This is a genomic window from Stenotrophomonas sp. CFBP8994 (genome assembly GCF_034044835.1).
Classification (GTDB): Bacteria; Pseudomonadota; Gammaproteobacteria; order Xanthomonadales; family Xanthomonadaceae; genus Stenotrophomonas; species Stenotrophomonas rhizophila_A.
Genome location: NZ_JAXCWT010000002.1, coordinates 451,486 through 562,978, shown reverse-complemented (window position 1 = coordinate 562,978; position 111,493 = coordinate 451,486). Strand labels below are relative to the sequence as shown.

The 111,493-nt window shown below is 66.6% G+C and carries 108 protein-coding genes, 1 tRNA gene and 2 riboswitches (2 of these 111 running past the window's edge); of the genes, 47 read left to right on the top strand and 62 right to left on the bottom strand.

What is annotated here, in order from left to right:
* The 3 genes from SOM39_RS07275 to SOM39_RS07265 all read left to right on the top strand — a co-directional run.
* Positions 1-9, top strand: the end of a protein-coding gene (locus SOM39_RS07275; protein ID WP_320457932.1) for a UdgX family uracil-DNA binding protein. 1,446 nt of this gene lie to the left of the window's left edge; 9 of the gene's 1,455 nt are visible here — the last part of the coding sequence; its start codon lies off the left edge, out of view; the stop codon is at positions 7-9.
* Between the two features lie 172 nt (positions 10-181).
* Positions 182-394 carry a hypothetical protein gene (locus tag SOM39_RS07270; RefSeq protein WP_320457931.1) on the top strand — a complete coding sequence of 71 codons (213 nt, stop codon included), beginning with the start codon at positions 182-184 and terminating at the stop codon, positions 392-394.
* A complete protein-coding gene (locus SOM39_RS07265; RefSeq protein WP_320457930.1) occupies positions 391-1,089 on the top strand; it encodes a hypothetical protein in 699 nt (232 codons plus the stop codon). Before SOM39_RS07270 ends, SOM39_RS07265 begins: the two co-directional genes overlap by 4 nt.
* A 26-nt stretch (positions 1,090-1,115) precedes the next feature.
* Here SOM39_RS07265 and SOM39_RS07260 read toward each other — a convergent pair whose 3' ends face one another.
* Together SOM39_RS07260 and glmS are read right to left on the bottom strand one after the other, a co-directional pair.
* Entirely contained in the window at positions 1,116-1,547 is a 432-nt protein-coding gene (locus SOM39_RS07260) for a CBS domain-containing protein (protein ID WP_068854086.1), read from the bottom strand.
* Positions 1,548-1,796: 249 nt separating this feature from the next.
* On the bottom strand, positions 1,797-3,638 hold the full coding sequence (gene glmS, locus SOM39_RS07255; protein ID WP_320457929.1) for a glutamine--fructose-6-phosphate transaminase (isomerizing): 1,842 nt from the start codon (positions 3,636-3,638) through the stop codon (positions 1,797-1,799).
* Between the two features lie 203 nt (positions 3,639-3,841).
* Here glmS and SOM39_RS07250 point away from each other — a divergent pair, with 203 nt between their 5' ends.
* The 7 genes from SOM39_RS07250 to SOM39_RS07220 all read left to right on the top strand — a co-directional run bounded on the left by SOM39_RS07250 (position 3,842) and on the right by SOM39_RS07220 (position 11,598).
* The gene (locus SOM39_RS07250) at positions 3,842-5,110 is read left to right on the top strand and encodes an efflux RND transporter periplasmic adaptor subunit (RefSeq protein WP_068854089.1); all 1,269 of its coding nucleotides are present in this window, start codon (positions 3,842-3,844) and stop codon (positions 5,108-5,110) included.
* Between the two features lie 32 nt (positions 5,111-5,142).
* Positions 5,143-5,862 (top strand): ABC transporter ATP-binding protein, encoded by a 720-nt coding sequence (locus SOM39_RS07245; RefSeq protein ID WP_068854090.1) that lies wholly within the window; start codon positions 5,143-5,145, stop codon positions 5,860-5,862.
* A gap of 11 nt (positions 5,863-5,873) precedes the next feature.
* On the top strand, positions 5,874-7,175 hold the full coding sequence (locus SOM39_RS07240) for an ABC transporter permease (RefSeq protein WP_068854091.1): 1,302 nt from the start codon (positions 5,874-5,876) through the stop codon (positions 7,173-7,175).
* A 16-nt stretch (positions 7,176-7,191) separates the two neighbouring features.
* Entirely contained in the window at positions 7,192-8,412 is a 1,221-nt protein-coding gene (locus tag SOM39_RS07235) for an ABC transporter permease (protein ID WP_320457928.1), read from the top strand.
* Position 8,413: 1 nt separating this feature from the next.
* Positions 8,414-8,824, top strand: coding sequence for a PDZ domain-containing protein (locus tag SOM39_RS07230; protein WP_320457927.1), 411 nt, complete (start codon positions 8,414-8,416; stop codon positions 8,822-8,824).
* Positions 8,825-8,902: 78 nt separating this feature from the next.
* The gene (locus SOM39_RS07225) at positions 8,903-10,246 is read left to right on the top strand and encodes a sigma-54 dependent transcriptional regulator (RefSeq protein WP_320457926.1); all 1,344 of its coding nucleotides are present in this window, start codon (positions 8,903-8,905) and stop codon (positions 10,244-10,246) included.
* On the top strand, positions 10,243-11,598 hold the full coding sequence (locus SOM39_RS07220; RefSeq protein WP_320457925.1) for a HAMP domain-containing sensor histidine kinase: 1,356 nt from the start codon (positions 10,243-10,245) through the stop codon (positions 11,596-11,598). The genes SOM39_RS07225 and SOM39_RS07220 overlap by 4 nt, the downstream gene beginning before the upstream one ends.
* Before the next feature lie 132 nt (positions 11,599-11,730).
* Here SOM39_RS07220 and glmU read toward each other — a convergent pair whose 3' ends face one another.
* The 10 genes from glmU to SOM39_RS07170 all read right to left on the bottom strand — a co-directional run bounded on the left by glmU (position 11,731) and on the right by SOM39_RS07170 (position 20,309).
* Positions 11,731-13,095 (bottom strand): bifunctional UDP-N-acetylglucosamine diphosphorylase/glucosamine-1-phosphate N-acetyltransferase GlmU, encoded by a 1,365-nt coding sequence (gene glmU, locus SOM39_RS07215; RefSeq protein WP_320457924.1) that lies wholly within the window; start codon positions 13,093-13,095, stop codon positions 11,731-11,733.
* Positions 13,096-13,229: 134 nt separating this feature from the next.
* Entirely contained in the window at positions 13,230-13,652 is a 423-nt protein-coding gene (locus SOM39_RS07210) for a F0F1 ATP synthase subunit epsilon (protein WP_068854096.1), read from the bottom strand.
* 2 nt (positions 13,653-13,654) lie between these two features.
* On the bottom strand, positions 13,655-15,061 hold the full coding sequence (gene atpD, locus SOM39_RS07205; protein ID WP_068854097.1) for a F0F1 ATP synthase subunit beta: 1,407 nt from the start codon (positions 15,059-15,061) through the stop codon (positions 13,655-13,657).
* Between the two features lie 38 nt (positions 15,062-15,099).
* A complete protein-coding gene (atpG, locus tag SOM39_RS07200; protein WP_068854098.1) occupies positions 15,100-15,963 on the bottom strand; it encodes a F0F1 ATP synthase subunit gamma in 864 nt (287 codons plus the stop codon).
* 80 nt (positions 15,964-16,043) lie between these two features.
* Entirely contained in the window at positions 16,044-17,591 is a 1,548-nt protein-coding gene (gene atpA / locus SOM39_RS07195) for a F0F1 ATP synthase subunit alpha (RefSeq protein ID WP_068854099.1), read from the bottom strand.
* A gap of 44 nt (positions 17,592-17,635) precedes the next feature.
* Entirely contained in the window at positions 17,636-18,163 is a 528-nt protein-coding gene (locus SOM39_RS07190) for a F0F1 ATP synthase subunit delta (RefSeq protein ID WP_068854100.1), read from the bottom strand.
* Between the two features lie 3 nt (positions 18,164-18,166).
* Positions 18,167-18,637: a F0F1 ATP synthase subunit B gene (locus tag SOM39_RS07185; RefSeq protein ID WP_068854101.1), complete on the bottom strand. Its 471-nt coding sequence runs from the start codon at positions 18,635-18,637 to the stop codon at positions 18,167-18,169.
* Positions 18,638-18,748: 111 nt separating this feature from the next.
* Positions 18,749-19,051 carry a F0F1 ATP synthase subunit C gene (atpE, locus tag SOM39_RS07180; RefSeq protein ID WP_068854102.1) on the bottom strand — a complete coding sequence of 101 codons (303 nt, stop codon included), beginning with the start codon at positions 19,049-19,051 and terminating at the stop codon, positions 18,749-18,751.
* A 63-nt stretch (positions 19,052-19,114) separates the two neighbouring features.
* Positions 19,115-19,909, bottom strand: a complete 795-nt coding sequence (atpB, locus tag SOM39_RS07175; RefSeq protein WP_068854103.1) for a F0F1 ATP synthase subunit A — start codon at positions 19,907-19,909, stop codon at positions 19,115-19,117.
* Positions 19,910-19,940: 31 nt separating this feature from the next.
* Complete coding sequence (locus SOM39_RS07170; RefSeq protein ID WP_176472592.1) at positions 19,941-20,309, bottom strand: hypothetical protein; 369 nt, start codon at positions 20,307-20,309, stop codon at positions 19,941-19,943.
* Between the two features lie 509 nt (positions 20,310-20,818).
* Between SOM39_RS07170 and SOM39_RS07165 the strand changes: the two genes are divergently transcribed.
* Positions 20,819-21,634, top strand: a complete 816-nt coding sequence (locus SOM39_RS07165) for a hypothetical protein (protein ID WP_068854105.1) — start codon at positions 20,819-20,821, stop codon at positions 21,632-21,634.
* Positions 21,635-21,764: 130 nt separating this feature from the next.
* On the opposite strand, the gene lpdA is transcribed toward SOM39_RS07165, so the two are convergent.
* From lpdA to SOM39_RS07145, 4 genes are all read right to left on the bottom strand, one after another.
* Entirely contained in the window at positions 21,765-23,573 is a 1,809-nt protein-coding gene (gene lpdA, locus SOM39_RS07160; RefSeq protein ID WP_307106057.1) for a dihydrolipoyl dehydrogenase, read from the bottom strand.
* 17 nt (positions 23,574-23,590) lie between these two features.
* Positions 23,591-24,229, bottom strand: coding sequence for a hypothetical protein (locus SOM39_RS07155; RefSeq protein WP_414715863.1), 639 nt, complete (start codon positions 24,227-24,229; stop codon positions 23,591-23,593).
* An 8-nt stretch (positions 24,230-24,237) separates the two neighbouring features.
* Complete coding sequence (gene aceF / locus SOM39_RS07150; protein WP_320457922.1) at positions 24,238-25,962, bottom strand: dihydrolipoyllysine-residue acetyltransferase; 1,725 nt, start codon at positions 25,960-25,962, stop codon at positions 24,238-24,240.
* Between the two features lie 179 nt (positions 25,963-26,141).
* Positions 26,142-26,666, bottom strand: a complete 525-nt coding sequence (locus SOM39_RS07145; protein ID WP_210131106.1) for a DNA-deoxyinosine glycosylase — start codon at positions 26,664-26,666, stop codon at positions 26,142-26,144.
* A gap of 192 nt (positions 26,667-26,858) precedes the next feature.
* Here SOM39_RS07145 and SOM39_RS07140 point away from each other — a divergent pair, with 192 nt between their 5' ends.
* Both SOM39_RS07140 and glpK read left to right on the top strand, forming a co-directional pair.
* Entirely contained in the window at positions 26,859-27,488 is a 630-nt protein-coding gene (locus SOM39_RS07140; protein ID WP_068854109.1) for an OmpW/AlkL family protein, read from the top strand.
* Positions 27,489-27,712: 224 nt separating this feature from the next.
* The gene (gene glpK / locus SOM39_RS07135) at positions 27,713-29,215 is read left to right on the top strand and encodes a glycerol kinase GlpK (RefSeq protein WP_320457921.1); all 1,503 of its coding nucleotides are present in this window, start codon (positions 27,713-27,715) and stop codon (positions 29,213-29,215) included.
* Between the two features lie 29 nt (positions 29,216-29,244).
* Here glpK and SOM39_RS07130 read toward each other — a convergent pair whose 3' ends face one another.
* Positions 29,245-30,039, bottom strand: coding sequence for a MetQ/NlpA family ABC transporter substrate-binding protein (locus tag SOM39_RS07130; RefSeq protein WP_320457920.1), 795 nt, complete (start codon positions 30,037-30,039; stop codon positions 29,245-29,247).
* Between the two features lie 94 nt (positions 30,040-30,133).
* Positions 30,134-31,099, bottom strand: coding sequence for a helix-turn-helix transcriptional regulator (locus SOM39_RS07125; RefSeq protein ID WP_068854112.1), 966 nt, complete (start codon positions 31,097-31,099; stop codon positions 30,134-30,136).
* Between the two features lie 89 nt (positions 31,100-31,188).
* Between SOM39_RS07125 and SOM39_RS07120 the strand changes: the two genes are divergently transcribed.
* Entirely contained in the window at positions 31,189-31,800 is a 612-nt protein-coding gene (locus SOM39_RS07120) for a LolA family protein (RefSeq protein ID WP_210131108.1), read from the top strand.
* 116 nt (positions 31,801-31,916) lie between these two features.
* The gene (locus SOM39_RS07115) at positions 31,917-32,693 is read left to right on the top strand and encodes a DUF481 domain-containing protein (RefSeq protein WP_068854114.1); all 777 of its coding nucleotides are present in this window, start codon (positions 31,917-31,919) and stop codon (positions 32,691-32,693) included.
* 95 nt (positions 32,694-32,788) lie between these two features.
* Here the strand turns inward: SOM39_RS07115 and hemC are convergent, their stop codons facing one another.
* From hemC to SOM39_RS07085, 6 genes are all read right to left on the bottom strand, one after another.
* Positions 32,789-33,700 (bottom strand): hydroxymethylbilane synthase, encoded by a 912-nt coding sequence (gene hemC / locus SOM39_RS07110; protein ID WP_320457919.1) that lies wholly within the window; start codon positions 33,698-33,700, stop codon positions 32,789-32,791.
* A gap of 17 nt (positions 33,701-33,717) precedes the next feature.
* Positions 33,718-34,488: a LytR/AlgR family response regulator transcription factor gene (locus SOM39_RS07105; RefSeq protein ID WP_176472593.1), complete on the bottom strand. Its 771-nt coding sequence runs from the start codon at positions 34,486-34,488 to the stop codon at positions 33,718-33,720.
* Complete coding sequence (locus SOM39_RS07100) at positions 34,457-35,503, bottom strand: sensor histidine kinase (RefSeq protein WP_068854117.1); 1,047 nt, start codon at positions 35,501-35,503, stop codon at positions 34,457-34,459. The genes SOM39_RS07105 and SOM39_RS07100 overlap by 32 nt, the downstream gene beginning before the upstream one ends.
* 3 nt (positions 35,504-35,506) lie before the next feature.
* A complete protein-coding gene (locus SOM39_RS07095; protein ID WP_320457918.1) occupies positions 35,507-36,181 on the bottom strand; it encodes an alpha/beta hydrolase in 675 nt (224 codons plus the stop codon).
* Positions 36,182-36,224: 43 nt separating this feature from the next.
* Positions 36,225-38,129 (bottom strand): glucans biosynthesis glucosyltransferase MdoH, encoded by a 1,905-nt coding sequence (mdoH, locus tag SOM39_RS07090; RefSeq protein ID WP_320457917.1) that lies wholly within the window; start codon positions 38,127-38,129, stop codon positions 36,225-36,227.
* 400 nt (positions 38,130-38,529) lie between these two features.
* A complete protein-coding gene (locus tag SOM39_RS07085) occupies positions 38,530-38,694 on the bottom strand; it encodes a hypothetical protein (protein WP_320457916.1) in 165 nt (54 codons plus the stop codon).
* Between the two features lie 211 nt (positions 38,695-38,905).
* Between SOM39_RS07085 and SOM39_RS07080 the strand changes: the two genes are divergently transcribed.
* Positions 38,906-39,295, top strand: a complete 390-nt coding sequence (locus SOM39_RS07080) for a DUF2628 domain-containing protein (protein WP_068854119.1) — start codon at positions 38,906-38,908, stop codon at positions 39,293-39,295.
* Positions 39,296-39,352: 57 nt separating this feature from the next.
* Here the strand turns inward: SOM39_RS07080 and SOM39_RS07075 are convergent, their stop codons facing one another.
* Together SOM39_RS07075 and SOM39_RS07070 are read right to left on the bottom strand one after the other, a co-directional pair.
* Positions 39,353-41,950 carry a methyl-accepting chemotaxis protein gene (locus SOM39_RS07075; RefSeq protein ID WP_320457915.1) on the bottom strand — a complete coding sequence of 866 codons (2,598 nt, stop codon included), beginning with the start codon at positions 41,948-41,950 and terminating at the stop codon, positions 39,353-39,355.
* A 168-nt stretch (positions 41,951-42,118) separates the two neighbouring features.
* The gene (locus SOM39_RS07070; RefSeq protein ID WP_320457914.1) at positions 42,119-43,573 is read right to left on the bottom strand and encodes a SulP family inorganic anion transporter; all 1,455 of its coding nucleotides are present in this window, start codon (positions 43,571-43,573) and stop codon (positions 42,119-42,121) included.
* Between the two features lie 68 nt (positions 43,574-43,641).
* Here SOM39_RS07070 and SOM39_RS07065 point away from each other — a divergent pair, with 68 nt between their 5' ends.
* Positions 43,642-43,926 (top strand): putative quinol monooxygenase, encoded by a 285-nt coding sequence (locus tag SOM39_RS07065; protein ID WP_320457913.1) that lies wholly within the window; start codon positions 43,642-43,644, stop codon positions 43,924-43,926.
* Here the strand turns inward: SOM39_RS07065 and SOM39_RS07060 are convergent.
* The 11 genes from SOM39_RS07060 to SOM39_RS07010 form a co-directional block, all read right to left on the bottom strand.
* On the bottom strand, positions 43,920-45,869 hold the full coding sequence (locus SOM39_RS07060) for a response regulator (protein WP_320457912.1): 1,950 nt from the start codon (positions 45,867-45,869) through the stop codon (positions 43,920-43,922). The two genes, SOM39_RS07065 and SOM39_RS07060, sit on opposite strands and share 7 nt — an antisense overlap.
* Positions 45,856-46,719, bottom strand: coding sequence for a sensor histidine kinase (locus SOM39_RS07055; protein WP_068854124.1), 864 nt, complete (start codon positions 46,717-46,719; stop codon positions 45,856-45,858). Before SOM39_RS07055 ends, SOM39_RS07060 begins: the two co-directional genes overlap by 14 nt.
* Entirely contained in the window at positions 46,716-47,732 is a 1,017-nt protein-coding gene (locus tag SOM39_RS07050; protein WP_320457911.1) for an ATP-binding protein, read from the bottom strand. The genes SOM39_RS07055 and SOM39_RS07050 overlap by 4 nt, the downstream gene beginning before the upstream one ends.
* Positions 47,723-48,124, bottom strand: a complete 402-nt coding sequence (locus SOM39_RS07045; RefSeq protein WP_184125758.1) for an ATP-binding protein — start codon at positions 48,122-48,124, stop codon at positions 47,723-47,725. The genes SOM39_RS07050 and SOM39_RS07045 overlap by 10 nt, the downstream gene beginning before the upstream one ends.
* Positions 48,121-48,501 carry an STAS domain-containing protein gene (locus SOM39_RS07040; RefSeq protein WP_093534680.1) on the bottom strand — a complete coding sequence of 127 codons (381 nt, stop codon included), beginning with the start codon at positions 48,499-48,501 and terminating at the stop codon, positions 48,121-48,123. The genes SOM39_RS07045 and SOM39_RS07040 overlap by 4 nt, the downstream gene beginning before the upstream one ends.
* Position 48,502: 1 nt before the next feature.
* Positions 48,503-49,360, bottom strand: coding sequence for an STAS domain-containing protein (locus SOM39_RS07035; RefSeq protein WP_093534682.1), 858 nt, complete (start codon positions 49,358-49,360; stop codon positions 48,503-48,505).
* A 170-nt stretch (positions 49,361-49,530) separates the two neighbouring features.
* Entirely contained in the window at positions 49,531-49,821 is a 291-nt protein-coding gene (locus SOM39_RS07030) for a PQ-loop repeat-containing protein (RefSeq protein WP_093534684.1), read from the bottom strand.
* A complete protein-coding gene (locus SOM39_RS07025; protein WP_320457910.1) occupies positions 49,821-50,522 on the bottom strand; it encodes a glycosyltransferase in 702 nt (233 codons plus the stop codon). Before SOM39_RS07025 ends, SOM39_RS07030 begins: the two co-directional genes overlap by 1 nt.
* Positions 50,519-51,106 carry a class I SAM-dependent DNA methyltransferase gene (locus SOM39_RS07020; RefSeq protein WP_068854131.1) on the bottom strand — a complete coding sequence of 196 codons (588 nt, stop codon included), beginning with the start codon at positions 51,104-51,106 and terminating at the stop codon, positions 50,519-50,521. The genes SOM39_RS07025 and SOM39_RS07020 overlap by 4 nt, the downstream gene beginning before the upstream one ends.
* Positions 51,103-51,861, bottom strand: a complete 759-nt coding sequence (locus SOM39_RS07015; RefSeq protein WP_320457909.1) for a PIG-L family deacetylase — start codon at positions 51,859-51,861, stop codon at positions 51,103-51,105. Before SOM39_RS07015 ends, SOM39_RS07020 begins: the two co-directional genes overlap by 4 nt.
* Positions 51,849-52,811 (bottom strand): acyl-CoA dehydrogenase, encoded by a 963-nt coding sequence (locus tag SOM39_RS07010; protein WP_068854133.1) that lies wholly within the window; start codon positions 52,809-52,811, stop codon positions 51,849-51,851. The genes SOM39_RS07015 and SOM39_RS07010 overlap by 13 nt, the downstream gene beginning before the upstream one ends.
* Positions 52,812-52,978: 167 nt before the next feature.
* On the opposite strand from SOM39_RS07010, the gene SOM39_RS07005 reads away from it, so the two are divergent.
* The 6 genes from SOM39_RS07005 to SOM39_RS06980 all read left to right on the top strand — a co-directional run bounded on the left by SOM39_RS07005 (position 52,979) and on the right by SOM39_RS06980 (position 61,511).
* The gene (locus SOM39_RS07005) at positions 52,979-53,143 is read left to right on the top strand and encodes a hypothetical protein (protein ID WP_167693307.1); all 165 of its coding nucleotides are present in this window, start codon (positions 52,979-52,981) and stop codon (positions 53,141-53,143) included.
* A 161-nt stretch (positions 53,144-53,304) separates the two neighbouring features.
* Positions 53,305-55,542 (top strand): ATP-binding protein, encoded by a 2,238-nt coding sequence (locus SOM39_RS07000; protein ID WP_320457908.1) that lies wholly within the window; start codon positions 53,305-53,307, stop codon positions 55,540-55,542.
* A complete protein-coding gene (locus SOM39_RS06995) occupies positions 55,539-56,012 on the top strand; it encodes a response regulator (RefSeq protein ID WP_217535648.1) in 474 nt (157 codons plus the stop codon). The genes SOM39_RS07000 and SOM39_RS06995 overlap by 4 nt, the downstream gene beginning before the upstream one ends.
* A complete protein-coding gene (locus SOM39_RS06990) occupies positions 56,005-58,398 on the top strand; it encodes a PAS domain-containing protein (protein ID WP_320457907.1) in 2,394 nt (797 codons plus the stop codon). Before SOM39_RS06995 ends, SOM39_RS06990 begins: the two co-directional genes overlap by 8 nt.
* Before the next feature lie 15 nt (positions 58,399-58,413).
* A complete protein-coding gene (locus tag SOM39_RS06985) occupies positions 58,414-58,608 on the top strand; it encodes a hypothetical protein (RefSeq protein WP_093534700.1) in 195 nt (64 codons plus the stop codon).
* Positions 58,609-58,952: 344 nt separating this feature from the next.
* Positions 58,953-61,511 (top strand): TonB-dependent receptor, encoded by a 2,559-nt coding sequence (locus SOM39_RS06980; RefSeq protein ID WP_320457906.1) that lies wholly within the window; start codon positions 58,953-58,955, stop codon positions 61,509-61,511.
* A gap of 405 nt (positions 61,512-61,916) precedes the next feature.
* Here SOM39_RS06980 and SOM39_RS06975 read toward each other — a convergent pair whose 3' ends face one another.
* Complete coding sequence (locus SOM39_RS06975; protein ID WP_320457905.1) at positions 61,917-62,663, bottom strand: oxygenase MpaB family protein; 747 nt, start codon at positions 62,661-62,663, stop codon at positions 61,917-61,919.
* A 197-nt stretch (positions 62,664-62,860) separates the two neighbouring features.
* Here SOM39_RS06975 and SOM39_RS06970 point away from each other — a divergent pair, with 197 nt between their 5' ends.
* On the top strand, positions 62,861-63,781 hold the full coding sequence (locus SOM39_RS06970) for an MBL fold metallo-hydrolase (protein ID WP_320457904.1): 921 nt from the start codon (positions 62,861-62,863) through the stop codon (positions 63,779-63,781).
* 117 nt (positions 63,782-63,898) lie between these two features.
* The gene (locus SOM39_RS06965) at positions 63,899-64,852 is read left to right on the top strand and encodes an alpha/beta hydrolase (protein WP_320457903.1); all 954 of its coding nucleotides are present in this window, start codon (positions 63,899-63,901) and stop codon (positions 64,850-64,852) included.
* Between the two features lie 247 nt (positions 64,853-65,099).
* Here the strand turns inward: SOM39_RS06965 and SOM39_RS06960 are convergent, their stop codons facing one another.
* Together SOM39_RS06960 and SOM39_RS06955 are read right to left on the bottom strand one after the other, a co-directional pair.
* Entirely contained in the window at positions 65,100-66,023 is a 924-nt protein-coding gene (locus tag SOM39_RS06960; RefSeq protein WP_320457902.1) for a hypothetical protein, read from the bottom strand.
* Positions 66,020-66,964, bottom strand: a complete 945-nt coding sequence (locus SOM39_RS06955; RefSeq protein WP_320457901.1) for a LysR family transcriptional regulator — start codon at positions 66,962-66,964, stop codon at positions 66,020-66,022. Before SOM39_RS06955 ends, SOM39_RS06960 begins: the two co-directional genes overlap by 4 nt.
* Before the next feature lie 101 nt (positions 66,965-67,065).
* Here SOM39_RS06955 and SOM39_RS06950 point away from each other — a divergent pair, with 101 nt between their 5' ends.
* The 3 genes from SOM39_RS06950 (at position 67,066) to SOM39_RS06940 (ending at position 69,092) form a co-directional block, all read left to right on the top strand.
* The gene (locus SOM39_RS06950; protein WP_320457900.1) at positions 67,066-67,395 is read left to right on the top strand and encodes a nuclear transport factor 2 family protein; all 330 of its coding nucleotides are present in this window, start codon (positions 67,066-67,068) and stop codon (positions 67,393-67,395) included.
* Entirely contained in the window at positions 67,392-68,174 is a 783-nt protein-coding gene (locus SOM39_RS06945) for an SDR family oxidoreductase (RefSeq protein ID WP_320457899.1), read from the top strand. The genes SOM39_RS06950 and SOM39_RS06945 overlap by 4 nt, the downstream gene beginning before the upstream one ends.
* Before the next feature lie 138 nt (positions 68,175-68,312).
* Positions 68,313-69,092, top strand: coding sequence for an alpha/beta hydrolase (locus tag SOM39_RS06940; protein WP_320457898.1), 780 nt, complete (start codon positions 68,313-68,315; stop codon positions 69,090-69,092).
* A 91-nt stretch (positions 69,093-69,183) separates the two neighbouring features.
* Here SOM39_RS06940 and SOM39_RS06935 read toward each other — a convergent pair whose 3' ends face one another.
* The 7 genes from SOM39_RS06935 to dtd form a co-directional block, all read right to left on the bottom strand.
* On the bottom strand, positions 69,184-69,453 hold the full coding sequence (locus SOM39_RS06935) for a DUF333 domain-containing protein (RefSeq protein ID WP_145479067.1): 270 nt from the start codon (positions 69,451-69,453) through the stop codon (positions 69,184-69,186).
* A gap of 189 nt (positions 69,454-69,642) precedes the next feature.
* Positions 69,643-70,122: a hypothetical protein gene (locus SOM39_RS06930; protein ID WP_217535627.1), complete on the bottom strand. Its 480-nt coding sequence runs from the start codon at positions 70,120-70,122 to the stop codon at positions 69,643-69,645.
* Between the two features lie 243 nt (positions 70,123-70,365).
* Positions 70,366-71,217 carry a DUF3037 domain-containing protein gene (locus SOM39_RS06925; RefSeq protein ID WP_320457897.1) on the bottom strand — a complete coding sequence of 284 codons (852 nt, stop codon included), beginning with the start codon at positions 71,215-71,217 and terminating at the stop codon, positions 70,366-70,368.
* Positions 71,202-71,954 carry a HipA family kinase gene (locus SOM39_RS06920; protein WP_320457896.1) on the bottom strand — a complete coding sequence of 251 codons (753 nt, stop codon included), beginning with the start codon at positions 71,952-71,954 and terminating at the stop codon, positions 71,202-71,204. The genes SOM39_RS06925 and SOM39_RS06920 overlap by 16 nt, the downstream gene beginning before the upstream one ends.
* A gap of 54 nt (positions 71,955-72,008) precedes the next feature.
* Positions 72,009-72,084, bottom strand: a tRNA-Ile gene (locus tag SOM39_RS06915).
* Positions 72,085-72,473: 389 nt separating this feature from the next.
* Complete coding sequence (rpoD, locus tag SOM39_RS06910) at positions 72,474-74,324, bottom strand: RNA polymerase sigma factor RpoD (protein WP_068854157.1); 1,851 nt, start codon at positions 74,322-74,324, stop codon at positions 72,474-72,476.
* Positions 74,325-74,413: 89 nt separating this feature from the next.
* Positions 74,414-74,854, bottom strand: coding sequence for a D-aminoacyl-tRNA deacylase (gene dtd / locus SOM39_RS06905; RefSeq protein ID WP_068854158.1), 441 nt, complete (start codon positions 74,852-74,854; stop codon positions 74,414-74,416).
* Positions 74,855-74,927: 73 nt separating this feature from the next.
* Here dtd and SOM39_RS06900 point away from each other — a divergent pair, with 73 nt between their 5' ends.
* The 4 genes from SOM39_RS06900 to SOM39_RS06885 all read left to right on the top strand — a co-directional run bounded on the left by SOM39_RS06900 (position 74,928) and on the right by SOM39_RS06885 (position 79,182).
* Positions 74,928-75,845: a lauroyl acyltransferase gene (locus SOM39_RS06900; RefSeq protein WP_320457895.1), complete on the top strand. Its 918-nt coding sequence runs from the start codon at positions 74,928-74,930 to the stop codon at positions 75,843-75,845.
* 65 nt (positions 75,846-75,910) lie between these two features.
* On the top strand, positions 75,911-77,047 hold the full coding sequence (gene ribA / locus SOM39_RS06895; protein ID WP_217537991.1) for a GTP cyclohydrolase II RibA: 1,137 nt from the start codon (positions 75,911-75,913) through the stop codon (positions 77,045-77,047).
* A gap of 87 nt (positions 77,048-77,134) precedes the next feature.
* Positions 77,135-77,656 carry a PH domain-containing protein gene (locus SOM39_RS06890; RefSeq protein ID WP_245356735.1) on the top strand — a complete coding sequence of 174 codons (522 nt, stop codon included), beginning with the start codon at positions 77,135-77,137 and terminating at the stop codon, positions 77,654-77,656.
* The gene (locus SOM39_RS06885) at positions 77,653-79,182 is read left to right on the top strand and encodes a PH domain-containing protein (protein ID WP_320457894.1); all 1,530 of its coding nucleotides are present in this window, start codon (positions 77,653-77,655) and stop codon (positions 79,180-79,182) included. The genes SOM39_RS06890 and SOM39_RS06885 overlap by 4 nt, the downstream gene beginning before the upstream one ends.
* 93 nt (positions 79,183-79,275) lie before the next feature.
* Here the strand turns inward: SOM39_RS06885 and SOM39_RS06880 are convergent, their stop codons facing one another.
* Positions 79,276-80,334 carry a CDP-glycerol glycerophosphotransferase family protein gene (locus SOM39_RS06880; protein WP_320458068.1) on the bottom strand — a complete coding sequence of 353 codons (1,059 nt, stop codon included), beginning with the start codon at positions 80,332-80,334 and terminating at the stop codon, positions 79,276-79,278.
* Between SOM39_RS06880 and SOM39_RS06875 the strand changes: the two genes are divergently transcribed.
* Both SOM39_RS06875 and SOM39_RS06870 read left to right on the top strand, forming a co-directional pair.
* Positions 80,333-81,154, top strand: coding sequence for a glycosyltransferase family 2 protein (locus SOM39_RS06875; protein ID WP_320457893.1), 822 nt, complete (start codon positions 80,333-80,335; stop codon positions 81,152-81,154). The genes SOM39_RS06880 and SOM39_RS06875 overlap by 2 nt on opposite strands.
* A 44-nt stretch (positions 81,155-81,198) precedes the next feature.
* Positions 81,199-82,326: a glycosyltransferase gene (locus SOM39_RS06870; RefSeq protein ID WP_320457892.1), complete on the top strand. Its 1,128-nt coding sequence runs from the start codon at positions 81,199-81,201 to the stop codon at positions 82,324-82,326.
* 35 nt (positions 82,327-82,361) lie between these two features.
* On the opposite strand, the gene SOM39_RS06865 is transcribed toward SOM39_RS06870, so the two are convergent.
* The 5 genes from SOM39_RS06865 to def form a co-directional block, all read right to left on the bottom strand.
* On the bottom strand, positions 82,362-83,714 hold the full coding sequence (locus SOM39_RS06865; RefSeq protein WP_320457891.1) for an O-antigen ligase family protein: 1,353 nt from the start codon (positions 83,712-83,714) through the stop codon (positions 82,362-82,364).
* 10 nt (positions 83,715-83,724) lie between these two features.
* On the bottom strand, positions 83,725-85,449 hold the full coding sequence (locus SOM39_RS06860) for a glycosyltransferase family 39 protein (RefSeq protein ID WP_320457890.1): 1,725 nt from the start codon (positions 85,447-85,449) through the stop codon (positions 83,725-83,727).
* 24 nt (positions 85,450-85,473) lie between these two features.
* Positions 85,474-86,814: a 16S rRNA (cytosine(967)-C(5))-methyltransferase RsmB gene (gene rsmB / locus SOM39_RS06855; protein ID WP_320457889.1), complete on the bottom strand. Its 1,341-nt coding sequence runs from the start codon at positions 86,812-86,814 to the stop codon at positions 85,474-85,476.
* Between the two features lies 1 nt (position 86,815).
* Entirely contained in the window at positions 86,816-87,739 is a 924-nt protein-coding gene (gene fmt, locus SOM39_RS06850; protein WP_068854168.1) for a methionyl-tRNA formyltransferase, read from the bottom strand.
* 74 nt (positions 87,740-87,813) lie between these two features.
* Positions 87,814-88,326, bottom strand: coding sequence for a peptide deformylase (gene def, locus SOM39_RS06845; RefSeq protein ID WP_068854169.1), 513 nt, complete (start codon positions 88,324-88,326; stop codon positions 87,814-87,816).
* A 125-nt stretch (positions 88,327-88,451) separates the two neighbouring features.
* Between def and SOM39_RS06840 the strand changes: the two genes are divergently transcribed.
* The 9 genes from SOM39_RS06840 (at position 88,452) to SOM39_RS06800 (ending at position 98,005) form a co-directional block, all read left to right on the top strand.
* Complete coding sequence (locus tag SOM39_RS06840; protein ID WP_320457888.1) at positions 88,452-89,585, top strand: LysM peptidoglycan-binding domain-containing protein; 1,134 nt, start codon at positions 88,452-88,454, stop codon at positions 89,583-89,585.
* 74 nt (positions 89,586-89,659) lie between these two features.
* Positions 89,660-90,799 carry a DNA-processing protein DprA gene (gene dprA, locus SOM39_RS06835; protein ID WP_320457887.1) on the top strand — a complete coding sequence of 380 codons (1,140 nt, stop codon included), beginning with the start codon at positions 89,660-89,662 and terminating at the stop codon, positions 90,797-90,799.
* Between the two features lie 42 nt (positions 90,800-90,841).
* Positions 90,842-91,315 carry a DUF494 family protein gene (locus tag SOM39_RS06830; RefSeq protein WP_068854172.1) on the top strand — a complete coding sequence of 158 codons (474 nt, stop codon included), beginning with the start codon at positions 90,842-90,844 and terminating at the stop codon, positions 91,313-91,315.
* Between the two features lie 39 nt (positions 91,316-91,354).
* Positions 91,355-92,146 carry a pilin gene (locus SOM39_RS06825; RefSeq protein ID WP_095363045.1) on the top strand — a complete coding sequence of 264 codons (792 nt, stop codon included), beginning with the start codon at positions 91,355-91,357 and terminating at the stop codon, positions 92,144-92,146.
* 37 nt (positions 92,147-92,183) lie between these two features.
* Entirely contained in the window at positions 92,184-93,092 is a 909-nt protein-coding gene (locus SOM39_RS06820) for an RDD family protein (protein WP_068854174.1), read from the top strand.
* A 189-nt stretch (positions 93,093-93,281) separates the two neighbouring features.
* Positions 93,282-95,780, top strand: a complete 2,499-nt coding sequence (locus tag SOM39_RS06815) for a DNA topoisomerase I (protein ID WP_068854175.1) — start codon at positions 93,282-93,284, stop codon at positions 95,778-95,780.
* Positions 95,781-95,840: 60 nt separating this feature from the next.
* Positions 95,841-96,401, top strand: coding sequence for a Sua5/YciO/YrdC/YwlC family protein (locus SOM39_RS06810; RefSeq protein ID WP_320457886.1), 561 nt, complete (start codon positions 95,841-95,843; stop codon positions 96,399-96,401).
* A gap of 50 nt (positions 96,402-96,451) precedes the next feature.
* On the top strand, positions 96,452-97,252 hold the full coding sequence (locus tag SOM39_RS06805) for a DUF4124 domain-containing protein (RefSeq protein WP_320457885.1): 801 nt from the start codon (positions 96,452-96,454) through the stop codon (positions 97,250-97,252).
* Positions 97,253-97,285: 33 nt separating this feature from the next.
* The gene (locus tag SOM39_RS06800; protein WP_320457884.1) at positions 97,286-98,005 is read left to right on the top strand and encodes a DUF4124 domain-containing protein; all 720 of its coding nucleotides are present in this window, start codon (positions 97,286-97,288) and stop codon (positions 98,003-98,005) included.
* A gap of 24 nt (positions 98,006-98,029) precedes the next feature.
* Here the strand turns inward: SOM39_RS06800 and SOM39_RS06795 are convergent, their stop codons facing one another.
* Positions 98,030-98,806, bottom strand: coding sequence for an SDR family oxidoreductase (locus SOM39_RS06795; protein ID WP_320457883.1), 777 nt, complete (start codon positions 98,804-98,806; stop codon positions 98,030-98,032).
* 122 nt (positions 98,807-98,928) lie between these two features.
* On the opposite strand from SOM39_RS06795, the gene SOM39_RS06790 reads away from it, so the two are divergent.
* Entirely contained in the window at positions 98,929-99,144 is a 216-nt protein-coding gene (locus SOM39_RS06790; protein ID WP_320457882.1) for a hypothetical protein, read from the top strand.
* Between the two features lie 118 nt (positions 99,145-99,262).
* On the opposite strand, the gene sppA is transcribed toward SOM39_RS06790, so the two are convergent.
* From sppA to SOM39_RS06770, 4 genes are all read right to left on the bottom strand, one after another.
* Entirely contained in the window at positions 99,263-101,167 is a 1,905-nt protein-coding gene (gene sppA / locus SOM39_RS06785) for a signal peptide peptidase SppA (protein WP_068854181.1), read from the bottom strand.
* An 85-nt stretch (positions 101,168-101,252) separates the two neighbouring features.
* On the bottom strand, positions 101,253-102,623 hold the full coding sequence (locus SOM39_RS06780) for an MATE family efflux transporter (protein ID WP_093534756.1): 1,371 nt from the start codon (positions 102,621-102,623) through the stop codon (positions 101,253-101,255).
* Between the two features lie 71 nt (positions 102,624-102,694).
* Positions 102,695-103,249, bottom strand: coding sequence for a DUF3106 domain-containing protein (locus tag SOM39_RS06775; protein WP_068854183.1), 555 nt, complete (start codon positions 103,247-103,249; stop codon positions 102,695-102,697).
* Positions 103,242-104,243: a hypothetical protein gene (locus SOM39_RS06770; RefSeq protein WP_068854184.1), complete on the bottom strand. Its 1,002-nt coding sequence runs from the start codon at positions 104,241-104,243 to the stop codon at positions 103,242-103,244. Before SOM39_RS06770 ends, SOM39_RS06775 begins: the two co-directional genes overlap by 8 nt.
* A 437-nt stretch (positions 104,244-104,680) precedes the next feature.
* Between SOM39_RS06770 and SOM39_RS06765 the strand changes: the two genes are divergently transcribed.
* Entirely contained in the window at positions 104,681-106,912 is a 2,232-nt protein-coding gene (locus tag SOM39_RS06765; RefSeq protein ID WP_320457881.1) for a primosomal protein N', read from the top strand.
* A 40-nt stretch (positions 106,913-106,952) separates the two neighbouring features.
* Here the strand turns inward: SOM39_RS06765 and SOM39_RS06760 are convergent, their stop codons facing one another.
* Complete coding sequence (locus SOM39_RS06760) at positions 106,953-107,573, bottom strand: glutathione S-transferase (protein WP_320457880.1); 621 nt, start codon at positions 107,571-107,573, stop codon at positions 106,953-106,955.
* Between the two features lie 234 nt (positions 107,574-107,807).
* Here SOM39_RS06760 and SOM39_RS06755 point away from each other — a divergent pair, with 234 nt between their 5' ends.
* Complete coding sequence (locus tag SOM39_RS06755) at positions 107,808-109,118, top strand: NAD(P)/FAD-dependent oxidoreductase (RefSeq protein ID WP_320457879.1); 1,311 nt, start codon at positions 107,808-107,810, stop codon at positions 109,116-109,118.
* Here the strand turns inward: SOM39_RS06755 and SOM39_RS06750 are convergent.
* Together SOM39_RS06750 and SOM39_RS06745 are read right to left on the bottom strand one after the other, a co-directional pair.
* The gene (locus tag SOM39_RS06750) at positions 109,091-109,408 is read right to left on the bottom strand and encodes a hypothetical protein (protein ID WP_210131157.1); all 318 of its coding nucleotides are present in this window, start codon (positions 109,406-109,408) and stop codon (positions 109,091-109,093) included. The genes SOM39_RS06755 and SOM39_RS06750 overlap by 28 nt on opposite strands.
* On the bottom strand, positions 109,405-109,677 hold the full coding sequence (locus SOM39_RS06745; protein WP_095363055.1) for a GIY-YIG nuclease family protein: 273 nt from the start codon (positions 109,675-109,677) through the stop codon (positions 109,405-109,407). Before SOM39_RS06745 ends, SOM39_RS06750 begins: the two co-directional genes overlap by 4 nt.
* Before the next feature lie 44 nt (positions 109,678-109,721).
* A riboswitch (glycine riboswitch) is annotated at positions 109,722-109,804 on the top strand.
* Positions 109,805-109,824: 20 nt separating this feature from the next.
* Positions 109,825-109,915: riboswitch (glycine riboswitch) on the top strand.
* A gap of 82 nt (positions 109,916-109,997) precedes the next feature.
* On the opposite strand from SOM39_RS06745, the gene SOM39_RS06740 reads away from it, so the two are divergent.
* Positions 109,998-110,615, top strand: coding sequence for a trimeric intracellular cation channel family protein (locus tag SOM39_RS06740; protein WP_068854189.1), 618 nt, complete (start codon positions 109,998-110,000; stop codon positions 110,613-110,615).
* Between the two features lie 471 nt (positions 110,616-111,086).
* Here the strand turns inward: SOM39_RS06740 and SOM39_RS06735 are convergent, their stop codons facing one another.
* A protein-coding gene (locus SOM39_RS06735) for a reverse transcriptase family protein (RefSeq protein WP_320458067.1) crosses the window boundary here: on the bottom strand, positions 111,087-111,493 show its 3' portion. It continues 697 nt past the right edge of the window; the window shows 407 of its 1,104 coding nt (coding positions 698-1,104); its start codon lies beyond the right edge, outside the window; it ends in the stop codon at positions 111,087-111,089.

The following is a 111,493-nucleotide window of genomic DNA, read 5'->3' as shown; positions in this document are numbered from 1 at the left end:
ACTGAGTAAAGCGGACATCTCCCCTTGCCATTCACGACAACATGTTTGCCACGCAGTCCTTCCCCAAGATGATCATCTGGAAGCGTTTTTCCCTCGCAAATTTCCACCTCCCGTCGTATCAACCCGCCGCAGCACATGCCTGCCGGTGCCAAGCACGAACCGGGGAAGCTATGCTCCGTCCATGGTCACTCCAATCTCCAAGAAGAAGCCTGCGGCCAAGGGATTGACCGGTCGGCCCCCTACCCTGCCGTTGACTGCCGCACAGCTTCTCAGCGAAAGCCACGAGCAGCGGATCCATTGGATATATGACATGACGCCGGAGGAATCCGTCGAGATCATGCGCAAAGCAGGGTTGCTGACGCCCGCCGGCAAGTTGAAGCGCTGCCATAGATGAGCCATGGCCACCTTCAGATCGGATATCACGGCTGCGATATCGCGGTCCGGGATGGCCTCATATCTGGACAGCTGAAACCCAAGCCAAGCAACAACCAATACGACTGGCTCGGGTCGGGCTTCTATCTACTTGAAGCGGATCAGGAACGGGCGCTGGCATTCGCCGAAGCTGCGGCGAGCGAGCCTTTGCGCTGGCTTACTGCGAGGCCAATTGCCTCGCCTGCGGTTGTCGGATGCATCTTCAGCATCCAACGCTGCCTGGATATGACCACCAGTACTGGCCGTCGAGAGTTCGAGAACGCGCACCTGTATTTTCAGGCGACCCATCTTCGCAGTGGCCAACGAACCCCGCTGAACGTCCCCGTCAATCCTCTTGACGAGGAGTTTCTTCTTCGTGGACTGGATCGAGCGGTTTTCGAATTTATTCACTCCAAGCTCTTCCAGGTCTACGGATTTGAGTACTTTCAAGCCGTACGGGGCGCTTTCCGCCAAGGTCCAGAGATCGCACCTCGGTCGGGATTTCACAGGGACAGTCACGTACAGATCGCGCTCAGGGACTTCAGCTGCATCAAAGGTTGGTTTCTACCGGCCGACGCCGAACTCCTCAGTCCTGCTGAGCTCGTCAAAGCCCAGGCGGCGCTCAACTCAGCGCGTGAAGCCAATCAAAAGTCCCGTCGACGCGTGGAAGCGGACTAGTCGTCCGCCCCACCCCGCCGCCCTTTTCAGTGCGCGGCCATATAGATGTCCTGAAGCACCGCCTTCTCCAGCTCCAGCTCGCTGAGCAGGTTCTTGACGATGTCACCCAGGCTGAGGATGCCCACCAGCTTGCTGCCTTCGGTCACCATCAGGTGGCGGTGGCGCGAGTAGGTCATCAGCGCCATGGCCTGCTTCAGGGTCGCCTCGGGGGCGATGCCTTCCAGGCCGGCCGAAGGAAGCGTGGAGATTACCCGGCGACCCGCCTGCGGGCCGTCGTCGGCCAGGCTGCGCACGATGTCTTTCTCGGAGATGATCCGGACCGGCACATCATCCTTCATCACCACCAGCGCGGCGATCTTGTGCGCGCTCATCTTGTGGGCGGCGGCGCCGATCGTGTCTTCGACGTCGATGGTGACAACGGAGTCTTTCTTGGATTGCAGAAGTTCGCGGACGTTCATTCTTTTTCCTGTTGCAGACTGGGTGAAGCCACACGCCTTGCGTGGTGGGACCGATTGACGCAGCCAACGGCTGACACCCCGAGAATGGCATTCCGACTAGAACCGACGCTGAATGTCGCAGGCGGACTCGACTAAAGTTTTCCCGACGCCAGAAACGGCAAAGGGCGGCCCTGCTGGGCCGCCCCTTTTCGTGTTGAAGCGTGCCCACCAAGGGTGGGCACCTTCCCGCGATCGACCTGGGTCGATCGCTTACTCCACCGTCACGCTCTTTGCCAGGTTGCGCGGCTTGTCCACGTCGGTGCCGCGCGCCAAGGCGGTGTGGTACGCCAGCAGCTGCACCGGGATGGTGTGCACCACCGGGCTGAGCACGCCGGCGTGGCGCGGAGTGCGGATGACATGCACGCCTTCGGATTCGACGAAGTTGCTGTCCTGGTCGGCAAACACGAACAGCTCGCCGCCGCGCGCGCGCACTTCCTGCATGTTGGATTTGACCTTCTCCAGCAGGCTGTCGTTCGGCGCGATAACCACCACCGGCATATCTTCATCCACCAGCGCCAGCGGGCCGTGCTTGAGCTCGCCAGCAGGGTAGGCTTCGGCGTGGATGTAGGTGATTTCCTTGAGCTTGAGCGCGCCTTCCAGGGCGATCGGGTAATGCAGCCCGCGGCCCAGGAACAGGGCGCTGTTCTTGCGCGCGAAGCGCTCTGCCCAGATGGCGATCTGCGGTTCCATGTTCAGCGCATGCTGCACGCTGCCCGGCAGGAAGCGCAGCTGCTCCAGGTACTCCGCTTCCTGCGCGGCATCGATGCGGCCGTACAGCTTGCCCAGCACCACGGTCAGCTGGAACAGCGCGGCCAGCTGGGTGGTGAACGCCTTGGTCGAGGCCACGCCGATCTCGGCACCGGCACGCGTGTAGCAGACCAGTTCGCTGGCGCGCGGGATCGCGCTTTCCGGCACGTTGCAGATCGACAGCGTGTGCAGGTGGCCCAGCGATTTGGCGTACTTCAGCGCCTCCATCGTGTCCAGGGTTTCACCGGACTGGGAGATGGTGACGATCAGGTGCTTGGGGTTGGCATACGCGGCGCGGTAGCGGTACTCGCTGGCGATCTCCACGCTGCACGGCAGGCCGGCGATGGATTCGATCCAGTAGCGCGCGGTCAGGCCGGCGTAGTAGCTGGTACCGCAGGCAAGGATCTGCACGCCTTCGATGCCGGCCAGCACGCTTTCGGCGTTCTTGCCGAACAGCTCGGCCGGGAAGCCACCGGCGTCGATCGCCGCTTCGATGGTGTCGCCCAGCGCGCGCGGCTGTTCATGGATTTCCTTCTGCATGAAGTGGCGGTACGGGCCCAGCTCCAGCGAGGCCAGCGACACATCCGACTGGTGCACGCCACGGTCCACCGGCTGGTTGTGTTCGTCATACACCTGCACGCCATCGCGGCGGATGTCGGCGGTGTCGCCCTCTTCCAGGAAAATCACGTTGCGGGTGGCCGAGATCACCGCCGACACGTCGGACGCCACGAAGTTCTCGCCCTGGCCCAGGCCCACCAGCAGCGGGCAGCCCATGCGCGCACAGACGAAGTGGTCCGGCTCGGCGCGGCTCATCACCGCAAGCGCGTAGGCACCGGTCAGTTCCTTGACCGTGCGCTGCAGCGCCGACAGCAGGCTGTCGCCGTTCTTGAGGTTGTGGTGCATCAGGTGGGCGATGACTTCGGTGTCGGTCTGCGACTCGAACACGTAGCCCAACCCGCGCAGGCGCTCACGCTGCTCTTCGTGGTTTTCGATGATGCCGTTGTGCACCAGCGCAACGCCGTGGCTGATGTGCGGGTGGGCGTTGGCTTCGGTAACGCCGCCGTGGGTGGCCCAGCGGGTGTGGCCGATGCCGAGCGTGGCGTCGAAGCCTTCGGCGATGGCGGCCTTTTCCATCTCGGCCACGCGGCCGGTACGGCGCACGCGGCGCACGTCGGCCTGGGCCTGGGTCTGGTCCAGTACCGCGATGCCGGACGAGTCGTAGCCCCGGTATTCCAGCCGCTTCAGTCCTTCGATGAGTACCGGTACCACATCGCGATCCGCGATCGCCCCCACAATCCCGCACATAGATTCAGATCCCTGCTGTCGAATGCCCATTCTAGCGTGGGCGGCTGGACCGCTTGGACGCTGTCCGCTTAACAAAAGTGTCCGCTGCGGTGTCCGCGGACACCCGGACAATCGCGCCCGCTTCGCAAGCTGTTGTTTTCAAAGGGGCCAATGTTGGCACGCGGTGTGCTTGGTATACCGCAACCCAACCGCGAACGAGCCCGATGATCCGCGACACTTCCGCACAGGACCAGACCCTCTCCACCCCGGGCACGGCCGCGCCGTGGAAGCGCTGGCTGTGGCCGGGCATCGCCGCGCTGGTGGTGCTGCTGGCGATCGTCTTCGCCGCCCGCGCCTGGCTCGGGTCCAGCCGCTCCTTCGACAGCGCGCGGGTGCGTATTGCCGAGGTCAAGCAGGGCGACCTCGTCCGCGACCTGGCCGCCGATGGCCGGGTGATCGCCGCCAACAGCCCGATCCTGTACGCGATCTCCGCCGGTACGGTGGACCTGAAGGTGGTGGCCGGCGATGTGGTGAAGAAGGGCCAGGAGCTGGCCGTGATCGACAGCCCCGAGCTGCGCAGCAAGCTGGCCCAGGAGCGCACCACCCTGGCCGGGCTGGAAGCCGAAGCCAGCCGCGCCGTGCTCGATGCCACCCTGGCCCGGGCCAAGGCCAGCAAGGAAACCGACCAGGCCAGCATTGAGCGCCAGGCCGCCGAACGCGACCTGCAGCGCTACCAGCGCGGTTATGACGGCGGCGCGGTGCCGCAGATCGACCTGGCCAAGGCCAACGACAGCCTGAAAAAGGCCGACATCTCGCTGGCCAACGCCCAGACCGACGCCCGCCTGCAGGGCCAGGGCGCGGACCTGGATGCCCGCAACAAGCGCCTGCTGGCCGACCGCCAGCGCGCGGTGGTGGAAGAAGTGCAGCGCCAGGTGGACGCGCTGACCCTGCGCGCACCGTTCGATGGCCAGGTGGGCCAGGTCCAGGCCACCCAGCACACCCAGGTGGCGGCCAACGCGCCGATCCTGGGCGTGGTCGATCTGTCGCGCTTCGAGATCGAGATCAAGGTGCCGGAAAGCTTCGCCCGCGACCTGTCCATCGGCATTCCGGCCCAGCTCACCAGCGGCAACGGCCAGCCGTTCCCGGGCGAGATCAGCGCGGTGTCGCCCGAAGTGGTGGCCGGCGAAGTGAACGCCCGCATCCGCTTCACCGACAAACAACCGCAGGGCCTGCGCCAGAGCCAGCGCATGCAGTCGCGGATCGTGCTCGATACCCGCCGCAATGTCATCAAGGTCGAGCGTGGCCCGTTCGTGGAACAGGGCAACGGCCAGGCCTACGTCATGGATGGCGATACCGCGATCCGCCGCCCGGTCCGGCTGGGCGTCAGCAGCCTGGGCGAAGTGGAAATCCTGTCCGGCCTGCGCCCGGGCGACCGCGTGGTCGTCTCCGGCGCTGAACTGTTCGGCGATGCCGAATCCGTGTCCATCAACTGATCACCCTCATCACTTCAACCAAGGAAACAGCCATGCTCGAGATGCGCTCGGTCGCCAAAGTATTCCGCACCGAACAGGTGGAAACCCATGCCCTGCGTTCGCTGGACCTGCACGTGCGCGAGGGTGAGTTCGTTGCGGTAACCGGCCCGTCCGGTTCGGGCAAGACCACCTTCCTCAACATCGCCGGCCTGCTGGAGACCTTCACCAGCGGCACCTACATGCTCGATGGGCAGGACGTGAGCAAGCTGGGCGACGATGCCCGCAGCCGCCTGCGCAACCAGAAGATCGGCTTCATCTTCCAGGGTTTCAACCTGATCTCCGACCTCAACCTGTTCGACAACGTCGACGTGCCGCTGCGTTACCGCGGCATGCCGGCCAGCGAACGCAAGCAGCGCATCGAACGCGCGCTGGGCCAGGTCGGGCTGGGCTCGCGCATGAAGCACTACCCCTCCGAACTGTCGGGCGGCCAGCAGCAGCGCGCCGCCATCGCCCGCGCCCTGGCCGGCAGCCCGCGCCTGCTGCTGGCCGACGAACCGACCGGCAATCTGGACAGCCAGATGGCCCGCGGGGTTATGGAACTGCTGGAAGAAATCAACGCCGCCGGCACCACCATCGTCATGGTCACCCATGACCCGGAACTGGCCGCGCGTGCCCAGCGCAACGTGCACATCGTCGATGGCCAGGCCACCGACCTGGTGCGGGAACCGGTGCTGGCCACCCCGCGCGTTGCCGTCGCCACGCTCAACGACTGAGGCCCGCCACCATGCTCGCCTACTACTTCCGACTGGCCCTGCGCAGCTTCCGGCGCAACAAGGTGCTGACCGCGCTGATGGTGATCGCCATCGCGCTGGGCATCGGTGCTTCCATGACCACCCTGACCGTGTTCCATGTGCTGTCAGGCGATCCGATCCCGCAGAAGAGCGACCGCCTGTTCAACGTGCAGGTCGACCCGCGGCCGATGATCGGCTACCAGCCCAGCGAAGAGCCCGAAGAGCAGGTCACCCGCTTCGATGGCGAAACGCTGCTGCGTGAGAAGAAGGCCAAACACCAGGTGCTGATGACCGGTGGTGGCGTCACGGTGGAACCGGACAACAGCACGCTGCGTCCGTTCGACACCGATGCGCGCTATGCGTCCAGCGATTTCTTCACCATGTTCGATGCGCCGTTCAAGTACGGCCAGGGCTGGAAGCCCGACCAGGACGAAGGCCGTGGCCGGGTGGCGGTGATCTCCAAGGCCTTGAACGAGAAGTTGTTCAACGGCCAGAACAGCGTGGGCAAGCCATTGCGCATGGATGGGCACACCTTCAACATCGTCGGCGTGCTGGACGAATGGAATCCCAACCCGCACTTCTACGACCTGGAAACCGGCCGCTACGGCGACAGCGAAGACATCTTCGTGCCGGTGTTCACCGCGCTGGACCTGAAGTTCGGCCGCAATGGCAACATGAACTGCTGGGACAACGCCAACGGCGAGGAAACCGCACTCAATGCACCGTGCGTGTGGATGCAGTACTGGGTTGAGCTGGCCTCGCCGGCCGACGCCGGCGACTACCGGGCGTATCTGGAAAACTACTCGGCACAGCAGAAGGCCGCCGGTCGCTTCCAGCGTCCGTCCAACGTGCGCCTGCGCAACGTGATGGAGTGGCTGGACTTCAAGCAGGTGGTGCCCAGCGACGTGCGCCTGCAGCTGTGGCTGGCACTGGGCTTCCTGGCGGTGTGCCTGATCAATACGGTGGGCTTGCTGCTGGCCAAGTTCCTGCGCCGCAGCGGCGAAATCGGCGTACGCCGCGCACTGGGTGCCAGCCGCGGGCAGATCTTCCTGCAGTCGCTGGTCGAAGCCGGCACCGTCGGCCTGGCCGGTGGCGTGCTGGGCCTGGGACTGGCCCTGCTGGGCCTGTATGCGGTTCGGCAGCAGCCGGTGGACTACGCCAAGCTGGCCACGCTGGACGGCAAGATGCTGCTGCTCACCTTCGGCCTGACCCTGGCCGCCAGCCTGTTGGCCGGTTTCCTGCCGGCGCTGCGCGCCATGCAGGTCACCCCCGCCATTCAACTCAAATCGCAGTAAGGATCCGGAGCACATCATGGATATCCGACCCATCCTGAGCACGTTGCGCCGGCACAAGACCGCCGCCGCACTCATCGTGCTGGAGATCGCGCTGACCTGCGCGATCGTCTGCAACGCGTTGTTCCTGATCGGCCAGCGCCTGGAGAAGATCAACCAGCCCAGCGGCATTGCCGAGCAGGAACTGCTGGAAGTGCGCCTGGGCGGCATCGGCAAGCAGGTCAATGCCACCGCGCGTACCCGTGAGGACCTGGCCGCGCTGCGCTCCATCCCCGGGGTAAAGAACGCAGTGGCGATCAACCAGCTGCCGTTCCGGCGCAACTCCTGGAACACCAGCCTGTCGCTGATCCCCGACCAGGAACGCCCCAACTTCAACGCCGCGCAGTACTTCTCCATGGAAGGTACGCTGGATACCATGGGCCTGCAGCTGGTGGCCGGCCGCGACTTCGAGGGCGACGAATTCGCCAACATGGAAGACGTGGAGAAGGACGCCACCATAGAGCAACGCGGCTCGGCGGTGATCCTGAGCAGCAAGGCCGCCACCAAGCTGTTCCCGGATGGCCAGGCCATCGGCAAGACGATCTACAGCGGGCGCATGCCGCTACGCATCGTCGGCGTGGTGAAGGAACTGGCGCGCCCGGTGACGGTGGAGTCCGATACCGGCTATTCGATGATCCTGCCGGTGCGGGTCAACTACGATATGGGCACGTACCTGATCCGGGTGACCGACGCGGCGCGCCGCCAGGAAGTGCTCACCGCCGCCGTGGCCGCGCTGGAGAAGGTGGACAGCAGCCGCATGGTGCGCGCCAAGCTCACCTACACCGAACAGCGCGAGAAGTACTTCCAGAACGACCGCGCGATGGTCGGCCTGCTGATCACGGTCTGCGTGGCGCTGCTGGTGGTCACCGCGCTGGGCATCGTGGGCCTGGCCAGCTTCTGGGTGCAGCAGCGTACCAAGCAGATCGGCATCCGCCGTGCGCTGGGCGCCACCCGCGGCCAGATCCTGCGCTATTTCCAGACCGAGAACTTCCTGCTGGCCACCGTGGGTATCGTGCTGGGCATGCTGCTGGCGTACTCGATCAACCTGTGGCTGATGGGTGCCTACGAGCTGCCGCGCATGCCGATCACCTACCTGCCCATTGGCGCAGTGCTACTTTGGCTGCTGGGTCAGATCGCCGTGTTCGGGCCCGCCCACCGCGCCGCGGCGGTACCGCCGGCCGTCGCCACCCGGAGTGCCTGACATGACCTTTTCCCCCATCCGTCTCACGCTGGCCGCCCTGCTGCTGATCAGCACCACCGCCTGCGCCGAAAGCGCCCAGAGCGAGTCGTCGCGTATGGACTGGCGCCGGGATGGCGCGCGCCTGACCCTCGAATCCGAACAGGGCGCGGTGAGCGTTACCGCCGCGTCGCCGGCCAGCCGCTTCGGCGTGCAGGCCGGCGACCAGGTCCTGCGCGTGGACGGCGTGCCGGTGCGCAAGGTGGGCGAATTGACCGACGCACTGTCGGCCAGCGACAAAGCCAGCGTGCCGGTCACGGTGCGCCGCGCCGGCCGCGACCAGGTAGTCAGCGTGCCGACCTCAGCATGGCGCGCGGTGCAACCGCCGCCCCCGCCTCCCCCGCCGGCGCCGCCGTCACCGCCGGAACGCCCGTAAGCCGCCTTCCGGGCCCACCCTGCCGGTGGGCCCGGCGCTCGGGTACTCTCTGCCTACTTTCCGGTCCTTCGTTGCCGCATGCCTTCGATCCTGATCATTGACGACAACGCCAGCGTGGCTACCGCGCTGGAGGTCCTGTTCTCGCTGCACGACATCGACGCCGTGCACGCGCTGTCGCCAGACGAGGGCCTGGCGCTGCTGGAACAGCAGCCAGTGGACCTGGTCATCCAGGACATGAACTTCACCGAAGACACCACGTCCGGTGAAGAAGGCGAGGCGCTGTTCCAGCAGATCCGCGCCCGCCATCCGGACCTGCCGGTGATCCTGCTTACCGCCTGGACCCATCTGAGCAGCGCGGTGGACCTGGTCAAGGCCGGCGCGGCCGACTACCTGGCCAAGCCCTGGGACGACCGCAAGCTGCTGACTACGGTCAACAACCTGCTGGAGCTGTCTGAAACCCGCCGCGAGCTTGACCGCCGCCGTGCGCGCGAACAGCGCGACCGCACGGCGCTGGAGGCACGCTACGACCTGCGCGGCGCGGTGGTGGCCGATCCGGCCAGCGAACGCGTGGTGAACCTGGCCTGCCAGGTCGCGCGCTCGGAGCTGCCGGTGCTGATCACCGGGCCCAACGGCGCAGGCAAGGAGAAGATCGCCGAGATCATCCAGGCCAACTCGCTGGTGGCCAAAGGCGCGTTCGTGGCGCTGAACTGCGGCGCCATTCCGTCCGAGCTGATCGAGGCTGAACTGTTCGGCACCGAGGCCGGCGCTTACACCGGCGCCAACAAGGCGCGCGAAGGCAAGTTCGAAGCCGCCGATGGCGGCACGTTGTTCCTGGACGAGATCGGCAACCTGTCGCTGGGCGGGCAGATGAAGCTGCTGCGCGTGCTGGAAACCGGCCGTTTCGAGCGGCTGGGCTCCAACCGCGAGCGCCAGGTCAAGGTGCGCGTGATCAGCGCGACCAACGCCGACCTGCCGGCGATGATCCGCGACGGCCAGTTCCGCGAAGACCTGTACTACCGCCTCAACACCGTTGAATTGGCACTGCCGCCGCTGGCCGAGCGACCGGGCGACATCCTGCCGTTGGCCGAACGCTTCCTGGGCGATGGCAAGCCACTGTCCAATGCCGCCGCCAGTGCGTTGCAACGCCACGCGTGGCCCGGCAACGTGCGCGAGCTGCGCAACGTGATCCAGCGCGCCGGCCTGCTCGCACAAGGCCCGCGTATTGAAGTGGGGGACCTGAACCTGCCGCGTGCTGCGGCGGCGCCGCGTGCGGCCACGCCTGCCGCCGACCCGGACCGCAGCCGGATCGAATCGGCGCTGTCGCACAGCCACGGCATCATTGCCCAGGCTGCGGCCGAACTCGGCTTGAGCCGGCAGGCGCTGTACCGCCGCATGGACCGCTACGGTATTCCGCGCGAATGAAGCGCACCTCGTTCACCTTCCGCCTGTTCCTGCGCCTGCTGCCGGTGCTGGCGCTGGCCGCGGCCGGGCCGTGGCTGCTGGCGTACTGGATGGACCAGGGCTGGCTGGTGACGCTGGTGTCGGCCGTGGTGCTGCTGGTGCTGATGTGGTGGACGTTGCGCCGTGCCACCGCGCCGGTGCGCTCGCTGCTGCGGGCGCTGTCGGGCACCACCAGCAGCTACCGCGATGGCGAATACAACTTCAGCGTGTACTGGCCGGGCAACGATGAACTGGGCGACCTGGTCCAGGCGCACCGCGAGCTGGGTGACGTGCTGCGCGAACAGCGCCAGGGTCTGGTGCAGCGCGAGCTGCTGCTGGACACCATGGTGCAGAACACGCCGGTGGCGATGCTGCTGCTGGCCAACGGCGGCGATGGCGTGCAGCGCGTCATGTTCTCCAACCTGGCCGCGCGCAAGCTGCTGCACAACGGCTGGAAGCTGGAAGGCCAGGCCATGCAGAACGTGCTGGAGACCATGCCGGTGGAGCTGCGCGATGCCATCGAACGCGGCGGCGACAGCCTGTTTGCGGTGCGCGGCCCGGGTGACGTGGATGACGAGGCGGATGACGATGACGAGCAGGTCTACCACCTGTCGCGGCGCAGCTTCCATCTCAACGGCCGCCCGCACGACCTGCTGCTGATCCGCCTGCTCACCGCCGAGTTGCGGCGACAGGAAGTGCAGACCTGGAAGAAAGTGATCCGGGTGATCAGCCACGAACTCAACAACTCGCTGGCACCGATTGCTTCGCTGGCGCATTCCGGGGGCGAGCTGGTGCGGCGTGGCAAGACCGAGCGCCTGGAAGAAGTGTTCGCCACCATCGAAGACCGGTCACGTCACCTGGAAGGCTTCATCCGCGGCTACGCGCGCTTTGCCAAGCTGCCGCAGCCGCAGCTGCAGAACGTGCAGTGGAAGCAGTTCCTGGCCGGGCTGCAGCTGCAGATTCCGTTCCGCATGGCGGACATTCCCGAGGACCTTCAGGGGCGCGTGGACATCGCCCAGCTGGGCCAGGCGCTGCTGAACCTGCTCAAGAACGCGCATGAAGCGTGCAGTGAAGCCGAGCCACCCAATGATGACGTGGAGCTGCGCCTGACCCGGCTGCCGCAGTGGCTGCGGATCGAGGTGCTGGACCGTGGCAAGGGCATGAACGAGGCGGTGCTGCAGAACGCGCTGATGCCGTTCTATTCCACCAAGCGCAATGGCACGGGGCTCGGGTTGGCGCTTACCCGCGAAATCGTCGAGGCGCATGGTGGGCGCGTGTCGCTGCAGAACCGCCGCGAGGGCGGTCTGTGCGTGGCGATCTTTTTGCCGGGGTGATGGGTTCGCCTGGGCCGGCCAACGGCCGGCGCTACGAATTTTTACGGGTCCATTGGGATCCGGATCAATCAACCATGGGCTCCGGATACGCCGCGGTAGCGCCGGCCGTTGGCCGGCCCAGGCAATGCCCGGTTACTTCTTCACCGGGCGGTGCCAGCCTTCAATCGTCTGCTGGCGCGCGCGCGCGAGGGTCAACTTGCCTTCCGGTGCATTGCGGGTAATCACCGAACCGGCCGCGATGGTTGCGCCCTGCCCGATCGTCACCGGCGCCACCAGCGCGCTGTTGGAGCCGATGAAGGCGTTGTCGCCAATGGTGGTCTGCGACTTGTTCACGCCGTCGTAGTTGCAGGTGATGGTGCCGGCGCCGATGTTGACCTTGCTGCCGATCACCGCATCACCCAGGTAGGTGAGGTGGTTGGCCTTGCTGCCCACGCCGAGGTGCACCTTCTTGGTTTCCACGAAATTGCCCACGTGCGAACCGTCGGCCAGCACGGTACCCGGGCGCAGCCGCGCGAACGGGCCGATGTCGGCCGCGCCCTCGCTGACCACGCCGTCCAGGTCACAATGCGGCTTGACCACCGTGCCGGCGGCCAGCTTGACGTCCTTGAGCCGGGTGAACGGGCCGATGCTGACCCCATCGCCCAGTTCAACGGTGCCTTCCAGGATCACGTTGACGTCGATCTGCACGTCACGGCCGACCGTGACCGTACCCCGGATATCCAGCCGGGCCGGGTCGATCACGCGCGCACCCTGCGTGCACAAGGCGCGTACTTCGCGCAGCTGCCAGGCCCGTTCCAGCTGCGACAGCTGCCAGGGATCGTTGGCGCCCTCGGCTTCCTGGGCGTCGGCAACGAAGGCCATGTCGGCCGGGGTGTAGTCGGCCGCTGCCGAAGCGAACACGTCGGTCAGGTAGTACTCGCCCTGCGCGTTGCTGTTGGACAGCTGAGACAACCAGGTGCGCAGCGCGGTCGATTCGGCGGTGATGATGCCAGTGTTGATGGTGCGGATGGCCAGCTGTTCGTCGGTCGCGTCCTTCTGCTCGACGATCGCGCCCACCTTGCCTTCGGCATTGCGTACGATCCGGCCATAGCCGGTCGGGTTGAGCATATCGGCCACCAGCACGGCCAGGCGGCCCGGTTGGGCCAGCAGGTGGCGCAGGGTATCCACCTGGATCAGCGGCACATCGCCGTACAGCACCAGCACCGTGGCCGCATCGGGCACCTGCGGCATGGCCTGCTGCACGGCATGGCCGGTGCCCAGCTGCTGGGTCTGCTCGGCCCACTGCAGGTCGGGCTGGTCGGCGAACGCCGCGCGCACCGCTTCACCACCGTGGCCGTACACCACATGGATGGCGTCGGGCCGCAGCTGGCGCGCGGTATCGATCACATGGGCCAGCATCGGGCGGCCGGCAATTGGCTGCAGCACCTTGGGCAGGTCTGACTTCATGCGCTTGCCAGCGCCGGCGGCGAGGATGATGACGTGCAGGGCTTGGGTCATGGGGATGGAGGGTGATCAAAGGTGACGACTGCGATTCTAGAACGCCCGCCGTCAATGTGCCGCGTTTCCGGCACGCGGAAACAACAACGCCGGCAGAAGCCGGCGTTGTTGTATGCAGCGGTAAGCGCTGGAAGTCAGTGCTTGAGGGTCTTGCGCAGGCGCTCCAGCGCCTGCAGCTGGACCACGGCTTCGGCCAGCTTCTGCTGGGCTTCGGCCACTTCCATCGCTTCGCCACGGTTGGCCAGGATGCGCTCGGCTTCTTCCTTGGCCTTGCGGACCGAGGTTTCGTCGATGTCCTGCGCGCGGATCGCGGTGTCGGCCAGCACGGTCACGACCTGCGGCTGCACCTCGAGGATGCCGCCGGAGATGGCGAAGTCCAGCTGTTCGCCATTCGGGGTGGTGACCACCACCTTGCCCGGCTTGAGCCGGGTGATCAGCGGGGCATGCTTGGGCGCGATGCCCAGTTCGCCAAGCTCACCCGTAGCCACGACCAGAGTCGCTTCACCACGGAAGATTTCCTGCTCGGCGCTGACGATGTCGCAACGGATGGTGCTCATGATCAGGCCTTCTCAGCCATCTTCTTGGCTTTCTCGACCGCTTCTTCGATGCTGCCGACCATGTAGAACGCCTGCTCCGGCAGGTGGTCGTATTCGCCGTCGACGATGGCCTTGAAGCCGCGGATGGTGTCCTTCAGCGACACGTACTTGCCCGGCGAGCCGGTGAACACTTCTGCCACATGGAACGGCTGGCTGAAGAAGCGCTCGATCTTGCGGGCGCGCGACACGGCCTGCTTGTCTTCTTCGGACAGTTCGTCCATGCCCAGGATGGCGATGATGTCCTTCAGTTCCTTGTACTTCTGCAGGGTCTGCTGGACGCGCTGGGCGGTGTCGTAATGTTCGTGGCCGATGACCAGCGGGTCCATCTGGCGGCTGGTCGAATCCAGCGGATCCACCGCCGGGTAGATACCCAGCGAGGCGATCGAACGCGACAGGGTCACGGTCGAATCCAGGTGGGCGAAGGTGGTCGCCGGGGACGGGTCGGTCAAGTCATCGGCCGGCACGTAGACGGCCTGGATCGAGGTGATCGAGCCGTTCTTGGTCGAGGTGATGCGCTCCTGCAGCACGCCCATTTCCTCGGCCAGGGTCGGCTGGTAACCCACGGCCGACGGCATGCGGCCCAGCAGTGCCGACACTTCGGTACCGGCCAGGGTGTAGCGGTAGATGTTGTCGACGAACAGCAGCACGTCCTTGCCCTTGCCGTTTTCGTCCTTCTCGTCGCGGAAGTATTCGGCCATGGTCAGGCCGGTCAGCGCGACGCGCAGGCGGTTGCCCGGCGGCTCGTTCATCTGGCCGTACACCATCGCGACCTTGTCCAGGACGTTGGAGTCCTTCATCTCGTGGTAGAAGTCGTTGCCCTCACGGGTACGCTCGCCCACGCCGGCGAACACGGACAGGCCGCTGTGCGCCTTGGCGATGTTGTTGATCAGCTCCATCATGTTGACGGTCTTGCCGACGCCGGCGCCGCCGAACAGGCCGACCTTGCCGCCCTTGGCGAACGGGCACATCAGGTCGATGACCTTGATGCCGGTTTCCAGCAGCTCGGTGGCCGGCGACTGGTCTTCGTACGACGGCGCTTCACGGTGGATTTCCCAGCTGTCGCTGGCGGTCACCGGACCGGCTTCGTCGATCGGACGGCCCAGCACGTCCATGATGCGGCCCAGGGTGCCTGCACCGACCGGCACCGAGATGGCGCGTTCGGTGTTGGTGGCCACCAGGTTGCGCTTCAGGCCGTCGGTGGAGCCCAGCGCGATGCAACGGACCACGCCGTCGCCGAGCTGCTGCTGCACTTCCAGCGTGATTTCGGTGTTGTCCACCTTCAGCGCGTGGTACACCTTCGGCACCGACTCGCGGGGGAATTCCACGTCGACGACGGCGCCGATGATCTGAACGATCTTGCCCTGACTCATTGCTGCATCCTCTAATTTAAATGCTTTGACTGCGCGCGTCAGACTGCTGCCGCGCCGCCGACGATTTCCGAAATTTCCTGGGTGATCGCTGCCTGGCGGGCCTTGTTGTAGACCAGCTGCAGGGTTCCGATCAGCTTGTTGGCGTTGTCACTGGCCGACTTCATCGCGACCATGCGGGCTGCATGCTCGGACGCGACGTTTTCCAGCACTGCCTGGTACACCAGCGATTCGACGTAACGCGTCATCACGTGCTCCAGCACGGTCGCGGCGTCGGGTTCGTACAGGTAATCCCAGTCGTGGTGTGCAACCTGCTTCTCGGCGGCCGGCAACGGCAGCAGCTGGTCGAAGCTGGCCTTCTGCGTCATCGTGTTGATGAAGCGGTTGTAGACCAGGTACACACGGTCGACCTTGCCCTCGGTGAAGGCATCGAGCATGACCTTGATGACACCGATCAGCTGTTCCAGGTGCGGCACGTCGCCCATGTGGGTGACGCTGCCGACCATGTTGACCTTGACGCGGCGGAAGAAGGTGGATGCCTTCTGGCCGATGGTCACCAGGTCGATCTCGGCGCCCTTGTCCTGCCACTCGCGCACGTCGCCGAGCATCTTGCGGAACAGGTTGTTGTTCAGGCCGCCGGCCAGGCCGCGGTCGGAAGAGACCACGATGTAGCCCACGCGCTTCACTTCGTCGCGCTGGACCAGGAACGGATGCTGGTAATCGGTGCTGGCCTGGGCCAGGTGGCCGATCACCTGCTTCATCGCCTGCGCATACGGACGCGACGTCTTCATCCGCTCCTGCGCCTTGCGGATTTTGGAGGCCGAGACCATTTCAAGCGCGCGGGTCACCTTGCGGGTGTTCTGCACGCTCTTGATCTTGGTTTTGATTTCGCGTCCGCTTGCCATCTCTTATTCCCGTAGAGCGGGGCCATGCCCCGCTTTGTCGTTTGCGCAGCGGGGAAACACTCCCCGCCCCACGAAGCGGCTTACCAGCTGCCGGTGGTCTTGAACTCGGAGATGCCCTTCTTGAAGGCCGCTTCGATGTCGTTGTCCCAACCGCCGGTGGCGTTGACCTTGCCGACCAGTTCGCCCTGGGTGTTGGCGAAGTGGGCGTGCAGGCCTTCTTCGAAGGCCAGCAGCTTGTTGACCGGCACGTCGTCGAGGTAACCCTCGTTGACGGCGTAGATCGACAGCGCCTGGTTGGCGATCGACATCGGGGCGTACTGCTTCTGCTTCATCAGCTCGGTCACGCGCTGACCGCGCTCAAGCTGCTTGCGGGTGGCTTCGTCCAGGTCCGAGGCGAACTGCGCGAACGCCGCCAGCTCACGGTACTGGGCCAGCGAGATGCGGATGCCGCCCGACAGCTTCTTGATGATCTTGGTCTGGGCCGCACCACCGACGCGCGACACCGAGATACCGGCGTTCACGGCCGGGCGGATGCCCGAGTTGAACAGGTCGGTTTCCAGGAAGATCTGGCCGTCGGTGATCGAGATCACGTTGGTCGGCACGAACGCGGAAACGTCGCCGGCCTGGGTTTCGATGATCGGCAGCGCGGTGAGCGAACCGGTCTGGCCCTTCACGGCACCGTTGGTGAACTTCTCCACGTACTCTTCCGAGACGCGGGCTGCGCGCTCGAGCAGGCGCGAGTGCAGGTAGAACACGTCACCCGGGTAGGCTTCACGGCCCGGCGGGCGCTTCAGCAGCAGCGAGATCTGGCGGTAGGCCACGGCCTGCTTGGACAGGTCGTCGTACACGATCAGGGCATCCTGGCCGCGGTCCATGAAGTACTCACCCATGGTGCAGCCCGAGTAGGCGCTGATGTACTGCATGGCAGCCGATTCGGACGCGGTGGCGGCCACGACCACGGTGTGGGCCAGGGCGCCGTTCTCTTCCAGCTTGCGCACGATGTTGGCCACGGTCGAGGCTTTCTGGCCGATCGCGACGTACACGCACTTGATGCCGGTGTCCTTCTGGTTGATCACCGCATCGATGGCCAGGGCGGTCTTGCCGGTCTGGCGGTCACCGATGACCAGCTCGCGCTGGCCGCGGCCGATCGGGATCATGGAGTCGACGGACTTGTAACCGGTCTGCACCGGCTGGTCGACCGACTTGCGCCAGATCACGCCCGGGGCAACGCGCTCCACCGGTGCGGTGGCCTGGGCAGCGATCGGGCCCTTGCCGTCGATCGGCTCGCCGAGCGCGTTGACCACGCGGCCCAGCAGCTCCGGACCGACCGGCACTTCCAGGATGCGGCCGGTGGTCTTGGCCACGTCGCCTTCGCGCAGGTGCTCATAGCCACCCAGGACCACGGCGCCGACCGAGTCGCGCTCCAGGTTCAGGGCCAGGGCGAAGGTGTTGTTCGGCAGTTCGATCATTTCGCCCTGCATCACGTCGGCCAGGCCGAAGATGCGCACGATGCCGTCGGACACGCTGGTCACGGTGCCTTCGTTGCGCGATTCCGCGGCCAGCTTGACCTTCTCGATGCGGTTCTTGATCAGTTCGCTGATTTCGGAGGGGTTGAGCGTGGTTGCCATCGTCAAGTCCTAGTGCCGGCGATCACGCCGGACGTTAAATGAATTCAGTTAGCGAGCGCGGTCTGCAGGCGCGACAGCTTGCCCTTGAGCGAGCCATCGATCACCACGTCGCCAGCGTCGATCACCGCACCGCCGATCAGCGACGCATCGATGGCGGTGGTGACGTCGACCTCTTGGCCGAAGCGCTTGCGCAGCGCGGCCTTGATGGCGTCCAGCTCAGCGGTGGACAGCTCGGCGGCCGAGGTCACCGTGGCTTTCACCACGTGTTCGGCTTCAGCGCGGAGCTGGTCGTACATGCCTGCGATTTCCGGCAGCAGCGGCAGCCGGTGCGCTTCGGCCAGGATGGCCAGGAAGCGACCGAACGACTCGCCTGCCGTTTCCGGGGCCAGCAACGCGACGGCATCGTCACGGCCCAGCTCCGGGTTCGACAGCAGGGCCGACACGCGCGGATCGGCGGCTACATGGGCGGAGAACGCAAGCGCGTCCGACCACGGCGCGAACGTGCCTTCGTCGCGCGCGGTCGCGAACGCGGCGCGGGCATACGGGCGTGCAAGCGTGAGGGCCTGGCTCATCGATCAGATCTCCGAGGCCAGCTCGTCGAGCAGCGCCTTGTGGGCGTTGGCGTCGATTTCGCGCTTGAGCAGCTTTTCGGCACCGGTCACGGCCAGCACGGACACCTGCTTGCGCAGATCCTCGCGGGCACGGTTGGCGGCCAGTTCGATCTCGGCGTGGGCCAGTTCTTTCTGGCGGTTCGCTTCGACGATGGCTTCATTCTTGGCAGCATCAACGATCTGGTTGGCGCGGGCATGGGCCTGGTCGATGATCTCGTTGGCCTTGGTGCGCGCATCCTTCAGTGCTTCGTTGACCTTTTCCTGCGCCTGGGCCAGATCCTTCTGGCTGCGGTCGGCAGCAGCGAGCCCTTCAGCGATCTTCTGCTGGCGCTCTTCGATGGCGTTCATCAGCGGCGGCCAGATCTTGGTCGCGATGATCCAGATCAGACCGGCGAACGCCAGTGCCTGGGCAACGAGGGTAAAACCGATTTCCATGGGGTTCGCTCAATCTGGGGTGATGGGGTGGAGGCGCCGCAGGAGCGGCGCATCCGTTCCTTCATCCGCGATCAGGCGCTCAAGGCGCCTGATCGTTTCGCTTTCGCTGGATCAGCCGGCAACCGGCGGCAGGCGGGTCACGAACTCAGCGATGGTCGGGTTGGCGAAGGCCAGCAGCAGGCCGACGGCGACCGAGATGATGAACGCGGCGTCGATCAGGCCGGCGGTGATGAACATGCGGACCTGCAGCACCGGGATCAGTTCCGGCTGGCGGGCAGCCGATTCCAGGAACTTACCGGCCATGATGGCCAGACCGAGACCGGCACCCAGCGCGGCCAGGCCGATCATGATGCCGACGGCGAGGACGGTGGAGCTCTGGACTTGGGCGAGGTTGGTCAGGACGGCAAAGTACATGGGTTATCTCCGGAAACTTAAGTAGCTAAGGGTAATGAAACGGATGAAGGGTGAAGCGGAAACTCAGTGAGCGTCTTCCGACAGGCTCAGGTACACGATGGACAACATCATGAAAATGAAGGCCTGCAGCGGAATCACCAGCAGGTGGAACAGCATCCAGCCGAGGCCGAAGGCGCCGCCTGCGATGGCGCCCATGATGCCGGCACTGCCCAGCACCCAGATCAGCAGGAACACGATTTCGCCGCCGAACATGTTGCCGAACAGTCGCATCGCCAGCGAGATCGGCTTGCTCAGCCACTCGACGATGTTGAGGATCAGGTTGAACGGCATCATCCACTTGCCGAACGGTGCGGTCAGGAATTCCTTGGTGAAACCACCCAGGCCCTTGGCGCGCAGCGCGAAGAAAAGCATCAGGAAGAACACGCTGATCGACATGCCCAGGGTGGCATTGACGTCGGCGGTCGGGACCGGCTTCCAGTACGGAATGCCCAGCGCTTCAAGCGGCAGGGCGATGAAGTCGGCCGGGATCATCTTGATGAGGTTCATCAGGAGGATCCAGAAGAAGATCGTGATCGCGATCGGGGTCACCAGCTTGCTGGTGCCGTGGTAGGTGTCCTTGGCCTGGCGGTCAACGAACTCCAGGCAGATTTCAACGAACGCCTGCCACTTGCCCGGTACGCCGGCGGTGGCCTTGCGGGTGGCCATCCAGAAGCCAAACACCATCAACAAACCCATCAGGACCGAAGTCACAATGGTGTCGACGTGAATTGCCCAGAAACCACCTTCCTGCATGTGGAACGTCAGGTTGTGCAGGTGATGTTGGATGTAGGAGGTGGGTGTAAGCGCCTCGCCTGCCATGTGTCCGGAACCTTGAGTTAAATAAATTGGATCAGCGCCTGGCCAGAGCCAGGACCTGGAACATCAGTCCGACGGCGATTCCGGCCAGCAGCGCCAATGCAGGCAGCTTGAAGACCACGAAACCCACCGCCAGGACACCGAATACGAGCGCCCACTTTGCCACCACCGCCAGGATCAGCCGCGACATCGCTGAACCTGCCGCCTGCACCCCGCCCCCCAGCGCCATCCGCGCCGCGACCCAGCCGCCCGCCGATACCGCGATGCCCGATGCCAGCGCGCCAAGCGCGTACTTCGGGCCTGCCAGCAGCAGGAGCACCAGGGCCAGGACAGCCACTGCAGCCAGCGGGTACACCGCTGCGCGCAGCATCAGTCGCCGACCCGCGTCAACGGAGTTCAGCACACGTATGTCCTGCATGGTTGTGGGAGGGGTGACCGGGGCTGGAACTGCCTGTGCCCCGTCGAGCCGCCAAATTATAGCAACGGGACAATTTGCGAGACAACCTGCGCCTGTTCATCCCTGACAACGCAAGTTGCTGCATCGCCACAGATTTTGGCCCGGGAGGGCGTCCGATCCCGCCACTGCCCGCCCCAATTCATGTCGCGTCGCACCATATTGAACTTTGGTCGTGGGGGCTGGTCAGAGAAGTGGGCCTGCCAATTCGATCCTCGTCGACGCCCCTGAAGCAGGCCGGTACCGGGCGGCCCCGAGCTCTCTCCGGGGCCGCCTTTTTCCCGGGAGGCCGCATCCGCTACAACGTTGTGCAGTGCCCGTGGCGGCCACGCGCGGACACCGACGGTCACCCGGGGTGCATGAACGGTACACACAATCTCCACCATACGTTCACGAATGGTGGACGCGGCGCTGGGCAGAGTGATTCCACTTCACTGAATCCCTCCAAGGATAGAACGATGCGCCTGCTTCCCCTGCTCGCCCTGCCGCTGGCCATGGCCGCCCTCACCCACGCCACGTCCGCGAGCGCGGCCGAAGGCGATGACCGCTTCGCCCTGCGCCTGGGTGCGATGAACATCGACTCGGACAACACGATCCGGGGCAACACCACGGTGCTCGGCCAGGATGTGGGCTTCTCCGAGGACTTCGGCCTGGGCGGCAAGGAATGGGAGCCGCGCATTGACGGCCTGTTCCGCATCAGCGACCGCCAGCGCCTGATCTTCAACTACTTCAAGTACGACAAGGACCGCCGCGAAACCCTCAACGACGGCATCAGCTTCGGCGGCGAAACCGTGCCGGCCGGCAGCTTCGTCAAGGGCGAGCTGAAGTACCAGGTGGCCAGCCTCGTGTACGACTACTCGGTGGTGGACACCGAGAAGTTCGACCTCGGCCTGCAGCTGGGTGCGGAGTACGCCAAGGTGAGCACCAAGGCCTACGCCGACCTGGGCACCGTGTACCAGGGCGAGTTCCTGGACGAGAAGGCCGACGGCGTTGCGCCGGTGGTCGGTGCGCGCTTCACCATCACCCCGTCCGAGAAGTGGATGATCACCGCGCAGGGCCAGTACCTCAACACCGACTGGGGCAACTTCGATGACTACGATGGCGACCTGACCCGCGCCAACGTGATCGTGGATTACAGGTTCACCGACAATTTCGGCATCTTCGCCGGCTACGACTGGTTCCGCCTCGACGTCGACCAGACCGGCAGCGACGGCACCATCGGCCTGAAGCAGGAGTTCAAGGGCCCGGTGGCCGGCATCAGCGTTTCGTTCTGATCCAACCGTTGGTTGGTGTGTTACCGCACGAAAAACCCGGCGAATGCCGGGTTTTTTGTTTGAACCGGTCTCACGACCAACGGTCGTGAGCTACCGAAATAAAAGAAACCCGGCTTTCGCCGGGTTCCTTTTATTTCTTTTTCGGGATGTACAGATCGGTGATGGTGCCGTCGTAGATTTCCGCGGCCATCGCCACCGATTCGCTCAGCGTCGGGTGGGCGTGGATGGTGTGCCCGATGTCTTCGGCTTCGGCGCCCATCTCGATGGCCAGGCCGATCTCGGCCAGCAGGTCACCGGCGTGCACGCCGACGATCGCGCCGCCGATGATGCGGTGGGTTTCCTCATCGAAGATCAGCTTGGTGAAGCCCTCGGTGCGGCCGATGCCGATGGCACGGCCACTGGCCGCCCACGGGAACTTCGCTACGCCAACCTTCAGGCCCTGCGCCTTGGCTTCGGTTTCGGTCACGCCAACCCAGGCGATTTCCGGGTTGGTGTAGGCCACCGACGGAATCACCCGCGCCACCCACTCCTTTTTCTCGCCCGAGGCCACTTCAGCGGCCAGCTTGCCCTCGTGCGTGGCCTTGTGGGCCAGCATCGGGTTGCCGACGATATCGCCGATGGCAAAGATGTGCGGCACATTGGTGCGCATCTGACGGTCCACCGGAATGAAGCCACGCTCGGTGACGCCCACCCCGGCCTTCTCCGCGCCGATCTTCTTCCCGTTCGGCGAGCGCCCCACGGCCACCAGCACGCGGTCGAAGGTGCCCTGCTCCAGCCCCGGCTTCTCGCCTTCGGCAGCGGCTTCGAAGGTCACGGTGATGCCCTTCTTGTCCGCGTTCACGCCGGAGGCCTTGGTCTTGAGGTGGACCTCGACGCCCTGCTTCTTCAGGCGGTCGGCCAACGGCTTGACCAGGTCCTTGTCGGCACCAGGCATCAGCTGGTCCATGAACTCCACCACGGTCACCTTGCTGCCCAGCGCCGCGTACACGGTCGCCATTTCCAGGCCGATGATGCCGCCACCGACCACCAGCAGCGAGCCGGGAATGTCGGCCAGTTCCAGCGCGTCGGTGGAATCCATCACGCGCGGGTCGTCCCACGGGAAGTTCGGCAGCTTCACCGCCTGCGAACCGGCGGCGATGATGCACTGCTGGAAGCGCAGCAGCTGGGTCGTGCCGTCGTCGCCGACGATCTCCAGCTCATTGGCCGAGACGAAGGTCGCCACGCCCTGCACGGTACGCACCTTGCGCTGCTTGGCCATGCCCGACAGGCCCTTGGTGAGCTGGGTGACCACCTTTTCCTTGTAGCCGCGCAGCTTGTCCAGGGTGATCTTCGGCGCGCTGAATTCCACGCCGAAATCGCCCGCGTGGGCCACTTCGTCGATCACCGCAGCGGCGTGCAACAGCGCCTTGGACGGAATGCAGCCCACGTTGAGGCACACGCCGCCCAGGCTGGCGTAGCGTTCGATCAGCACGGTGTCCACGCCCAGGTCGGCCGAGCGGAACGCGGCGGTGTAACCGCCCGGACCCGCACCCAGCACCACCATCTGGCATTCGATGTCGGCCGGCTTGCCCGACGACAGCGCCGGCTGCGGCGCGGCCGGTTCGGCCGGCGCGCGGTGCGACGGGGTCACCGGCGGCTTGCTGGCCGGGGCGGCGGCCTTGGGCGCTTCCGCCGCAGACGCGGCCGGGGCGGCAGCGGCGCCTTCGGCGTCCAGCACCACCACCACATCGCCTTCGGACAGCGTATCGCCGAGCTTGACCTTGATTTCCTTCACCACGCCGGCAGCCGAAGACGGCACTTCCAGGGTGGCCTTGTCCGATTCCAGCGTGACCAGGCCCTGGTCCTTCTTCACCGTGTCGCCCACGGCGACCAGCAGTTCGATCACCGGCACCGCGCTGTAATCGCCGATGTCGGGAACCTTGATTTCAATAGCGGCCATTCGTCTTCTCCTGGGTCTCAGCCGGCGTTGCCGGCGAGCAGTTGCTGCAGTTCGTCGAGCGACTCGTCCAGATCCTGCCAGCGACGGTCGAGCTTCTTTTCCTTGGTGTCGCTGGCTTCGATCAGCAGCGCCACCTGTTTCATCATCAGTTTGCCGGCGCCGCACTCCCAGCGCGGACCGCTGTAGCGCTCGCCAGCCACCTGGAAGGACAGCACCTCACCGTCGGTCACCGGCGCCTTGCGCCCTGCCGGCACACCCGAATCCAGCGCGGCCTGCCAGCTGCGCAGCAGGCGCTGGGCCAGCGCGGCGGGGATGGCGACCTGGTACTGGTCCGGTTCCTGGTCCACGCGCAGCTCCACGCCACCACCGCGTGCACTGTTGTTCCAGTTGTACACGCGCTTGTCGGCCTCGCTGTAGCGCAGGGTCCACGCCTGGTCCTGGCTGCCGGGCAGCAGCGCCACGCCGGTTTCCACCCCGCCCTTGGGCAGGATGGTCAGCGCCAGCGCGGGCTGTGCCTTGCCGTTGAACAGGGTTTCCACGGCCTGGCCGTAGTTGCCCACCGCCGGCGGCCAGCCGCGGCCGATATCGGTCGTGCACGCGGCGGACGCGCCGGGCGCAACGACCAACGCGGCCAACGTCACCGCAACGCCCGCCAGGCGCTGCCTCACAGCAGCACGCGCCGCATGTCGGCCAGCACCTGCGACAGGTACGTGGTGAAGCGCGCGGCCAGCGCACCGTCGATGACACGGTGGTCGTAGCTCAGCGACAGCGGCAGCATCAGCTTCGGAGCGAATTCCTTGCCGTTCCAGACCGGCTGGATCGAGGACTTGGACACGCCCAGGATGGCGACTTCCGGTGCATTGACGATCGGGGTGAAGGCGGTGCCGCCGATGCCGCCCAGCGAGCTGATCGAGAAGCAGCCGCCACTCATGTCGGCCGGGCCCAGCTTGCCGTCGCGCGCCTTTTTGGCCAGCTCGCCGGTTTCCTGGGCGATCTGCACCACGCCCTTCTTGTCCACGTCGCGGATCACCGGAACGACCAGGCCGTTCGGGGTGTCAGCAGCGAAGCCGATGTTGAAGTACTTCTTCAGCGTCAGGTTTTCACCGGCCGCATCCAGCGATGCGTTGAATTCCGGGAACTGCTTCAGCGCCGCGGCGCTGGCCTTGATCAGGAAGGCGAGCATGGTCAGCTTGATGCCGGCCTTCTCGTTTTCCTTGTTCAGCGCCACGCGCAGGCCTTCCAGGTCGGTGATGTCGGCCTGCTCGAACTGGGTGACGTGCGGGATCATGGCCCAGTTGCGCGCCAGGTTGGCGCCGGAGATCTTCTTGATGCGCGACAGCGGCTGGGTCTCGACTTCACCGAACTTGCTGAAATCGACCTTCGGCCACGGCAGCAGGTTGAGCCCACCACCCGCAGCGACCGTGCCACCGGCAGCGGCGGCGCCACCGCCGGTCAGCGCCGACTTGACGAATTTCTGCACGTCGGCCTTGGTGATGCGGCCGCCCTTTTCGGTGCCGGTCAGCTGGTTGAGGTCCACGCCCAGCTCGCGGGCGAACACGCGCACCGCCGGGGTGGCATAGGGCACCTTGGACGGCAGCACGCTGTCGGCGTTGAACTGCACCGGCGGGCTGCTCGGGGCACCGGCCGAGGGGGCGCTGGCGATTTCGCGCGCCGCCAGCTTGTCCGGCTGGGCCGGCACGGCGACCGGTTCCACCTTGGTGCCGGTTTCGGCAGCGGCCGGGGCGGCGGCAGCGGCGGCCTGGCTCGGCGCCGGGGCGGCGGCGCCCTCGGCTTCGATGATGGCGACAACCTTGCCCTGCGACAGGGTGTCGCCGACCTTGACCTTGATTTCCTTGACCACGCCGGCAACCGACGACGGCACTTCCATCGTGGCCTTGTCCGACTCGAGCGTGACCAGGCCCTGGTCTTTCTTGACGGTATCGCCGACGGCGACCAGCACTTCGATCACCGGGATGTCGGTGTAATCGCCGATGTCCGGCACCAGCGCTTCCACCGGGCCACCGCCGGCAGCAGCCGGTGCAGCGGCGGGCGCGCTCTGGGTGGCCGGGGCCGGGGCGGCAGCAGCAGCCTTGGCCGGGGCGGCAGCGGGTGCCGGCGCAGCCGCCGGGGCAGGCGCTGCGGCTGCGTCAGCCACTTCGATCAGGGCCACGACCTTGCCCTCGGACAGGTTGTCGCCGACCTTGACCTTGATTTCCTTGACCACGCCGGCGACCGAGGACGGCACTTCCATCGTGGCCTTGTCCGACTCGAGCGTGACCAGCCCCTGGTCCTTCTTGACGGTGTCACCAACGGCGACAAGCACCTCGATTACCGGGATATCGCTGTAGTCACCGATATCGGGGACAAGTGCTTCCTTGATTTCGGCCATGGGGATAACTCCGGCAATCTGGTGTAGGGAATCGCCTATTGTGGGGGCATGAGGCGTCAGCGCCAACCAGCTTGGGCAATTTTCACCCGCTCTGTCCCGGGACAGCGTGTTGCAGCAGGGATGGGCGCTGCTGCGGCCGGTGTTCCAGTCGGTACCGTATTGTCCCGCTACGGTCCGGCTCAGCCGGCCAGGACATCGGCGACGGGCTGCCACGCCACCTGCAGGCGCGGCAGCGGCCATGCCGCATTCGCCGGACTGGTCGAGGGCAGCGACCACACCGCCAGGGACGCCGCACGGTCGCCCAGCACCGGCAGGATGTAACGCACGAAGGCCGCGTGTGCAGTGGCGCCATTGCAGGCGACCGCCGCGAGGGCCGGCAATTGGCCAACCAGATCGGCCACGGCGTTGGGCACTTCGCTGCCGCGCACGATCGCCGCGTCCAGGCTGCCACGCCGCTCGCACTGCCCGATCACATCCCACAGCCCTACGCCCGCCAATTGCAACGCCTGCAGGCGATCAACGTAGGCAAGACCCGCGTTGATCCCGGTCAGCGCCGACATCAACGGCCAGAATCGGTTGCGCGGATGCGCGTAATACTTCGCTGCATGCAGCGATGCCACGCCCGGCATCGATCCCAGCACCAGCACGCGGCAACCTGCCGAAACCTGCGCAGGCAGGCCGATGCACAGCGTTGGATTCGTCACAGTGTCTCCAGATGCATGAATGTCGCGCATTGCATGATCGCGCGCCAGCGCAACGATTTCGCGCTGCTGGCTGAACAGAACAAACTAAATTTTAACGTGCGTCGGATTCGATTCATGTTGCGGGGACTACGTTTGCCTCGCCCCGATGCAACGGGGGCCCAAGAACAAAAAAATACCTGAGGAGATTCCCCCATGCGCTCCATCCGCACCCTGACCCTGGCTACCCTGACTGCCCTTGCCTTCGCACCTGCCGCCTTCGCGCAGGACAGCACCACCGACACCGCGTCGGGCAAGCATTTCGCCGTTGTCGGCGGCGTTGCACTGCTGCAGCCGAAGAATGATCCGCTGGAAGGCATCGACAAGGTCGATGGCGGCCCGGCGCCGACGCTGAGCTTCAGCTACTACATCAACGACAACTGGGCCGTGGAACTGTGGGGCGCAGCTGACAAGTTCGACCACCGCGTGCGCGGCGCCAATGGCCAGCTGGGCACGGTTGAGCAGCAGCCGATCGCGCTGAGCGGCCAGTACCACTTCGGCCAGGCCGACAACGTGTTCCGCCCGTTCGTGGGCGTGGGCTACTACGAGTCGAACTTCAGCAACGAGAAGCTGGCCAGCGACGTCGGCCATATCGGGCTGGAAACCGCCAAGGGCGCCATCGGCACCGTCGGCGTGGACATGAACATCAACAGCACCTGGTTCGCCCGCGCCGATGCCCGCTACATGCATTCGCGCCCGGACCTGACCGTCAACGGCCGCAGCACGGGCGACGAAGCCAAGCTGGATCCGTGGACGGTGGGCTTCGGTATCGGCGCGCGCTTCTAAGCGCTTCCGCTACACGTAGCAATGCAACGGGCCCCTCGCGGGCCCGTTGTCGTTTCTGGCATTGCCCTTTTTACCGGTCGCATTTCGGCGCGGGGCTGTATGCGCGTGAAGTGGACTACCTTGATCGCGGGAATGGGCCGTCGAGCTGTACGATCTGCCATGGCGGCAATCGCGTAGCGTTACCATCGCCAGTGCATCGTGCCGGCCGTACCCCAGGATCCCCCATGGACAAACGCTACGTACTCGCCATCGACCAGGGCACCACCAGCTCGCGCGCAATGCTGTTCGACCGCGCCGGACACGTCGCCGGGGTGGCGCAGCGCGAGTTCGGGCAGATCTTCCCGCAGCCGGGCTGGGTTGAACACGATCCGCGCGAGATCCTGACCAGTGTCTATACCACCCTGACCGAGCTGCTCAACCGCGAGCAGATCGATCCGCGCCAGATCGCGGCGATCGGCATCACCAACCAGCGCGAAACGACGGTGGTCTGGGACAAGGCCACCGGCCAGCCCATCCACAATGCGATCGTCTGGCAGTCCCGACAGAGCAACGACATCTGCGAACGCCTCAAGGCAGAAGGCCACGAGCCGCTGATCCGCGCACGCACCGGGCTGCTGGTGGATGCCTACTTTTCGGCGACCAAGATCCGCTGGATCCTTGACCACGTGGACGGCGCGCAGGCCCGCGCCGAGCGCGGCGAGCTGCTGTTCGGCACCATCGACAGCTGGCTGGTGTGGAACCTCACCGGCGGCGCGGTGCACGTCACCGACTACAGCAACGCGGCCCGCACGCTGCTGTTCAACATCCACACCCTTGCCTGGGATGATGCGTTGCTGGCGCTGCTGGACATCCCGCGCGCGATGCTGCCCGAAGTGCGCAGCTCCAGCGAGGTGTATGGCACCACGCGTTCGCAGTTCTTCTTCGACCAGCACATTCCAATTGCCGGCATCGCTGGCGACCAGCAGGCCGCGCTGTTCGGCCAGGCCTGTTTCGAACCTGGCATGGTCAAAAACACCTATGGCACCGGCTGTTTCATGCTGATGCATACCGGCACCCGCGCGGTGGCCTCCAGCAACGGCCTGCTCACCACGCTGGCCTGGGGCATCGATGGGCAGGTGGAGTACGCCCTGGAAGGCTCGATCTTCGTGGCCGGCTCGGTGGTGCAGTGGCTGCGCGACGGGCTGCGCATGTTCGGCAAGTCCAGCGACTGCCAGGCCTATGCCGAACGCGCGGCCGACAACGGTGGGGTGTACATGGTGCCGGCCTTCGTCGGCCTGGGCGCGCCGTACTGGCGCAGCGATGTGCGCGGGGCGGTGTTCGGCCTGAGTCGGGGCACCACCAAGGAACACTTCATCCGCGCGGCGGTGGAATCAATGGCGTACCAGACCCGCGACGTGCTGGCCGCGATGCAGGCCGATGCGGGCATTGAACTGAAGGAACTGCGCGCCGATGGGGGCGCGATCGCCAATGACTTCATGGCGCAGTTCCAGAGCGACCTGCTGGGGGTGCCCGTGCTGCGCCCGCAGGTGGCCGAGACAACCGCGCTGGGCGCGGCCTACCTGGCCGGCCTGGCCACCGGGTTCTGGAGCAGCCGCGCGGAGATTGCCGAGCAGTGGGCGGTGGATCGCCGGTTCGTGCCGCAGATGGCGGCGGCCGAACGCGAGACGCTGTACGCCGGATGGGTACAAGCGGTGGAGGCAACGATGGGCTTCCGCCCCCCGCGGTAGGAGCCGACCGTTGGTCGGCTCTTCCCCGATCAGAACGCCGGCAGCACCGCACCTTTGTATTTCTCGGCGATGAAAGCCTTTACTTCCGGGCTGGTCAGCGCCTTGGCCAGCTGCTGCACGCGCGGGTCGTCCTTGTTGTCCGGGCGGGCGACCAGGAAGTTCACGTACGGCGAATCCCTGCTCTCAATCGCGAGCGCGTCCTGGGTCGGGTTGAGGCCCGCATCCAGCGCGTAGTTGGTGTTGATCAGGGCCAGGTCCACCTGGTCGAGCACACGCGGCAGCATCGCCGAATCCAGTTCGCGGAACTTGAGCTGCTTCGGGTTGGCAATGATGTCGCGCTGGGTGGCCAGTGCGTTGGTCGGGTCCTTGAGCGTGATCACGCCGGCCTTGTGCAGCAGGATCAGCGCACGGCTGTTGTTGCTCGGGTCGTTGGGAATCACCACGTCGGCCCCCACCGGCAGATCGGCCAGCGACTTGAAGCGGCGCGAGTAGGCGCCGAACGGCTCGATGTGCACGCCGATCACCTTGGTCAGGTCGGTCTTGCGGTCGCGGTTGTAGGCGTCCAGGTAGGGTTCGGTCTGGAAGTAGTTCACGTCCACCTGCTTCTGCACCAGCTGGTCGTTGGGCTGCACGTAGTCGTTGAAGACCTTTACGTCCAGCTCCAGGCCTTCCTTCTGCAGGATCGGCTTGACCACCGCCAGGATCTCGGCGTGCGGCACCGCAGTGGCCGCAACGACCAGCTTGCTGGAATCGGCGGCGGGCTTGCCGCAGGCGGCCAGGGCCAGCGTGGCGGCCAGCAACGGGAGCAACAGGGTCTTTTTCATGGGGACGGAATCCGGGGGGGCTGCGTAGCAGCCAACCATACCGCAAGCCCCGGCCAGCCGGGTATCCCGGCCATATGACCGGGGGGCATGACCGTTATTCGTAATTGCTCAGCGCCATCATCAGCAGCGCCTTGGCCTGCTCGCGCAGCACGGTCGGCTCGATGATTTCCGCGTCCGAACCGTAGTGCAGCACGTCCATCAGCAGCTCACGCGAAACGCTGTAGGGCACCTTGAGCTCGTAGCGGCCGTCGGCCAGGAACCGGCCCTGCTGCTTGGAATGCCAATGCTCGTCGGCCACCCAGCGCGCGGCCTTGGCACTGAAGACGATGGTGGCCCAGCCCTTGGGCGGGCCGGAGAAGATGCCGTAGCTGGCACCCAACTGCTCGTCCAGCTCGGTGTCGTCCACGTCGCGCGCAACCGTGTCGACCACGCGGGCCTTGTAGATGCGGTCCACGGCGAAGCTGCGCAGGCCCTCGCGGCCGTGGTCCCAGGCGTCCAGGTACCAGTTGTCGCGATAGTGGGTCATGCGCTGCGGCGACACGGTGCGCTTGGTCGCCTCGTCGGTGGAACGGGCCCGGTACTCGAACGCCAGCTGCCTGCGCTCCAGCACGGCCGACGCCACGGCGCGGAAGCTGGCTTCATCGAACTTGCGGCCGCGGTGCGGAATGACCCGCACCCGGTCCACCGGCCAGGTCGACACGCCGGCCTGCGCGGCCAGCAACCCTTCGATGCGCTGCTGCAGCGGCGCCAGCACCGACGACAACACGCCACCGCCGGTACGCGCCAGCAGGTGCTGGGAGGCCAGCAGGGCGTGCAGTTCTTCGGAGCTGAGCCACAGGCCGGGCAGCTCGAACCGCTCGCTCTCGTTGTCCTGGTAGCGGAAGCCGGCCTCGCCATCGCCCTCGACCGGTGCCATCAGCGCATCGCGCAGGAAGGCCAGGTCGCGATAGACGGTGGCGCGCGAACACGCCAGTTTTTCCTGCAGGGTCGCCACCGTGACCGGATAGCGGGCGGACTTCAGCAGACGATGCAGGGCGTTGATGCGTTCATATCGGTCCATGACCCGATTATGTCCGAGTCGCCGCCGTTGTGGCGGCCCGGATCCGAACTTCGGCTATCGTGGGGCCCCCTGCCCGCCCGAACCCCGCCATGCGCCTGCTGCCTGCCGTTGCCGTGCTGTCCCTGCTGCTGTCTGCCTGCGGGCAGGCACCTGCGCCCGCCGCTCCTGCAGCCGCCACGCCGCCGGTACCGGTCGCCAGCGATCCCGCGCAGGCGGTACTGGCCGCCAGCCAGCGCTTCGGGCAGCTGCGCAGCTTCCACGCCAGCCTGCACATGCAGGGGCCGCGCACGCTGGACGCCCGCATGGAATTCGTGGCGCCTGACCGCTACCGCCTGCAGACCGACGAGGGCGTGCAGACCATCATCGGCGACACGTTCTTCCTGCAGCGCGCCGGCGAAGTCCGCCAAGTGCCGGTGCCGCCGGGCCTGCTGGCGCAATGGCGCAGCCCGTTGCCGGCTGACGCCACCGCCGCCGAACTGCAGGTTGAAGCACTGGGCGAGGAGCGCGTGGATGGGCAGCCCGCCCGCCGCTACCGCGTGCGCCATGCCAGCGCCGCACCTGACGGCATGCTGTACTGGATCAACACGGCCGGCCTTCCGGTGCGGATCGAACGCCAGGGCCAGACCCAGGGCAAAGCCTTCAAGGTCACGGTGGATTACAGCCGTTTCGACGACCCCACACTGCAGATCGCAGTGCCCTGAACAGGCGACAAGTCCAAACCTCTCCTAAAGCACGGGCGGGAAAAGGAAAAACGGCGTGAAGGCATCCAGTATCATCACGCGTTGCTCCTCCCCCCTGTTGATCCGGAGAATCGTTGATGTCCCTGCGCGTGACGTTGCTTGCTTCCCTGCTGCTCAGTGCCCCGGCCGCCTTTGCCCAGGACACCACCGACCTGGCCGCGATGACCTCGCCGTGGAGCGGCAGCGGCGGCGAACTCGGCTTTGCCTCCGCACGGGGCAACAGCAACACCGAAAGCGCCAACGGCCGCCTGCGCCTGCGCTATACCGATGACGACTGGGTGCACAGCATGGACCTGTTCGGGCTGCGCTCGCGTTCGGAATACACCGAAACCGCCGACGATGGCACCGTCACCAAGCGCAGCAACACCACCGCCAACCGCTACACCGGCAGCGCCGGCAGCGCGCTGCAGCTCGGCGAGCACCGCCAGATCACTGCCACGGTGCGTTATGAGCGCGACGATTTCGCTACCTACGACCGCCAGAGTTCGTTCGGTCTGGGTTACGGCACCCGGCTGGTGGAAGGCGACCGTTTCTACATGGATGCGCAGATCGGCCCCGGTGTGCGCCGCACGCACAACACCGAAGATGACGAGACCCGTACCGGCCTGATCGGCCGCGGGCTGTTCGACGTGAAGTATTCGCTGACCCCCAATACCGACCTGATCAACACCCTGCTGGTGGAATCGGGCTCGTACAACACCTTCGGCCAGAACGATTTCGGCGTGTCGGTGAGCATGAACGAGCACCTGGCCCTGAAGGCGGCCTGGCAGGCGCGTTACAACAGCGACGTGGCCGAAGACAAGCGCAAGACCGACACCCTGACCACGATGAACGTGGTCTACAAATTCAAGTAATGGGGACAACCGGGATCCGGGGTTGGTTCATCCCGATCCCAATGGGCCCGTAGCAATTCGTAGGTCCGGCCGTTGGCCGGACACCGCGCGCAGCCTCAGACGGCGATCAACTCGCCGGCACCGCCGTCCAGCAGGCCTTGGGCCACCGACTTTCCGAGCGCATCCGGGTCATTGCCCGGGCCCCGCGCTTCGGCGCGGATCAGGCGCCCGTCGGCCACGCCGCCGACCAGGCCCTGCAGGAACAGATCGTCGCCCTCCCACTGCGCGTAGCCGGCCACCGGCACGTGGCAGCTGCCGTGCAGCGCGCGGTTCATGGCGCGCTCGGCTTCCACGCAGGCGCGCGTACGTGCATCGTCGAGCGCGGCGAACAGCGCCATCACCCACGTATCGTCGCCGTTGCATTCCACCGTGACCGCGCCCTGCGCCGGCGCCGGCAACCAGTCCGGTGCAGCGAGCCGCGCCACGATGCGCCCGCCCAGCCCCAGCCGTTCCAGGCCCGCCACGGCCAGCACGATGGCGTCGTAGCCGCCGTTGTCGAGCTTGGCCAGGCGCGTGTTGACGTTGCCGCGCAGGTCCAGCAGTTCCAGGTCCGGGCGCAGCGCGCGCAGCTGGGCCTGGCGGCGCAGCGAGGAGGTGCCCACGCGCGCGCCGATCGGCAGCGCGTCCACCGAGGCGTACAGGTTGGAAATGAACCCGTCGGCCGGGTCGTGCCGGGTCAGCATCGCCGGCAGCGCGAACGGTGCGTCCAGTTCCATCGGCACGTCCTTGAGCGAGTGCACGGCGCAGTCCGCATCGCCCCGCAGCATGGCCAGCTCCAGCTCCTTCAGGAACAGGCCCTTGCCGCCGATCGCGGCCAGCGAGCGGTCCAGCACCTCGTCGCCGCGGGTGCTCATCGGCACCAGCACCACGTCCAGGCCGGGGTGGGCCTGGCGCAGGCGGTCGGCAACGTGTTCGCTCTGCCACAGGGCAAGCGGGCTCTTTCGGGTGGCGATGCGCAGGCTGGTCATGCGCCCATTATCGCCGGTTACAGGTGCTTGAGGTCCTGCTTCAGGCTCGCCACGCAGCGCCGGCTGACCTCCAGCGGGGCCTTGCCATGGCGCAGCACGGCCTGGACCTGGCCTGCGCCATTTCGTCGCAGCTCCACCAGTTCGTGGCGGGCCACCAGGCAGTTGCGGTGGATGCGCACGAAACGGCTGGCAAATTCCTCTTCCAGCGACTTCAGCGACTCCTCGATGAGGTCCTCGCCGCGCGCATGGTGCACCACCACGTACTTTTCCTCGGCCTGCATGTAGTGGATGTCGTCGATCGGGATCAGCCGCAGGCTGCCGCGCAGGCGCGCGCACAACAGCGTGCGTGCCTGCTGGCTGGGCGCGCTGGGCTGCCCGTTGCGGCCGGCCAGGAAAGTCCGTGCGCGTTCCAGCGCGGCAACCAGTCGTTCACTGCGTACCGGCTTCATCAGGTAATCGATGGCCGCCGCTTCGAATGCGGACAGCGCGTGCGCATCGTAGGCGGTGCAGAACACCACCGCCGGGCGCGGATCGAAGGTGGCCAGGTGACGGGCGGCTTCCAGGCCGTCCAGCCCGGGCATGGCGATATCCAGCAGCACCAGGTCCGGCTGCAGCTCCGCGCAGGCATGCAGCGCCTGCTCGCCATTCTCGGCTTCGGCCACCACCTCGACCCCGGGCTGTTCGGCCAGCAGGCTGCGCAGGCGCTCGCGGGCGAGCGGCTCGTCGTCGGCGATGACAACTCTCAAGCAGGCTTCCTCACTGAACAGGCACGAAGATGTCGCAGGCATAGTAGCCGTCGTTCCATGCCCCCGTCATCCGTGCAGCCGGGCCGAACCGCCAGGCCAGGCGATGCGCGATGTTGCGCTGCGCGTGCCCGGCGCCCTGCATCAGCGGCAGCGCACGCACGTCCGGATCGGGCGCGGGGTTCTGGATGCGGATGTGCAGCTGCGCCCCTTCGAAGGACAGCGCAATGACGATGGTGCCGCCAGCCGGCAGCCGCGAGATGCCATGCAGCACTGCATTTTCCACCAGCGGCTGCAGCACCAGGCGCGGCATCGGCAGGGTCCAGGGCAAACCGTCTGCGCGTTGCCATTCCACCTGCAGGCGCTCCCCCAGCCGCAGCGATTCGATCGACAGGTAGGCTTCGGCCAGTTCGCACTCGGCCTGCAGGGTGGAGTCGCCCTCGCCCGCCCCCAGCGCGGCACGGAACAGGTCGGACAGATCCAGCACCGCGCGCTCGGCCACTTCCGGATCACGCCGCACCAGGCTGGCGATGAGATTCATGCTATTGAACAGGAAATGCGGGCGGATCCGCGCCTGCAGCGCATCGGCCTGCGCGCGTGCGTTGGCCACGGTCTGCGCACTCCAGCGATCGCTCACGTAGAAGTAGCGCAACGCCAGTGCCACGATCAGCGCGGTGACCGTGGCGCAGCCCAGGGTGAACCGCCAGAAGCCGACATCCCCGGCGAAACCGCGCGCGTCCAGCACCGCATACAGCGCGTGCACGATGCCCGTGCAGGCAGCAGCGATCAGGGCGGCCATGGCTACTGCCAGCGCCGAACCCAACGCTTCCGGGAGCCGCGACAAGGTCGCCCGCGCCGCGCACAGACTCACCGTGACCGCCAATGCCAGCCACAACGCCAGGCCGCTGGCCGACAGGAAATCCGCCACGCTCCATTGCCGGCTGCCGTCGGGCGACAGCGCCACCACCACCACCACCAGCTCTGCCAGCCCGAGCATCGCACCCAGCCGCGGCAGGCGGCACAGCTCGGGCAACCACAGCTGCTGGCGCGGGTCGTTCATGGCTCAGGCGGCGGCGAAGCGTGCGTCCAGCCAGTCGCCCAGCGCCTGCAGTTCTTCGGCGCAGACCTGGTGGGCCATGGAATAGGAATGCCACTCCAGCGGGAAGCCGGCTGCCGTGAGCCGCTGGGCGGTGTCGGCAGCGATCACCTGCGGGATCACCGGATCCTGCGCGCCATGGGCCATGAACACCGGCGGCCGCGCGCCATCGGCAATGGCGGCGTTGATGGCCGCTTCCGGATCCGGCAGGTAGGTGGACAGCGCGATCAGACCGGCGATGGGCCGGGTCGAGCGCAATGCGGCGCTGAGGATGATCGCCCCGCCCTGCGAGAAGCCGGCGAGCAGGATGCGCTCGACCGGAATGCCGCGCGCGACCTCCGCATCGATCAGGGCATCCAGCGCCCGTACCGAGGCATCCACACCGGAAGCATCGGCGCGCGAGCGGAAGTCCATGCTGACGATGTCATACCAGGCGCGCATGGGCACGCCGTTGTTGATGGTGATCGGCTGCATCGGGGCATGCGGAAACACGAAGCGGATCGCCGGCCAGTGCGGACGCAGCAGCTCGGGCACGATCGGGGCGAAATCATGGCCATCCGCGCCCAGGCCGTGCAGCCAGAGCACGGACCATTGCGGGTTGGCGGCGGTTTCGTTGACTACGGTTTCCAGCGCTTGCGACATCGTGCGGCTCCAGTACGTTCTGGCCGCATTATGGGGCCAGATGTCAGTGGCCGGCGCGTTGGGCAGCAGCACGGCGCAGTTCGGCGGCGCGCTGCAGGATGGTCGGCGGGGTGGTCTCTTCCGGGATTTCCATCAGGCGCAGGCGGTGCAGCAGGTCGCCGGCGCGGCGCCCGGAAGTCAACGCGACCACCGGAATGGCCAGCACCATGCCCACCACCACCGGCGCCATCCAGGCGGCCAGCGCCGGCGACACCGCATAGGCCAGCATGCCCATGAACAACCCGAACACGCTCAGGCCACCGTAGCCCTTGATCAGCGCCGGCCAGGAAATGCCGCCGTCATCGCGCTGCTGTGCATCCCAGCCCGAATCCTTGCCGGCCAGCACTTCGGCCACGCCGCGCGACTGCACGTACATCACCACCGGCGCCATCAGCGCGGCCAGCACGGTTTCCAGCAGCATCGACACGAATGCGCGGATGCCCCCGCCGCAACCGCGGCGCTCGGCCGGGTCGATCAACATCGCGATGTAGCCCAGCACCTTGGGCAGCAACAGCACCGCCATGGTGATGGCGAACATGCGGATCACCTGGGTTTCATCCTGCTGGCGCCAGTACAGGCCCGGCGACATGTGCAGCACTTCGTTGAAATCGATACCGCCCTGGAACAGCGGGATGGCAATGCCGATCAGCATCAGCATCGCCCACATCGGCGCGGTGAAGTAATGGCCGATGCCGATCATCATGTGCATGCGGCTGACCCAGTGCAGGCCACGCGAACCCACCACCTTGGCGTGCTGCAGGTTGCCCTGGCACCAGCGGCGGTCGCGCACCAGCATGTCGGTCAGGGTCGGCGGACCTTCTTCATAGCTGCCCTTGAGGTAGGGCACCATGTGGGTGGCCCAGCCACCGCGACGCATCAACGCCGCTTCGACGAAATCGTGGCTCAGTACGTGGCCACCAAACGGCTGCCGGCCCGGCAACGGCGGCAGGCCGGCGTTCTCGGCAAAGGCCTCGGTACGGATCACCGCGTTATGGCCCCAGTAGTTGCTTTCCGCGCCGTGCCACCATGCCACGCCGCGCCCGATCACCGGGCCGTACACGCGCCCGCCAAACTGCTGCATGCGCGCGAACAGGGTACGCCCACCGATCACCGCCGGCAGGGTCTGGATCAGGCCCACGTCCGGGTTGTGCTCCATGCCTGCCACCAGCCGCACGATGGTGTCGCCGGTCATCAGGCTGTCGGCGTCCAGGATCAGCATCTGCGGGTAACCGCCGCCAAAACGGCGCACCCAGTCGGCGATGTTGCCGGCCTTGCGCCCACTGTTGTCGCCACGGCGCCGGTAGAACAGGCGATCATGCCCACCGACCGCGTCGCACAGCTCGGCGAACGCCTGTTCCTCGGCCGCACCGATGTCCTCGCGTCGGGTATCGCTGAGCACGAAGAAATCGAACTGCTCCAGTTGCCCGGTAGCGGCCACCGACTCATAGATGGCCTGCAGGCCGGCCAGCAGGCGGCGCGGATCTTCGTTGTAGGTCGGCATCAGCAGCGCGGTGCGGGTATGCACCTGCGGCAGCGGCTGGTCCGGGTCGATGCCCAGCTTGTAGCCACGGTCGAACACGGCGGTGAGGAACCCGGCCAGGGCACCGGCAAAGGACAGCGCGATCCAGGCGAACAGCGCCACGAACAGCACCAGCAGGCAGCCTTCCAATACGGTGACGCCATTGGTAGCCAGCACCTTCCACATCATGTGGGTGGCGGCCACGGTCATGGCCGCCGTGCCGCCGAAGATGTAGAAGCGACGCAGCGCAATCATGCGCGGCGCGGTGCGCTGGCGCGGCGTCAGCAGGCGGCCTTGGGTAAAGGTCTGTTCGGGCATGCCCATCGGGCTTTCGACGGGCAGCACCGGGCGGCCGGCATCGATCACGGCGTTGACGGTCTGCACACTCATGCGCGGCTACCCTGCGTGCGCTTCCCGCCAGTGCTGCCCTGTCCTGCAGCGGCGTGGCCGTGGCCGGCGCCCTGCTGATGTCTGTGACTACCGGAACCCACGAACTCTCCAACGGCACTGAGGCGAAAAATGCGGCCCAGCATAGGGGGCCAAATGTAAGCCGCGCGCGAAGGGGCTTTCGGGGTATTTCTCCCCATTCAGCAAACTTGCGCAAGCCCTCGAACGGGCTGATTGCGACAAACGGCCGCAGGCCTTGTGCCGTAAGACTTTCCCTATTCAGGGCGTAGGGTAACCCCTGGCAGGAGGCGCCTCAGGGCAGCATGGGCAGGAAGGCCGGGGACAGACGCACCCGGCTTGGAACTGCGCAGACCGGCGCTCAACCGGGGGGCATGAACCCGCTTCAGGCCGGGGTGGCGTCCACGGCCACATCGCTCTCCACCGGCAGGCGTGCCAGCGCGCGCGAACCGACATGGGAAAACTGCAAGTGTGCCAGCAGATGCTGCGCCTGGGTGGCAACCGGGCACGGCAGGATGCGCGGGCCGGCTTCAGGACGCTCAGGGGACATCACAACACTCGACATGGTCTGACTCTCGATCGCTTCCAATACACCCGCGCGGCACCCATGCCGCGAGGAATGCGAACCCTATATGAATTTGTGGACGAATGTGTGACGCCGCCCAAGCCGGAATGCGTCAGCACTGACGCGCGCCCGAAAACTGGCGCTTTTCAATAGTCAGCGACTATCATGTAACCGTTTTCAACATCATAAAGTGGATATGGATTCCAACATCGCGTCATCCTTCAGCCCCAAGTGGCAGTTCCGGTTCGACTTCTTCAATGCCCACGGGGCGCCAAACTCGCCGGCCTTCAAGGCCGCCTACAAGGCGCTGCCGTTCGGGCAGAAGGTCAAGGTCAACTTCAACTTCTTCGCCCTGTTCTTCGGCTGCATCTATCTCTTCATCCTGGGCATGTGGCGGAAGGCCCTGACGATCCTGGGCCTGACCCTGGTGCTCGGCGTGGTGCTGGCATTCCTGCCCGACCCGATCGGCCGTGGCATCGCGATTGCGTGGTCGCTGTTCATTGCGCTCACCACCAACTACAACTACTACCTGGAAAAAGTGAAGGGCGACACCAGCTGGAACCCCTTCCAGGGCATGCGCTGGTAACCCCCCGCAGCTCGCCTCACCTGAAAAGCCCGGTCGATTGACCGGGCTTTTTGCTGCTCAGAAGGTTTCCCATTCGGTCTCGACGGCTGCCGCTGTTGCACGCACCGGGGCCCGCTGCTGACCGACGGCCTTGCGCGGTGCCGCAGGCGCTGCGGCCGGCGCGGCCGCGCCGGTGCGGAAGATCGCCACCGCCTTGCCCAGGTGCTGGGCCTGCTCTTCCATCGCCCGCGCCGCGGCGGTGGCTTCTTCCACCAACGCCGCATTCTGCTGGGTGGTTTCGTCCATCTGGGTGATGGTCTGGTTGACCTGCTCGATGCCGGCGGACTGTTCCTTCGAGGCGGCGGAAATCTCGGCCATGATGTCGTTGACCCGGCGCACGCCGGTAACGATCTCTTCCATGGTGCGCCCAGCGGTCTGCACCAGCGCCGAGCCTTCGGCGACCTGCTCCACCGAATCGTCGATCAACTGCTTGATCTCCTTGGCCGCACCGGCCGAGCGCTGCGCCAGCGCGCGCACTTCCGAGGCCACCACCGCAAAGCCGCGGCCCTGCTCACCCGCGCGCGCCGCTTCCACGGCGGCGTTGAGCGCCAGGATGTTGGTCTGGAAGGCGATCCCATCGATCACCGAGATGATCTCGGCGATGCGCTTGGACGCGGCCTCGATCCCGGCCATGGTAGTCACCACCTGGCCCACCACCTGCCCGCCCTGTTCGGCCACGTTGGCAGCACCGGCCGCCAGCTGGTTGGCCTGTACGGCGTGGTCGGCGTTCTGGCGCACGGTGGAGGTCAGTTCCTCCATAGACGCGGCGGTTTCCTCCAGGCTCGCGGCCTGCTGTTCGGTACGGCGCGACAGATCGCTGTTGCCCGAGGCGATTTCGCCCGCCGCCAGGTTGATGCTGTCGGTCGCCTGCTGGATACGACCGACGATGTCGGTCAGCTGGGTCACGGTGGTATCGGCATCGTCGCGCATCTGCGCGAACACGCCATGGAACTGGCCGTGCATGCGCGCGGTGAGGTCACCGGCGGCGATCGCGCGCAGCAGCGCGGAGATCTGCTGCAGGTTGTCGTCGCTCACCTGCATCATGGTGTTGAGGTTTTCGACCATGGCGCGGAAGTCATGGTCGAAGCGCACTCCGTCGCCGCGCTGGCTGAAATCGCCGCGCGCGGCGGCACCGGCCAGGTCGCGGATCTGGGTATTGATCGCGCGCAGGTTGGCCTTGGTGGTGTCCATCGCGTCGGTGAACACGGCCTGGTCGCCGGGCAGGCGGTCCATGTCCTGCGACAGATCGCCTACCGCATAGCGCTGCATCACCTCGACCAGGCGACGGGTGACGGCAATGTTGGCGCCCACCAGCTGGTTGGTGTCTTCGACCATGCGTCCGTACGCGCCCGGGAAGGCCTGCGCATCCATCCGGTAGCCGAGTTCGCCGGCTTCATGGCGCTGCGCCATCTCGCCCTGCGCGGCCATCACCGCGCGCAGCTGGCCGCGCATGCGCTGCATGGATTCCAGCAGGCGGCCAACCTCGTCGTCGCGTGGGGGCGGCAGCGGCGTGTCCAGGCGGCCTTCGGCCACGTCCGCCGAGAGCCGCACGGCATCGGCAAGCGGGCGGATCGCCTGGCGGCGCAGCAGCACGTACACGCTGGCGCTGAGCACCAGCGCCGCGCCCAGGCCAACGCCGAGGATGATCCACAGCAGCGAGCGCGCCTGTTCGGTGATCAGCGCATACGGCACGATCACGCCCAGCGCGAACCGCTCTTCGCTGCCACCGATGCGTAGCGGCACATACGCCTTCACGTTGCCTGCGGCATCCGGAGTGAACGCTTCGAAGCGCTGGTCACGCGCCACGGCTGCAAGGACCTGCGCAGTGAAGGCATCGTCGCGGCGCTGGCCGATCTGCTTGGCATCCTGCGCGGCCAGCACGATGCCGCCGGGCGAGATCAGTTCGACGTGGCCCTGGCCCATCGGGCGCAGCGCCGCCAGACGCTCCTGCAGCGCGGCCAGGCCGAAGTCCACGGTGACCGCGCCCAGGAACTGGCCGTTATCGAGCACCGGGGTCGACAGCGTGGTCATCAGCACCTTCCTGCCGCCGATCTCATAACGGTACGGCTCGCTCACGGCCTGCCGCTTGAGCTCACGCGGGCGCAGGTACCAGTCACCATCGCCGGGGACGTCATAGCCCTTGAGTACATCCTGCACCGGCGCGCCATCCTGCCAGGCCCAGTAGCTCATGAAGCGGCCGGTGGCATCGTGGGCTTCGGCACCGACGAAGTCGGCGTCCCTGCCATCGAAGGCCTGCGGTTCCCACAGCGTGCCCAGGCCCACCCATTCCGGGTGCGATTGCAGCTGCTGTTGCAGCACCTGTGCGGCGGTCGCGCGCGACAGGGTGGCAGCGCGGTGCTGCACCACCAGGCTGTCGGCCAGTGCCTGGCTGGTGGAAAACGCGGCGGCCAGGTCGGCACCGACCCGGCGCGATTCGGCCTCGGCCTGGCTTTCCATGGTCCGCCGCGAGGATTCGAGCAGCGCGCGGCTGGCTTCGCGGTAACTGAGGGCGGCGGTCACGCCGAAGCAGAGCATGGCGATCAGCGCGGTTCCCAGCATCAGCCGGTTGGCGATGCTGCCGAGGCGCTTGGAAGCGGACGGGCGGGACGTGGACATGGGGGTGTTCCAGGCAGGAGTACAGAACAGCGCGCGCCCGAGGGCACCGCTACTACGTCACGCAGTCCATTGCGGCCCGCCCGGCACGGTGCAACGCACATGCAGGTCGGGTCATACGCTGGTAACGGCCCTGTGCTGGAGATGTTGAGCGCCGGATCCTGACCGGGTTCAGTGAAGCGTACGGCCACCCAGCCGCTCCACCAGCGTCTGGCTGGCGGCATTGAGTCCGATCACCTCGACCTGCGCGCCATGCCCGCGCAGTTTGAGGGTCACCCTGTCCAGTGCGCCAACCGCACTCAGGTCCCAGAAGTGCGCCTGGCTGAGGTCGATCCGTACCCGCGCCGGCACTTCCTGGTAATCAAAGCTCTCGCCGAACTGCCCCGCCGAAGCGAAGAACACCTGCCCGGTCGCCGTGTAAGTACGGACTCCGTCGGCATCGGTGTGGTCGGTGACGACCAGCAGCCGTCCCACCTTGCGCGCGAAGAACAACGCCGACAGCAGCACTCCGGTCAGCACGCCCTTGGCCAGGTCGTGGGTGGCCACGGTCACCACGACGGTGGCCACCATCACCACCGAGGAGCTCATGGGGTGCACGCGGAACTCGGCAAAGGAACGCCAGTGGAAGGTCCCGATGCTGACCATGATCATCACCGCCACCAACGCGGCCATGGGAATCTGCCGCACCCATTCGTGGCCGTACACCACCAGCAGCAACAGCAGCACGCCTGCCACCAGGCAGGACAACCGGCCACGCCCGCCGGAGGACACATTGATGACCGACTGCCCGATCATCGCGCAGCCGCCCATGCCGCCGAACAGGCCAGCGGTGATGTTGGCCAGGCCCTGGCCCGCGCACTCACGGTTGCGCTGGCTCGGGGTGTCGGTCATGTCCTCGACGATCTGCGCGGTCATCATCGACTCCAGCAGGCCCACCACCGCGAGGGTTGCCGAGACCGGCAGCAGCAGCGCCAGCGTGTCCCACGTCATCGGCACATCGGGGAACAGGAACGTGGGCAGGCTGTCGGGCAGTGCGCCCATGTCGCCCACGGTCCGCACTTCCCAGTGCAGCCCGATCGACAGCGCGGTCAGCACCACGATGGCCACCAGCGGCGACGGCACTGCGCGGGTCAACCGCGGCAGCAGGTAGATGATGGCCAGCCCCGCCGCGCACACCGCCCACACCTGCCACGAGCGCCCGATCAGCTCGGGCATCTGTGCCAGGAAAATCAGGATGGCCAGTGCGTTGACGAAGCCGGTGATCACCGAACGCGACACGAACCGCATCAGCGCGCCCAGCTTCAGTGCGCCGGCGATGATCTGCAGCAGGCCGGCCAGGATCGTCGCGGCCAGCAGGTACTGCAGGCCGTGGTCCTTCACCAGGTCCACCATCACCAGCGCCATTGCGCCGGTGGCCGCCGAGATCATGCCCGGCCGGCCGCCTGCGATGGCGGTGACCACGGCGATGCAGAACGACGCATACAGACCCACCTTGGGGTCCACGCCGGCAATGATCGAGAAGGCAATGGCTTCAGGAATGAGCGCCAAGGCGACCACGGTGCCCGAAAGCAGGTCGCCACGGATGTTGCCGAGCCACTGCTGGCGCGGGGGATAGGAGACAGACATGGGGGGCCAGGCGCCAGAACGGCGCGCAGGATACCATCGACCCTCCCTCGAGCAGCAGGAAGGCATCCATGTACGGTCTGATCGGAAAGATGAACATCGCTCCCGGCGAGCGCGACGCGGTCATCGCGATCCTGCTGGAGGGCACCCAGACCATGCCGGGATGCCGGAGCTACGTGGTGGCCAAGGATCCCGCCAATGCCGACGCGATCTGGATCACTGAAGTCTGGGACAGCGCTGAACTCCACCACGCCTCGCTGGCGCTGCCGGGCGTGCAGCAGGCCATTGCCCGCGCACGCCCGCACATCACCGGTTTCGGCGAACGGTTCGAAACCGAACCAGTGGCAGGTTACTGACGGGGGCCGAACATCGCGCCAACGCTGTGCAGCAGTTCGTGCACGCTGAACGGTTTGGGCAGCAGCGACATGCCCTCGCCCAGGAACTCGTTGCGCACGGCGGCACTTTCCGTATAGCCGGTGATGAACAGCACCGGCAAGCTCGGGCGCAACGCGCGCGCGGCATCGGCCAGGTCGCGACCGTTCATGCCGGGCAGGCCGACGTCGGACAACAACAGATCCACGGCCCGCGCTGAATGCAGCTCCAGCAGCGCCTGCTGCGCGTTGGTGGCTTCCACGACCTGGTAGCCGACCTCGAGCAGCATCTCGCGCACCATCATCCGCACCGAATCGGTGTCGTCCACCAGCAGGATGCGTTCGGCATGGCCGCGCTGCACCTGCACCTGCGCCGTGGACGCAGACGCCGGCTCGACCTGTTGCTGGCCCTCGGGCAACAGCAGTTCGATCTCGGCACCTTCCCCCTGCTCGCTGGCAATACGGGCGCTGCCGCCGGACTGGCGCGCGAAGCCGTAGGTCATCGACAGGCCCAGGCCGGTGCCTTCGCCCTGCGGCTTGGTGGTGAAGAACGGTTCGAATACCTTGTTGATCAGGTCCAGTGGAATGCCGGTTCCGTTGTCGATCACCTTGATGGTGATGTAGTTGCCCGGCGACAGCTCGTGGTCACGCTCGATCCTCGCGCGGCCCGCGCGGATGCGGATCAGGCCCTGGCCGGCCAGCGCATCGCGCGCGTTGATGACCAGGTTGAGCATGACGTTCTCGAACTGGTTGGGATCGGCCATGGCCACCAGCGGTTCGGCGCCCAGCTCCAGTTCCAGTTCGATGTTCTCGCCGATCGAGCGCCGCAGCATGTCTTCCAGCGAGCGTACGCGGGCAACCACGTCGAACGTCTGCGGGTCCAGCGGCTGCTTGCGGGCAAAGGCCAGCATGCGCTGGGTCAGCGCCGCGGCACGGTGCGCCGAGGCGGTGGCGATGTCGACGTAACGGCTTGCCTTGTCCCACTTGCCGCTGCTGGCAGCCATCTCGATCATGTCCAGGCCGGAGATGATGGTGGTCAGCAGGTTGTTGAAATCATGCGCGATACCGCCGGTCAGCTGGCCGAGCGAATCCATCTTCTGGGCCTGCATCAGCTCCATTTCGGTGCGCTCGCGCTCGGCGATCTGGAAGGCCAGCTCGCTGTTGGCGCTCTCCAGCTCCTGGCGCTGCTCCAGTTCGCGCACGTGGCGCTCGGTGATGTCTTCGACCAGCACCAGGCCGAGGCCAGGAGCGCTGTAGGGCGTCACCCGCCACTCGGTCATGCGCCGGTTGCCCTGCACCTGCAGGGCAAAGGTGCCCTGCCAACGCTCACCTTCGGCCAGCGCCACCTTCAACGCGCTCATCGGCCCGAACTGGTGGTCCAGCAAGGCCTCGATCCGGCCCGGCCCCAGGTCCTCTCCAAGCAGGCGCTTGAAGGCATCGTTGGCTTCATGCACCTGCAGCTGCGCATCCAGGACGGTGATCGGTGCATTGATCTGGCGGAAGATCTCGCCGAAACGCGCTTCGGCGTCGCGCAATGCGTCTTCGGCGCGGCGCGCACGCAGCAGGCTGCGCAGCGTGGCCAGCAGCACGTCCGGATCCACCGGGTGCACCAGGTAGGCATCGGCACCGGCGTTGAGGCCGGTAATGAGGTCCCCGGTGGCGATCGAGGCGGCCGAGACATGCACCACCGGCAACAGCTGCATGCGCGGGTCTTCGCGCAGCTGGCGCACCACGTCGAAACCGCTCATGTCGGGCAGGTTGACGTCCAGCACCAGCGCACCGAAATCCTGCGTGTTGAGCTGGACCAGGCCGTCGGTGCCGGTGCCGGCTTCTTCCACGCGGAACCCGTGGTGTTCCAGCACCCGGCGCACCGAATAGCGGGTGGCCGCGTTGTCGTCGACGATCAGGATCCGGTCACGCGTCGGCATCGGCAGTCTCCTCGGCAGCCAGCTTCAGCGGCAGCTTCACATGGAACTCCGAACCGACGCCCAGTTCGCTGGTCACCCCCACCTCGCCGCCCAGCAGCTCGGCAAAGCGCTTGCACAGCGACAAGCCCAGGCCGGTGCCGCGCAGACGCTTCTGCAGCGGCGTGTCCACCTGCACGAAATCCTCGAACAGGGTAGGCAGCAGGTCCTGCGGAATGCCGATGCCGGTGTCGCGAACGCTGAAGCACACCGAATGCGCGTCGACCAGCTTGGCCGACACCACCACCTGGCCGTTGGGCGTGAACTTGAGCGCATTGGAAATGAAGTTGCGCAGGATCTGCGCCAGCTTCTTGTCATCGGTGTACAGCAGGGGCAACGCCGGCGGATCTTCGAACACCAGGTCCACCCGGTTTTCTTCGATGAGGGGCCGGAACATGCCGCGCAGCGCTGCGAACAGGTCCATCAGGTCGAACCAGGCCGGCGAAATGGTGATCCGGCCCGCTTCGATCTTGGCCAGGTCCAGCAGGTCGTCGACCATTTCGCGCAGCTCGGCCGCCGAGCCGCTGATGAAGCGCACCTGCCGGCGCTGCTCCTCGGTCAGCGGGCCATCCATGCCGTCTTCCAGCAGCCGGGTCATGCTCAGTATCGAGCCCAGCGGCGTGCGGAACTCATGGCTCATGTAAGACAGGAACCGGCTCTTGAGCTCGGAGACCTCGCGCAGCTGCTCGGCCTGCTGGTCCAGTTCGGCGTACAGGGCCAGCACGCCCTGGTTGGTTTCCTCAAGCTCCGCGCGCAGGGCATCGGCCTGCGTGCGCAGCTGGACGATTTCCTGTTCGGGGGGAAGCGCGTTCAATGCAGGTCTCCGAGCCGCAGGGCGATGATGCCGGTGTCGTCGCGGCCACGATCGAAATCGCGCTGCAGCACCGCCACTATAAGCGCCGGGTGGCGATGGAACAGGCCGGGGTAGTCGCGCAGGCTCCAACGCGCCTGCAATCCATCACTGTGCATGAGCAGCAGCGTGCCTTCCGGCGCGTGAAAATGGAATGGTTGCGCCTTGCGGAACTGCACCCCGACGATGCCCGGGTGCGAGGCCATGCCACGGGTCGTGGTCGCCTCGTGCAGGCCCGCCGAAATGTTGCCGATGCCGGCAAACTGGACCGCGCCGCTGGCAACGTCCACGCTGGCAACCGCCGCGGCCCCGCCCCGGGTACCGGACATGCCGGCATGCATCGCCGCGACCAGGTCCGCCGGTGCAACCGCCCCGCGCGCGGCTGCGACCGCCACGCCGGCCTGGGCGGCATCGGCCGCCGGCAGCCCGTGCCCGAGGCCATCGATCAGCGTCACGGCCACCGACTGGGCATCGGCACGCAGGTGCCAGGCGTCGCCGCAGGCCACCTCATGGCGCATGGCCAGGCGCAGCGCACCGTAGGGCACGTCCACGTCGCGGGCAACGCGGCTGGCGTAGACGCGCGCCATCACCACGCAACCCTTGCCGTCGGACCAGGCGTCGAGCACGGTGGCCTGGCGCCGTATTGCGCCGAGGCCCAAACCCTGCGTACCGCCGGTCGAATAGCCGTCAGGCAGCGACTGCGCCAGCGAGAAGCCCGGCCCGGCATCGAGGGTGCACAGTTCGATGCCCTCACCGCCGCGACCGCATACCACTGACAGGTACATGCGCCCGCCGCGTCCATGCTTGATCACATTGGTGGCCAGCTCGGTGGCGGCCAGGGCGACCCGGCCGGCATCCATTTCATCGAAGCCGATGCCATCGGCCATGGCCAGCGCTTCGCGCCGGGCCTGCCCTACCTGCGAGACCTCTTCCACCACCACGACCCGGGTAACGCGGCCAGAGAAATTCAGATCCATTTGGTGATGGCAACCCGGGTGCCCTTGCCGGGTTCGCTCTCCAGTTCGAACTGGTCCACCAGCCGGCGCGAGCCGGACAGGCCCAGCCCCATGCCGCTGCCCGAGGTCCAGCCATCGGTCAGGGCCTGGGCGATATCGGGAATGCCGGGGCCGTTGTCGGAGAACACCAGGCGCAGCCCGCGGCGCATGCCGCTGTCCACCACTTCCCATTCCATGCTGCCGCCGCCGCCATAGATCACGGCGTTGCGGGCCAGTTCGCTGGCGGCGGTGACCAGTTTGGTCTGGTCGATGAGCCGCATCCTGCATGCCACGGCCGCCTGCCGGGCAGCCTGGCGGGCCAGCACCACGTCCTGCTCGACGCGGATCGGCAAGGATCCACTGACGGCGGTCATGGCGACTCTTCGTCGGGCTGCTGCAGCAGGTCCATGCGCAGCAGTTCCATGCCACGTTCGACATTCAGCGCGGTGCGCACCCCGGTCAGGGTCAGGCCCAGCTCAACCAGCGTGATCGCCACGGCCGGCTGCATGCCCACCACCACCGTGGTGGCATCCATGATCCGGGCCAGTGACGAAATGGTGGAAATCATCCGGCCAATGAAGGAATCGACGATGTCCAACGCGGAAATGTCGATCAACACGCCGCGCGCAGAGGTCTTTTGAATACGTTCGGTCAGGTCGTCCTGCAGGGTCAGCGCAAGCTGGTCATGCATGTCCACCTGGATGGTCACCAGCAGCAGATTGCCCATCTGCAGGATCGGGATGCGGTCCATTTCAGCGGGCTGCCTTGGTCACCGTCTGGCCGGTGCGCTTGAGCGCCAGTGCCAATGCGTCGGCCAGGTTGGCCTTGGTGACGATGCCCTGCAGGTCCAGGCCCAGGTGCACGATGGTCTGTGCGATCTGGGGGCGCACGCCACTGATGATCGCGTCGGCGCCCATCAGGCGGATGGCGGTAACGGTCTTGAGCAGGTGCTGGGCGACCAGCGTGTCCACGGTGGGCACGCCGGTGATGTCGATGATGGCGATTTCCGAACCGGTGTCGACGATCCGCTGCAGCAGCGATTCCATCACCACCTGGGTGCGCTGCGAATCGAGCGTGCCGATCATCGGCAGGGCCAGCACGCCCTCCCACAGCTTCACCACCGGGGTGGACAGCTCCAGCATTTCTTCCTGCTGGCGCTGGATCACATCCTCGCGGGTCTTCTGGTAGACCTTGACGCTGTGCAGGCCAAGCCCGTCGATGAGTTCGGAAATCGCCCACAGCTGATCGCCGACCGCCTTGGGGTCGTCGGCGAAGTTCTGCTGGACCAGCTCGAACAGCGGGCGCTTGAGCGAGAACAGGAAGCTGGCGGTTTCCGAGGAGCTGAAGCCCTTGAGCACGCGGTCACGCGAGAGCTGTTCGAGGAACTGGCGGGTGTCCTGCCATTCGCTGCCGGCCACGCCGGTGCCGTGGGTGGACACTGCCGCCTGGAACAGGCGCCAGAATTCGCGTACCTGGGCATCCAGCTCACGCGTGCTCAACCGGCCATCCTGGCCCTGGCCGGAGCCGGCCAACTGGTCGCCCCACTGCGCCACCACGGTGTCATGGTGGGTACGAAGAAGGTCGATCGTGCGCTGCTGCAAAGCCGCCATGGGGAGATTCCTAGGTAGGAAGGTGTGAAAGCCCCGGCACGCAACGCGCCGGGGCTTGGAATTTTCCTGAGCTTAAATGAATTCAGCTACACGGACCATTACGACAACGGATGACGCGTGAAGGCCGTGTGCACAACACTGACTGATTCAGAATAGACGGCCGCGGGCCCTCATTTCCTGCCGGTGGCGGGAGCGTTCTGCGCCTTGCGCCTGCGCATGGCGAGCACCTGGCCGACCACCGCCGTGACCAGGATCAGGCTGTTGGTGACCACGAAGACCGTGGAGCCCAGCAGCGCGCTGTACACGATGAACAACACCGAGGCGGTGATCTGGCCGACGAACAGCCAGGTGGAAACGCCCTCCACCGACCCGGCCTGGTGCTGCTTGTAGATCTGCCGCACCAGCGTGGCGATCAGCACGGCCGTGGCAGCCCAGCCCAGCAGGTCGGCGGGCTGCTCCATCAATCCGCCACCACGTGGGCCGTCAGCAGCGGGGGCCCAGCACCCATGACCTCGCGCTCCAGTGCGCGCAGGAATCCACTGAAACCGTGCGGGGCACGTGCGGTTCGCCGCGCGCTGGTCGCCACGGCAGGCCGGGCCAGCCAGGCGATGCGGGCACCGTTGCCGGCCAGTGCTTCGACCAGTGCGACATCTTCCCCCGTGCGCAGGGCCGGAAAGCCACCCACCGCCAGATAAGCGGCCGCGCTCATGCCAAGGTTGGCCCCATGGATGTGCCGGTGCCCATCCTGCACGATTTCCCGCTCGGAGAAGGCTTTGCGCACCCGCTCGGGGTAATCGAGCCAGTCCTCCACCTCTACCACGCCACAGAAGGCATCGGCGCCGCACAGGCTTTGCCGCCACAGCCAGTCCTGCGGTACGGCGGTGTCGGCGTCGGTGCTGGCGATCCAGCGCGCGCCATGCGCCAACACGTGGCTGGCCGCCGCTGCCCGCGCGGTGCCCACGCACTGGGCGTCCACGGCCACGGTGATTGCCCCATGTCCGGCGCACACCGCCTCCGTGGCATCGCTGCATGCGTCGAGCGCGACCACCACCAGCACCGGCTCGCGGCCCAGACCGGGATGCGCGGCCGCCACGGCGATGGAGGCCAGGCAGCGACCAATGGCGTGCGCTTCGTTGTGTGCGGGCACGATCACGCCGATCATCGCAGGCCTTCCCAGCGGGCAACGCTGGTCGGTTCCCGACTCCACGCCTGCATCAGCAGGTCAGCGTCCTGGTAGCAGAAGGCCTCGTCCAGGCCACGACCGAACGCGCGGTGCACCTGCTGGGCCGAGCTCAGTGCTTCCTCGAACGGGTGCACCCAGTGGCACGCCAGCAGCAGGCCGTCATCAGCAAGGCTGCCACGCAGCTTTGCCGCCATCGCCACCACATCCTGCGGTGCCAGGTAGTAACCGACCTCGCTGACCACGATCAGGTCGAAGCGCTCCGCGGGCCATTGTTCGGGATGACGGGCCTGTTCAAGCCGCACGTTTCCAAGGTGCCCGGTCGAGCGTGCCGCGTCTGCCAACGCCGCCTCGCTGAGGTCGGTCGCCAGCAGCGCATCGCAGCGTGTTGCCAGCTCTGCGCTCAGCACGCCATTGGAACACCCCAGCTCCCACGCATTGCCGTAGCGCGGCCGGGGCAGGCAGGCCAGCGTCAGCGCGCGCTTGCGCGCCTCGTACCAGCGGTTGCGGTACTGGAACGGATCGGGCTGCTGGTATATCTGTTCGAAATAGGCGCGGGTGTTCATCCAATCAGCACCTCGAAGGAACGCCGGAAGCGGGCGAGCACGTGTTCGGGAAGGATCGGCTCGCAGCCCAGCGCCTCGCCTTCCCCGGTCTGCGTCGCAAAGACCGCCATGGCTTGGCGCTTGCGGGCCTGCGCGTCCGGGCACAGCGCAATGCGCTGCGCGGTCGTCCACGGACCGGTGGACGCCAGCGCATCCAGCCAGTGCCAGGCCCAGACCGGATACTGCAGGCTCCTGGCACCGCAGAGGGCCGCCGCCGCAAGCGCCGCACGCCCCACCGCTTCATGGTCCGGGTGGGCGTCGTGGATCCAGGGTGCCAACACGACGTCGCCTGGTGACATGCAGGTGCGGAGATGCGCGACCAGGTCGGCTTCGTGCCGCGCCACCGCACCATCCGGCAGGCCAAGCGAGGTCACATGGGTGGCGTCCATGCCCAATGCCTGCATCGCCGCCGCCAGCTCGCGTCGGCGCGCGTCACGCAGGCGTGCCGGTGTCCAGCGCGGGTGGTCGGGGTAGCAGGCTTCGCCGTCCGTCACCGACACCACCTGCACTCCGCACCCCTGTGCGGCCGCCGCCTGCATCAGGCCACCACAGCCCAGCACCTCATCGTCGGGATGGGGCGACACCACGATGAGCCGTCGCGCGCCGAGCAGTACGGTGTCAGCTTCCACCAATGGCAATGCGTCCAACCATGCACAGCGTTCCCACGCCGACTCCGGCGTGCCCCGCCCTTCGATGCGAACCGCTACAGCGTCCACGGCTGCTCCTGGCGCTGGATGGCCCGGCCCAGTTCGGCCCAGTCGCGGTCGGCATGGCTCTGCCGGATGAAGACGGTAAGATCCGCCCAGCGCTGGGCGTGGCCGGGATCCAGGCACATGGGCGCAGGGCCCAGCGCGCGTCCGACCGCATCAAGCACCTGCACACAGGCGCGCTCCACGACGCTGCGCACGCGGGTCACGTCGGACGTGTGCGGCTGCGATGGCATCGCATCGATCCAGGCAGCCAGTTCGCGCAGCAGCGCCGCCGACGCCTGCAGCGCCATGTCCACCTGGCCAAGCAATGCAGCGGCCTGGGCGTTGTCGTCTACGCGCGGCGAGCGCTGCAGCGGTGAGGCCAACGCAACCGCGGCGCCATACCAGCACGCGGCGATCCCGGCACCGCCATGCCAGAAGCCCGGGCGCGCGAGGTAGGCGCCGGGCGCGCCTATGGGCTCGGCGCGTACGTGGTCGAACTGCACCGTGCCGCTTGGAATGCCGCCCATGCCGGTGGCATGCCAGCTCTGCGGCTGCAACAGGATGCCGGGCGCGTCAGTGCGCAGGCACACCAGCCGGGACGCGTCGCCGCAGTGGGCAGTGACCAACGCCACATCGACCAGACCGGCGCCGGAGCACCAGGGCTTGGCGCCAGTTACCGTGCCCGTCGCTTCGTCGTAGCACAGCGTGGCCTGGGGACCTTCCGCCGCCCAGACCGCCGCAAGCGTTCCGTCCGCCAAGGGAGCCGAATGCAGGTCGTCCAGGATCGCCTGGGCGTCGTAGTGGGCCTCCATCACCTTCGCCACGCACAGATCGCGCCCGGCAATGGCCGCCAACGCCCGCCAGCGCGCCAGCGTATGTCCACGCCCGGGCAGCGGCAGCGACGGCTGGCGTGCCAGCACCTCTCGCGCGGCGGACTCCAGCGCGGGCGCGGCATGTTCGACGATCTGATCCATATATATAAACGGTGGAACCGTGTTCTTCGGGCGGGTCAGGCAAGGGATACCGTGCCCTGCGTAGCCGGGTGGTGACCGCGATGTGTGGGCACCGTGCAGCGCGTGCGGACATCGCCCTCACCTTGTCGCGCCCAAGCTCGGATTCCGCACCCACTGAGGCGACTTCCATGGCAACCCCCTCCTCCAATCCGCTGGAAGGCAAGGACGACCAGCAGAAAGCCCATACCCCCGACACGCTGCGCAACGATGATGCGAAGTGGAAGGACAAGGACATGCCCGAGCAGGACACCACCGCCACGCCGGACGACTACGAACGCCCCGCCAAGCCCTGAGCGGCCATCGCCTCCGTTCCTCACGGATCGGGGAGCAGTGATATGCGAAGCTATGCCGGTGGGCCCCTGACGGCGGCGTGGACCCCCGTGCCCGCCGATACAGGGCTGCTCCAGTGGTTGAGCAGCGTCTTTTGATTACGGTACCCGGTGGGGGTCAACGAATGTCGTCCTGGAAAGTGAGTGAACCCGCGTTGGATCTCAACAGCTGTGCCAGAGAGCCGATACGCACTCCGGGAGCGATTCAACCCTACGGCCTGATCCTCGTCCTCGACCCCGCCACCCTGCGGGTCAAGGAACGCGCGCTGTCGCGCCCGGACCTGATCGAGACCTTCGGCGACCCGCTCGGCCAGACGGTGGATGTGGTGCTGGGCGCCACGCTGGCCGCCTGCCGACCGACCCTTGAGGCGCTCAAGCCGGACACCTCCCAGTTCCTGGGCGCACACACGATCGGTGAACATGGCAGGCACCAGGTGCTGGCCCATCGGACCGGCAACGATCTCATCGTGGAGCTTGAGGAGCCGGTGTCCGGTGAACCGGGCTCGCTTGAAGACCTGTACCCGGCGATCCGCCGCTTCATGGGTGCCATCGAGCGGGTGGCCAGCACGCAGGAGTTGTGCGAGCTCGCCGCCGTGCAGATCCGCGAGCTGACCGGTTTCGACCGGACCCTGGTCTATCAGTTCGACAAGGAATGGAATGGCGCGGTCGTCGCCGAGGATGGCAACGGGGTTCTGCCCAGCTACCTGGACCTGCGCTTCCCCGAATCGGATATCCCCGCGCAGGCGCGCGCGCTATACCGGCAGAACCGCGTCCGCCTGATCGCCGACAGCGATTACCAGGCCGTACCGCTGGTGCGCGACGCCGCCAACGCCGATGCCCCGCCCACCGACCTCAGCCCCTCCGTGCTGCGCAGCGTGTCGCCGGTGCACCTGCAGTACATGCGCAACATGGGCACGGGCGCATCGATGTCGGTGTCGCTGCTGCGCGAAGGCGAGCTGTGGGGGCTGATTTCCTGCCACAACCAGGCGCCCAAGCGTGTTCCCTACCATGTGCGCACCGCCTGCGAGTTCATCGGCCAGATCCTGTCGCTGCAGATCACGCTGAAGGAACGCGCGGCCGTGGTCGAAGAACGCATCGCCCGTCGCGCGATCCAGGTGCGCCTGCTCGGCCGCATGGCCGGCGACCAGGATTTCATGGCCGCGCTGGGCCGGGACCAGCAGAGCCTGCTTGCGCTGACCCAGTCCGTCGGCGCGGCGATCGTGCATCGCGGCGAGTGCATCCTGCATGGCGAGTGCCCTGACGAACCGCAGGTGATGTCGCTGGTGCAGTGGCTGACGGCGCAGCAGCATGACGGGGACCTGGTCTGTACCGACCGGCTGCCGCTGGAGTGGGCGCCGGCCGATGCCTTCGCCGACGTCGCCAGCGGCGTGCTGGCCATTTCCATTTCCCAGATCCACGACAGCTACGTGCTGTGGTTCCGGCCCGAGGTCGTGCGTACCGTGCGCTGGGGCGGTGACCCTCGCAAGGAAGATACCGGCCTGCCGCTGTCCCCGCGCACCTCGTTCGAGGGCTGGAAGGAAACGGTACGCAAGCAGTCTCTGCCCTGGAACGACGTGGATCGCGACGCGGCGCTGGAACTACGTACCGCCATTGTCGACATCGTGCTGCGCAAGGCCGAGGAAATGGCCGCGCTCAACGAACAGCTCCTGCGCAGCAACAAGGAGCTGGAGGCATTCTCCTATTCAGTCAGCCACGACCTGCGCGCACCGTTCCGCCACATCGTCGGCTATTCGGAGCTGCTGTGGGCCTCGGCCGGCGAGCGGCTAAACGATTCAGAAAAGAGATTTCTCGACACCATCGTTGAATCTGCACAATCGGCCGGAACACTGGTTGACGACCTGCTCAGCTTCTCGCAGATGGGCAGGTCCACGATGGGTCAGATCGCAATGGACATGACCGCCCTGGTCGAGGACGTCCGGCACAAGCTGGACATGGAATACGACGGCCGCACCATCCACTGGGTGGTGCCGCATCTGCCGCGCGTTCAGGCCGACCCGGGCATGCTGCGCCTGGTCTGGCAGAACCTGCTCTCCAACGCGATCAAATTCACCCGCGATACGCCCAACACGGTCATCGAAGTGGGCCACTACCGCACCGATACCGAAAACGTGTTCTACGTCCAGGACAACGGCTGCGGCTTCGACATGCGCTACGTGGACAAGCTCTTTGGCGTGTTCCAGCGCCTGCACCATGCTGACGAGTACGAAGGCACCGGCATCGGCCTGGCCAACGTGCACCGCATCATCACCCGCCACGGCGGCAGGACCTGGGCGGAAGGCCAGGTGGGAGTGGGCGCCAAATTCTATTTCACCATTCCCTTTGCTACTGGAGACAAAGTATGAGAGATCTGCGGCCGATTCTGCTCGTGGAAGACAATCCGAAGGACGCTGAGCTGACGATGGCTGCACTAGCCCGTTGCCAGCTGCTGAACGATGTCACCCATGTGCGGGACGGTGTGGAGGCGCTGGAGTACCTGCGTACCGAGGGCCGGTACGAGGGCGCCATGCACGGCGGCCCGGTGGTGGTGCTGCTGGACCTCAAACTGCCCAAGCTCAACGGGCTGGAAGTACTCAGGGAAATCCGCGGCGATGCCGCGATCAGCAGCACCCCGGTGGTGATGCTGACCTCCTCGCGAGAGGAGCAGGACCTGATCCGCAGCTACGAGTTGGGCGTGAACGCCTTCGTGGTCAAGCCGGTCGATTTCAAGGAATTCCTGGAAGCCATCCAGGGGCTGGGCATGTTCTGGGGCATCACCAACCAGCCGCCGCCGCACGGCACACTGTTTGGCGCGAAGAGTCGAAAAGATGGCTGAGGATGTAACCGGCAAGCCGATCCGCATTCTGATGGTGGAGGACAGCGCGCTGGACGCGGAGCTGATCACCCTTCAGCTCAGCCGCGCCGGCCTGCCCTTCACTGCGGAGCGCACCTGGTCGGACCAGGGAATGCGCGATGCACTGGCGAACAACGACTTCGATGTGATCCTGGCCGACCATGTGCTGCCCGGTTTCAGCGGCGACCTGGCCTTGGTGCTGGCCACCGACATCGCGCCCGAAGTGCCTTTCATCTTCGTCTCCGGCACCTTGACCGAGGAACTCGCGGTCGAGGCGCTCAAGCGCGGCGCCCGCGACTACGTGGTCAAGTCGCGCCTGCAGCGCCTGCCCGAGGCCGTGTTGCGCGCGATCAACGAAGCCAAGGAGCGCCGCAGGCTGCGCCGGGTGGAAACCGAGCTGCACGAAAGCCACCGTCGGCTGGGCCTGATCACCGATTCGCTGCCGGCCCTGATTGCGTACCTCGATCGCGGGCACCACTACCGCTTCGCCAACCAGGCCTACGTCGAATGGCATGGCCTGGCGCCGGAAGACGTGGTCGGCCTGCACGCCCGCGAGCTCGTCGGTGATGAAGGCTTCGCGCTGCTGCAGGAGCATTTCGACAAGGTCCTGACCGGACAGAAGGTCAGTTTCGAGGCGCTCACCCCCCGCCGCGCCGGCGCACCGCGCTACGCCCAGGTGGACTTCGTACCCGAGCTGGATGCCGACGGGTCGGTCATGGGCTACTACGCCATGGCCCGCGACATCAGCGAGCTCAAGCACGCCCAGGCCCTGCTGAAAGCCAGCAACGAATCACTGGAGCGCCAGGTCAACGAACGCACCTCTGCCCTGCACCGCAGCGAAAGCCGCCTGCAGGCGCTGTTCGAATCCAGCTTCCAGCACCAGAACCTGCTGACCCTCGATGGGCACATCATCGACACCAACTCCGCCTCGCTGGCCGCGATCCTGGCCACCAAGGAGGATGTCCGCGGCGCGCTGTACTGCGAATCGGCCTGGTTCGCCAGTACCGAAGGCGTGCCGGCCATCGTCTGCCAGGCCGTGCTGGAGGCGGCCGCAGGCAACGCTTCGCGGCATGAGCTGGACCTGCTGCTTCCCACCGGCAAACGCACCTTCGAGTTCTCGTTCCGCCCGTTGCTCGACCACCAGGGCACCATCACCGCCGTGGTTTCCGAGGCGGTGGAAACCACCGCGCGCCGCCAAGCCGAGGAAGCACTGCGGCAGAGCCAGAAGATCGAAGCCGTGGGCCAGCTCACCGGCGGCATCGCACATGACTTCAACAACATCCTGACCGTGATCGCCGGCAACGTGGAGTACGCCAAGCTGCTCACCGAGCGTCTGGGCGATGTGGCGGACGGCTCCACGCGCGCACTGGACAACGCCCTGAAGGGCGTGATGCGCGCGGCCAATGTCACCCAGCGGCTGCTTGCGTTCTCGCGCCGGCAACCCCTGCGCAGCCTGCCGGTCGACCTCAATGCACAACTGCGCGACATGGAAGACATGCTGCACCGTTCGCTGGGCGAACTGGTGCAGCTGGAAATCGTGCACCACCCGGACATCTGGTGCGTGGAAGTGGACCCCAGCCAGCTGGAGGCATCCGTGCTCAACCTGGCGGTCAACGCCCGCGATGCCATGCCGGAAGGCGGCCGCTTGGTGATCGAAGTGGACAACGCCCACCTGGACAATGACTTCACGGCGCAGAACCCCGACGTTCCGCCGGGCCATTACGCAATGCTGCGGGTCAAGGACACCGGCCACGGCATGTCCGCCGAGACGCTGACCCGCGTGTTCGAACCGTTCTTCACCACCAAGGAAGTTGGGCGCGGCACTGGCCTGGGCCTGTCCATGGTGTACGGCTTCGTCAAGCAGTCCGGCGGCCACGTGCTGGTGGATTCCGCGCCCGGTGCCGGCACGTCGATCACCCTGCTGTTCCCGCGTTCGGCAGCCGAGCTGCCGCAGGCCGGCCAGACCGAGCACCGAGGCCTGGGCGGTTACGAGATGCAGGAGGAGGCCACGGTGCTGGTCGCCGAGGACAACGACGACGTGCGCGCGTATACCGTGGACACGCTGCGGCAGCTGGGTTACCGCGTGCTTGAAGCACACGACGGCGCCTCGGCCATGCGCCTGCTCGAGCGCACCGACGTGGACGTGGACCTGTTGTTCTCGGACATCGTGATGCCCGGCATGTCCGGTTGGGAACTGGCCAAACGCGCGCTGGCGCACAAACCGGCGCTGCGGGTGCTGTTCACCTCCGGCTACCCGCGCGACATCGACGCCAGCGGCGCGGTGGGTCGCAACATCGCCATCCTGGGCAAACCGTTCACCCGCAGCGACCTGGCGCGCTCGATCCGCGGATCGCTGCAGGATGAATGACACGAGACCGTTCCCATGACGCCGCTCGACAAACCCCTGCGCCGCGAAGTCCAGATTGGCGATGAGTCCTACACCCTGACCCTCGACCCCGAGGGTCTGAAGCTGGTGCGCAAAGGCCACCGCAAGGGGCTGGATCTGCGCTGGGTGGACCTGGTCAGCGGCGATGCGGCCCTCGCGGCCGCGTTGCAGGCATCGCTGGAAGCGCCCTGATTCCAGCGGGCTGACAGGCCAGATCTGTCCAGATTCGCGGCACCGATCTCACTTCAGATGAGATCCAAATCACACTTTTCTCCGCTTTTCCGCATTCAACGGGGGCGGATGCGGGCCCCTTTGGCCTCACGTCTCTTGAACGAATGAGGTCAAAACGAAAGATACGTTGCAGTATTGTTTACGTTCTGTTAAGTATTTGTGCAGCGCACCAGGTCCGCTGGCACGCAAGGAGAACCACCGGATGAGCACGTAACGAGAACGACCCAACCACAACCAGACTGCAGGGTGCATGCATGAACGACCGCATTGGCAAGTGTGTTCACGCTCCGAAAGCAATTTCGCCATTGGCATCTTCAGTAAAGGCGGCACTCGCTGCCGCACTGCTGCTCACCAGTTCCGCCGCGGTGGCACAGAACAGCGACAATGCTTCGACCAACCCGGAAACCGCGACCCTCGATACGGTTTCAGTACTGGGCAGCCGCACCAAGCCCCGCACCGTTTCCTCGTCCGCGGTACCCATCGACATCATCAGCGGCGAAGAGTTCCGCAACCAAGGCGCCACCGATGCACTCGACCAGCTCAAAGTGCTGGTCCCCTCGTTCAACGTCAGCACCATTCCCATCGATGACGCGGCCAGCCTGATCCGTCCGGCCAACCTGCGTGGCCTGCCGCCGGACAACACCCTGCTGCTGGTCAACGGCAAGCGCTTCCACCGCGCGGCGGTCATCACCTTCCTGGGCCACGGCCTGTCCGATGGCGCACAGGGCCCGGACCTTTCCGTGTTTCCCTCGCTGGCACTGGAACAGGTGGACGTGCTGCGCGACGGCGCCGCCGCCCAATACGGTTCGGATGCCATTGCCGGCGTGATCAACTTCGGCCTGAAGAAGCTGCGCGAAGGCGGCACGGCCGAAGTGTTCACCGGCCAGTACTACAAGGGCGACGGACTCACCACCCAGTACTCGGCGCAGATCGGCCTGCCACTCACCGAGCGCGGCTTTGCCACGCTGACCGCCGAGTGGCGCAAGGTCGACGACACCTCGCGCAGCGTGCAGCGCGATGATGCCGCCGCGGCCATCGCCGCCGGCTACCCGGGCGTGGGCGAGCCGGCGCAGGTGTGGGGCTCGCCGAAGGTCGACGACGACCTCAAGCTGGTCGCCAACCTGGGCCTGAGTACCGACAGCGTGGACTTCTACCTGTTCGGCAACTACGCCAAGCGCGACGTGGATGGCGGCTTCTACTTCCGCGATCCCACCGCACGTTCGGGCGTGTACTCCAACGACGGCGGCGACACGCTGCTGGTCGGCAACCTCACCGGTGCAGGCGCCTGCCCGACCATCGCGCTGCGCGACGGCGGTGGCAACCTGCTGCCGTACAGCACGGTGAGCGGTGCGGTCGCCGCGCTGCCGGCCAACTGCTACACCTTCCTGTCCAGCCTGCCGGGCGGCTTCACACCGCGCTTCGGCGGCAAGCTGGAAGACAGCTCCGTGTACGCCGGCGCCAAGGGCAACTGGGGCGAGTGGTACTGGGACGTGAGCGGGTCGTGGGGCCGCAACGATATCGAGTTCATCATCTATAACACCGTCAATGCCTCGCTCGGCCCGGACCAGCCGGCCGGCCTCTACTTCCGTCCGGGCGGCAACACGCAGACCGAAAAGAGCGCCAACATCGACGTGAGCCGCGATATCGCCACCAGCTTCACCAGCCAACCGTTGCGCCTGGCCGTGGGTGCCGAGTGGCGCGAAGAGAGCTTCGAGATCAGTCCTGGCGATGGTCCGTCCACCGCGATCGGTCCGCTGACCGAACAGGGCTTCGCGCTGGGCTCCAACGGCTTCAACGGGTTCAGCACGCGTACCGCCGGCACCTTCGACCGCCGCAACTGGGCCGCGTATGCAGACCTGGAAGCGCAGGTCACCGAGCGCCTGCTGCTGGCCGGCGCGCTGCGCTTCGAAGACTTCGATTCGTTCGGCAGCACCACCAACGGCAAGGTCACCGCGCGCTTCGACTTCAACGAGCACTTCGCGCTGCGCGGCGCCTACAACACCGGCTTCCGTGCCCCGACCCCCGGCCAGGCGAACATCAGCCAGATCAGCACCGTGTTCGGCGGCACCGCACTGGAAGACATCGCCACCCTGCCGCCGACCAATCCCATCGCCCAGCTCAAGGGCGCCCAGCCGCTTACCCCGGAAGAATCGAAGAACGTTTCGCTGGGTGCGGTGTGGACCGAAGGCGATTGGCTGATCACCCTGGACGGTTACCAGATCAAGGTCGAAGACCGCATCGCGCTGAGCACCAGCTTCGCAGTGACCCCGGAAGAACGTGCGGCGCTGGTGGCCGGCGGCAACCCGGAAGCGGCCTCGATTTCGCAGGTGACCTACTTCGGCAACGCGTTTGACACCACCACCACCGGCGTCGACCTGGTCACCAGTTTCAAGAGCACCCACTTCGGGGGCGACACCACGTACTCGCTGGCCGCCAACTGGAACCGGACCGAGGTCGACCGCTTCGACCCGGACTTCATCGACGAAGCGCGCGTGTACAAGCTGGAGAAGTCGCTGCCCAAGACCAAGGGTTACTTCAGCATTCACCACCAGCGCCAGATCTTCAACGCCAACCTGCGCTTCAACTACTACAGCTCGTGGTATGAGGATCACCTGGACAGCGGCGTGATTTCGGCGGCCGATGGTGGCCTGCCGATCTACGGCGGCAGCGCGTTGATCGTGGATGCCGAAGTGGGCTGGAAGTTCGATTCGGGCCTGTACTTCAGCCTGGGCGCGCAGAACCTGTTCGACCGCACCCCGGCCAAGAACCCGTGGTCCGGCGTGGCCGGCGCGGAGTACCCGGTGCATTCACCGTACGGCTTCAACGGCGGGTTCTACTACGCGCGGGTGGGCTGGAAGTTCTGATGCCAGTTGACGCATGAAGCCACCCCGCCGTTGCCGGCGGGGTGGTTGCGCGTTCGGTAATCACGTGCGCTTGCGTGAATCAGGCTGCGCGGAGAATGACTTCCTCGTCCTGATCGTAGTAATCAGCATTGGCGATTACAGTTTTTGCGCCGATTACGTCGGTCGCCTCTCGGGCTGTCCACATTGATTGCTCGCCACGTCGAAACCAGTGCAGCCCCTTCAGCTGGGCACCGAGGCTGGTGCACATGTGGTGGAGCTGGCGGGAATCGAACCCGCGTCCGCAACGCATCCTCTCTGCTTCATACAGCCATAACCCGTTGCCAACGACTGCATCCGGGGTTTCTCGCCACACACGGCGAAAGCGCATTGAACCGCCATGGGAGGCAAGCGGCTTTCAAAATTCGCTCACTTCCCAAGCTGCCTGAGCTTTCGCAGGAAGTACCGCGCCGGCAGATGCCGAAGCCAGCGCGGCTGCAGCCAATACAGACGCGGTGCCCAACGACGAAAGCGCTGCCAGCGCTTCTCGTCTGCCGGCGTCCATGGCAATGCGAACATCTGTCTCAGGTGCGGTGGCAACATCGCCCGCGTCACGAACGCCTGCAGCGGCAGCGCTGGGCGCAGGTACCACGGGGCTCCGTTTCCCAGCACGGCATGCAGGTAGCTGCGCACTTCCTCGTCCACGCGCAGGTCCAGCTGACGGCTCTCCCACCACGCATCGAAGGCATCGGCCGTGGGCGGCCACTGCTCGTCTGCCACCTGCAGCGTGCGACCGAAGGCCCACGCCTCTTGATACAACGGTTCGCGGCTGCTTTCAGGAACCGGGCCAACGAACAGTTCGTACATCTCCAGCCCGCCGCGGTAGAGCGTTGCCGCGACCCACAACTGCAGGTCGCGATCGAATGCGCTGTAGCCCTCGCCCTGCACGGGCACATGCGCGCGATTGACATGGCGGGCGATGGTGGCCCGGTCCTCGTCCGTACCCAGCGACACCGCGTAGATGTAGCTCATGGTGGCCCGCAGCCTTGAAAACGGCCGCATTAATGTCTGGCTGTGGCGGGCCACGCCGCGCCCCACGCCGGGGTCGGCAAGCTGCCACGCGACCGCCGCGCCTGCACCGAAGAAGATGTAGGACTCGATGTTGATGTCGGCCAAGCGGACAGGTGTGGGGTTGGGCATGGGGCCAGTCTAGATACACGCATGTATGTTCGCCGTCACCGGTAACGCGCCGGCATTGCTGCGTGATCGGCAACAGTGTGAGCCCCTGCGCGGATCTACTGGCCGCGCGCGCCCTTCCCTAGGCTGATCTCGCACGGCGCCCCTGCCGTGGATCCCGCCAAGGAGATTTCCTCATGTTCACCCTGGAAAACACCGTAGCCCGGCCCCCGCCGGCGCTCGACGAACTGGTTCCCTCACGTTACGCGCTCAAGGTGGGCGATATCGACGTGCTGGTGGTCAGCGATGGCGTGCTGCCGTTGCCCACCCAGATGCTTGGCCACAACGTCTCCGCCGCCGAACGCGCGCCGTGGTTCAAAGAGATGTACCTGCCGCCGGATGCGCTGGACTGGGCGTTGAACGTGATGGTGGTGCGCAGCGGGGACCGCAACATCCTGATCGACGCAGGCCTGGGCATGGACCCCGACCTGAACCTGCCGCGCGCCGGCCAGCTCATCCGCCGCCTGGGCGCTTCGGGTATCAACCTTGGCGAGATCACCGACGTGGTGATCACCCACCTGCACATGGACCACATCGGTGGCCTGCTGGTGGATGGCGTAAAGGAACAGCTGCACCCGGAGCTGCGCATCCACGTGGCCGCCGCCGAAGTGGACTTCTGGAAGGCGCCCGACTTCGCCCGCACCAACATGCCGCCGGGCTTCCCGGATGCGCTGCGCGCCACCGCTACCCACTTCCTGGCCGAGTACGGCAGCTATGTGCGCACCTTTGACGAGGTGCACGAGATTGCGCCGGGCGTCACCGCGCACCGCACCGGCGGCCACACGCCCGGCCACAGCGTGGTGCGCCTGAACTCGAATGGCGAGGCCCTGACCTTTGCTGGTGACGCCATCTTCGCAGTGGGCTTCGAGCAGCCGAACTGGCACAACGGGTTCGAACACGATCCAGAAGGCGCCGCGCAGGTGCGCATCACCCTGCTCAACGAGCTGGCCGGTACCGGCGAGATGCTGGTGGCCACCCACCTGCCGTTCCCGTCGGTCGGCCGCGTCTCGGCCGATGGTGACGTCTTCCGCTGGGTGCCGGTGTTCTGGGATTTCTGAGTTCGGCAGACAGGTGGACCCCAAATCAACTTTTCGGGACTTTAAGCCATCCTTCGTCCATTCAAGGGGTCCAAAGTAACCCCTGTCGCATCCATCCACCTTTTTGCAGGACACCCCATGAAGACGATCACCCGCACGCTGGCTGCCACCGCTCTCGCTCTCGCCATCCATGTAACTGCCACCGCTTCGGCTGCCGAGCCGGCGCGCCCGAGCGTTGTCGCCGGCGAGGCGCGCACGGCCAGCTACATCACCACCGCCGACGGCGTGCAGCTGTACTACAAGGACTGGGGCCCGAAGGACGGTCCGGTGGTCACCTTCAGCCACGGCTGGCCCTTGGATTCGGACAGCTGGGAATCGCAGATGATGTTCCTGGCCAACCACGGCTACCGCGTGGTCGCCCATGATCGCCGCGGTCATGGGCGCTCCAGCCAGCCGTGGGATGGCAACGACATGGACCATTACGCAGACGATCTGGCCACGGTAATCAACACCCTCGACCTGAAGGACGTGACCCTGGTCGGCTTCTCCACCGGTGGTGGTGAAGTGGCGCGCTACATCGGCCGCCATGGCACCGGTCGGGTCAAGAAGGCCGTGCTGATCAGTTCGGTACCGCCGTTCATGCTCAAGACCACCGACAACCCCGGTGGTGTACCGATCGAGGTGTTTGACGGCCTGCGCAAGGCACAGCTGGAGAATCGCTCGCAGCTCTTCAAGGACATTCCCAGTGGCCCGTTCTACGGCTTCAATCGCCCCGGTGCCAAGCCGAACCAGACACTGATTGATGCGTGGTGGGCACAAGGTATGCAGGGCGGCCTGAAGAACACCTATGACTCGGTCGCCGCGTTTTCGGCCACTGACTTCCGTCAGGACCTCAAGAAGTTCAACGTTCCCACCTTGGTCATCCACGGCGATGACGACCAGATCGTTCCGATCGATCTCGCCGGCCGCATGTCGGCCAAGCTGATCCCGGGCGCGAAACTGATCGTGTATCCGGGTGCACCGCATGGCCTGACCGAGACCCACAAGGACAAGGTCAACCAGGACCTGCTGGCATTCCTGCAGCAGAAGTAACGTCGCGTTCGGCCAATGGCCGCCGTGTTACGCAAGGCGCCGGATACATATCCGGCGCCTTCATCTTTCCTGCGCACACGGACGGTAATAGCTTATGGCGATGCTGGCGCGCTCGTCCCGGAGTCACCCGACAGAAATCAGGGCGATACCATGGACGACATGGCACAGATCCGAATCACCTACTGATCCGCATGATTGAGCATCGCCGTGCCGCAAACCAGATTGCGCTGCCTGGCATGCACCAGGCTCAGGGCTGAGTAGGCAATCCGGGTGGTGTGCTTTCGTAAAACGCCCGTTCGCGGGCTGCGGCAGCGGCCTGGTCGCGCGCGTCCTCCTCGCGGTTGAGGCGATCGATCTCCTTGTACTCGGCCCATGTCTCCGGCGATATGGTTTCGAGCCGATTGTCCGCGCGCAACTGTAGCGACGCGGCAGGAGCCGTGGCCACGGCGAAGTTATCCATCAGCCACTGCTGCCGCAGTTGCGCCGACGCATTCATCAGGTCGGGTTCGGCGTAGGTGTCCATCGGCAGTATCTGCTCTGCCAGCGTCTGCTGGGACGACATGCGTACCAGCCTTACGACCAGGCGCTCCTGCTCTCGATCCTTCTGGTACACGGCGACGACATCGCCCTGGATCAGGAGCACGTACCAGTAACCTGGGATCGGGTAGACATGGAAGGGGGTGTGGCGGACCAACAGCAGATTGCTGCCCTCATCGTAAAACGCTGACCATCCCGGCGGCGCCGGGTCGGGCGCGCAGTCGATGCTGCTTTTCATGATCTTCTGAAGATGCACCTCACCGCCACTGGCGGAGAGCCGCGTCGCCCAGCAGCGGGCGCCGGTGTCGTTGTGCGATGCCAGCAGGATGGAGGATTCATCCAGCACCACCACGTCGCTGTGCACGACCGGATCCTTCAGTGCTTCCGGGTCCTGCAGCAGCGCTGCAAAGCCAGCGTCGGACAGCTTCTCGCCATCCACGTACAGGTCATAGCGGGTGTACTTCCGGTATTGGCTGACGTTGATGTCCAGCGTACTCTGCGTCACCGCCACGACCTTCAGCGGATCGGCGGATAAAACGGTCTCGCGACTGGTCCTTCCGCACGCTCCCAGGAGCAGCGGCACGGCAACGAGAAGGGTGGCCATGCGCGACAACGCGCTGATGCTGGCGCTCATGGAACTCCGGGGGGCTGGGAAGGCGAGGCATGATCGTCACCGCCAAGGTCGCGGTCGAGCAGGCAGTCGATGAAGGCGCGCAGCGCGGGACGCAGGTAACGCCTGCTGGAATAGTACAGATACAGGCCCGGCACCGTAGGCGACCAGTCGGCCAGCACGCGCCGCAGCCTTCCATCGCGCAAGGCCTCGGCGATGCCGTCGTCATTGTAGGCGTACAGGATACCCAGCCCCTGCAGGGCAGCGGGCACCACGATGTCCTGGTGGTTGGAGATCAGCGGGCCCTCGCCGACGTACTCGGCGCGCCTGCCCCGCTTGATGAATTCCCATCCCGCCACCTTTCCGCTGCCCGGGAAACGCCAGTTGATGCAGGCGTGGTTACCGAGGTCATCCGGTGTCCTGGGCTCACCAGACCTGGCGAGGTAGTCGGGCGACGCCACCGCCAGCAATTCGATGTCCGGCGTCAGCCGCACCGCCACCATGTCCTTCTGCAGGCGCCCACCCACCCGGATCCCGGCGTCGAAGCCCTCACCGGCGATATCGGCCAGGCCATCGTCGATCACGATGTCCAGCACCACCTCCGGATGCGCCTGCGCGAACCGGCCCAGGCGCGGGGCGATCACCTTCTTCGCCGCCATGCTCAGCGTGTTGATGCGCAGCGTGCCCGCCGCGCGCGCGTTGGCACCGACCGCTTCGGCAACCGCCTGGTCCATGTCGCGCAGCATCGGCGCTATGCGCTCATGCAGCCGGCGCCCGGCTTCGGTGGGCGACACGCTGCGGGTGGTCCGGTTCAACAGGCGAACGCCCAGGCGCGATTCCAGCTGGCGGATGACCTGGCTCAGGGCAGACCGGGACAGGCCCAGGTGATCGGCCGCCCGGGCAAAGCTGGCGCGATCCACCACCGCCACGAAGGCCTTCAGTTCCGCGAATTCAGCGCCGCGCATTGTGCACTGTTCCCTACATGGTTTGATCCGATCATAGGCGATTCTCTTACCCTCCAGATCGGCTCACGCTTGCTCCACCCCGAACCCACTGGAGCACTGCCATGAAAGACCTGAACCTGCCCGAGCCGATAGCCGCCTACTTCCACGCCGACAGCCAGGGCGCCGCGGCCGTGGCCCGCTGCTTCACCCGCGATGGGGTGGTGCTGGACGAAGGCCATACCCATGTCGGGCCTGCGGCCATCGAGGCGTGGAAGACCGATGCCGCCGCCCGGTACAGCTACACCGCCACGCCGCACGCGCTGGAGCAGCATGGCCGCAGCTACCTGATCACCAGCACCGTTGCGGGCAATTTCCCCGGCAGCCCGCTGGACCTGCGCTATGCCTTCACCCTCGAGCGCGGGAAGATCGCCCGGCTGGAGATCGCGGCATGAACTTCAATCTGGAACTGACCGGGAAGCGCGTGCTGGTTACCGGCGGCACGCGCGGGCTGGGCGCGGCGGTGGTCGAGCTGCTGGCGGGGCTGGGCGCACGCGTGGTGGCAACAGCGCGTACCTTGCCGCGCGCCCCCATCAAGGGTGTGCATTACATGGAAGCAGATCTCGCCAGCGCTGAAGGCGCCCGCCAGGCCGGCGAGGCAACGCTGCATCACCTCGGCGGCATCGACGTGCTGATCAACGTGGTGGGCGGCTCATCGGCACCTGCCGGCGGGTTCGCCGCGCTGGACGATGCCGAATGGGCCAACGCGCTGGATCTTAATCTGATGCCTGCCGTGCGGCTGGATCGCGCACTGCTGCCGGCGATGATCACGCAGGGGTCCGGCGTGATCCTGCACGTCACTTCGATCCAGCGCACCCTGCCGCTGCCCGAGGCGACCACCGCCTATGCCGCCGCGAAGGCCGCCCTGTCCACCTACAGCAAGGCACTGTCCAAGGAAGTCACGCCGAAGGGCGTGCGGGTGGTGCGGGTCGCGCCGGGCTGGATTGAAACCGAAGCCTCCGTCGCCTTCGTCGAACGTATCGCGGCCGAAGCACAGACCGATTACGAAGGCGGCAGGAAACGGGTCATGGACGGCCTGGGCGGCATTCCGCTGGGGCGACCGGCGCAGCCGGGCGAGGTGGCCGACCTCATCGCGTTCCTGGTCTCGCCACGCGCGGCTTCGATTTCGGGCACGGAGTACACCATCGACGGCGGGACGGTGCCTACGGTGTGAGGGACGCAGGTCCGGGGAGATTCGGACGCCGGATCAAGTTATCAGGACTTTATGCGACCGATCGTTCGCTCGTGGCCGGCAAAGTACCCCTGCCGGCCAACGCCGCCCCCGCAATCCCACCGTCCCGAGGAGTCGTCCATGTTCAAGCTCATCCCTGCAGTGTTCGCGGTCGCCCTGGCGGCGGCCCTCTCCCCCGCCCAGGCCAGCGACGCCGTTCGCGACCAACCGGTGCACAACGTCGTGCTGGTGCATGGCGCCTTCGCCGATGGCAGCGGCTGGCGTGGGGTGTACGACGACCTGACCGCGCGTGGCTACCACGTGTCGATCGTGCAGAACCCGCTGACCTCGCTCGCTGACGACGTGAAGGCCACCCAGCGCGTGCTGGATCGTCAGGATGGGCTGGCCATCCTGGTCGGGCATTCGTGGGGCGGCACCGTGATTACCGAAGCGGGTGTGCACGACAAGGTTGCCGGGCTGGTCTACGTCTCGGCGCTGGCGCCGGATGCGGGCGAGACCACGGCGCAGCTGTACACCGGTTTTGCGCCCACGCCTGAGTTCGTGATCGAGACTGGAAGCGACGGGTTTGGCTTCATCAAGCCCGACAAGTTCAAGGCAGGCTTTGCGCATGACACCACCGATGCGGACGCGGCATTCCTGCGCGATTCGCAGGTGCCGATCAACATGTCGGCGTTTGGCACTAAAGTGACGCATGCGGCGTGGCGCACCACGCCGAGCTGGGCGGTGATCGCCACTGAAGACAAGGCGTTTGATCAGGCGATGCTGATCCACATGGCCGAACGCATCAACGCGCAGATCACCAAAGTGCCTGCGAGCCATGCCGTCTTCATGACCCAGCCCAAGGTGGTGGCCGATACGATTGATCGTGCGGCCAAAGAAGTCGGGAAGAACATCAAGTAGGCCGCTCACGATCATCGGCTGTGAGGCACGGGTAGCGCCGGACCGTTGGTCCGGCTGAAGCCAGCTGGCTTCCGCTTGGCGGCACGGAACTCTAGCTGGGCTTCTTCGGAGCGTCCCGCCGGAACAGCTCCCACTCATCGATGCGTTTGCCGTCCGGCAAGTGGCAGATGCCCCGCTCGTTGCCGTCCCGGTCCTTCTCGATCATGACCTTGCCACCGCGCTTCACGCAGTACTCGGACGCCGGGTTGGCCATGCCAACAGGAACGCCATTCTCGCGTGCCTCCTGATTCTGCTGGGAACACCCCGCTGCTCCGGCGACCGCGATGGCAGCAGCGAGCAAGGCGACATTGATGCGACGCATGAGCCATCTCCAGAACTGCCCTAGTGGCTCAAGCAGTGTGGAACCGGAGTTGTGAACGCTCTGTAGCAGCAATACCGGTAGCGCCGGACCGTTGGTCCGGCGACTCTCCGCATAGCCCGCGACAACATGCGCGGGCCGCATTTCCATCACCCACTCCCCAGCTGGGCAGTCACGGACACCTCCAGGGCGCTAGTGCACCGCCGCAGCCGCCTTGGTGGCCTCCGTTACAGCCGCAGGCGTAAGCGGCGAGTTGTAGACATCCACAACGGAGATCAACGCCAGAAGGTTCCTGATCGTCAGATCTTCCACGGTTCCCGGGCAGTGCTCCAGGATGTCGATGAGTGCCAGCAGTTCCACGATGCGCAGATCATAGATCCGCAGCAGCTCCCGGATGACCCGGAAAAGATCCGTCCTGGATACATCGTCCGCGCCGATCAACCGGTTGACCAAGGTACCCGGTGCGTGAGGGTGTGCGCTGCGGGTGGAGTGAATGGCACCAATGACATCGCTGAGCGTAAGCGCCTCGAACGGCGTGTCGTTGGCAGTCAGATGTTCTTCGAACGTAAGCCAGGTGGAGCTCCCCCACTCCAAGGTATCGGCGATCTGGCCGAAGTAGTGGGTGAAGTCGACGGATGTGCGCGTGGGCGCGGTGAGATTTTCGGATGACATGGCGGGATTCCTCAGTTGAGTTGAGATCCAGCGCCCTGCAAACAGGCTGGGCGCTGATGCGCCTCGCTTTTCGGGCTGCAAATCCCGGCCACCGATATTGCGGTGACGATGCCATGCTGACGCTGGGAGACAGCCGAGTCAACGCGCTGCGCCTCAAACTGTGCGCGGCGCATCAACGGCAGGCTGGAAGCGTGCTCTGCATTCCGTAGTCGATGGTCTTTTGCGACGCACTGGTCGACGCAATCAGTGAAGGGCAGCCGCCTTAGCAAACGCGGTGATGGCGCGAATGTTGTCCGCACGCTCCACTTCTACACCCGCCTTTCTCAGATCACCTTCGATCTCATCGATGGCTCCCAAGATGCGCTGGTCATTACCGTCGGGCCGCTGGACAGCAACCAGCATATCGGGCGGCAAAAGATTGTGCTTCTTGAGACGCTGGATGCGGTCGACAAGACGACCACCGGTATCGAAGACTCTGCTGGCTTCATCCTTTGCGAGGTCGAGGGGTTTGATCGCAAGGTGCACATTCTCGCCACGCTTGTGAGCAAACGGGACGTTCAGGTGCAGATCTTCGTTGCCGATCACTGCTTCGTTGAAATACATCCGAAGGTTCGCTTTGCGCAGCAGCTCGCGAACCCCTCGCTCGACCAACTTGTCGTGATAATCCTTGTTTGCGAAATCACGCTCAACCATCCTGGCGAACAACTGGCCGAGCATTGCATCAGGGTCCTCTGCCATCACGACCCGGGTTTCACCGAATCGCAGCAAAGTCTCCCGTGGATGCACCAATCCGATGAACAGTTGGCGCACAGCTTCCTTATTGCCCATGGCGACATTGGCAGCCAGTGCGCGGAGGCGCTCAAGCTCCTCCCCCATGTAGGTCAGAGCGTCGCGATAGATCTTCAGATCCAACTGCTCAAAGAAGCCGCGGATGCGCCCGGTTTTTCGGGTGGGAACCAGGCGGAAGTCAAAGTAGCCCGTCGCCGGACAGGCCAGCACCACGCCGACATTGGCAAACTCGCCCGTTTCCGCGTAAGGCAGAAAGCGAATGATTGCGTACTGGCAGGGAACAGGATTCATCAGGCTCGGAGCCATGGAGTCATCCTCCAGAAGTCCTCATGGGAGTATCTATTCAACAGGGCAAGAACAGCATCTGGATCGAAGTTGGTGGGTACGGTCTGCTCTTCATCCACAAACTGCCACTCTTGAGGGACATTCTTGCAGGCATCGGCCCAAACCGCCAGCGCCCGACCGCACAGTTCGCGTAGACGCTGAGGTTCTATAAGATCTTGATTCAAAAGATCTATCTGGCCTGCAAAGACATGGGTCACACTGAACGTAGCAGGGTCAAAGTCCGGATCGAAGGCTAAATTCTGATCAATGACGACCAGCTTGCGCGCCTCGGTACTCCACAGCAAATTGGGGTTCCCGCTGTAGGCCGTAAGGGTGCGATCCCCATTGTTGATCCACCAGTCGAAAGCCAGCACATCGCGCTGCAGACAGTCATCCACCTGATGCAAGTGGGAAATGCTGAACTCCTGCACGTGTTCTACCTTCCGCGAGGCAAACAGAGGCATAGACCCCAGGTCTCGGCCTTCCGGGTGCAGTTCCAGAAGCTCGGGGGCTGCCTGTGCGATCGTGAATTCCGGAATCGGCAGACCGAAAGCTCTAGCGAGATTGCCGCCAAGCCATTCGCAGATCAGGCTGCGCTGGCTTGCCGCGCGCCCTTTGACGAAGTAAAGGTTGCCGTCATCGCAGCGACAGTGAAACGGGCGCGTCATGCCCTGCTCACTTCGGCCCTGGATCTCAACTACGGTGAGGGGTCTGATCATTGCGGCAGCTTACCCGGCCAATACCTGGTCAACATCGCTATCAGCGCTCAGATGTGGTGGGCCCACCAGGATTCGAACCTGGAACCAAAGGATTATGAGTCCTCTGCTCTAACCGTTGAGCTATAGGCCCTTCGCGGTTGCACAGTGTAGTGGAGGCGAAGTGGGGCTTGCTACTGGGGACGGGTGGAAGCAGGGCGTGCTACGCCCTACTCCAGCGCTTTTGCGATCGTTCGGGCCCGTGGCCCGCTTGATGTCGCCAATGCGATATGGCGCCAATGGCCCGATAGGCCCGGCAAAGCGCCGGGCTGGGCACAAGCGGTCTTCGGTCAGAGTCATGCGCTAACGTGCCGATGAGCGAGGTCGGCGGTCGTTTTGGGAACCGACCCTACCCGCCCCCCGGCATCATGTATGCCAGCGTCCGGCGCGATGCGGCGTTGCCCGATCCGTCCGTCGCTGGCGGCAGCCCATGAAAAAACCCCGCCGAAGCGGGGTTTTTTCATTTACGCGACTACCTGGAAATCAATCGATGTCCAGGAAGCTGCGCAGCTGCTCGGAGCGGCTCGGGTGGCGCAGCTTGCGCAGCGCCTTGGCTTCGATCTGGCGGATGCGCTCGCGGGTGACGTCGAACTGCTTGCCCACTTCCTCGAGGGTGTGGTCGGTGTTCATGTCGATGCCGAAGCGCATGCGCAGCACCTTGGCTTCCCTCGGGGTGAGGCCAGCCAGCACGTCACGCACGGTTTCCGACAGGTTGATGTTGGTGGTGTTCTCGATCGGGGACTCCACGTTGGTGTCCTCGATGAAGTCGCCCAGATGGGAATCCTCGTCGTCGCCGATCGGGGTTTCCATCGAGATCGGCTCCTTGGCGATCTTCATCACCTTGCGGATCTTGTCTTCCGGCATGTCCATTTCCTTGGCCAGCTCCTCCGGCGTGGCCTCGCGGCCGTACTGCTGGAGCATCTGGCGGGAAATGCGGTTCAACTTGTTGATCGTTTCGATCATGTGCACCGGAATACGGATAGTGCGCGCCTGGTCGGCGATCGAACGGGTGATGGCCTGGCGGATCCACCAGGTCGCATACGTGGAGAACTTGTAGCCGCGGCGGTACTCGAACTTGTCCACGGCCTTCATCAGGCCGATGTTGCCTTCCTGGATCAGGTCGAGGAACTGCAGGCCGCGGTTGGTGTACTTCTTGGCGATGGAGATCACCAGGCGCAGGTTGGCTTCGACCATTTCCTTCTTGGCCTTGCGCGCCTTGGCTTCGCCGTAGGCCATGGCCCGGCTGATTTCCTTCAGCTCTTCCAGCTCCAGCGAGGTGTTCTTCTCGATGTCGATGGTGGCCTGCTGCTCGGCAATGATCTGGTCCTTGACGTCACGCAGGGCCGAAGACCACTTCTGCTTGCGCTTCAGTGCGTCTTCCACCCACTCCAGGTTGGTCTGGTTGCCTTCCCAGGAACGGATGAAGTCCTTGCGCGGCATGCGGGCGGTCACGGTGGCCAGGTTCAGCACGCGGCGCTCGTGGCCCTTGATGTCGGCCATCACATCGCGCAGCTGCTTGACCAGCACGTCGGTCAGCGGCAACGGCAGCTTCAGGGTGACGAACACGGCGGCCATGTCGTCGCGCAGCTTGGTCAGCGGCTTGCGGTCGGCCTTGGTCGCCGCCTTCTTGAAGGCAGCGTAGGCAGCAGCCAGCTCGGCCATGCGGCGGGCGACTTCTTCCGGGTCCGGACCGGTCGGGCCGGCTTCTTCTTCGACGTCGTCGCCGTCTTCTTCGTCTTCGTCGGCGTCCGCATCGGCGTCGTCGCTGGTGTCTTCAGCCACGACCGGGGCCGGGACTTCTTCCACGAGGTCGTTGAAGCCGACGATCACTTCGGCCAGGCGCTTCTTGCCTTCCTTGTGCGCTTCGTAATCGGCCAGCAGCGATTCCACCGACACCGGGAAGGTGCCGAGTGCAGCCTGGACCTGGCCCAGGCCTTCTTCGATGCGCTTGGCGATGGCGATTTCGCCTTCGCGGGTCAGCAGCTCCACGGTACCCATTTCGCGCATGTACATGCGCACCGGGTCGGTGGTGCGGCCACCTTCGGTGTCGAGTGCGCTCAGTGCGGCGGCAGCTTCTTCGGCCGCGGTGTCATCGACTTCGCGGTTACCGGTGTTGCCGTCGTTGAGCAGCAGGGTTTCGGCATCGGGCGCAACTTCATGGACATCAATGCCCATGCCGTTGATCATGCCGATGATGTCTTCGATCTGCTCCGGGTCGACAATGTCGTCGGGCAGGTGGTCATTGACTTCGGCGTAGGTCAGGTAGCCCTGTTCCAGGCCCTTGCTGATCAGAAGCTTGATGTCGTTTTGCTGGGCAGGACGTTCGTTGGCCATGTAGTGCTCGCGCCACCGGCAGGGATAGGGAATAGAACCTAGCATTATACCAGCCCAGCGCCCCTCGGGCCCGGGCGGTGGTCCCGGGGTCAGGGTCTGAGCAGGAAGGTCACCGGACCATCGTTGATCAGGCTGACAACCATATGGGCGCCAAACTGACCGGTTTCCACCCCTGAAACGTGCTTTTGACGACAGATCTCCACCAATCTGTTGAATCCACGTTCAGCCTCGTCAGGCGGCGCGGCGGTACTGAAGCCCGGGCGCATCCCGCTGGCCGTGTCTGCCGCGAGGGTGAACTGGCTCACCAGCAGCAGGCCGCCCCCTGTCTCCCCCAGGGATCGGTTCATTTTCCCGCTCTCATCTGCAAACACACGGTAACCAAGCAGGCGATCGGCCATCCGCCGGATCTGGGCCTCGGTATCGCCCGGCTCCATCCCCACCAGGGCCAGCAGGCCCGGGCCGATCTGGCCCACCACGGCGTGGTCCACGCTGACGCTGGCCTGGGTAACGCGCTGGATGAGGACGAGCATGGTGGGGCTTTCCAGGATGAACAAGCGGCCTACCTTAGGGGTTAAGCGCCTGCACCGGCTAGACTTTGCCCCGATGAAACCGCAAACCACTGCCCGCCTGGCCTACCGCGCCGCCGCTTTGTTCACCCGCCTGCCCTGGTCCTGGCTGCGCGGCTTTGCCCATGGCCTGGCCGGGCTATGGATCGCCCTGAACGCCCGCGAGAGCCGGGTGACCCGGCGCAACCTGGAGCTGGCCTACCCTGAGCTGTCGGCCGAGGACCGCGACGCCCTGCACAAGGCGGTGCTGCGCTCGACCGCGCTGCAGGCAGTGGAAACCCTGCGCCTGTGGACCCGTCCGCGCGACAGGAACCTGGCCCTGCTGACCGAACGCCATGGCGAGGCGCTGTACGACGCAGCCCTGGCCAGCGGCAAGGGCGTGATCGTGGCCGCCCCGCACTACGGCAACTGGGAGCTGCTCAACCAGTGGCTGGCCTCGCGCGGGCCGATCGCCATCGTCTACAAGGCGCCGGATGAAGCGGTGGGCGATGAATTCCTGCAGCTGGTCCGGGGCGGCAGCAACGTGCAGCAGGTCCGGGCCGAAGGGCCGGCGGTGCGCCAGCTGTTCAAGGTGCTCAAGGACGGCGGCGCCACCGGCATCCTGCCGGACCAGCAACCCAAGGCCGGCGATGGCGTGTTCGCCCCGTTCTTCGGGGTGGAAGCGCTGACCATGACCCTGGTCAACCGGCTGGCCGAGCGCACCGGGGCCACGGTGCTGTACGGGTGGTGCGAACGCACCGGGCCGGGCATGCAGTTCGCCCTGCACATCACGCCGGCTGACGCCGCCGTGGCCGATCCTGACGCGCGCACGGCCGCCAGTGCGCTCAATGCCGGCATCGAGGCGATTGCCCGCCGCGATCCGGCCCAGTACCAGTGGACCTACAAGCGTTACACGCTGCGCCCGCCGCACAGCGACGAAGTGGACCCGTACGCCACCGACCGACATCCGCACTGAGCGCGACGCTGCGTCGCATCGGCCACGATTGAATCGGCGCCTTCCGACCCCACTGTGAAACCACGATGTCCCCCACGGCCCCTGCCATGTCCCCAGTTGCTTCTTCCCCGTTCGGCGATCCGGCCGCGATCCGCTGCGAGCGCGCGGTGGCCGAACTGCGTGCCGGCCGCCCGGTGGTGATCGATGACGGCCACGGCCAGCGCCTGGCTTTCATTGCCCTGGACAGCAGTACGCGCAGCAGCTACACCGCCTTTGCCGGGGTGGCCGCCGGGCAGCATTACCTGTTCCTGACCGCTACCCGTGCGCGGGTGCTGGGGGTGGCCGCCGAAGACGGCGCACGCGTCCCGCTGGCCGGGGTCGACTTCGATGCGCTGCCCTCGCTGAGCTACCTGCGCGATGCCGAGCCGATGCCGGCTGGCTGGACCGCCGGGCAGGCCCTGGATGAGGGCGCGGTGGAAATCGCCCGGCTGGGCCTGCTGCTGCCGGCCATGGTCGGGGTACTGCTGGCCCCGGGCGATGCCCGCTTCGACAGCTGCGCGCAGGTATCGCTGTGCGACCTGGCCCAGGGCGCCGAGCAGGCCGCGCACGCCTATGAACTGGTGGCACGCTCGCCGGTGCCGCTGCGCGAAGTGGGCATGACCGAATTTGCGGTGTTCCGCGGCGGCGTGGCCCAGCGCGACCAGGTGGCGATCATCGTGGGCAACCCCGATCTTGCCGGCGTGGTACCGGTGCGCGTGCATTCCTCGTGCCTGACCGGCGATCTGTTCGGCTCGCTCAAGTGCGACTGCGGCGACCAGCTGCGGCGCGGGCTGCGCAAGCTCAAGGAACTGGGCGGTGGCGTGCTGCTGTACCTGGACCAGGAAGGCCGCGGCACCGGCATTGCCGCCAAGATGCGCGCCTACGGCTACCAGCACGATGGGCTGGACACGATCGATGCCGATGCACAGCTGGGCTTCGGCGCCGACGAGCGCCGCTATGGCAGCGCGGTAGCGATGCTGCAGGGCCTGGGCGTACAGCGCGTACAGCTGCTCAGCAACAACCCGACCAAGGCCCAGCGCCTGCGCCATGCCGGGATCGAGGTGGTGGACTGTGTGCCGGTGACCGGCGACATCACCGCCGAGAACGAGCACTACCTGCGCACCAAGGCCGAACGCGCCGGCCACCTGCTGGATGTGGACGCGCTGATCCAGGCCGCGCAATAGCCCGCGCCAACCTGCTACCGTCTGCGCGACGGGCGCAGCCGACCTGATGTGGACGCCCGGCATGTTTCCTCCTGCCGAGCGCCTGCCTTGTCCGACCCGTCCCCTGCCCCGTTGCCGTCCCCGCCACCCCTGCCCGACCAGGGCACGTGGCAGCCGCTGCCGCTGCGCGCGGCCACCATCGCCGGCGTGGCCGGCGCCATCACCGGTGCAATCTTCATCGGGGGCGTGCTCGGCACGCTGTGGGTGGTCTTCGACCTGCCGATGCGCTGGATCGCGGGACCGGCCATGCTGCTTCCCGGCGCGCTGATCGGCGGCGTCTTCGGCTTCCGCCGGCAGCGCCGCACGTGGTGGCGGCTGGATGCGCAGGGGCTGGGCGTGCGCCGTGACCTGATGTGGCAGCTGGAGACCCGGGTGCCGCTGTCGCGCGTGCAGCACCTGGACCTGCGCCGTGGCCCGATCGAACGCACCGCGCGGCTGTCCACCCTGGTGGTGCATACCGCCGGCAGCCGTTTCAGTGCGGTGTCGCTGGCCGGGCTGGACCAGGCCGATGCCGAGCACCTGCGCGATACGCTGGGGCGCCAGCTGGACCAGGACGACGACGCCCTGTGAGCACGCCCCTGGCTGACGACGGCGCCCCCGACCAGCGCCTGCATCCATGGTCGTGGCTGTTCGTGCTGCTGATGCAGCTGCGCCAGTTCCTGCTGCCGCTGGTAGCGCTGGTGGTGTTCGGTGGCCGCGGCGACAGTGACCAGGAGGAGATGTGGTCGAACCTGGCCGCGCTGGTGGTGATCGTGGTGCTGGTGGCCGTTTCCATCCTGCAGTACCTCACCTTCCATTACCGGATCGGCCGCGATGCGATCAGCGTGCGCAGCGGCGTGATTTCCCGCAACCGGCGCGAGATTCCCTTCGCACGCATCCACAACGTGGTGGTGCACCAGAATCCGTTGCACCGGCTGTTCGGCGTGGCCGAACTGCGCCTGGAATCGGCCGGCGGGAACCGGCCGGAAGCGGAAATGCGCGTGCTCAAGCTGGACCAGGCGCTGGCGCTGGAGCAGCTGGTGCGCCAACGCGGGCAGCAGCAGGTGGCCAGCGGGGATACGACGGCAGTGCAAACCACCGACGTCCCGGCCGAAGATGTCCTGCTGCAGCTGGGTACCGCCGATGTGGTGCGCGTCGGGCTGTTGTCCAATCGCGGCTGGGTGGTGGTGCTGGCCGCTATCGGTGCGTCGTACCAGCTGTTCCCGCGCGGCGCGGTCGACGACGCCATTGAACACGGTGGCCGCCAGGCGTTCGGCTATGCCAGCTCCCTGCACCCGGCCACCTGGGTCTGGGTCGTGGCGGCACTGGTAATGATGATCGGCTTCTGGGCACTGCTGCGGGTGTTCTCCGTGGCGGTGGCGCTGCTGCGCTATCACGGCTTCCGGCTGACCGAACACGAGCGCCGCCTCACCGTGGCCAGCGGCCTGCTCACGCGTATGCGCACCAGTGTGGCGCGCCGGCGGATCCAGTCCTGGACGCTGCGCGAAACCGCGCTGCAGCGCTGGTTCAATCGCCGCCACCTGCGCATCGATATCGCCGCCGGTGCATCCACCGATGGCGAACGCCGCGACCTGCGCGAACTGGCGCCGCTGGCAACGCCCGAGGCCTGCAACACGCTGGTGCAGCACCTTCTGCCGCAGCTGCAGTGGCCACCGGCGCAGTGGCGGCCGGTGCCGCTGCGCGGCTGGTGGCGGTTGTGCCTGCCGGCCCTGGTGATCGTGCCGCTGCTGGCTGCCGGTGCGGTGTGGGAAGTGGGGCCGTGGGGCGCGCTGGTGCTGGCGTGGCTGCCGTGGTCGGCGCTGCGCGCACATCGCACCATGGCGCACATGGGCTGGCACCTGGATGCGCGTTACGTGGCCGTGCGTGGTGGCTGGTGGCAGCGCTGGTGGCGGTTTGCCGAGCTGGACAAGCTGCAGGCGCTGCGGCTGGGCCGCTCGCCGCTGGACCGGTGGCTGGGCACGTCCAGCGTATGGCTGGATACGGCGGGGGCAAACGGCAGCATCGCGTTGTGCCTGCGGTATCTTCCGGAGGCCGAGGCGCGGGCGGTGTTTGAACAGCTCAATGCAGCGCTTGGAGAGCGTCGGCTTCGGTGGTGAGGCCGGACGTGCATGGTTTGTTTACGTGCGCAGGGGCATGGCTTTGACACGCATGGCGTGTCACTACGATCCCTGGTCGCTCGGGCGGCTTCGTTATCGCTTTGATGGGCCCCAATAGCCCAGGTCCCTGCGGATCTGCAGGCCGCGCGTCCAGGCGCCGAAGGGCTTGCGCTTCAGGGTGCCCATCTCGCCGGCCAGAAAATCCTCGGTGGCGGCGATCACGCGCTCGCTGGAGCGGCCGTCGCGCCACGGGTGGATGTCGTCGGCGTAGCGGCGGATCTCTGCCATCAACGCCGGCTCCGGGTGCAGCGCGCGTGCCAGCATCGCCGGCAGCTGGGCCGGATCGTCGAAGTCGATCATGTGCGGCTGCGGGACGCGGTTGCGGAAGGTCACCACGGGTTTGTGCTGCACCACGAACTCGGAGACGATCGAGGAGGTGTCCGACACCAGCACATCGGCGGCGCGCTGCGCGGCCATCACCTGTTCCGGTTCGATGAAGGCGGCGTTGGCGCCGGCCAGTGCGCGGTAGCGCGCGAACAACTCCCGCGGGCACTTGGGGTGCAGGGTCAGCAGCCAGTAGTGGCCGCCCCGCGCGATGTCCCCGGCGATCTGCTCGTAGAGGTGCGGGGCCGCACTGAGGCGCTCGGTGAAGGTGGAGCCGAACAGGATCACCGGCCGCCCCTGCGCGGGCGCGCGCAGCGCCGCGCTGGCGCCGCCGTCGTCCAGGAACAGCGGGTCGAGCTTCGGCCAGCCGGTCTCGGCTACCGCGAAGTGGCCCTCACGTGCGGCCAGCTCGCGGAACGGGGTGGTGGTGGCCGGGCCCTGGGTGCAGTACAGGTCGAACAGCCCCCGCACGCGGAAGTGGCCACGGGCACTGTCGCGTTTCTGCACGTTGAAGCCATGGAAGACCTGCACCTTGGCCCCGGCAATGAACGGCGGCACCCAGTTTGCGGCGCTGAACACCGCGCGCGGGCGCAGCGCCAGTGCCTGCTGCAGGCCAACGTTGGGCACGCTTGGCAGGCTCGCCCCGGCCGCTCCGTCGGCAAACCACGCCGACACCGATTTACCGGAGGCGTGCAACGCCTGGGCCAACGGGGCGAGAATAGGCAACGCATAGCGTTCCGTCGCAAACAGCAGGTACTCGGCCATCATGTCCTCCACGACCGCTCCCGTTGAACGGCCTCGCATCTCGGCCTGCATTATCGCGTTCAATGAAGCCGACCGCATCGGCGATTGCCTGGCCTCGCTGGCCTTCTGCGATGAGGTCATCGTGGTGGACTCGTATTCCACCGATGCCACGGTGGCCATCGCCACGGCCGCCGGGGCGCGGGTGCTGCAACGCCCGTTCGACGGCTTCCGCAGCCAGAAGGCATTCTGCGTGGCGCAGGCCGCGCACGACTGGGTGCTGTGCCTGGATGCCGACGAACGCATCAGCGATGACCTGCGCGCAGCAATCCTCGCCGCCCAGGCGGCGGGCTTCACCGGCCACCATGGCTACCGCTTTGCCCGGCTTTCCGAGTACTTCGGCAAGTTCCTGCGCCATGGCAATGCCTACCCGGACCGGGTGCTGCGGCTGTTCGACCGCCGCCACGGCGGCTGGCGCGGCAAGCGCGAGATCCACGAAGCAGCCAGTGTCGATGGCAGCGTGGGCACCCTGCGCGGCGACCTCATCCACTACCCCTACCGCTCACTGGAACAGCAGCTGGCCAAGACCCAGCGCTATGCGCGGATGATGGCCGAGCACGAGTTCGCGCGCGGCAAGCGCGCCACGCTGGCCAAGCTGGTGCTCGCCCCGGCGTGGCGGTTCTGGCGGGGGCTGCTGCTGCGCGGCGGTTTCCGCGATGGCTGGCATGGCCTGGTGTATGCCTACGTGCGCGCCAACTACGTGCGGCAGAAGACCATCATGCTGTGGATGCTGCAGCACGGGCAGCCCGTCAGCGATCCGCCACGGGACGTTGGCGACACTCCCTGAACACGGGTATGTCAGACTTTGGGGGCGTATTACCGAAGGCCCCCATGAAGATCCTCTACACCAACTTCCACGCCGGTGATGGCGGTGGGCACACCACCTACCTGGCGTCGCTGGCGCGCGCACTGTCGCCGCGCCATCAGCTGTTCATGGCCGCACCCGGCGGCAGCCGGGTGCTGCGGGTAGTGCGCCAGGAGCGCATCGCCGAGCCGGTGGAGATCGCCTTCAGCAGCGGCCTGGCCACGCTGGGCCGGCAGTGGGCGGACCTGCGCACGCTGCGCGGGCTGATCGTCAAGCACGGGATCGACATCGTGCACGCCAACGGCGCGCGCGATCACCGCGTGGTGATGGAGGCGGTGGCGGGGTTGCCGAAGCGGCCCGAGCTGGTGTTCACCAAGCACAACAGCAAATCCAGCAATACGTTCGGCAATGCCGTGCGCGCACGCTGGGGCACCGACCGGGTGATCGCCGTGTCCGAACACACCCGGCAGATGCTGCTGGACAGCCCGTACCGGCGCTGCCCGATCGACGTGGTGCGCAACGGGGTGGACCTGCAGCGCTTTTCGCCGGTTGCGCCCGCCGATGGCGCGGCCCTGCGCGCGCGCTGGACCCTCGACCCGGATGCACTGGTGCTGGTGAGCAATGCCGGCACAGATGGCCACAAGGGCTGGATCGACCTGGCCCGCGCCATCGCCACCCTGCCCGAACCGCTGCGCGGCAAGGTGCACATGGCCGTGGCCGGACGCGAGCCCGACCCGCTTCTGGTGGCGGAAGTGGAACAGCTTGGCGTGGCCGGGCAGGTGCATTTTGCCGGGCTGCTGGAGGACATCCGGCCGTTCGTGGCCAGCGGCGATGCCGGCTTCGTGCTGTCCTACGATGTGGAAACCATCTCGTTTGCCTGCCGCGAAATGATGGCGATGGGCAAGCCGGTGATGGTGAGCGATTACGCGGGTTTACCTGAGAACATCACGCATGGGCACAACGGCTGGATCGTGCCGGTGCGGAACGTGGCCGCCATCGCCGCGCAGGTGGTGGCGCTGTATGAGCTGCGGCAGACATTGCCGGCCGTCGGCCAGGCCGCGCGCGCGCATGCGGTGGAAGCGTTCGGGTTGGAGACGTTCAGTGCGTTGACTGAAGCTTGTTATGTGGCGGTGTTGGGTGGGGCAGCCGACTAACAGTCGGCTCTACACGTCGGCTCTACACGTCGGCTCTACACGTCGGTTGGGGTGCGCAGGCGCAGGGGGTCGGACAGGGCCAGGAAGAAGGCGATCCAGGTGGCGTAGAACGAGGCGGTGCGCATGTCGCGGAACATCATTTCGGTCAGGCCGAACACCGCAAAGCCCACGCAGATCATCAGGCCCGCACCGGCGAACAGGCGGGTGGGCCGGTCGGTCACACCCAACCGCAGGCGCCTGGCGAACACCCAGCCCGGCGCGATGTAGAGCAGCACCAGGCCCAACCCGCCCAGCACGCCGTAGGTGGCCAGGAAGTACAGCAGGTCGTTGTGGGTTTCGCCGAAGTCGCGCGCCACGGTCGGGGTGACCTGCTTGGCGTCGGCCAGCTGCGCCAGCTCCTCGCGGAAGCGGTCGCCGCCGCCCACGCCGAACAGCGGCTCGCTGCGGATCATATGGCCGGCCGCGCTCCACAGCTGCAGGCGGATGCATACCGAGGTATCGGAGAGGTGCGCCACCTGGCACTGGTCGAACTCGCTCACGCCAAGGTGGATGCGCTCACGCATCGAGGCATCGCTGGCCACGATGATGCCGGCCAGGCCCAGCAGCAGCGCAGCGGACAGGACCTTGAAGCGGTTCATGCGGCGACCCTGCACCAGCAGAGCGATGAACAGGAAGAACGGAATGGCCAGCAGGCCGCCACGGGTCTGCGTGGCCAGGAAGGCCCCGATACCGGCGATGCCGCTGACCAGCTTGAGTGCGAATTCGGTGCGGCGGAAGCGGGTGATGCGCAGGCCCAGCAACAGGAAGGCAATCACCGAGAACAACAGGGTCAGGTCGCCGTAGGTGACGGCGTTGAACTGGCGGGTCGCAGGGCGCGCACCGGTACTCAGCACCAGCCAGGCCACGTTGATCACGGCATACCAGATGCCGGCCAGCAGGCCGAACGCGGCATGGACCAGCACAGGGCGTGGCACGCGCAACGCGGCGGCGAGAATCAGGCCCACGGTGAGGAAACGCACCGCCTTTTCGGTTTCCGATCCCTTCCAGATGCCATGCACGGCAAGGCTGGTCAGCACGCCCAGCAGCATCACGCCCATGCCTGCCACCATCCACAGGTACTCGCGGCGATTGTCGCACCAGACGGTGCCGACCGCAGGGCGACGCACCCAGGCCAGCACGATGAAGCTGAGCAGCACCAGCCCGTAATAGCCCGCGCTGCCGCCGTCCATCGTGGACATCAGCAGTACCGGCGACAGGCCAAGCGCGATCGTGAACACCCAGGCCAGGACAGGGTGGACGCCGACGGTACGGGAAAGCGCGTTGTTCACGTTCAATGCGACTCGGGCAGAGCGGGCGGCATTGTCGCTGATCGGTCGGGAATGATCCATGAGCGCAGGGTCAGTCCTCACCCTCTTCCTTGCCCTGCTCGCGGCGTATCCGCGCCAGGTCCACGGCACTGGGCTGGCAGGGCCCTGCGAACGCACGGGCCGGTACCAGCCACCAGCCCCGCCGGTTGGCCACCCCCACGCGCTCGGCCTGGGCCCGATCCACGCAGGCCAGCAGTGCGGCCTGCTGCACGAGCAGCCAGCGCCGCTCGGGCGCCTGAGCCTGCCATGCCCGGCCGTCCTGCAGCTGCAGGTACCAGCGCCGCTTGAAGCCGAAGGTGCGCACCGGCCGGTCGGACATGAGCAGGTTCTGTTCCTTCCAGCCCACCAGGCCCAGCTCGGCATCCGGGCCGATGCGCTGGCCCACCTGGTACATCAACCCGCGCGCCGAACTGGAATCATTGAACAGCGGGTAGCCCACCAGTCCGTAGGCCACCCATGCCATGGCCAGGATCGACACCACCGCCAGGTGGAAGCGACGCGCGCCGCTGAACACCAGGCTGACCACGCCCCAGCTGCCCAGCGCGATGCCGACCCAGCCCAGCGCGGCGGTCACCGAGGTGTCGATGCCGCGCTCAAGGATGAGCTTGCGCTCGAAGCTGGGCTCACCGCCGAGCATGGCCACGCCGATCCCCAGCAGCGCCACGGTAAGCAGGACCGCGAAGCCGCCCAGCACCCATTGCACGTCGCGCCGCCGCAGCAGGCCCGGCAGCAGCGGGGCCAGCGCCAGGCAGAACATCGGCAGCGCCGGCAGGATGTAGACATCGCGCTTGCCGTGCGGAATGGAGAAGAACAGCACGATCAGCAGCCACCAGCCCAGCAGCAGCAAGTAGCGCGGGTCGTGCCGGCGCAGGCGCCGCCACCAGGCCGGGATCGCCCATGGCACCAGCAGGAACGCGGGGACCCACATGGACGGCATGGTGGCCAGGAAATACCACCACGGCTGGTGGTGGTCCCAGGACTGCGCGTAACGCTTGGCGGTCTGCCGGAACAGGATGTCGTTCATGTACGCACGGTATTCGGCCGAGCCGCTGGCAGTCGCGGCCAGCACCATCGGCACCAGCCACAGCGCAATGGCGGCCAGGAAAGCCAACGGCCCTACCCAGAACCGCCAGTTGCGCAGGTCGAGCCGGACGCGCGGCCAGCCCATGGCGACGGCGGCCAGCGCCGGCACCAGCATGAACAGCGCCAGCACACCCACACCCTTGGTGATCACCCCCAGCCCGGCGGCGAACCAGCCCAGCCACCACCAGCGCCAGGCCGGCCCGCACAGCAGGTGGCGCAGCAGGCCGTAGTTGGCCAGGGTGATGAAGAACACCACGAGCGGGTCAATCTGGGCCTTCTTTGCCTGGAAGGTGAAGTGCACCGCGAACAGCAGCGCCCAGGCGGCGTACAGGCCCACCTTGCGGGTCCACAACCGGCGACCCAGGTCATACACGCAGGCCAGCGTGCCCAGCGACGCCAGCAGGGTGGGCAGCAGGAACGCCACCCGCCAGTCGCGCAGCACGGTATAGAGCGCAGCCTGCAGCCACATCAGCATCGGCGGCTTGTCCGAGTACAGCTCGGTACCACGGTGCGGGAACAACCAGTCCCCGCTCAGCACCATCTGCTTGGCCACCAGCGCAAAGCGCGGTTCGTCCGATGGCCAGGGATCGCGCATGCCCAGCCCTGCCCCCAGTACCAGCAGGGCCATCAGCGCAAGCAACCAGAATTCCCGGGATTCGCGTGTTTTCAGCATGGGCGCGATTCTAACGGTGCAGGGTTACCCTTTCTTTAGCAGACGTGCATAGAAGAAGCCGTCAGCACCCTGTTCCCCGGGCAGGCGCTGGCGCCCGGCCCAGGAGTCATGGCCGTAAGCGTCACCCAGTGGCAGGAACCCCGCGCCGCGGGTGCGCTGCAGGAAGGCCTCGATCTGGAACTGGTTTTCCTCGCGTAGGATCGAGCATGTCGCATACAACAGGGTGCCGCCCGGGGCGAGCATGCCGAAGCAGGCATCGAGCAGGCGCGCCTGCAACGCCACCAGCGCCGGAATATCGGTAGCGCGGCGGTGCAGCAGCACGTCCGGCTGGCGGCGGATGATGCCGGTGGCCGAACACGGGGCGTCCAGCAGAATCACGTCGAACGGCTGCCCGTCCCACCAGCTGGCTGGATCGGTGGCATCGGCTGCCCGCACCTGGGCGTGTTCGCCCACGCCGGTGCGCGCAAAGGTCTCACTGATGCGCTTGAGCCGGCGCGCATCGATATCCAGCGCCAGCAGGCGCAGGCTGGGGTCGCGCTCGAGCAGGTGCGCGGATTTGCCGCCCGGGGCCGCGCAGGCATCGAGCACGCGCGCGCCGGTGGGCACGGCCAGCGCATCGGCCACCTGCTGGGCGGACAGGTCCTGCACCGACAGGGCACCGTCGGCGAAGCCGGGCAGCCCCGACACCGCCACTGGTACCGGCAGCCGGATCGCATCGGCGCCCACTTCGCTGGCCTCGGCGGCAATGCCCGCCGCCTCCAGCCGTTCAAGCATCGCCGCGCGGCTGCCGTGCTGGCGGTTGACCCGCAGCCACAACGGCGCCGGCTGCAGGCTGGCGGCAAAAACGTCCTCGGCCTGGTCGGGCCAGTCCTGTTCGATCTGTTCGGCCATCCACTGCGGGAAGGCCTCGCGCGCCGGCAGCGCTGGAATGCCATCGCGCTGGGCGCGGCGCAGCAAGGCGTTGACCATCCCGGCCTGGCGCTCCTTGCCCAGCGCGCGGGCGGCGTCGACCGTGGCCGAAAGTGCGGCATGCGCCGGCAGGTCGAGCGCATCAAGCTGGGCAAAGCCGACCAGCAGCAGCGCGCGCAGCTCGTCCTCGCGCACATTCAGCGGGCGCTGCATCCATTTCGCCAGGGCGGCGTCATAGGCGGTGCGCCGGCGCAGCACGGCAAAGCACAGCGCTTCGAGCAGGGCGCGGTCGCGGCTGTCGTCCAGCGTAGGCAGCGCGGTGGCCAGTTCGGCCTTGAGCGAGCGCCCACGGCCGATCACCTGGGCCAGCACGCGGGCGGCGAGCACGCGGGTGGGTACGCCCGGGGCCAGGCCGGACAGCGCGGGGGACGGTTTGTTCTGGCGGGGCTGGGCCATCTCAGGTGCCCACGGCCAGGTCGCGGCGGGCATTGAGGTAGTCGGCTGCGGTGATCGCCTTGCCACCCTCGCGCTGCAGCACGCGCAGGCGCAGCGCACCCTGGCCACAGGCGATATCGATGCCGTCGCGGCCGGCCGCCAGCAGCGTGCCCGGGGCTTTGCCCTGGTTGTCGGCCAGCGCCACCGCGCCATGGATGCGCACGCGCTCGCCAGCTAGCTGGGCTTCGGCAATCGGCCACGGGTTGAAGGCGCGCACGGTGCGCTCCAGCACCTGCGCATCCTGCGACCAGTCCAGCCGCGCTTCGGCCTTGTCCAGCTTGTGCGCGTAGGTCACCCCTTGTTCCGGCTGCGGCTGGGCGATCGGCTTGAGGCCGGCGCGCAGCAGGCCCAGGCCGTCGGACAGCACCTGCGCGCCAAGTTCGGCCAGGCGGTCGTGCAGCGAGCCGCCCAGTTCACCGGCCTGGATCGGGGTGTGCTGGCGCAGCAGCACCGGGCCGGTGTCCAGCCCGGCTTCCATCTGCATCAGGCACACGCCGGTGTCGGCATCGCCGGCCTGGATGGCGCGCTGGATCGGCGCGGCGCCGCGCCAGCGTGGCAGCAGCGAGGCATGCACGTTCCAGCAACCGTAGGTCGGGATGGCCAGCACCGCCTTGGGCAGGATCAGCCCGTAGGCCACCACCACCATCAGGTCCGGCTGCAGGTCGCGCAGCTGCTGCTGGGCCTGTTCGGTCTTGAGCGATTCGGGCTGGAACACCGGGATGCCTCGGGCGATCGCTTCCAGCTTCACCGGCGAGGGCATCAGCCCGCGGCCACGGCCGGCCGGGCGGTCCGGCTGGGTGTACACACCCACCACCTCCTGGTGGCGCGCGGCGGCGCGCAGCGAGGCGACGGCGAACTCAGGCGTTCCGGCAAAGACGATCTTCATGGCGTTCCCACTTGCAGAAAGAAAAACGGCGCCGGGGCACGGCGCCGAACAACCGGTAAGGCGGCGTGGCCAGGTCAGGCAACGTGCTTGCGCGACTTGGCCAGCTTCTTGCGGACCATCTCGCGCTTGAGCGGAGACAGGTAATCAATGAACAGCTTGCCGTCCAGGTGGTCCATCTCATGCTGCACGCACACTGCCAGCAGGCCGTCGGTGGTCAGCTCCTGGGCCACGCCCTGGCGGTCCAGGAAGCGCACGGTGATGGTGTCGGCGCGGGTCACGTCGGCAAAGATGCCGGGCACCGACAGACAGCCTTCCTGGTAGACCTGGCCGCCTTCGCTGGCCACGATCTCCGGGTTGATGAACACCCGCGGGGTGTCCTTCTCTTCGCTGACGTCGATGACCATGAAGCGCTTGTGGACGTCGACCTGGGAGGCCGCCAGGCCAATGCCCGGGGCGTCGTACATGGTCTGGAACATGTTGTCGATCAGTTCCTGGAAGGCCGGGGTGGTCACTTCGGCGGCGTCGATCAGCGCCGCCTTGGTGCGCAGGCGCGGGTCCGGGAACTCGAGAATTGGCAGGATGGCCATGGCAAATACCGTTTGGGGGCGCCCTTAAAGCGGCGTACGTCGCAATTCTATCGCCAACGCTTGCCTTGCGCCCCGGTTTCTGGACTATAGTGCTCGAACCTGTTGGGGAATCAGGCACCACACCTATGTTTGAAAGAACTCGTACGGTCGTCGCCGTCGCGATGCTGACCGTCGCTACCTATGCTACCGCCGTTGAAGTGAATGGCGGGCACCCGGAAACCTACGTCGTCCAGAAGGGCGATACCTTGTGGGACATTTCCGCGCGCTTCCTTAAAAAGCCGTGGTTGTGGCCGGAAATCTGGCAGGCCAACCCGCAGGTCAAGAACCCGCACCTCATCTATCCAGGTGACGTGCTGAGCCTGGCCTACCTGGACCGCGTCGTGGCCCAGCCCGGCCCGCGCCAGGAAGCGCCGATCAATGCGATCCCGCTCAGCCAGGTCGAACCCTTCCTGAAGCAGCTCAGCGTGGTGGACGAGATCGACTCGTTGCCCTACGTGGTTGCCCTGGAAGACAACCGCCTGCGCGCCACCACCGGCCAGACCGCCTACGTGCGGGGGCTGGAAGGGGCACAGGTGGGCCAGCGCTGGGCCGTGGTCCGACCGACCGTGCGCTACTCGATGCCCAAGCCGACCGAGGACCTGACCGCCAACGGGGATGTCACTCCGGGCAGCGGCAACCTGTGGAAGAACTTCGTGGCCGCGCCGAGCAAGCGCAACGAGATGCTGGGCTACGAGCTGTCCCAGCTGAACGTGGGCACGGTCGTGAAGGTGCCGGACGACAAGTCGGACGTGACCTCCATCGCGCTGCAGGGCCGGACCGACGGGCGCGAAGTGCGCGCCGGCGACCGCCTGGTGCCGGTGGAAGCCACCCCGTATGACCTGCAGTTCTTCCCGCACGCCCCTGCCGCCCAGACCGAAGGCCTGGACATCCGCGTGCTGGCGGTGACGGACATGTACCTGGTCGGCGGTCCGCGCGATGTCATCGCGATTTCGGCCGGCAGCGCCAACGGCATCGACAACGGGACCGTGGTCTCGCTGTGGCGCCAGGGGCGGCATGTGGCGCATCGCATGAAGTACCCGGGCTCCTCGCGCATGGACGACTCGCTCACCGATGGTGCCGGCCGGGTGTCCCTGCCGGATGAGTACGCCGCCCACGCGATGGTGTTCCGCACCTTCGACAAGGTCAGCTATGCGCTGGTGATGCAGGGCGTGAAGCCGGTCCTGGTCGGCTATTCGGCCAAGCACCCCGACGCGCAATAACCGCGGGAAAACCTGACGCAACAACACGACGGCGCCCCAGGGCGCCGTCGTCGTATGCGGGCTAGCCTGAGCCGATGCCCGATGACCTGCCCTGCTCTATCGAGGCGCTGCTGCGCCTGGTCCTCGCCGGTGGCGCCCCGGCACCCCGCCGCGCCCTGCTGGCCCGTTTCGCTGATCCCGCCCAGGCCCTGCGTGCCGGCCCTGCCGCATGGCGCGCCGCCGGTTGCAGCCCGCACCAGCGGGCACTGCTGGCGCTGCCCGACCGCGACGCGCTCGCTCGCGGCCTGCATTGGCTGTCGCAACCCGGCCGGCACCTGCTGTCGATCGAAACCGACGACTATCCCACCCTGCTGCGCCCGCTGGATCCGGCGCCGCTGGCGCTGTTCGTGCACGGCGACCCGGCCACACTCTGGCACCCCGCGGTGGCCGTGGTCGGCAGCCGCACCCCATCGCCCACGGGTGCCGAGCTGGCCGCCGAGTTCGCCGGCGCCCTGGCCCGCAGTGGCCTGGGCGTGGTCAGCGGGCTGGCCGCCGGGGTCGATGCGCGGGCCCACCAGGCCGCCCTGGACGTACCCGGCGGGCGCACCGTGGCCGTGGTGGCCACCGGCCTGGACCTGACCTACCCGCCCCGGCACGAAGCGCTGCAGGCACGCATCGCCGAGCGCGGCGCCGTGGTCAGCGAGTATCCGCCCGGCACCGCGGCGCGCCCGGGGCAGTTCCCGGCCCGCAACCGGATCGTGGCCGGGCTGACCCTCGGAACACTGGTGATCGAGGCGGCCGCCCGCTCCGGGGCCCTGATCACCGCGCGCCTGGCCGCGGAGATCGGCCGTGAGGTATTCGCGCTGCCCGGCTCGGTGCGCAACCCGCGCGCCCGAGGCTGCCACCGGCTGATCCGTGATGGCGCCCAGCTGGTGGAAACCCCGGCCGAAGTCGTCGCCGGGCTGACCGAGGCGGCCGCCAGCCTGGGGCAGGCCTTGCGTTGGCGCCTGGACGCCCCCACTGAACAGGCACGGTCGGCGCATGCCAGCGCTTCCCCCTTCCCCCTCCCCGACTACCAGCGCTTGTGGAACGCGCTGGATGAAAACCCAACGGGTATGGATTCATTGATCCAGCGCAGCGGATTGACGGCGGACCAGCTGTCGGCCATGCTGCTGATCATGGAACTGGATGGAAAGGTGGTCGCCAACCATGGCCGCTACTGTCGAAAACCCTAGTTTCTTCACCTCCACAGCGTCGTTGACGCAGGCCGAGGGGCAATGAAAGAGAGCATTCTGGATGTCCTGCTGTACCTGTTCGAACACTATTTCAGCGAAGACGCGGACCTCATCCGCGACCGCGATTCCCTCCAGAACGGTCTGATACAGGCCGGCTTCAGCCCCACCGAAATCAACAAAGCCTTCGATTGGCTGGACGCCCTGGCCGAGCAGCGCCCGGCCGTGACCCTGGCCCGCGTCGACGGCCCCGTGCGCATTTTCCATGGCCCGGAGCTGGACAAGCTCGACGTGGAAGGCCGAGGCTTCCTGATGTTCCTGGAACAGCACGGCATCCTGGATGCCAACCAGCGCGAGCTGGTGCTGGACCGCGCCATGGCCCTGGACCAGGACGAACTGGACCTGGACGACCTCAAATGGGTGGTGCTGATGGTGCTGTTCAACCAGCCCGGCGCCGAGGCAGCCTATGCCTGGATGGAAACCCAGATGTTCGTCGACGAACCGGAACCCCTTCACTGACCGTACACTGGGTGCTTCGCGCATTCAGGGGAATGGAAAGTGAGCCAGTGGTTCTATGCAGAAGGGAATCGTCAGCAGCGGGGTCCGCTGACATCTGAAGAGTTGATCGCGCTGTACCAGTCCAGCCGCATTGCGCTGGATACCCTGGTATGGCGCGACGGGCTTGCCCAATGGCAGCCCCTGCGCAGTGTCGCCGACGAGATCGGCCTGGTGATCGCACCGCCGCCGGCGGTGGAGCCGCCGCTTCCGCTGGACGGCCCGCAGTTGGAGCCGGTCGTGCCCAGCCCGCCGAGGATTCCCGGGTTCGACACGCCTGCGCCGCGCGCCACCGGACCCGGGCCGGCCGCGCCCGCCTATGCCTCGGCGCCGGGTTACCCGCGCGCCGCGCCGCCGCCGAAGAAGACCTCCGGGTGCCTGATCATCGGGCTGGTGGTGGGCCTGGTGTTCCTGGTGGTGATCGCCATCCTCGCCGCGATCGCGCTTCCTGCCTACAGCGATTACCAGCACCGTGCCCGCGTGGCCAATGCGGTGGGCATCGTGTCGCAGCTGAAGAACCAGGTGACCGAGTTCGCCATGAGCACCGACCGCTGCCCGGTCAACGGCGACGATGGCTTCCAGAGCCCGACCTCGTACGCCGGCGACTACGTGGGTGCGGTGCGCATCGGCCGCATCGGCGAAGACAAGTGCGGCATCGAAATGGAATTTGCCGTGCCGGGCAAGCGCGCACTCGATGGCAAAATGTTGTGGTTCGAATACGACATGCAGAGTCAGGAGTGGACCTGCAGCAGCGATCTCGACACCAAGTATCTGCCCGCGCAGTGCCGCGGTTGAGCAGCACTTCAATTATGGATGAGAGGGGAAGCACGCAATGACTGAGTGGTATTACGCAGACGGCCAGGACCGCCAGGGTCCCTTGCTGGTCGAAGACCTGCGCCAGCGCTTCCAGCGCGGTGAAATCAGCCTCACGACGCTGGTATGGCGCGAAGGCTACCCGCAGTGGAAGCCGGTGTCCGAGGCGGTCGAGGAGCTGCAGCTGCAGAACCTGACCAGCGCCGCGAGCAACCTGGGCAGCGGCTTCGACCTGCGCGGGGATTACACCGCCATCGACAACGGCACCGCACCACTGCCCGGCACCGGCGGCGGCACCTATTCGCCGTATACCGCACCGGCCGCCACCGGCGGCTACGGCGCGGCCGTGGTGGGCGGTGGCGAGGTGGTCTACGCCGGCTTCTGGAAGCGATACGCGGCGTACTTCCTGGACTCGATCGTGGTGGGCATCATCAACGTCCCGGTCAGCGTGGTGTTCAACCTGATCGGCGCGTCCAGCGGCAACGAAAGCCTGGCCCTGGCGATGAGCCTGGTGGCCATGCTGAGCGGTTTCGCCATCGGCATCGGCTACTACGCAGGCTTCCACGCCTCGCGCGGCGGCGCCACCCTGGGCAAGATGGCCGTGGGCATCAAGGTGGTGCGCAGCGACGGCGAGCGGATCACCTTCCTGCGCGGCGTGGGCCGCTACTTCGGTTTCATCCTGAGCAGCCTGACCCTTTTCATCGGCTTCATCATGGCCGCCTTCACCGAGCGCAAGCAGGCACTGCACGACATGCTGTGCGACACGCTGGTGGTGGACAAGTGGGCCTTCACCGAGAACGCCGAGTTCCAGGAACGCGGCCTGGGCACGGTCACCATCGTGATCCTGGTCATCAGCGGCATCCTGACGGTGGCCATGATCGGCCTGTTGATCCTCGGTTTCGGGGCCATTGCCGCGTCCATGTCCTGACCGGCCCTCACACCCGGCCGCTTGACACAGGCGGCTCCGGCGTGATTCCTCTAGCAGGCGCAAAACCTGAACGCCCGGCGCATACCCGGGCGTTCAGCGTATGGAATTCGACGGCTGCCCTTCACTAATGCGGCCATTTGCTCCACCCTAGCGCCCTCCCCCGGGCTGCTGCCCACAGAAATCAACGACATGCCCAAGCACCTGCTCATCGTCGAATCGCCCGCCAAGGCCAAGACGATCAACAAATACCTCGGCAAGGACTTCACCGTCCTGGCCTCGTATGGGCATGTGCGCGACCTGGTCCCCAAGGAAGGTGCGGTCGACCCCGACAACAACTTCGCGATGCGCTACGACCTGATCGAGAAGAACGAGAAGCACGTCGATGCGATCGCCAAGGCCGCCAAGGGCGCCGACGACATCTTCCTGGCCACCGACCCGGATCGCGAGGGTGAGGCGATCAGCTGGCACATCGCCGAGATCCTGAAGGAACGCGGGCTGGTCAAGGACAAGCCGATGCAGCGGGTGGTCTTCACGGAGATCACCCCGCGCGCGATCAAGGAGGCGATGAGCCAGCCGCGCGCCATCGCCAGCGACCTGGTCGATGCCCAGCAGGCGCGCCGCGCGCTGGATTACCTGGTCGGCTTCAACCTGTCCCCGGTGCTGTGGCGCAAGGTCCAGCGCGGCCTGTCCGCCGGCCGCGTGCAGAGCCCGGCGCTGCGCATGATCGTCGAGCGCGAGGAAGAAATCGAAGCCTTCATCGCCCGCGAGTACTGGAGCATCGATGCCGCCTGCGCGCACCCCTCGCAGCCGTTCAATGCCCGCCTGATCAAGCTGGACGGCCAGAAGTTCGAGCAGTTCACCGTGACCGACGGCGACACCGCCGAGGCCGCGCGCCTGCGCATCCAGCAGGCCGCCCAGGGCAACCTGCACGTCACCGACGTGGCCAGCAAGGAGCGCAAGCGCCGCCCGGCCGCCCCGTTCACCACCTCCACGCTGCAGCAGGAGGCTTCGCGCAAGCTGGGCTTCACCACCCGCAAGACCATGCAGGTGGCGCAAAAGCTGTACGAAGGCGTGGCGATCGGCGACGAAGGCACCGTAGGCCTGATTTCGTACATGCGTACCGACTCGGTCAACCTGTCCCAGGATGCGCTGGCCGAAATCCGCGACGTGATCGCCCGCGATTACGGCATTGCCGCCCTGCCGGACAAGCCCAACACCTACCAGACCAAGTCCAAGAACGCCCAGGAAGCGCATGAAGCGGTGCGCCCGACGGCCGCGCTGCGCACCCCGGCGTCGGTGGCGCGCTACCTCACCGACGACGAGCGCAAGCTGTACGAGCTGATCTGGAAGCGTGCGGTGGCCAGCCAGATGATTCCGGCCACGCTCAACACCGTCAGCGTGGACCTGTCGGCCGGCAGCGAACACGTGTTCCGCGCCAGCGGCACCACCGTGGTGGTGCCCGGCTTCCTGGCCGTGTACGAGGAAGGCAAGGACAACAAGAGCGCCGAGGACGACGACGAAGGCCGCAAGCTGCCGGCGATGAAGCCCGGCGACCGCGTGCCGCTGGAGCGCATCCTGGCCGAACAGCACTTCACCCAGCCGCCGCCGCGCTTCACCGAAGCGGCGCTGGTCAAGGCGCTGGAAGAGTATGGCATCGGCCGTCCGTCGACCTATTCGTCGATCATCCAGACCCTGCTGTTCCGCAAGTACGTGGAAATGGAAGGCCGCAGCTTCCGCCCGTCCGACGTGGGCCGTGCGGTCTCCAAGTTCCTCTCCAGCCACTTCACCCAGTACGTGGACTATGACTTCACCGCCAAGCTCGAAGACGAGCTCGATGCGGTGTCGCGCGGCGAAGAAGACTGGATTCCGTTGATGGCCCGCTTCTGGGAACCCTTCAACCAGCTGGTGGAAGAGAAGAAGGAATCGGTCGACCGCGCCGAGGCCAGTGGCGCGCGCGAGCTCGGCACCGACCCCAAGACCGGCAAGCCGGTCAGCGTGCGGCTGGGCCGCTTCGGGCCGTACGCGGCCATCGGCAGCACCGCCGAGGACGCCGAGGACAAGCCCAAGTTCGCCTCGCTGCGCCCGGGCCAGTCGATGCACACCATCAATCTGGAAGACGCGCTGGAGCTGTTCCTGATGCCGCGCGCGCTGGGTGAGGACAAGGGCGAGGACGTCAGCGTGGGCATCGGCCGCTTCGGCCCGTTCGCCAAGCGTGGCAGCACCTACGCTTCGCTGAAGAAGGAAGACGACCCCTACACCATCGATCTGGCCCGCGCGGTGTTCCTGATCGAAGAGAAGGAAGAGATCGCCCGCAACCGCATCATCAAGGAATTCGACGGCAGCGAGATCCAGGTGTTGAACGGCCGTTTCGGCCCGTACCTGAGCGACGGCAAGATGAACGGCAAGATCCCGAAGGATCGCGAGCCGGCCTCGCTGACCCTGGCCGAAGTGCAGCAGCTGATGGAAGAAACCGGCAAGCCGGTGCGCAAGGGCTTCGGAAAAAAGGCCGCCAAGAAGGTCGTGGCCAAGAAGGCCCCGGCAAAGAAGGCGGCCGTGAAGAAGGAGCCGGCGGCGAAGAAGGCGGCCGTCAAAAAGGCCCCTGCCAAGAAGGCACCTGCGAAGAAGGCGGCGACCAAGAAGGCCGCCACGAAGAAGGCCGCAGCAAAGAAAGCAGTAAAGAAGGCCTGACCGCGGTAGCGCCCGACCGTGGGTCGGGCGACAACACGGCGCACTGGAACGGTCGTCACCATGAATGAACTCACCGTCGACTCTGCCTCTCCCGCGCTGCGCGCCGGCGGCGTGATCGCCTACCCCACCGAAGCGGTGTGGGGACTGGGCTGCGACCCGGCCAACGAAGCGGCCGTGCTGAAGCTGCTGCAACTCAAGCAGCGGCCGGTCGAGAAGGGCATGATCCTGGTCGCTGCCGACCTGGCCCAGCTGCAAGGCTGGGTGCGGATCGACGCGCTGCCTGCCGAGCGCAGGGCCGAGGTACTGGCCAGCTGGCCCGGCGCCAATACCTGGATCCTGCCCGCCGGACCTCGCGCGCCACGATGGATCACAGGGGAACACACCGGCATTGCCGTGCGGGTCAGCGCCCACCCGCTGGTGGCGGCGCTGTGCCGCGCCTGGGGCGGGCCGCTGGTGTCCACCAGCGCCAACCTGGCCGGCCAGCCGCCGGCGCGCAGCCGTGCCGGACTGGACCCGAACCTGCTGCGCGACCTGGACGGGCTGGTCGACGGCGCCACCGGTGGCATGGACCAGCCCACCCCGATCCGCGACGCCCTCACCGGCCACGTCCTGCGCACCTGAGCCGCACGGCGTTCTTTGCGCCTGCACAGGCAAGGCCGCACACTGCGGCCATGCGCCCACACCCTGCCCTCCCGCTGTACCTGTTGCTGCTGTGCAGCGCCCCGCTGGCGGCGCAGGACAGCAGCGTGCGTGTCTACCGCTGCGTAGGAAGCAACGGGGCGGTATCGCTGCAGGACGCCCCTTGCCGCGACGGGCGCCAGGAAGTGCGCGAGATGCAGCGCCCGCGCGATCCGGCGCCGCGCGTGGTGCGCAGCGACCGTGACCCCGCCACGCCGGCACCGGCAGCACCCGAGCGCGAGGTGCGCTATGTGCAGGTACAGCCGCCGCAGCCGATGTACGAATGCATCCGCGACGACGGCAGCCGGTATACCAGCGAAACCAGCGAGGGCAATCCGCGCTGGGTGCCGGTGTGGACCAGCGCCTGGATCCCAGGACGCCGGCCCGGTGGCATCCACCCCGGCCCTGTCCCGGGACCGGGGCCGGGACCACGCCCATTGCCCCCGATCGCCCCGATGGGCAGCGGCTCGGTCAGCTCCAGTGGCGGCTCGCTGACCGTTTCCGGCGGCGGCTCACGGGTTGGCGGCAGCCTCTCCGTCGGCAGCGGCAGTACCCAGTGGCACAGCGAAGGGTCGGCGTACCCGGGCACCTACCAGGACGTGGTGGTTCCGGCCGGCAACGTGCTGGTGCGCGACCAGTGCCACCCGTTGCCCGCCAGCGAAGTGTGTTCGATCCTGCGTGACCGCCGCTGGGAGCTGGTGCGGCGCTACAACAGCGCGCTGCAGGGCGAGCGCGATGCGATCAGCCGCGAGCAGCGTGGCGTGGATGCGCGCCTTGACCGGGATTGCCGGTAGGGCGCGGCAACCGGCGCGTTGTATCCTGCGCCGATGAAACCGTATTGCCTCCTGTTGCTGCTGTGCGTGGCGTCGTCGGCGATGGCTGATGAGCCGATCGTGTTCCGCTGCACCGATGCAGACGACAACGTGACGGTGCAGGGCAAGCCCTGCCCGGCCGGCAGCCACCAGGTCATCCAGCGCATGAACGCCGCGCCATCGCGCGCGGAGGTGTCCGTGTCGACCCAGGCGACGCCCCCGCCGCCTGCCGCGCCAACGGTCCAGCCGTTGTCACCCGCAACGATGCCGCCGCAGGTACCCGGCAAGGCGCAGCCGATGGAGCGCGTGATTTCAGAGGCGTACGAAGTGCCACGGGGCACTGCGATCCTGGATAGTGCGAACCTGCCCAAGCCCGGCGACGAGCTGCCCGGCGACGGCCCGGCAAAACCGCCGCTGCCGGAGATCTACCAGTGCCAGGGCCAGGACGGCGGACGCTACCTGCACGAGCGTGAACCGGCACCGCCGACCTGCGTGCTGCTGTCGGTCACTGCGCTGGGCGGCAACACGCCGGTCAACGCCGCCAGCTGCGAAGTGGTCCGCGATACCTGCGAGCCGCTGGCTGAAGACCAGCGCTGCAATGCGTGGCAGCAGCGCTTCCGCGATGCGCGCGGGCGGGAACGCTTCGCCTCGCCCGGCACGGCAGCCGCCGCTGCCGCCGAGCGCGAGCGCCTGCAGGGCGTGCTGTCAGAAAGCAACTGCGCGGTACCCCGGTAGGTACCGACCGTTGGCCGGTACGCCTCAGAACCCGTAGCGCAGGAATCCGCCGTCCACGGCAATGCATTCGCCGGTGACATAGCTGGCCGCAGGCAGGCACAGGAACCCGACGGCGGCAGCTACTTCCTCAGGCTCGCCGATGCGCCGCATCGGTGTGCGGTCGATCACCTGTTCGTAGTAATCCGGGTCCGCCAGCGGGCCGGAGGTGCGGCGGGTGCGGATGTACCACGGCGCCACCGCGTTGACCCGGATGCCGTCTTCGGCCCACTCCACCGCCAGGTTGCGCGTCATCTGGTGCATCGCCGCCTTGGTCATCCCGTACACCGCGCCACTGCGCACATGGGTGAGCCCGGAGACACTGCCGACGTTGACGATGGCCGAGGCGGCGTGGCGGGCCAGCAACGGGTGCGCATAACGCGACAGTTCGAACGCCGAAAACAGGTTCGTCTCGAAGATGCCGCGCCACTCGTCTTCGGTGTATTCGGTGGCCGGCTTGGTGATGTTGCCGCCGGCGTTGTTGATCAGCAGGTGCAGTCCGTCGCTGTGGTCTTCCACCCAGTCCAGGATCTCGCGACGATCCTCGTCGTCGGAAACGTCGGCGGACAGGCCGTGGATCTCACGATCCGGATAGGCATCGGCCAGCTCATCGCGGGCCATTTCCAGCGCGTCGGCATCGCGGCCGACAATGAGCAGGTCCGCGCCAAACCCGAGCAGTTCGCGCGCGATCGCCAGGCCGATACCGGCGCTGGCACCGGTGATCAATGCGGTCTGTCCATCCAGTCGCCAACGATGCGAACTCACCTGCTTCTCCTGCCTTGGGGCACTGCAGGATAGCCCGCATGCCGGTGCGGCGCACCCCATCACACACGGGCCGGCAAAGCGGTGCGAAACTGCGCGTCCCTGGGTTCGCCTGCGAGGTTGCCATGTTGATCCGTATCGCCCTGCCGATGGCCGGCCTGCTTGCGCTGTGCGGCTGCAACCGCCCGGTGCCTCCGGCCCCGGACAAGCCACCCGAACCGCAGGCCACGGCACTTCGCGACGCCATGCAGCAACCGCTCGACAAGGCCAAGGCCGCACGCGAAACGCTGGAAAAAGCACCGGACACCAGCGCCGCCGATGAGGCCGAAGCGGGCCGGTAAGGAATGAAAAAACCCGGCCTTGGCCGGGTTTTTTGGTTGAAGCGCGTCACCACCAACGGTGGTGACCTACCGCGACAATCGCATCGGGTAGATCACGACCGTTGGTCGTGATCCGCCGTCAGAAACCGCAGAAGCAGTACGCCAGCGCCTTGACCGGGGCGCTGCCGCGCGGGTCGCGGGCGGCGTCTTCGACGAAGCGCAGCTGGGTGTCCACTTCCGGCATCGACCGGGCCAGCATCATCCGCGCCACGCCCGATTCGCCCAGCATCCAGGCACCGGCATGGCTGCCGGCGAAGCCGCTGAGGAACTGCGCGAACGGAGTGGCAGGCTTTTCGATGTAGCGCACGCGCACCTTGTCCGGGCCGCCCAGCTTGGCGCGGTTGGAGGCGTCGGCAATGGCCGCCTTGAGGCCGCCGAAGGCATCCACCAGGCCGCGTTCCTTGGCCTGCGCACCGCTCCACACGCGACCGCGGGCGACTTCGTCCACCGCTTCCACCGGCTTGCTGCGTGCATCGGCCACCTTGCCGGTGAAATCGGCGTAGCCCTTGTTGATCACCGACTGGATCACCTGGCCCACGGCCGGATCCATCGGGCGGGTGATGTCGAACGCACCGGCGAAGCGGGTGGTGCCCACGCCGTCGGTGTGCACGCCGATCTTGTCCAGCGAACGCGACAGGTTGGGGATCATGCCGAAGATGCCGATCGAACCGGTGATCGTCGACGGATCGGCGTAAATGCGGTCGGCATTCATGCTGATCCAGTAGCCGCCCGATGCCGCCAGGTCGCCCATCGATACCACCACCGGCTTGCCGGCCGCCTTCAGCGCCACCACCTCACGGCGGATCTGCTCCGAGGCGAACACTTCACCGCCGGGCGAATCCACGCGAAGCACCACGGCCTTCACGTTGTCGTCGTCGCGCGCTTCGCGCAACAGCGCCGAGGTCGACTCACCGCCCACGCGGCCGGCCGGCAGGTCGCCACCGGCGATCTCGCCGGACGCCACCACCACCGCCACCTGCGGTCGCGAATCCACCGGCGAACGACGGGTGTCGATCTGGGTCAGGTATTCGTCAAGGTTGATGCTGCGGAAGCCACCGTCGGCGTCTTCATCGGCCACGCCACGATCGGCCAGCAGGTCTTCGACTTCCTCGCGGGTCTTCAGGCCGTCCACCAGCTTCTGCTGCAGGGCGAACTTGGCCAGGTCGCCACCGGCAGCAGCGATGCCTTCGGGCATGGTGTCGATGCCGGCGGCCAGCTGCGCGGCGTCCAGCTTGCGCGCCGTGGCGATGTCGGCCAGGTAGCGCTGCCACACGTCGTTCATCCAGAACAGGTCGGCTTCCTTGGCCTGCGGCGACGCCGCGTCCAGCACGTACGGTTCGGCGGCGGACTTGTATTCGCCCACCTTGAACAGGTGCACGTCCACGCCCAGCTTGTCCTGCAGGCCGGTGCGGAAGTACTGGCGGTAACGACCGAGGCCTTCCAGCACCACCCCGCCCATCGGGTCGAGGTAGATCTCCTTGGCCTGCGCGGCCAGCAGGTACTGCCACTGGCTCATGTTGTCGCTGTAGGCCACGATGTCCTTGCCCGACGCGCGCAGTTCCTGCAGCGACGCGGCTACTTCACGCATCGAGGCAAAACCGCTCGGCTGCAGCTTGTCCAGCTGCAGGACCACGCGTTCGATCTTCTTGTCCTCGCGCGCCGCATCCAGCGCGCGCACCAGGTCGCGCAGCTGCACTTCCTCGGCGCTGTTGTCGCCAATGGCCTTTGCGAGCGCACGGCTGACCGGATCCGCACTGAACTGTTCGACCAGGCGGCCTTCCGGCGCGATCACCAGCGTGGTGCGGTCCTGCAGGGTGCGGCCGCTGCTGGCGCCCTTGCCCATCGCGAAGACGAACAGGACCAGGATCAGCAGCAACAGGCCGAAGAACAGCAGGTTGAGGATCAGCCTGCGGGTAAAGTTCATCACATCCCACAGCCCGATGAAGAAGCTGGCGACGGGATTGCGACGCACGGGTTGATTCATGGGGAAAACTCCAGTTGGCTTCTTGCCGTGGTACCAGCATAGCCCGTGCCGGACAGCCCGGCATCGGACACAAGTAAGGGGGCCATCAGGCCGTCAGGTTCAGGTCATTGCCGACACGACGGCTGCTCACGCGCAGCCGCCAGCCCATCAGGATCGCCGCTGCGGTCAGCCCCAGGATCAGGCCCAGCCACATGCCCTGCGGACCCATGCCCAGGCCCAGGCCGAGCCCGGCGCCGAGCGGCATGCCCAGCCCCCAGTAGGAGAACATGGCGATGAACATCGGCACGCGGGTGTCCTTCAGGCCGCGCAGCGCGCCGGCTGACAGCACCTGGATGCCATCCGGGAACTGGAACGCGGCCGCATACAGCAGCAGGGTGGAGGCCAGCGCGGCCACGCCCATGTCGGCGGTATACACCCCGACGATGGCGTCGTGCCCGAACAGCAGCACCAGCGCCGACAGCGTCTGCGTGCCCAGGATGATCAGCAGGCCGGCGATGGCAGCGCGCCGCACGCCCAGCCCGTTGCCACTGCCTACCGCATGGCCCACGCGCACGGTGGTGGCTTCGGCCACGCCCATCGGGATCATGAAGCACAGCTGGGCCACGTTGATGGCGATCTGGTGCGAGGCCGCCTCGGTGGCGCCCAGGCGACCGATCAGCAGGGCGGTAACGATGAACAGCCCGCCCTCCATCAGCACCGTGATGCCGATCGGCAGGCCGGTACGCAGCAGGTCCCAGATCGCCGCCCAGCGCGGCAGCTCCAGGTGCGAAAACAGTTCCAGGTGGGCAAAGCGCTTGGTTTTCCACAGGTAGCCGGCAAAGCACAGCGCCTGGATCCACATCATGGTGGCGGAGGCGATGCCCAGGCCTTCGGCGCCCATTTCCGGGAAACCCAGCTTGCCGTAACACAGCACGTAACCCAGCGGCGCCAGCACCAGCAGGCCGCCGAAGCCGAGCAGCATGGTCGGGAGCGTCCAGTGCATGCCTTCGCTGAGGTAACGCATGCAGAAGTAGAGGGTCAGCGCCGGGCCACCCCATCGCACCGCATGCAGGAACGCGGTCGCGCCCGGCACGATGTCCGGGGCGATGCCGAACGCGGGCAGCAACGGCGGCACCACCGTGAGGAAGGTGAACATGATCAGGCCCAGGCCCAGCGCCAGCCACAGCGCCTGGCGGAACAGCGGGCCGATCTCCCGCTCGCGGCCGGCGCCATGCAACTGCGACACCGAGGCGGTGAGTGAGATCAACGTGCCGATCGGGATCAGCATCGGCAGCCACAGCAGCGCCGTGCCGATGGTGACCGCCGCCAGCGTCTGGGTACCGTGATGCCCGGCGATGACGTTGTCGACGAAGGAAATCAGGCCAGTGGAGATGTGGCCAAGGACCAGCGGCAGCGCAAGCAGGCCGGTGGCGCGCACTTCCCGGGAGAGGCGCGGCGTTGCGGTAACGGTAGACATGGGATCACAGACGGCAACTACGGCAGCGCGCGGAGGGCACAGGCACCGGGTTGCGGCCGGTCATCTTACGCTCAACGCACTAGGTTTTCCTTCAACCAGGCATCGCGCGCGGCCGGCGCCAGCCCCAGGAACTGGTCACGTACCTGGTCGCGCTCCTGCGGCGGCGTGCGCTGGGCGATCAGCGTGAGCTGGGCCAGCTGGCCCTCGTTGAGCTGGCGCAGCGCGGCCAGGGCGGGTTCGCGCTGGTCAGCGGGCAGGTAGCCGAACAGACCCTGCAGCTTGGGGAAATGCTGGCCCAGCTGCGGGCCCAGCAGCCAGCCGTCGCGGAACCGCTGGTCCTGTTCGTCGAAGCGGGCCCGCAGCGCCTGCTGCTGTGCAGCGGGCATCGCGGCAATACGGCCGGCGGCCTCGCGGATACGGGCACGTTCGGATGCAGGCAATGCCTGCCATTGCGCATAGCGGCTGCGCAGTTCACGCAGCTGGGCCGGGTCCAGCGCGGCGGGGGTGGCGGGAATGGCGGGTGTGGTAACCGGCACAGGCGTGGCCGATGGCAGGGGCAGCGGCTGTGGCGCGGCATGCGCACCGGTCGCCAGGCCCATGGCGAGCAGCAGGATCGACTTATTCATCAGCGGCTGCCGTCTCCAGGCCGGCGGTGGCAGGTTCGGGGCGGCTGGGCTGCGGTTGCGACTCGTCCACCGGGACCGGCCCACCGGCGGCAGCCCACGCGTACAGGTCCGCATCGCGGGCGAGCATCAGGTCCGGGTCGGCCAGCATGGCCGCGTCACTGGCGGCGTGGGCCGGATCGGCCGGCGCCGTCACCGGCAGGTCTTCAGCCGCCAACGGTTCGACCCGCACCGGGTCGGCGGTGGACACCGCGCCGTCGGGCACGCTGGCCTCGGGGGCGAGCGCCGGGCTGCGGTGCTTCCACCACGCCGCACCGCCCAGCAACACGGCGATGGTGACCAGCAGGATCAGCAGGCCACGCCACAGCGGCCGGCGATTGTGACGGCGCACCGGCGTGCGCCGGGGCGCCGCATCGGCCGGGGCCGGCGCGCGCCATGAGGCCGGACCCTTGCCCGGCGCGGGGGCCGGCGCGGGCTGGTGCAGTTGCTGCAGCCTGCTGGCCGGCAGGTCACGCAGGCGCTGCTGCACCTGTTCGGCCAGGGCACGCCAGCCTGCCGCATCGGGGTGGCCCTGCGCATCGCGTGGGCAGGCCTGCGCCAGCGCCTGCTGGTAGTCGGCGACCGGCAGGTCCAGGATCTGCGCGGCGGCCGCCTCGTCCAGCCCGCCACCTACCCGCAGCAGCAGCGCCAGACGTGCCGGCGGCGCCAGGCTGGGCAGGTGCGCCAGGCCAGGGGCCCACTGGCCGCCAGGGGCCGGCATGCGGATCGGGGTGCGGTGGGCCAGCAGGATCCAGAACCGGTCCGGCCACTGTGCCATCGGCACATCGCTGGCGATGCCGGCGAAGGCGCGCATCACCGCCACCAGTGCCTGTTCGGCGACGGTCGGGTCGCCGCACTGCAGCTCGGCAACCACCAGGGCACGGCGTTCGACGCCTCGCAGGAATGCGGACAGGGCACCCGCTGCAGTAGAGGAAACAGGGGCGTTCACAGCCGTCATAGCAACTCCATCAAGTGCCGAAATGATAGCGAGTGCGCCCGCGCAGGGGGATGCCGATACGGGTCACGTGCGACTACCGCGGTGATGTAGATGGCTTGACAGCGGCGCAGGTTGTGCACAGCACCAACAAAATCGGCAGAAAACCGGCAGGTGAAGCCGGCGTCACCCATGTGTCAGCTGTGTTTCACAGCCATCTTATTGATTTACATACATTTAGTTGTGTGGCTATTTTTTGACCAACCCAAGCTTCACTGCGGAACTCCCTGACAAACAGCTCGGAGTTCGACACTCGCACACAGACTTATCCACAGAAGATGTGGATAAGACCGAATCTCCAATGGCCACGGATATTTAGCTCCTATTTAGGTTCCACGGCGCCATGCGGCGATCGGTTTCGTGCGCTGAACAGGGCCGGTTCGGGCCGCTACACTGGCGCGATGCTGCCCCCCGATCCAGCCCCCCTGCTGACCCTGGAAAGTGCCCCGGCGCCGCTGCCGGATGCCCCCTCCCTCCAAGTTGCCCTGCCCCTGCCGCTGCCGCAGTGGTTCGACTACGCGCCGCCGCCGGGAGCGCCGCCCGGGCCTGGCATGGTCGGTCGCCGGCTGCGGGTGCCGTTCGGCTCGCGCGAGCTGGTGGGCGTGGTGGCCGGGATCGGTACGGTGACCGACGGCAACGCGCTGCGCGCTGCCGTGGAATGGCTGGACCCGGCGCCGCTGCTGGGCGGCGAGCTGTGGACCTCGCTGCAGTGGCTGGCACGCTATACCCATGCGCCGCTGGGCGAGGTGGTCAGCACCGCCCTGCCCGCGCCATTGCGCCGTGGTGAGCCGGTGCCCGACACCCATCGCTGGGGCTGGCAGCTCACTGCCGAAGGACTCGAACACCGCGCCAAGCTGCGGGCCGGCACCCGTCCGCACCGCCTGGCCGAACAGCTGGCCGGCGGCAGCGTGGACGAGGACCTGCTCGACGAGGCGATGGACGACTGGCGCAGCGCGGCGCGCTCGCTGGCCAAGCGCGGCCTGGTCGAGCGCATCGCGCTGGAGCACGCCCCGGCGCTGCCGGCCCTGCGGCCGGGGCCGACCCCAAATGCAGAGCAGGCCAACGCCATCGCCGCGATCACCGCCCACGCGCGGTTCGGCGCGTTCCTGCTCGACGGGGTGACCGGCAGCGGCAAGACCGAGGTGTACCTGCAGGCCATCGTGGACTGCCTGGCCCGCGGCCGGCAGGCGCTGGTGCTGGTGCCCGAGATCGGGCTGACCCCGCAGACGCTCGCGCGCTTCCGCAGCCGCCTGGGCATTGCGGTGCACGTGCTGCATTCGGGCCTGAACGACAACGAGCGCGCACGGGTCTGGGCGGCCGCCGCGCGCGGCGAGGCACAGGTGATCGTGGGCACGCGCTCGGCGGTGTTCACCCCGTTGCCCAACGCCGGGCTGATCGTGGTCGATGAAGAGCACGACGGCAGCTACAAGCAACAGGACGGCATTCGATACCACGCGCGCGATTTCGCGCTGGTGCGGGCCAAGGCGCTGGATGTGCCGGTGGTACTGGGCAGCGCCACGCCGTCGCTGGAATCACTGCACAACGCCCATGCCGGCCGCTACACCCATCTGCGCCTGAAACAGCGCGCAGGCGAGGCGCGCCCGCCGCGGGTGCGGGTGCTGGACGTGCGCAAGCGCCCGTTGAAGGACGGCCTTTCGGCCGAGGTGATGGAAGGCATCGGCCAGCACCTGGCGGCCGGCCACCAGGTGCTGGTGTTCAAGAACCGCCGCGGTTACGCGCCGGTGCTGCTGTGCCACGACTGCGGCTGGACCGCGCCCTGCAAACGCTGCGATGCGCCGATGACCGTGCACGCCGGCGGCCGCCGGCTGCAATGCCACCACTGCGGCGCGCGCCAGCCGGCGCCACTGGCCTGCCCCGACTGCGCCAGCCTGGCGCTGCAGCCACAGGGCATCGGCACCGAGCGGCTGGAAGAACGCCTGGTGGAAGCCTTCGCCGATTTCCCGGTGATCCGCATCGACCGCGGCACCACCAACCGGCGCGACGCGCTGGAGACCCAACTTGCCACGCTGGGCGACCGCGCCGGCATCCTGGTCGGCACGCAGATCCTGGCCAAGGGCCACGACCTGCCCAAGCTGACCCTGGTGGTGGTGGTGGGCATTGACGAGGGACTGTTCTCCGCCGATTTCCGCGCCAGCGAGAAACTGGCCCAGCAGCTGATCCAGGTGGCCGGGCGCGCGGGACGCGCCAGCGACGCCGGCGAGGTCTGGCTGCAGACCCATCACCCCGGGCACCCGTTGCTGGAAACGCTGGTCAACGGCGGCTACCACGCCTTCGCCGACGCCGAGCTGCAGCAGCGTGAAGCGGCCGGCTTCCCGCCGTTCGCGCACCTGGCGCTGATGCGCGCCGAGGCGCAGCAGGTGGAGCACGCCAACGCCATGCTGATGGCAGTGCGCGAGCTGATCGCGCATGAGTGCCACGTGGAACGCTTCGGCCCGATGCCGGCGCCGATGCCGCGCCGCGCCGGTTACCAGCGCACGCAGCTGCTGCTGTCGGCCCCGGCGCGGCGGCCGCTGCATGCGCTGCTGGATCAGATCATGCCGCTAGTTTACGGCTTGCCGCAGGCGCGCAAGGTGCGCTGGTCATTGGACGTAGATCCCACCGACCTGTATTGACAGCGTGCGGACCAACGGTCCGCACCTACCGTCCGTTACCTCACGTCAACGGCGTCATGACCGCTTTGACATACGCCGGGCGCTGCTGGAGGCGCTGGTACCACGCTTCCAGGTGCGGCAACGACGGCCGCTGGATCGGCAGCTCGAACCACGCATAGACCAGCGCGCCCAACGGAATGTCGCCCATCGCGAACTGCTCGCCGGACAACCAAGGTTGCTGCGCCAGGGTGGCATCGGCCATGCCCAGCAACTCGCCGGCACGGGTGATCGCGGCATTGATGCGGACCTCGTCGCGGTCGGCCGGGGCGGTGCGCATGATCCCCCAGATCAGGTCGGTGTACAGCGGCGCCATGCGCGAGGTGCTCCAGTCCATCCACTTCTCGGCCTGCGCGCGCGCCATCGCATCTTCCGGGTACAGCGTGCCCAGCGCGTAGCGCGCGCTCAGATAACGCACGATGGTGTTGGATTCCCACAGCGGCAGGCCGTGGTCTTCGATCACCGGCACCAGGCCGTTGGGGTTCATGCCCACGTATTCCGGCGACTGGGTGCCACCGAAGGGGCCGCCCACTTCGATGGATTCGTACGGCAGGCCGATTTCCTCCGCGCACCACAGCACTTTGCGCACGTTGCTGGAATTGCGGCGGCCCCAGATCTTCAGCATGTTGGTGTTCCCGGTTGTCGATATGCGCCGATACGATACGCCGATCAACGCGCCGGTGTTGCCGCGTCTTCTTTCGGAAATGCGCGCACGCAGGTGGACTTTCCAGGCAAGGGTCGAATCGGCCGCCGGCAGGCGCGACGGCTGCTGAACCCAGTATCTGCCATCCACGTGAATATCGCGCATCACGTGCGAACATGCAGTGCTTCGCTTCGACCCCCGCCAAGGAGTCATTGCATGACCCGCGATTCCCTGCCCCACCTGGTCATCATCGGTGGCGGCTTCGCCGGCCTCTGGGCCACCCGCGCGCTGGCCAGCGCGCGCATCCGCATCACCCTGGTGGACCGTCGCAACCACCATCTGTTCCAGCCGCTGCTTTACCAGGTCGCCACCGCCGGCCTGTCCGCACCCGACATCGCCGCGCCGCTGCGCCACATCCTGGGCGAACAGCGCAATGTTGAAGTGCGGCTGGGCGAGGTGACCTCGATTGACAAGGCCAGCCGCCAGATCACGCTGGCCGACGGCAGCCAGCTCGGCTACGACACCCTGATGCTGTGCACCGGCGCCACCCACGCCTATTTCGGGCACGACGAGTGGGCCGCCGACGCGCCAGGCCTGAAGACCCTGGACGATGCCATCGCACTGCGCCGCAAACTGCTGCTGGCCTTCGAACGCGCCGAGGCCGAGCCGGATCCGGCACGCAAAGCGGCGTGGCTGAGCTTCGCGGTGGTCGGCGGTGGCCCCACCGGGGTGGAACTGGCCGGCACGTTGGCCGAGATCGCGCGGCACACGCTACGCAACGAGTTCCGCCATATCGATCCGGCCAGCGCCAAGGTGCGGCTGGTCGAAGCCGGGCCGCGGGTGCTGTCCAGCTTCCCCGAGGTGCTGTCGCTGAAAGCGCGGCGCCAGCTGGAGAAGCTCGGGGTGGAAGTGCTGACCGGTACGGCGGTGAGCCACATCGACGGCGAGGGCTTCCAGCTCGGTGAGCAGTTCATTGCCGCGCGCACCGTGGTGTGGGCCGCGGGCGTGGCCGCTTCGCCGCTGGCGCGGACGCTGGAGGTGCCGTTGGACCGCGCCGGACGCGTGCCGGTGCAGCCCGACCTGACCCTGGACGGGCACCCGGAGATCTTCGTCGCCGGTGACCTGGCCGCGCTGCAGCAGGCCGATGGACGGCCGGTGCCGGGCGTTGCCCCGGCCGCCAAGCAGATGGGCAAGCATGTGGCCGCGACAATTCGTGCGCGGCTGGACGGCAAGCCGTCACCCGGGCCGTTCAAGTACCAGGACTTCGGCAACCTGGCCACGATCGGGCGCATGGCCGCCATCGTGCACCTGGGCCGGCTGCAGTTGTCGGGCGTGCTGGCGTGGTGGTTCTGGCTGGCCGCGCACGTGTTCTTCCTGATCGGGTTCCGCAACCGGATTGTGGTGCTGCTCAACTGGGCGGTGGCGTATTGGAGCTACCAGCGCAGCGCGCGGATCATCTTCGGTGATGACCGCGAGGACCGGCGGCCAAAGTCGTCCGATCAGGGATCGTTGCCAGGGGCGAGGTGAACATCCCAGGTGCACAGGTAGTCCGGATCGCTGATGGTCAGCGCCATTGAGCGCAGCGTGTAGTCGCCCGGTGCTGCCGGGGTGTAGTGGTCCAGCGTGGGCGGCAGGAACACTTCCTCGCCGTCCATTGCACTGGCCAGTACCACGCCTTCTTCGTCATTGATGCGCAGCACTTGCCCGGCCATCTGGCGGTGCTCCAGGGCGTTGCCCTGGGCGTCAAGGTAGGTCATGCCGGCGAGCACGGTCTTGCCGATCATTGCGCGCGCTTTGGCCGGGTCGATTCCGGTCATGTTTCGGCACTCCGTTGCTGCAGCCAGGCCAGCTTGCGTGCGCGCGGCTGGCGCTTGAGCTCGCATTCGGCCTTGGAAGCTGCCGAGCGGTCGGGGTAGGCGCGCATCGCCAGCAGCTTCACTGGTGGATTGGCGCGGGTGTAGCGCGCGCCTTTGCCGCACAGGTGTGCCTGGAAGCGGGCGTCCACGTCGTTGCTGATGCCGGCGTAATAGCTGCCGTTGCGGCATTCCAGCAGATAGACATACCAGGGGGCGGGTTCAGCGGGCATACCGGGATTATCCACCGGCAGGGGCGCGCTGGCTGCTAGAATCCGCCCCGGATGCAGGAGAGAGGCGCCGCGCTGGCGCCCGCCGAAGGCGCAGGCTCCCATAATCGCTCAGGCCGGTGGCTCGATACGCCACCAACCATGCATCCAACACGCCGATCTGGAGAGAGGTCTTCAATGACCCGCCGAAGGGGCACGTGGCCTGGCCACTGAACTCTCAGGCAAAAGGACAGCGGGAGCGGCAACGGAATCCCACCCACGACAGTGCTGCGGCGCTGGCGCGTGCGCGTTTCCGTCCCCGCCTGCCCCTCCGGAGCCGTTGCATGCTGCTGTCCATCATCTACCTCATCGCCATTTCCGCCGAAGCCATGACCGGCGCGCTGTCTGCCGGCCGGCGGCGGATGGACCTGTTCGGCGTGGTCATCATCGCCTGCGTCACCGCGCTGGGCGGCGGTTCGCTGCGCGATATCGTGCTGGGCCACTACCCGCTGGGCTGGGTCAAGCACCCCGAGTACCTGGGCTTCACCATATGCGCGGCACTGATCGCCACCTGGGTGGCGCGCTGGATGCACCACTTCCGCCGCACCTTCCTGGTGCTCGATGGCCTGGGCCTGATCTGCTTCACCCTGATCGGGTGCGCGGTGGCGCGCGACGGCGGCCACGCGGTGCCGATCGTGCTCATCGCCGGCATGCTTACCGGCGCCTTCGGCGGCGTGCTGCGCGACGTGCTGTGCAACGAGGTGCCGCTGATCTTCCAGAAGGAGCTGTACGCGGTGATCACCCTGCTTACCGGCGCGGCATGGCTGGGCCTGCTCGAACTGGGTGTGTCGCTCAACGCCGCCACGCTGTGGTGCCTGGGCGGCGGCTTCGCCTTCCGCCTGCTGGCGATCCATTTCAAGTGGGAAATGCCGAAGTTCGTGTACCGCGACGAGGTTCATTGAGGGATTGACTGGGGGGTCCCGCGTCCACCCGGTCCTTATTGACTGATCTTTTCGAGCGCGAACTCGACGGCCCCGTTCGGCTTGCAATCATGCCGCGGGTGAAGTGCGGATCTGCGTCCTGTTGCACAAGTGAAACGGCCTTGTCTGAGTGCTCCAGGGCCGGCTCGATCATTCGTCAGCGCATGAGCGTGTACGCGTATTGTTCAACTAGAAAACATTTCTCCGCATCTTCGAGAACTGCCATCTAATACTAGAGACAGGCTTCGTCGTAGTTTCCTGGAAAGCTACTCGATTCGGGGGCGCCCGGAAGGCTTGGATTAAACGATCAGAGACCTTCGCCTCCGAACTGGCTGTGAATTCAGCATAACGTCTCTTGACCCAATTGACGTCATCGTCGGCTGGCTCGTCCCTTCCTTCTGTAACCTCGTATTGCTCAATGCAATGGTTGTAGAACTCGGCACTAAGGTGCCATCAGAAAATATCAGCATGAAGGCTCTCGAACTCTGCCTCACCCCCGCGACGAAGCTCAAGCTCGTCGATCATGCTGTAGAGCTCTCGGTGGGAACTCATGGCTGAGCGAAGCTCCATCATACAGCGGCGACCAAACGCGGGCTCGACCGAGTGAGCAAAAAGAATCTTCCCTACAATGTGATTTAAGTAACCGAGGGGCTTCACAGAATGCCTTACAGCCATATGGCTAAGCAGACCGTGCCTCCCAATATGGTAGAGGCACAAGGACAGATCATCCTTGTATTGACGCGTAAGCCTTGGAACATTGTCATTCACGACAAGACCCGTGACAATTTTTCTCGAACCTGGACCGTAGACGCGAGTTTTCGTGTGGTTAACCCGGTAGCCCGCCAACGTCACGACCCGCG

Excerpts from the sequence above, each read along its gene's own strand:
- SOM39_RS07075 (WP_320457915.1), bottom strand. The coding sequence starts at position 41,950 with ATGTCCACGTCCCGCCCGTCCGCTTCCAAGCGCCTCGGCAGCATCGCC.
- rsmB (WP_320457889.1), bottom strand. The coding sequence starts at position 86,814 with ATGGCCCAGCCCCGCCAGAACAAACCGTCCCCCGCGCTGTCCGGCCTG.
- SOM39_RS07245 (WP_068854090.1), top strand. The coding sequence starts at position 5,143 with ATGCTCGAGATGCGCTCGGTCGCCAAAGTATTCCGCACCGAACAGGTG.
- SOM39_RS06770 (WP_068854184.1), bottom strand. The coding sequence starts at position 104,243 with ATGACGGCTGTGAACGCCCCTGTTTCCTCTACTGCAGCGGGTGCCCTG.
- mdoH (WP_320457917.1), bottom strand. The coding sequence starts at position 38,129 with ATGAGTGTGCAGACCGTCAACGCCGTGATCGATGCCGGCCGCCCGGTG.
- atpG (WP_068854098.1), bottom strand. The coding sequence starts at position 15,963 with ATGGCAAGCGGACGCGAAATCAAAACCAAGATCAAGAGCGTGCAGAAC.
- SOM39_RS06880 (WP_320458068.1), bottom strand. The coding sequence starts at position 80,334 with ATGATGGCCGAGTACCTGCTGTTTGCGACGGAACGCTATGCGTTGCCT.
- SOM39_RS07270 (WP_320457931.1), top strand. The coding sequence starts at position 182 with ATGGTCACTCCAATCTCCAAGAAGAAGCCTGCGGCCAAGGGATTGACC.
- SOM39_RS06840 (WP_320457888.1), top strand. The coding sequence starts at position 88,452 with ATGTTTGAAAGAACTCGTACGGTCGTCGCCGTCGCGATGCTGACCGTC.
- SOM39_RS07260 (WP_068854086.1), bottom strand. The coding sequence starts at position 1,547 with ATGAACGTCCGCGAACTTCTGCAATCCAAGAAAGACTCCGTTGTCACC.
- glmU (WP_320457924.1), bottom strand. The coding sequence starts at position 13,095 with ATGACCCAAGCCCTGCACGTCATCATCCTCGCCGCCGGCGCTGGCAAG.
- atpA (WP_068854099.1), bottom strand. The coding sequence starts at position 17,591 with ATGGCAACCACGCTCAACCCCTCCGAAATCAGCGAACTGATCAAGAAC.
- SOM39_RS07230 (WP_320457927.1), top strand. The coding sequence starts at position 8,414 with ATGACCTTTTCCCCCATCCGTCTCACGCTGGCCGCCCTGCTGCTGATC.
- SOM39_RS07210 (WP_068854096.1), bottom strand. The coding sequence starts at position 13,652 with ATGAGCACCATCCGTTGCGACATCGTCAGCGCCGAGCAGGAAATCTTC.
- SOM39_RS07050 (WP_320457911.1), bottom strand. The coding sequence starts at position 47,732 with ATGGATCTGAATTTCTCTGGCCGCGTTACCCGGGTCGTGGTGGTGGAA.
- glmS (WP_320457929.1), bottom strand. The coding sequence starts at position 3,638 with ATGTGCGGGATTGTGGGGGCGATCGCGGATCGCGATGTGGTACCGGTA.
- SOM39_RS07165 (WP_068854105.1), top strand. The coding sequence starts at position 20,819 with ATGCGCCTGCTTCCCCTGCTCGCCCTGCCGCTGGCCATGGCCGCCCTC.
- SOM39_RS06790 (WP_320457882.1), top strand. The coding sequence starts at position 98,929 with ATGTTGATCCGTATCGCCCTGCCGATGGCCGGCCTGCTTGCGCTGTGC.
- SOM39_RS07065 (WP_320457913.1), top strand. The coding sequence starts at position 43,642 with ATGTACGGTCTGATCGGAAAGATGAACATCGCTCCCGGCGAGCGCGAC.
- SOM39_RS06995 (WP_217535648.1), top strand. The coding sequence starts at position 55,539 with ATGAGAGATCTGCGGCCGATTCTGCTCGTGGAAGACAATCCGAAGGAC.
- SOM39_RS07240 (WP_068854091.1), top strand. The coding sequence starts at position 5,874 with ATGCTCGCCTACTACTTCCGACTGGCCCTGCGCAGCTTCCGGCGCAAC.
- SOM39_RS07250 (WP_068854089.1), top strand. The coding sequence starts at position 3,842 with ATGATCCGCGACACTTCCGCACAGGACCAGACCCTCTCCACCCCGGGC.
- SOM39_RS07185 (WP_068854101.1), bottom strand. The coding sequence starts at position 18,637 with ATGGAAATCGGTTTTACCCTCGTTGCCCAGGCACTGGCGTTCGCCGGT.
- SOM39_RS07140 (WP_068854109.1), top strand. The coding sequence starts at position 26,859 with ATGCGCTCCATCCGCACCCTGACCCTGGCTACCCTGACTGCCCTTGCC.
- SOM39_RS07120 (WP_210131108.1), top strand. The coding sequence starts at position 31,189 with ATGCGCCTGCTGCCTGCCGTTGCCGTGCTGTCCCTGCTGCTGTCTGCC.
- SOM39_RS07030 (WP_093534684.1), bottom strand. The coding sequence starts at position 49,821 with ATGGAGCAGCCCGCCGACCTGCTGGGCTGGGCTGCCACGGCCGTGCTG.
- SOM39_RS06970 (WP_320457904.1), top strand. The coding sequence starts at position 62,861 with ATGTTCACCCTGGAAAACACCGTAGCCCGGCCCCCGCCGGCGCTCGAC.
- glpK (WP_320457921.1), top strand. The coding sequence starts at position 27,713 with ATGGACAAACGCTACGTACTCGCCATCGACCAGGGCACCACCAGCTCG.
- SOM39_RS06775 (WP_068854183.1), bottom strand. The coding sequence starts at position 103,249 with ATGAATAAGTCGATCCTGCTGCTCGCCATGGGCCTGGCGACCGGTGCG.
- SOM39_RS07225 (WP_320457926.1), top strand. The coding sequence starts at position 8,903 with ATGCCTTCGATCCTGATCATTGACGACAACGCCAGCGTGGCTACCGCG.
- SOM39_RS07085 (WP_320457916.1), bottom strand. The coding sequence starts at position 38,694 with ATGTCCCCTGAGCGTCCTGAAGCCGGCCCGCGCATCCTGCCGTGCCCG.
- SOM39_RS06940 (WP_320457898.1), top strand. The coding sequence starts at position 68,313 with ATGTTCAAGCTCATCCCTGCAGTGTTCGCGGTCGCCCTGGCGGCGGCC.
- SOM39_RS06830 (WP_068854172.1), top strand. The coding sequence starts at position 90,842 with ATGAAAGAGAGCATTCTGGATGTCCTGCTGTACCTGTTCGAACACTAT.
- dtd (WP_068854158.1), bottom strand. The coding sequence starts at position 74,854 with ATGCTCGTCCTCATCCAGCGCGTTACCCAGGCCAGCGTCAGCGTGGAC.
- SOM39_RS07020 (WP_068854131.1), bottom strand. The coding sequence starts at position 51,106 with ATGAACACCCGCGCCTATTTCGAACAGATATACCAGCAGCCCGATCCG.
- SOM39_RS07220 (WP_320457925.1), top strand. The coding sequence starts at position 10,243 with ATGAAGCGCACCTCGTTCACCTTCCGCCTGTTCCTGCGCCTGCTGCCG.
- SOM39_RS06920 (WP_320457896.1), bottom strand. The coding sequence starts at position 71,954 with ATGATCAGACCCCTCACCGTAGTTGAGATCCAGGGCCGAAGTGAGCAG.
- SOM39_RS07035 (WP_093534682.1), bottom strand. The coding sequence starts at position 49,360 with ATGGCGGCTTTGCAGCAGCGCACGATCGACCTTCTTCGTACCCACCAT.
- SOM39_RS06960 (WP_320457902.1), bottom strand. The coding sequence starts at position 66,023 with ATGAGCGCCAGCATCAGCGCGTTGTCGCGCATGGCCACCCTTCTCGTT.
- SOM39_RS07010 (WP_068854133.1), bottom strand. The coding sequence starts at position 52,811 with ATGGATCAGATCGTCGAACATGCCGCGCCCGCGCTGGAGTCCGCCGCG.
- atpD (WP_068854097.1), bottom strand. The coding sequence starts at position 15,061 with ATGAGTCAGGGCAAGATCGTTCAGATCATCGGCGCCGTCGTCGACGTG.
- SOM39_RS06860 (WP_320457890.1), bottom strand. The coding sequence starts at position 85,449 with ATGCTGAAAACACGCGAATCCCGGGAATTCTGGTTGCTTGCGCTGATG.
- hemC (WP_320457919.1), bottom strand. The coding sequence starts at position 33,700 with ATGACCAGCCTGCGCATCGCCACCCGAAAGAGCCCGCTTGCCCTGTGG.
- def (WP_068854169.1), bottom strand. The coding sequence starts at position 88,326 with ATGGCCATCCTGCCAATTCTCGAGTTCCCGGACCCGCGCCTGCGCACC.
- SOM39_RS07115 (WP_068854114.1), top strand. The coding sequence starts at position 31,917 with ATGTCCCTGCGCGTGACGTTGCTTGCTTCCCTGCTGCTCAGTGCCCCG.
- SOM39_RS07105 (WP_176472593.1), bottom strand. The coding sequence starts at position 34,488 with ATGCCTGCGACATCTTCGTGCCTGTTCAGTGAGGAAGCCTGCTTGAGA.
- dprA (WP_320457887.1), top strand. The coding sequence starts at position 89,660 with ATGCCCGATGACCTGCCCTGCTCTATCGAGGCGCTGCTGCGCCTGGTC.
- SOM39_RS06925 (WP_320457897.1), bottom strand. The coding sequence starts at position 71,217 with ATGGCTCCGAGCCTGATGAATCCTGTTCCCTGCCAGTACGCAATCATT.
- SOM39_RS06865 (WP_320457891.1), bottom strand. The coding sequence starts at position 83,714 with ATGGATCATTCCCGACCGATCAGCGACAATGCCGCCCGCTCTGCCCGA.
- SOM39_RS07190 (WP_068854100.1), bottom strand. The coding sequence starts at position 18,163 with ATGAGCCAGGCCCTCACGCTTGCACGCCCGTATGCCCGCGCCGCGTTC.
- SOM39_RS06990 (WP_320457907.1), top strand. The coding sequence starts at position 56,005 with ATGGCTGAGGATGTAACCGGCAAGCCGATCCGCATTCTGATGGTGGAG.
- SOM39_RS06760 (WP_320457880.1), bottom strand. The coding sequence starts at position 107,573 with ATGCTGAAGATCTGGGGCCGCCGCAATTCCAGCAACGTGCGCAAAGTG.
- fmt (WP_068854168.1), bottom strand. The coding sequence starts at position 87,739 with ATGAAGATCGTCTTTGCCGGAACGCCTGAGTTCGCCGTCGCCTCGCTG.
- aceF (WP_320457922.1), bottom strand. The coding sequence starts at position 25,962 with ATGGCCGAAATCAAGGAAGCACTTGTCCCCGATATCGGTGACTACAGC.
- SOM39_RS07265 (WP_320457930.1), top strand. The coding sequence starts at position 391 with ATGAGCCATGGCCACCTTCAGATCGGATATCACGGCTGCGATATCGCG.
- SOM39_RS06815 (WP_068854175.1), top strand. The coding sequence starts at position 93,282 with ATGCCCAAGCACCTGCTCATCGTCGAATCGCCCGCCAAGGCCAAGACG.
- SOM39_RS06805 (WP_320457885.1), top strand. The coding sequence starts at position 96,452 with ATGCGCCCACACCCTGCCCTCCCGCTGTACCTGTTGCTGCTGTGCAGC.
- SOM39_RS06750 (WP_210131157.1), bottom strand. The coding sequence starts at position 109,408 with ATGACCGGAATCGACCCGGCCAAAGCGCGCGCAATGATCGGCAAGACC.
- SOM39_RS06930 (WP_217535627.1), bottom strand. The coding sequence starts at position 70,122 with ATGTCATCCGAAAATCTCACCGCGCCCACGCGCACATCCGTCGACTTC.
- SOM39_RS06945 (WP_320457899.1), top strand. The coding sequence starts at position 67,392 with ATGAACTTCAATCTGGAACTGACCGGGAAGCGCGTGCTGGTTACCGGC.
- SOM39_RS07040 (WP_093534680.1), bottom strand. The coding sequence starts at position 48,501 with ATGGACCGCATCCCGATCCTGCAGATGGGCAATCTGCTGCTGGTGACC.
- SOM39_RS06965 (WP_320457903.1), top strand. The coding sequence starts at position 63,899 with ATGAAGACGATCACCCGCACGCTGGCTGCCACCGCTCTCGCTCTCGCC.
- SOM39_RS06985 (WP_093534700.1), top strand. The coding sequence starts at position 58,414 with ATGACGCCGCTCGACAAACCCCTGCGCCGCGAAGTCCAGATTGGCGAT.
- SOM39_RS06935 (WP_145479067.1), bottom strand. The coding sequence starts at position 69,453 with ATGCGTCGCATCAATGTCGCCTTGCTCGCTGCTGCCATCGCGGTCGCC.
- SOM39_RS07005 (WP_167693307.1), top strand. The coding sequence starts at position 52,979 with ATGGCAACCCCCTCCTCCAATCCGCTGGAAGGCAAGGACGACCAGCAG.
- SOM39_RS06780 (WP_093534756.1), bottom strand. The coding sequence starts at position 102,623 with ATGTCTACCGTTACCGCAACGCCGCGCCTCTCCCGGGAAGTGCGCGCC.
- SOM39_RS06765 (WP_320457881.1), top strand. The coding sequence starts at position 104,681 with ATGCTGCCCCCCGATCCAGCCCCCCTGCTGACCCTGGAAAGTGCCCCG.
- SOM39_RS07125 (WP_068854112.1), bottom strand. The coding sequence starts at position 31,099 with ATGGACCGATATGAACGCATCAACGCCCTGCATCGTCTGCTGAAGTCC.
- SOM39_RS06745 (WP_095363055.1), bottom strand. The coding sequence starts at position 109,677 with ATGCCCGCTGAACCCGCCCCCTGGTATGTCTATCTGCTGGAATGCCGC.
- SOM39_RS06950 (WP_320457900.1), top strand. The coding sequence starts at position 67,066 with ATGAAAGACCTGAACCTGCCCGAGCCGATAGCCGCCTACTTCCACGCC.
- SOM39_RS07080 (WP_068854119.1), top strand. The coding sequence starts at position 38,906 with ATGGATTCCAACATCGCGTCATCCTTCAGCCCCAAGTGGCAGTTCCGG.
- SOM39_RS06800 (WP_320457884.1), top strand. The coding sequence starts at position 97,286 with ATGAAACCGTATTGCCTCCTGTTGCTGCTGTGCGTGGCGTCGTCGGCG.
- SOM39_RS06810 (WP_320457886.1), top strand. The coding sequence starts at position 95,841 with ATGAATGAACTCACCGTCGACTCTGCCTCTCCCGCGCTGCGCGCCGGC.
- SOM39_RS06900 (WP_320457895.1), top strand. The coding sequence starts at position 74,928 with ATGAAACCGCAAACCACTGCCCGCCTGGCCTACCGCGCCGCCGCTTTG.
- atpB (WP_068854103.1), bottom strand. The coding sequence starts at position 19,909 with ATGGCAGGCGAGGCGCTTACACCCACCTCCTACATCCAACATCACCTG.
- SOM39_RS06820 (WP_068854174.1), top strand. The coding sequence starts at position 92,184 with ATGACTGAGTGGTATTACGCAGACGGCCAGGACCGCCAGGGTCCCTTG.
- ribA (WP_217537991.1), top strand. The coding sequence starts at position 75,911 with ATGTCCCCCACGGCCCCTGCCATGTCCCCAGTTGCTTCTTCCCCGTTC.
- SOM39_RS07060 (WP_320457912.1), bottom strand. The coding sequence starts at position 45,869 with ATGCCGACGCGTGACCGGATCCTGATCGTCGACGACAACGCGGCCACC.
- SOM39_RS06740 (WP_068854189.1), top strand. The coding sequence starts at position 109,998 with ATGCTGCTGTCCATCATCTACCTCATCGCCATTTCCGCCGAAGCCATG.
- SOM39_RS07235 (WP_320457928.1), top strand. The coding sequence starts at position 7,192 with ATGGATATCCGACCCATCCTGAGCACGTTGCGCCGGCACAAGACCGCC.
- SOM39_RS07070 (WP_320457914.1), bottom strand. The coding sequence starts at position 43,573 with ATGTCTGTCTCCTATCCCCCGCGCCAGCAGTGGCTCGGCAACATCCGT.
- SOM39_RS07000 (WP_320457908.1), top strand. The coding sequence starts at position 53,305 with ATGTCGTCCTGGAAAGTGAGTGAACCCGCGTTGGATCTCAACAGCTGT.
- SOM39_RS07095 (WP_320457918.1), bottom strand. The coding sequence starts at position 36,181 with ATGTCGCAAGCGCTGGAAACCGTAGTCAACGAAACCGCCGCCAACCCG.
- SOM39_RS06875 (WP_320457893.1), top strand. The coding sequence starts at position 80,333 with ATGTCCTCCACGACCGCTCCCGTTGAACGGCCTCGCATCTCGGCCTGC.
- SOM39_RS06955 (WP_320457901.1), bottom strand. The coding sequence starts at position 66,964 with ATGCGCGGCGCTGAATTCGCGGAACTGAAGGCCTTCGTGGCGGTGGTG.
- sppA (WP_068854181.1), bottom strand. The coding sequence starts at position 101,167 with ATGAATCAACCCGTGCGTCGCAATCCCGTCGCCAGCTTCTTCATCGGG.
- lpdA (WP_307106057.1), bottom strand. The coding sequence starts at position 23,573 with ATGGCCGCTATTGAAATCAAGGTTCCCGACATCGGCGATTACAGCGCG.
- atpE (WP_068854102.1), bottom strand. The coding sequence starts at position 19,051 with ATGTACTTTGCCGTCCTGACCAACCTCGCCCAAGTCCAGAGCTCCACC.
- SOM39_RS07025 (WP_320457910.1), bottom strand. The coding sequence starts at position 50,522 with ATGATCGGCGTGATCGTGCCCGCACACAACGAAGCGCACGCCATTGGT.
- rpoD (WP_068854157.1), bottom strand. The coding sequence starts at position 74,324 with ATGGCCAACGAACGTCCTGCCCAGCAAAACGACATCAAGCTTCTGATC.
- SOM39_RS07045 (WP_184125758.1), bottom strand. The coding sequence starts at position 48,124 with ATGACCGCCGTCAGTGGATCCTTGCCGATCCGCGTCGAGCAGGACGTG.
- SOM39_RS06870 (WP_320457892.1), top strand. The coding sequence starts at position 81,199 with ATGAAGATCCTCTACACCAACTTCCACGCCGGTGATGGCGGTGGGCAC.
- SOM39_RS07100 (WP_068854117.1), bottom strand. The coding sequence starts at position 35,503 with ATGAACGACCCGCGCCAGCAGCTGTGGTTGCCCGAGCTGTGCCGCCTG.
- SOM39_RS07130 (WP_320457920.1), bottom strand. The coding sequence starts at position 30,039 with ATGAAAAAGACCCTGTTGCTCCCGTTGCTGGCCGCCACGCTGGCCCTG.
- SOM39_RS06755 (WP_320457879.1), top strand. The coding sequence starts at position 107,808 with ATGACCCGCGATTCCCTGCCCCACCTGGTCATCATCGGTGGCGGCTTC.